This window comes from Rickettsia peacockii str. Rustic, assembly GCF_000021525.1.
In the GTDB taxonomy this organism is placed as follows: domain Bacteria; phylum Pseudomonadota; class Alphaproteobacteria; order Rickettsiales; family Rickettsiaceae; genus Rickettsia; species Rickettsia rickettsii.
Genome location: NC_012730.1, coordinates 288,358 through 403,700, shown reverse-complemented (window position 1 = coordinate 403,700; position 115,343 = coordinate 288,358). Strand labels below are relative to the sequence as shown.

The window sequence follows — 115,343 nt, the reverse complement described above, 5'->3', positions numbered from 1 at the left end:
GCTTTTGTAACCATCGCTCTGGCAATATTAGTTGCACCTTTTATATCCGACGAAGCTCCTGAGGTAACTTTATTTCTACCGAAAATAATTTCCTCCGCTACTCTTCCTGCCATATAAACTGCTATAGATGATTCCATCTGTTCACGATTCTGAGAATATTCATCAGTTTCAGGAAGTCTTTGCACCATCCCAAGAGCATTACCACGCGGTATAATCGTAGCCTTATGAATAGGTGATGCTGCAGGACAATAAAGTCCTACTAATGCATGTCCGCCTTCATGATATGCAGTCAACCTTTTTTCTTTCTCCGACATTGCAATGGAGCGACGTGCAACTCCCATCAGCACCTTATCTTTTGCCTCTTCCATGTCGTGCATATCTACTTCTTTCTTACCAAGCCTTGCAGCAATAAGAGCAGCTTCATTAACTAAGTTAGCAAGTTCAGCACCGGAAAAGCCCGGGGTACCGCGAGCAATAATTCGTGCTAGTACCGTACTATTATATTTAATTTTCTTTAAATGTACTTTTAGAATTTGCTCACGACCGTTTATATCAGGGTTTGCAACGGCAATTTGACGATCAAACCTACCGGGACGCAGTAATGCACGATCAAGAACGTCAGGACGGTTTGTAGCTGCAATGATCACAACTCCCTCGTTTGTTTCAAATCCATCCATTTCGACTAACATTTGGTTTAAGGTTTGCTCACGTTCATCATTGCCGCCACCCATACCGATACCTCTATGGCGACCTACCGCATCAATTTCATCGATAAAGATAATACAAGGAGCATTACGTTTACCCTGTTCAAACATGTCACGCACACGGCTTGCACCGACACCTACAAACATTTCAACAAAATCAGAGCCGGATATGCTAAAAAACGGAACATTAGCCTCACCTGCAATTGCTTTAGCAAGAAGTGTCTTACCGGTTCCGGGAGGACCTATAAGTAAGCAGCCTTTCGGTATTTTACCACCAAGCTTTTGGAACTTGCTTGGATCCCTTAAAAAATCTACTATTTCAGTTAATTCTTCTTTTGCTTCATCGATACCTGCTACATCTTTAAAGGTAATTTTTGGTCCTTTATCTGATAGCAACCTAGCTTTAGATTTTCCAAACCCCATGGCTTTCCCACCTCCATGCATTTGACGCATGAAAAAAAACCAAACACCTATCAATAAAAGCATAGGAAACCAAGAAATTAAAAAGCCTAAAAAGGTATTCATTCTTGTTTCAAGAGGCACTACTTCAATATTAACGTCATTGCTAGTAAGACGATTTACTAAATCAGGATAATCAGGAGCATAAGTATTAAAAGTAGAGCCGTCATTTGAAGTGCCTTCAATTACTCTACCCTGAATTTTTACCGAATTAACGGTCTTTTCATCAACTCGTGTTAAAAAATCCGAGAAAGTTATATTATTTCTTCCACCAAGTAAACCGTCAGATTGGAACACATTAAAAAGTAATATTACAAAAATAAAAAGTGCTGCCCAAGCTAAAATACTTCTACCTTGATTATTCATCGATATAAAACCTAATAAAAATTTTTATTGGTATAAGAGAGGTCTGTAAATAAATTTTAACTATAAAATTTATTTACAGATAACCTCTTAAATACCGGTGTTAGCAAAAATGGGTGAAACGAGATACAAAATTTGGAGAAAAAGATACTTCAAAGTTCCACATGTCGTTATCATAATATGATATATGTGGTATTGCTATAACTTTTTCAAGTATTTTAATGATAGGTAAGGTCAATAAAACTGCATTGTGGTTTTTGCAAGATAGATTTTTCAAAGGTTCTAAATCTAATTGTTTCTTTATTATTTTATAATCTTTTAACGATAGATGAGTTACAAAACAATTTGGAGTTTCTTGATTTTTTGTGATACAAAATCTATTATCCCAAATAACGGATTTATCTAGTAATATTTTACTCTCAGGCAATTTTTTGCCGAATTCCCTGTATATAAGTAACTCGTTTTGTATGCGCTTAATTATACAGCCATGAAGTGTATTCTTAAAGTTTACGTCTTGAGTAATTAATTTCAAAATAGGTTCTACCGAATAAAAACGAGCTGCTCTAGATTGTCCACTAATTATTATCAGTAAAAAATTAATTATTTGTACTTTCACCTCATTTGAAAACTTATCAAATTTAACTAAATCAAGAAAAGCAAAGCCATATTCAAAAATCTTGACCGCTTCAGCTATCGCCGATATTAATTCAGGCTTAAACTCGTTTTCTATACGTTTGTTGGTTTTAAGTTGTTGTGAGATTATTGCGGCTTTAGACATCTTTCCACACTTCGCTTCTAGAGATAATTTAGACGCCGTTCCGGTACTCGCATCCTCACGTGGCATTGTTGCGTGGATCAATTTTACCTCTGTCATCCCGTGGCTTGACCACGGGATCCAGTTAAAAATACTAAAATTATTAGTACTTTTTATTGTCTTTACCGTGGTCAAGCCACGGGATGACACAGTGAGTTTTACCGGTCCACGCAACAATGCCTCCTCACCTACGCTTGTGTACGCTGCGGTGCTGCGTTCCGTGTCTCCTTTAAATTCCTCTCTATAAACTGGTTTGGAAAAATGTCTAATATAATCTGCACCTTTAGCTAATTTTTGCCTAATAACATTTCGTCTATATTTATCAGATGAATTTGACTCATCTTCAAACCATTTTATATTATGACTGACTAAATATTCTACTAATTCACTTTTTGGAATATTATATAGCGGTCTAATTATGTGTATATTATTATACCAATTGATATTACTGCTACTAAGTCCAAATATACCGCTATTACGCTCTAATCTTAAACAAAAATTTTCTACGTAATCATCTTCATGGTGAGCAGTTAAAAGTACTAATATATCGAGTTCTAGACATAGATTGGTCATCAAATCATAGCGTCCTTCTCTTGCTCTTTCTTGTAAATTGGAAAAATTATTTTGATGGTCAAAAGATAAACTATAATGCTTGCGATTTAGACTATTACTGATATTTTGGATATAATGGGTCTCTTGCTTCGACTGTTCCCGTAAGTTATGATCAACCGATATAACAAATAATTCTATATTATTTTTCTCTGCCCAAATATTAGCAAGATAAAGAAGTGCTACCGAATCGCTCCCACCAGATACTGCAATCGACATTTTAGATAAGCCAAAATTACCTATTAGATTATTGATATTATACTCAAATTTTTCATATAGCATGGTTGAAAAATGTTAGTATTGTTTGTAAAGTGTTTGGATATTGTGGTCAAACTTAGTAGTATGTCATTTCCGCGTAGGCGGGACGTTGTTGCATGGCTCTTATGTCATTCCTGCGAAAGCAGGAATCCAGAAAAAAAGTATAAATACAGCAAATTCTTGAAATTAAAAGCTCGATTTATCTCGCTTTATGCTGGATGCCCGCCTACGCGGGAATGACATCGAGCAAGTTTCTCAATCCATACAACAATGCTCTACTTTTGCAATGGTAACAAAAAACTACACAATTAGATGATAAAAAAAATTTATGCTGACTCAGCTAAATCTTCTGAAGTTTCAGTCTTTTGTTCGCGTAAATAATCTTGTGCTTCTGATTCTGATCTTGCAACAATAACCGTAACTATAGCATTAAGCTCTGCATGGAGTCTTATTTCAACTGTATAAATTCCGGTAGATTTAATTTGTTTATCAAGAATAATATTTGAATGAGAAATATTATAAGATATATTTTCAGATAATTTATCGGCTATTTCTTTATTAGTAACCGAACCGAAAAGTTTACCGTCATTTGATGTTTGACGGATAAAAACTAATTGTTGATCTTTAATAAGAGCATTAATTTTTTCTACTTCTTCTCTTATTTGCTTATCTTTTGCTTCAAATTCGTGTTTTTGTTTAACTATTAGCTCTTTATTAGGCTCAGTAGCTCTAATAGCTAATTTTTGCGGTAAAAGATAATTACGACCAAACCCGTCTGCTACTTTGAGTATGTCGCCAATTTTACCTAATTTTCTTACGGGTTTTATTAATATAATTTCCATGTATTATGCCTTTATTTAGCTTGAAATACAAAAGGTAATAACGCTAAAATTCTTGCAATTTTAATAGCATTATTTAGCTTTCTTTGTTTCTTTGCACAAACATTTGTGATCCTGCTTGGTAACATTCTACCGCCTTCAGAGACAAATTTTATTAAAAGCTCAGGGTTTTTATAATCAATAACAGGTGCATTAGACACAGAAAGAGGGCATCCTTTACGTCTTCTGAAAAATACTTTTTTAGCAGTTTTATCTCCTACCTTGTGAGCAGCTGTTTCACTAGCATTATTACTTTTTAACATTCTTTAACCTTAATTCTTACAAATTTAATTATTAATCGTTACGTCAATTACCGGAGCATTCTCTGTACTTTGATTTTTTAATATCGGTGAAGGTTCACTACTAATTGAATCTGCTTGAATTGTAAGAAATCTAATGATATTTTCGTTAAGCTTCATTTTTCTTTCTAGCTCTTCTTTTACATTACCAGTAATATCTAGACCTAAAAAATAATAATGTCCTTTTTTGTTATTACCGATTTTGTAAGCTAAAGTTCTTAACCCCCAATATTCTTTTTTTATGATAGTGCCATTATTATCTTTAATAATTTTAGCAAAATCATCAACGATTTTATCTATATCGTTTAATGATACGTCTTGACGTATAATAAAAACTGACTCATAAAAGCTCATGATATATAAGAATCTCCAACAAACAAACTTTAAAATAAAGCTATTTATAGCAACTAAAACTATTAAATTCAAGTATTATCTTTAAAAAATTATTATTTCTTTGTTTCTTTTTATAAAAAGTTTGCTATAAACCCTAATAAATTAGAAAATTATTACAAAAATTTTTAATTATTTACTAAATATTAATGAAGATTAATTCAGTGTTTGATGAGCTATTACCTGAAGTTTTAATTATAGAAGAAAAAAATAAAAAAGTGTTAATATTTCTTTAAGTAATGATATAAGAGAGAGCAGGATTTAATATAATTAGGGCTTCAACTCTAGAAAAAGCATTAACTTATTTTTTTAGTCAGCTGCTTGTTATCATGATTATTAGTGCAGAATTACAAGAAAATCCTTTAATAACAATAAATAACTAACAGAAATAGACGATAACGTGCTATTTTTTTATAAGCCCTTCTTATCTGAGCAAATAGTAGGTACTTTAAAGAGCTTATTGAGACGTTTCAAGTCAGTTGTACAAGATAATATTATTAAATTTAAGAATCTAAATATTGATTTAAATACTGAAAAAGTATACAAAGACGGACTGAATATTCCTCTAGGTCCTACTGAGTTTAAAATTTTACAACTTTTTTTTCAGGTTCCAAATGAAGTATTTTTGCGTCAAGAAATAATAAAATATTTATAGGAAAGTGAAGAGACCTTTAATGAACGTCTCATAGGTGTTCATATAAATAGGATTAGAGAGGTCTTAGGGAAAGACAATTTAATTATTACAACCGTTCGTTTATCGGTTATTGTCTAAATAAGGATAACTAGAATTTTATTGTCAAAATTTTCTTTGTATTTATGCATTAAGTATGTTAATATCTATTAATATTGATGTATAATATAATTAAGATTTTATTCGTTGCCGATTTATATATTTTATAACTAAAAACTGTAAATTTTATGTTAAGTAAACTAAATAAGTCCGCTTTATTTGCTTTAATATTTTATCCTATTTTTATTATATCTCTTGTAGTTAAATATTCGTTTGATTATGGAATAGGGCTAACTGAAGTTATTTTTATAATTGCTAGTTATTATATTAATAATATTACCGTTGGGATCGGTTTGCATAGGTTATGGTCTCATAATGCCTATAAAATAAATAAATATGCCGAGTTTGTCTTAATTATGCTGTCTGCAGGAACATTACAAGGACCAGCTTTATCTTGGGCATCGAATCATTATAAACATCATAGATATACGGATCAAGACCAAGATCCGCATACTCCTTTAAAATTTGATAATAAATTTTTAGGCTTTATGTGGTCTCATATAGGATGGATGCTAGTCGGAAGCGGTAGCTATAAGTCTATTGATCGCATTACTTGGGCTAAGCACGGGAAAAACAATTTATTAAAATGGCAGCTAAAATATTATTGGCAAATAGCAGCTTTTATGAATATTGTCGTGCCTTTATTTATCGGTTACTTAGTCGGTGGTACTATGCAATCGGCATATGCAGGATTTTTATTTATGGGGCTCGGTAGATTCCTACAGCAGCAAGCAACCTTCTGCGTTAATTCTTTATGCCACTTTGCCGGTAGTAAAAAATATTACAAAGGCACTGCCGGAGATATTTGGTGGATGGCATTATTCTTACTCGGTGAAAATTGGCATAATTACCATCATGCTTTTCCTTCAGATTATCGTAACGGTGCAAAATGGTATCATTTGGACATTCACAAATGGATAATATTTTTAATGAGTAAAATCGGTTTAGCTTCAGAACTTGAACGTACTACAAAAGTACGTATACAGGCAAAAATGCAAGAAACTTTAAGCTATCTTAGTGAAAAACAAAAGCAAAAATTGACTTTAATGCAAACTAAAATAGATCATTTATTAGAAAATCTATGCTTAAAAATTAAAGAGCTTGAAGAATCATCTATTACTATCAAAGAACAATTTAAAAAATCTTTTGTAGAAATACAAGAATCACTTAAAAATTTAGCGGAGCAAGTAAGTGCTGCAACGCAAATAACAGAAAAATCTTCGGAAAAACTATTAAAAATAGTTAATAAAAAAATTATTGATGCCGAACAATCTATTTATAAGCTGTATAATCAATTAAATACCTTAAAGGTATCTAATTAGGCATTATTAAATAAAGATAGATATCGTGATTGCAAGCGGGTGTTGGTGTTGTCACATGGGTCCTGTTATGTCATGCCCGCCTACGCGGGAATGACATCGGTATCCACGTGGACAACACCTTCTCACAATGACGCAAACTATCATTTTTTACCTAACAACGCCTCTAATTAGTTTCAATTTGAATGATAAAAATTTTAGGTATAGAATCAAGCTGTGATGATACAGCTGTTTCTATAATCACCGAAAATCGAGAAATCTTATCTAATATAATCATTTCACAAAATACAGAACATGCAGTTTTTGGAGGGGTAGTACCTGAAATTGCTGCACGTTCTCACTTATCGCATCTAGATAAAGCATTAAAAAATGTTTTAAAAGAAAGCAACACTAAATTAACGGACATTAGTACAATTGCTGCAACTTCCGGTCCAGGTTTAATCGGCGGTGTTATAGTTGGCTCAATGTTTGCAAGATCACTAAGCAGTGCTTTAAAAAAACCCTTTATTGCAATTAATCATTTAGAAGGTCATGCTTTAACCGCAAGACTAACCGATAATATTCCTTATCCTTATTTACTCTTGTTAGCTTCAGGCGGACATTGCCAATTTGTAGCAGTTTTAGGTCTCGGAAAATATAAAATACTAGGATCTACTATAGATGATGCCGTAGGCGAAGCCTTTGACAAGGTAGCCAAAATGCTAAACTTAGCTTTTCCCGGAGGACCTGAAATTGAGAAAAGAGCAAAACTTGGCGATCCTCATAAATATAAATTTCCAAAACCTATAATTAACAGCGGTAATTGCAATATGTCCTTTTCAGGACTTAAAACTGCCGTGCGTACTTTAATAATAAATTTAAAGGAAATTAATGACACTGTAATCAATGATATAGCGGCAAGTTTTCAATTTACTATAGGAGAAATTCTAAGTAGTAAGGTACAAGATGCTATTAGAGCATATGAACAAATAACAAATAATTTTGATAAGAAGAATATAGTTATTGCCGGCGGTGTCGCTGCTAATAAATATTTACAAAAAATATTAAGTAGCTGTGCTAAAACATATGGTTATCGGCTTATTTATCCACCTATCCACTTATGCACCGATAATGCTGCAATGATTGCATATGCAGGACTTGAGCGTTACAATAATAAGTTATTTACTCCTTTGAATTTCTGTCCAAAAGCTAGGTGGAGTTTAGAGGATATTAGTAATTAAAATTTATTTACTGATATCCTCTAAGAAGAAATATAATTTTTTAATATTGACACTTCTTAATTTAGTAGTATAATATGTAATTACCATGAAACATGGCAATTACGTATATAAAAAAGAGGTAAGTTTATGAGCAATAGCAATTATGAAAACATATACAAAGCATTTAATTGTTTTTCAGAAGCAACCAATTCTGCCTATTCAGCCGTAAATACTTTTTTAGAACTACCTAATGTATTTAATAAATATCCTACTGTTATTTCTTTAATTTTTTCTAAAACAGCAACATTAGACTCTAATATAACCAATATAATTAAAAACGGTGTTATTATATATGAGATATCAACAGCCTTAATAGGGGCCGTAAATACTTTTTATAAAGATAAAAAACTAGTCGATAAAATATTAAAAGACGGACAGAATGCTATTGATAAGCTTATTGAAACAACAACCTATTTATCGCCAATAGTTACAGATATTACAAATTCTTACTTAGTTGATCCGTATAAAGAAGAAAAAGCACTATTATTTGACTTACAAATTCCTAACTCTACTAGTAGTGATTATTATAAATTATCAGGTACTGAAAGTATAACATTAGCTGAAATTGAATATTATTAATACTAATTTATAGAATTTTTTTATTACTTTTTCTAGATGACCATACTCCTTTTAGTTATGGTCTTGTTGCATTGCTCGTTTTGTGTCATTCCCGCTTCCGCAGGAATGACATCAAACGTGTTTTTTGAGCTATGCAACAAATCTTTTAATAGCTCGCAATGACAAAATCAATAATTATTAAACAGTGCCTTTAACAAGAATAGTGGATTATGCGATAATTCGTTATTCGGAAAAAATTAATCAACTCATTGTTACCTTCAATTCTTTATCCTTTGCATTTATTTTAATCGTTTTACCGCTACTTATTTCGCCTGCTAAAATCATTTTGGCTAAATTATTTTGTATTTCCCGCTGGATAAGACGTTTTAAGGGTCTTGCTCCAAAGCTTGGATCATAACCTTTTTCGGCTAAATAATTTAATGCAGATTCATCAAATTCAAGAATAATATTTTGTGCTAGTAAAATTTTCTTTAAACTTTCAAGCTGTATCTTAACTATATCATGAATATTATTACAATTTAGGCGATGGAATAATATAATCTCGTCTAATCTGTTTAAAAACTCAGGTTTAAATACTGCTTTTACATATTCCATAACCTCATCCTTTACTTTATATGTATCTTCGTCCTCTTTCTGATTAACGAGTATCTCAGCACCTAAATTAGACGTTAAAACTATTATAGTATTCTTAAAATCAACCGTTATACCTTGACTATCTGTTAATCTTCCCTCATCAAGTATTTGCAGCATAATATTAAATATGTCGGGATGGGCTTTTTCAACCTCATCAAATAATATTACCTGATAAGGACGGCGTCTTACTGCCTCCGTCAACACTCCGCCTTGATCATATCCGATATAGCCGGGAGGAGCTCCTATCAAGCGAGAAATAGCGTGCTTCTCCATATATTCCGACATATCTATACGAAGTATTGCATTACGGTCATCAAAAAGAAAACCAGCTAAGGCTTTGGTAAGCTCGGTTTTACCGACTCCGGTCGGTCCTAAGAATAAGAACGAACCAAGCGGGCGGTTAATATCTTGAATCCCTGCACGTGATCTTCTTACCGCATCACTAACACCTTTAATTGCCTTATCCTGCCCTATTACCGATTCTCGTAATTTCTGCTCCATCACAAGCAGACGCTCACGTTCACTTGATAGCATCGTATCAATTGGAATACCAGTAATACGAGAGATAATACTTGCTATATCACTTTCCGATACAATTTCTTTTAACAGCCCTTTATTATCCATACTTTCGGCTTCCTGAATCTTTTTCATAATCTCAGGTATAATTCCGTATTTTAGCTCACTAGCTTTAGCGAGATTAGCATCACGTTCGGCACGTTCAAGCTCGTTTCGGCTACGGTCTAGTTCTTCTTTGAGCTTTTGTGTTTGCTGTAGTTTAGACTTTTCAGCTTGCCATTTAGCTCCCATATCATAGGATTTAGACTCTAATTTTTCTAATGCTGTAGTTAAATGCTCTATTTTCTTTTTAGAATGTTCGTCATTTTCGTTTTTAAGTGCTGCAAGCTCTATTTTTATCTGAATAATACGACGGTCCAGCTCATCAAGCTCTTCTGGTTTACTTGATAGCTCTATTTTCATACGGCTACAAGCTTCATCAATCAAATCAATAGCTTTATCAGGTAAATAACGATCGGTAATATAACGGTTTGATAACGTCGCTGCTGCAACTATTGCACTATCGGAAATTCGCACTGCATGATGCAGCTCATATTTTTCTTTAATTCCTCTAAGTATTGATATAGTATCCTCAACCGTCGGCTCACTCACGTAAACAGGCTGAAAACGACGAGCAAGTGCCGCATCTTTCTCGATATATTTACGATATTCATCTAGAGTAGTAGCACCGATACAATGCAGCTCACCACGAGCAAGCATCGGCTTTAGTAAATTCGAGGCATCCATAGCACCGTCGGTTTTTCCCGTACCGACTAATAGATGCAATTCATCGATAAATAAAATAATTTCACCGCTTGATTCTTTGATTTCGCTAAGCACTGCTTTAAGACGCTCTTCAAATTCGCCTCGATATTTAGCTCCCGCTATTAAAGCTCCCATATCAAGCTCAATAATACGGCAATTAATAAGCGATTCAGGTACGTCCTTACTAAATATTCGTTGTGCAAGCCCCTCTATTATAGCAGTTTTACCGACTCCAGGTTCTCCAATCAATACAGGATTATTTTTCATACGTCGTGATAGTACCTGCACCGTTCTTCTTATTTCTTCATCACGTCCGATTATCGGATCAAGCTTACCGCTTTCGGCAAGCTCTGTTACGTCTCTGCCGTATTTCTTTAAAGCATCGTAACTATTTTCTGCCGATTCGGTATCTGCTTTTTTGCCTTTACGAAACTGTAAAATAGCTGTTGCTATTTTTTTATTATTAATTCCATTATTCGTTAAAATTTTACCGGCTATAGTATTATCATAAGTTAATGCTTCAAATATACGCTCTATGGTTACAAAGCTATCCCCACTGTTTTTAGCAATGCTACTAGCTTTTTCTAAAACTTTAAGAGCTTCAGCAGAAGAATAAACTTGTCCCCCTCCCTCAACCTGAACTTTTGGGATTTTATTTAGTTCTAGCTGAACTTGATCTTTTAATAAGTTTATATTACCGCCGGTATTATTAATAAGGGTTTGAATTATACCTGTTTCTTCACTTAAAAGACTAGATAATAAATGCAAAGGTAATATTTGCTGATGATCATTTTTAGCAGCAAGTGATTGGCTACTAGCTATCACTGATTTAGCATGTGCAGTAAATTTATCAATATTCATATAAATAATATATTTTAATTAATAAAGTTAAATATTTTTAACTAGACTATTTTTATATAATAATTTTTAATTAAAATAACAAGAGATGCACAACTACATATAGAATTTTATAATGCTTTCATCATTAAAAAAACAATTTGATAACGATAAGGAGTTTTTATTAAATCATACAAAAGAATTTTTAACCACACCCGGAATAGGCGTTACTTTAGAAACAAATAGAGCGAAAATTGAAGGGAAAAACGGTGAAACTCCAATATTAATACGTGACGGTCGTAACAATCCCAATGAAAAAATTGTTTTAGGCACTAAATTGTAGAAGTCAAGATTTGATCTTACAGACACTATAAATTTTGCACCTGATTGTCAGTTACATTTTGACTGTCAGAGACGTATTCAAGATACAAGATTTCATTATTCTTTTCAACAGCTAATTTTCTACTATCCTTAAAAGTTTGCATAGGAGTTTTTCCATAACAATATTTTCCTGAATGTGGTCGCTCATTATTGAAATGCTCTAACCAAATATCAAGATCTAATTGTAAATCATCAAGATCTGTATAAATCTTTTTCCGCATAGCTGTATAAAAGAATTCTTGTTTCATGGTTTTATTAAAACGCTCACACATACCATTTGTTTGGGGAGAATATGTCTTAGTTGTAGTATGCTCTATACCTTCGATACTTAGAAACAACTCAAAAGCATGATGCTCTATATTCCCCTTATATTCTGACCCACGATCTGTAAGAATACGAAGTATTGGTATCCCTTGGGTCTCGTACCATGGTAACACGCGGTCATTAAGCATATCAGCAGCAGTTAAAGCTGTTTTATCAGTATATAGTTTAGCATCAGCTACCCTAGTATAGCTATCAATAAATACCTGAGAATAAACCTTACCTATACCTTTGAAATTACCTACATAATACGTATCCTGACATCCTAGATAACCTGGATGCTGCGTCTCAGTTTCTCCATGAGCTTCTCTTTCATTACGACGCTCCTCTAGCACTTGTAATTGAGATTCAGTAAGAACAATACCATCCTGAGCCATCTTTGCTTCTAATGCTTTAAGCCTTTTACTGATATTGTTTAAATCATTACGTAACCAAATTGATCGCACTCCTCCAGGCGATACAAGTATACCGCTCTTCTTAAGCTCATTTGATACTCTTAGCTGACCATATGCTGGATATTCTATTGCCATATCCATTACTGCTTTCTCTATCGCTGGATCAACTCTATTCGCTATTATTGGCTTTCTTCGACTAATTTCATATAATGCCTCTTCGCCACCAGTTTCATACAGTGCTTTAAATCTGTAATAACTATCTCTACTATAGCCCATCGCTTTACATGCTGATGATATGCTACCAAGACTCTTAGCTAGTTCTAGTAACCCTATTTTTGGCTTTATTATTTTTTGATTTAAGTTCATTTTTCATCTCCATTTAATAATTAATTTATTTTACTAAATGTAAGATATAATCTCAACTATTACACAGGCAAAAAGCTTGACTTTATGCTGCATTCGCTGTTTGATTCATTCGTAAAGTTGTCAAAAATTGAGGAATGGCTCCCCGGGCCGGACTCGAACCAGCGACCGAACGGTTAACAGCCGTTTGCTCTACCACTAAGCTACCGAGGAACATTAGAAGCATCTGGAAGATTCAGATACTTCCTTATAACAAATCTTTATTATAACGTCTAGCGTTTTCTTTATATAAAATAAAAAAGTTTTATTCATCACCTATTTTTAAAGCTGCAATAAACGCAGATTGCGGAATTTCGATATTACCGTACTGTCTCATTCTCTTTTTACCTGCTTTTTGTTTCTCAAGTAATTTACGTTTACGACTTATATCACCGCCGTAACATTTAGATAACACATCTTTACGTAGGGCTTTAATAGTCTCACGAGCGATAATACGACTACCTATACTTGCTTGAATTGCTATATCAATCTGCTGTCTCGGTATTAAATCCTTTAACCTTACGCATAATGCCCTCCCCCTTTGCTCGGCACGTGAGCGGTGTACGATTGTGGATAGTGCATCAACCACCTCTGCGTTAACCAAAATCCCAAGCTTAACAAGTTCGGAAGGTTCATAAACATCCATTTGCCATTCAAAACTTGCATAACCTTTAGAACAGCTTTTTAAACGATCGTAGAAATCGTAAACTATCTCATTTAGCGGTAATTTATAAATTATTTTAGCCCTATTTGCTATATAGCTATGATCAAGCTGCATCCCTCTCTTTTCCGTACAAAGCGATAGTACCGCACCTAAAAACTCATCAGGTACCATTATAGTTGCCTTAATCCAAGGCTCTTCCATTGATTCGATTTTTTGTAAATCAGGCAAATCTGCTGGGTTATGTATCTCTAAGTTCTCACCGTCCCGCATATGAATTTTATACACCACGCTTGGAGCGGTAGTGATTAAATCTAAATCGAATTCCCTACTTAAACGTTCTTGGATTATCTCTAAATGTAACAGCCCTAAAAAGCCGCATCTAAAACCTACTCCGAGTGCCGAAGAACTTTCCATTTCATACTCAAAACTAGCATCATTAAGGCGTAATTTAGCCAGTGAATCCTTTAGATGCTCAAATTCCGAGCTATCCGTTGGATAAAGACCACAAAACACTACGGGTAAGTTTGGTTTAAAACCCGGTAGAGCTTGCTCACAAGGCTTTTTTTCATCAGTGATAGTATCCCCAACTTTACAATCCGCTACTTGCTTTATAGCCGCAGTAAAGAAGCCGATTGCGCCTGCATGCAGAACATCCGAAATATGTTTTTTCGGAGTAAAATAGCCAACATTCTCAACGTTATAAACTGAGTTAGTAGCCATCATTTTAATACGCATATTCTTACGTAAGTAGCCATCAATAACACGTACTAAAATAACCACTCCAAGATATGGGTCATACCAACTATCAACAAGCAAAGCTTTCAAAATATCAGAACTACTTTCTTTTGGCGGAGGTAATTTATTTACTATAGCCTCTAAAACTAAATCAATTCCTATACCGCTTTTAGCAGAGATTAGCACAGCCTCACTTGTATCGATTCCGATTATATCCTCTATTTGCTGCTTAACCTGTTCAGGTTCTGACGCCGGTAGGTCAAGCTTGTTAAGCACCAGTACAATCTCATGATCATTCTCGATTGCTTGGTAAACATTGGTAAGCGTTTGTGCTTCTACTCCTTGCGTACTATCAACTACCAATAACGAGCCTTCACAAGCAGCAAGTGACCTACTAACTTCATAAGCAAAATCGACATGCCCGGGAGTGTCCATTAGATTCAAATAGTAGGTGTTACCGTCTTTAGCTTTATATACAAGCCGCACGGTTTGTGCCTTAATAGTTATACCTCTCTCTTTTTCAATATCCATCGAATCTAGCACTTGCTGGCTCATTTCCCTAGCCTGCAAGCCGCCGCAATGTTCAATTAACCTGTCGGCTAACGTAGATTTACCGTGATCAATATGGGCAATTATTGAGAAGTTCCTTATATATTTTTGATGATTCATAATTATTGTGATATAATTTGCATTTGTTTATTGTCTGTTATCCCGCGATCAAGTCGCAGAATGACACTAAACCACGATAATATATAACAAAATCGAAATTTATAACAGGAAAAAATAATGCGAGCTGAAATAGAAAATTATGTAAAAAAAATTGAGCAGTCTTTAGAACTACTTTGGAGGTCACTTTGACGTTGAAGCATCAACTGAAAGACTGAACGCGTTAGAAGAGTTAACAGCCGATCCTAGTTTATGGAATGATCAGGCTAATGCTCAAAAATTACTGCGAGAAAAAAGTAATCTAGAAGAAAAACTAAACGCTTTTAATAAACTCAAATCCAATTTAAAAGATGCTTTAGAACTTGAAGAAATGGCTGAAGCCGAAAACGATTTAGAAACACTTTCACAAATTGAACAGGACTTAAAAAATTTAAGCATCATTGCTGCCAAATTTGAAACGGAATGTTTGTTTTCAGGTGAAGCAGACGGTAATAATTGCTTTTTAGAGATTAATGCTGGAGCCGGGGGAACTGAAAGCCATGACTGGGCGTCTATTATGATGCGTATGTATTTGCGTTTTGCCGAAAGACTCGGCTTTAAAACCGAAATAATCAATATGATTAACGGCGAAGAGGCAGGCATTAAATCATGCACGATTAGGATAATAGGAAAGCGTGCTTACGGCTGGTTTAAGACCGAAGCTGGCGTTCACAGATTAGTGCGTATTTCTCCGTTTAATGCAGCCGGTAAAAGAATGACTAGCTTTGCAAGTAGCTGGGTATATCCCGAAATTGATGATAATATAGCAATTATTATTGAGGATAAAGATTTAAGAATCGATACTTTTAGAGCATCGGGAGCCGGCGGGCAGCACGTTAATACTACCGATTCAGCTGTACGTATCACTCATATACCGACCGGTATGGTAACACAATGCCAAAGCGATAGATCGCAGCATAAAAATAAAGCTCAAGCTATGAAAATGCTTCAAGCCAAACTCTATGAGCTTGAAATGCAAAAACGTACTGATAGCGTTAACGAGCAGAATGCCGCTAAAACCGATAATAGCTGGGGACATCAAATTAGATCATATGTTTTGCAACCTTATCAAATGGTAAAAGATTTACGTACCGATTATGAAACTTCCGATACTAAAGGAGTGCTTGACGGTGACCTTGAAGAATTTGTTTCCGCAAACCTTGCTATGAATGCGGGTGGTAAGAAGTAGTGAAAATCAATGAGCAATACTTTAAGTAATGAATCATATACTAATTTAATCAAAAATTTAAAACAAGAAATTAGCAAAGCTCGTATTAGAGCCCATTTAGCAGCAAATAAAGAATTGATAGTTCTTTATTGGCATATAGGAAAATTAATTTTAGAACGTCAGAATAAAGAAAAATGGGGATCAAAAGTGATTCAAAATATTTCTGATGATTTGCGTAAAGAATTTCCTAAAATGAAAGGATTATCATATCAAAACCTTTCTTATATGCGTCAGTTTTTTGCAGAATATAATAATGACCAAATTCTCCAACAGGCAGTTGGAGAAATCGCATGGAGTCATAATATTATTATTTTTTCAAAACTAAAAAATATAAATCAAAGAATTTGGTATGCACAACAAACTATTGAAAATGGTTGGTCAAGAAATGTATTATCTTTGCAAATTAAAAGTAATTTACATGAAAGGTCAGCGAAAGGTATAAATAACTTTTCCAATACTTTACCTGAGCTACAGTCCGATTTAGCCAGGTCGATTATAAAAGAACCGTATAACTTAGAATTTTTAGATATTCAAGGTAAAATAATAGAACGAGATTTAGAAAATAAATTGATAGATAATATTAAAAACTTTTTATTAGAGTTAGGACAAGGTTTTGCATTTGTTGGCAATCAGTATCATATAGAACTTGAGGGAGAAGCTTATTATTTGGATTTAGTTTTTTATCACATAAAACTCAAATGCTATGTATGTTGTTATTGAATTAAAAACCGGCAAGTTTAAGCCGGAATATGCCGGTAAACTAAATTTTTATCTTAATTTAATGGAGCGCACAATTAAAGATAATTCGGACAATCCTACAATTGGATTAATTTTGTGCGAAGAAAAACAAGGTATTACTGTAGAATACGCTATAGAATGCATCCAAAAACCAATAGGAGTATCACAATTTAAGCTTACAGCAACATTACCTAAAAAGCTTGAAAAATTCCTGCCTACCCCTCAAGATCTAACAAAGCTAAAAAGCGAATAAATTACTAAAAGTTATTTTTCTTGATACCATGGTCAAGCTTTGGTATGACCTTTTCATATTTCAACCTTATTATTTTTATCGCAACATGAAAAACTAGAAAAACTTTACTACTGCTATTTCTATATTTATTATAGCTATAGCCTCGGTTCTAGGATTTCAGAGTTATCAAAAATTTACTCAAGATAAACATTTTGAGCAGGTAATAACCGTAAATAATCTAGAGTTTGATCCTGCTAATGAAAAAATCCGCAAGACATTCTTATATCAAAATACCTATCAATTCCGATACTCAAAATATAGAGGCGGCAGATAAAGAGGACGGATATAATAGGATGAGGCTTGGCATAGATAGAGATTGCAAGAGAAGTAGCAAATAAAAAACTTGATAAGCAAATATCTAGCCTAACATATGAAGAATTGAAAAAATACGGACCGATGATTTTGTTTAACGGCGAAGCGTATGATAATAAATTACTACAAAAAGCGCTTGATAAAAATATTATTACCGATTATCCAAAAGAAAATTTTTATATTTTTACGCTGCCGGAATACCAAACCAATACCGGCGCGGACAATTTAACACTCTATATAAAGAGCATGAAAACGGTAATATTGACTTAAGTAATGCCGAAATTGTTATTGTTACTCATGCTTATCATTTTCCTCGTGTTAATCGATATTTTGATAACAAACCGAATTTTGACTTCTTCTTTATTCATAATACTAAACCTATAATTTGCTTAGTCGATCGAAAATTTGAAACCATAGGAGTAGATAATGAACTAAAGCATGAGCTAATAAAATTACCTAACTATATAGAGAAAGGTTTTGTTTCAGAAAAATTAAATGCTAATATTTAGCAATGCTTGATTAATCAATGACTATCTCTCTTGCTTCTTGTTCTTTAATCTCAATACGAGGTAGAATAATAGTAAGTATTCCATTCTTAAGGCTTGAAGAGATATTTGCCTGATCTACATCTTCATATAATGATATTACATAATTAAAATTTTTATTCATATAATTATCTGAATCATCAGCTTTATTTTTTTCCTCTATATTCCCTGTAATAAATAATTTATTACCGTTTACTTTAACCTTAATTTGACTTTTATCAAAACCAGGTACTTCCATAACAATAATATACTGCTTATCTTTAGTAATAAAATTGCTTTTTATGCTATTAGATTCATAAAGCGGCAATCTATTTTTAAATAAATTATCAATATTTGTAATTTGATTATCTATTAAATCTGCTACCTGACGCAGTGGCGTTGCATTACCGGAATCATAATTCTTATTAGCTATTGCAATATTACTAGATAAAATCATAGCTGCTATAGACGGAATATATAATCTTACGCTCTTTAACATAAAACCACCATTAATTTTGTTAGTTATATATTTAAATATATAAAATTATCTATTTAAAATTCAAGTCTTATATTTCCATAATTTGCTGAAAGTACGCTGCCCAAAATAAAAACTAATAATCTCCGCAAAAATAGTTTGATCTTCTATGCCCCATAATATATCTAGATATTCAACTAGCAGAGCAGAACTTTTTAACGATTTATATTGAACATATTTCACTCCTCCATACATTGTAAAAAAGCTATAGGCAAGCACGGGTCTTACCGAGCCATTTAAAGCATCAACCCAACTAACACCTGATTTATAAGTGGAGTAAAGAGAATATTACTCTACCATTTCTTGTGATATGGTCAGCTCTGTAAAAGTTTTAGACTGATTAAGTTTTTATTATTAGCAATTTGACGGTCTAAAATATTTATCTCGTGTTTTTTGTCGTTAATATCTTTATATATTTTCAAAATTTCAGGAATTATTGAACTCATAAATCCTGTTATCGCCACAAGTAAAGTAATCATAAATACCTATCTATATAAATTTTAGGATAAGTATAGCAAAGATAAGTCATTATACTAAGAAAGAGGCAAAAAGGGGCAGCATGGACTGATTATTTATGTCATTTCTGCGAAAGCAGGAATCCAGTAAAAAATGATAAAAACACAGCAAACTATATAAAAATTTAGTATATAATTAGATTAAAAACTAGATTCCTGCTTTCACAGAAATGACATTGAACATGTTTAATGATCCATGCAACAACGCCAATAATAGGAAACTGATCCACTCAACAATTACTTTAAATTAGACCAAATGCGGTTTTTTGCAATATAGAAAAAGATAGTAAATACCGCTAAAAACATCATAACTTTAAGACCCATAGATTTACGATGTTCCATTTCCGGCTCAGCTGCCCATTGTAGAAATACCACAATATCTTGCGACATCTGCTCTACACTTGCGTTAGTACCGTCCATATAGGTTACCTGCCCGTCTGTAAGCGGCGGCGGCATTGCTATTTGCTCGCCAGGGAAATAGGGATTATAATGAGTTCCCTGCATCAGCTTAAAATCTGCCGGCGGTTCGGTATAGCCGGTAAGTAGCGAATATATATAATTAGCTCCGTCATGACGTGCTTTTATTATTAACGATAAATCAGGAGGATGGGCACCGTTATTAGCTGCTCTTGCTGCTTGCTCATTAGGGTAAGGAGGTACAAAACGATCAGAGAGAAGAGCAGGGCAGTCAAACATCTCACCATCATCATTAGGTCCGTCTTGTATTATATAGCCTTTGGCAATCTCTTTTATCTCATCATCCGAAAAGCCGATATCTTTAAGATTACGGTAATATAAATTGTTTAAACCGTGGCAGACACTACAAACTTCTTTATAGACCTGAAAACCTCTTTGTGCTGCTTCACGATTAACTGTACCAAATACGCCGTCAAACGACCATTTCATCTTTTTTGGATGTAATACTTCTTCATTGGCTAAACTTAAGCACGAAGTTAGTAGTATGATGATAGAGATAAGGAGTTTAGTTTTCATAAATTTTTTTGAGTCGTCATTGCAAGGAAAAATTGAAAATGTTGACGAAGCAATCTCAGGAGTTTATATATTATTTTATAAGATTGTTGTGTTGAGATTTTGTCTTTCCTTGCAATTTATTCTATTAATTTAATTTTTTTGTTTCTTAAACCGGCTTTAATTTGTTTTTCTCTATTTATTGCTGAATTCATAGTTGATGAATCTCATAAAATACTAAAATTTTGCAATTTTTACTAAACTCCTTAATTGTATCATTTTTGTGTTGATATATTCTTTTTATTAAATTAAAAGTAACACCAGTATAGAGTGTATACCATTTTTCTTATTAGTTACTATAATATACTATTGGTTACTTCATAAATTTGTATAATACAAAAAACGTCATTGCGAGCAGCCATAGGCTGCACGGCAATCTCATGAAATAATAACAAACTCCTGAGATTGCTTCGTCAATTGCTATGCAATTTCCTCGCAATGACATCTCTTCGCAATGACTTAACTCTTACAACTCCTCCGGCAATGGCAGCGGTTTTTCATATTTACCTATCAGCGGCAGAGCTACTAAGACATGAAAAAAGTAATAACAAGCAGCAAAACGGCTAATGGTAATATACGGCTCTTCTGCCGGCTGCCCACCTAAATAACCAAGCAATAAACAATCTGCCATAAATATCCAAAAAGCCATTCGGTGTATCGGTCTATAATTGCTACTTCTCACTTTTGAAGTATCAAGCCAAGGTAGTAAAAATAACACAAATATACTGCCGAACATTAATAGCACCCCACCGAGCTTAGACGGCACGGCTCTAAGTATTGCATAAAACGGCAGAAAATACCATTCAGGGACAATGTGGGCAGGCGTAACTAACGGATTTGCTGGAATGTAATTATCGGGATGTCCTAAATAATTAGGTTCGTAAAAAATAAAATAGGCAAATATTATGAAATAAACTCCGAAACCGACAAAATCCTTTACGGTATAATAAGGGTGGAACGGAATAGTATCTTTAGGGCTTTTAACATCTATACCTTTTGGGTTATTTGAACCATGCTGATGCAAGGCCACTAAATGCAGCATCACTAAAGCAACAATAATAAACGGCAATAAATAATGCAGTGAGAAGAACCTATTTAATGTCGGGTTATCAACAGAAAAACCACCCCATAACCACGTAACTATGAATTCCCCTATTAACGGAATAGCGGAAAATAAATTAGTAATAACCGTTGCTCCCCAGTAGCTCATCTGCCCCCAAGGAAGCACGTAACCCATGAAAGCAGTAGCCATCATGGTTAGAAAAATGATGATACCGATATGCCAAAGCAGTTCTCTAGGTGCTTTATAAGAGCCGTAATACAAACCTCTTGCTATGTGTAAGTATACGGCGGCAAAAAACATCGATGCACCTACCGCATGAGTATAACGCAGTAACCAACCGTAATTCACGTTACGCATGATTCGCTCAACACTATCGAAAGCATAATCAACATGCGGAGTATAGTGCATAGCAAGTATGACGCCGGTGATTATCTGAATCACTAACGCAATACCGGCAATAGAGCCTAAATTCCACAAATAGCTAAGATTTTTCGGAGTTTGATAATGACTAAAATGCTTTAGGAACGCAAAAATAGGAAGACGATAATCTATCCATTCTATAATAGCATTAGGCTTTTTAGGGGTAATATCTTCATTCATAAATAATTACCCGATTCTAATTTTTTTGTCGCTAATAAAAGTGTAAGGCGGCACAGCTAAATTTAAAGGAGCAGGACCTCTTCTCACTCTACCTGAAGAATCATATTGTGAACCATGGCACGGACAGAACCATCCATCATATTCACCTTGATTAGCAAGCGGTACACAACCTAAATGCGTGCAGATCCCGATCGTCACCAGCCAATTATCATGCCCTGCTTTCACACGTGCTTCATCTGCTTCAGGATCAATCAGCTCTGACATTTTAACGGCTCTTGCTTCAGCTATTTTGTCAGGCGTACGGTTAGTGATAAAAACCGGTTTACCTTGCCATTTAACCGTAACTGTTTGACCTACCGCAATATTTGATAAATCAACCTCAATTGATGATAAAGCTAGCACGTCCGCAGAAGGGTTCAAAGAATCAACGAGAGGCCAAAGAGTACATGCTGCCCCAATTGCTGCAACACTACTAGCCGTTAGAACCATAAAATCACGACGTGTTGTTTGTTTGTTTTTATTATCTTCAGTATCCGACATATAATATTAAAGTGACATAAATTAATGATTATTATTACTACCGCTTGGGGTATTATTAAGATTATTTGGATTTTCTCGTGCTTCATAAGGATTTATTATAGGACGTTCAGCGTCTGCAACACTATCTGCTTGTTTTGGCGTAAGTTTATTTATTTCATCTTCTAACACTTGTGCTCCTGTCCCTTCTTCATGCTTATATTCGCCAGGATCACTTAAGCAATTCCAAAAACTAACTAAACGATTCCAATTAGGACCGAGTTTTGTAGTACAATTTTGAGCAACTGCTTTAGTTGTATCTAATATCTCGACTGTAGTTTCAGTAAAATAATCTATAAACCCAATTTTTTTTAAGCCCAATACTGTATAATATAAAGTAATTAAGGAAGCAACTGCTATAATTAAATACCATTTAGTGATAATAGACCACAGAAAAAATCCCATAGGATTTGCTGCCATTAACCTTCGTAAAGCCTGCCACATATATTTTGCTCAAAAAATTTATCAATAATATTCATCTTATTTTATATCACTACATTAGTAAAAATAAAGCAAAATCACGTAATATTATAAATATTTTTAATTAAACAGGAACTCAAGAAGAATGAAATCGGTAAAAATACTAAATTAATTCCTATCATAATAAAAATTAATTGTAAGTTATTATCTTGTAATATTAAACCTGTCATTATAATATTCGGAATTAATAACGGCATGATAAACGTACCGACAAAGTTAGCATTCTTCTTAAAATAACATTGCACGCTACCGGATAACACTACTAAACTACTTGATAACACTAATATCATCCATACACTAATAAAGAAAAATATTATCTCAAGCAAAGTTTTATCAAACAAGACATAAATAATGGGTAAAACAAAAACCAGCCCTATCGTACTACTGATAAATATAGCAAAAAATTTAGCCAATATAATTTTTTCATGACTAACAATTGATAATAATAACTCTAAGCTTCCGTCTTCCAAATCAGATTTAAATATAACCGAAGAAAAACCGATTAATGAAATTAATAAACAAATGACCGAAAAAATTAAACCGAATTTGTTAATATCCCTTTCACTGTTAATTAAAACAGTACTAATTATGCAAAATAAAAAAAATATAACTAGATATTTTATTATATTATTAATGCGATTCTGCACTATCAATTCACGCTTAATTAGTACAAATAGACTATTCATAATTATTAAATACGTTGTAAATTAAGTACATAATAGCTGCAACAGTTAAACCTATACCAATTTCAACAATAACTATCGCAATATGCTGAGCAAGTAGCTTATCATTGATAAAATTTGTTAGTGAATAATAATTTAAATAATTATCGTTAAAAAAGAGTGATATTGTTCCTACAATTGCATATATTGCTACACCTAAAACTGCAATACAAACTAGCACGTTAGGAGGGAAATATCGGCTTAATTTTCGGTTACCGTAAACTAAATCATAAGCAATAAGGCTAGATGCAAATATAACACCTGCTTGAAACCCACCACCCGGCGAAGACTCACCGTTAAGCTGAATATATATACTATATAAAATTATATAAGGTATTATAAAACTAGTAATATATTTTATTATTGGATTTGTCATCCCGTGGCTTGACCACGGGATCTTGTATCGCCTGCTGTGTCCTGAGATACCGAGATCAAGTCGCGGTATGGCATCATCAGACTTTCTTGAAAATATCAACAGCACGGCAATTCCTGCAATTAAAATTACGCTAGTTTCACCTAAAGTATCATATCCACGATAACTTGCAAGAATAGCCGCAACAAAAGAAGGTATACCTATATCTCTAGACGTATTTTCGATATAATATTTACTTGAATGCATATGAATAGGAGCATTATCATCACCGTAATTCGGTAATTCTAGCCCCATATAAGCAAGAGTTACTACAAACAATAAACATATTAAACTTGCTGGAATAATATTAGTTCTCTCAATATTCTTTAAATCCGAAGGTAATTTACGCAACAAATTCAAATATACGCATGTTGATAAGCAAGCTCCAAGTGCTGCCTCGGTCATTGCGACATCAGGAGCATCCATAATAAGATAGGATACACCAATTAATAAGCTAAATACAGAAGCAGCAATCACTGCATTTAGTAAATCTTTAGCAAAAATTATTTTTATCGAGATTAAGATCAATAAAAAAGCAATTAAGTTAAGTAGGTAATTGCCGAGATCAAAATTTAAAGCTGTCTTTACTGTCATATGGTTATTAAAATTTAACGTCATTGCGAGGAGAAACGTAATTTCGACGTGGCAATTTTATCAAGCATCCTGAGATTGCTTCGTCAATTACTTCGTAATTTTCCTCGCAATGACGGTACTATCAGCTCTAATTTTCATAAATAAAGATGCTTTACCAAGTGCATGAGTTGCTACCGGATTTAGTATAAAAATCAATAAAGCCGCTAAAATTAATTTAACAGAGTTCACAATATCTGCTTCAATGCACGCAAAACCTATTAAGCAAATAGGCACGCCGAAACTCTCAATAACACTTGCTGCATGTAATTTAGTATAAAAATCAGGAAATCTAAAAAAACCGATTATTCCTGAAAATATAGCAAATAATCCAATAATTACTAATAAAATTCCTATATAGTATAGTGTCATTGTGTTTATCCTTTTTTCATCATTGCGAGGAAATTATGAAATAATTGACGAAGCAATCTCATGCACAAGTCCTGAGATTGCCTCACGAACTAAAGTTCACTCGCAATGACGTTTTTACTCACCTTGAGCCAAGCTATAACCTGCCACCCCGTCAAATTCAAACAGATTCTCTACTTTGATAAAATCGATATTTGCTGTGCTTAAAGCTTCAAGCAATCTTGTTATATCTAAATGCTTTATTTCTGTGCCGTCTTTATTCATAAAACGACAACACCAATGATCGGAAACAGTTTCAAACCTTGTATCACGAGGCCACAGCTTTAATCCTTTTGACGAGATTGTTTTTAACTCAAAATTACCAAGATCAAGTTTATCAATTTTATCTGCTATATCATGAGCGGAAGATACATTCATATTCACAAATATATCCGTACCAACCAATTTCTTAACTTCTTTAGTATCAATTTTATAATCTATATTGCTTTCTTGCTTCTCAGCAATTAAGGGATAATCTGCTTTAGGTAGCTTTGTCGGTAACTGTCCTAATCTTTTTGTTACTTCTTCGGCAAATTCTTTTGTACCGACTTTTTTACTAGAACTCTGCTCGTTATATATATCGGCTGTATGAACGCCATCCTCTATAGTTTTTTTCCAAGCATTTTCGATTAATGTAGCGATATCACCCTGCCCTATATGTACTAGCATCATTATTGCAGCATTTAAAAGCCCTGACGGATTTGCGATATCTTTACCGGCAATATCGGGAGCACTTCCATGTACCGCTTCAAACATCGCATAATGCTGCCCAATATTTGCAGAACCTGCAAGACCTACCGAGCCTGAAATTTCAGCAGCTACGTCAGATATGATATCACCGTATAAATTAGAAGTTACGATAACGTCAAATATTTCCGGTTTGGTAGCAAGCCTTGCCGTCCCGATATCGATAATATAATGCGCGTTATTAATTTGCGGGTATTCTTTTGCAATCTCATTAAATACTTTATGCAAAACCCCATCGGAAAATTTCATAATATTATCTTTGCTTAAACACATGACTTTTTTACGGTTATTCTTTACTGCATATTCAAAAGCATATCTAATAATCTTCTCACATCCTGTATGACTTATCAACTTCATTGACTCATACATATTATGCGTTTGACGGTATTCTATACCTGCGTATAAATCTTCCTCATTCTCACGTATAATAGTTAGGTTCAAATTTGGATGTAATGTTCTAGTAAAAGGATGAAACGAAACGGCAGGACGAATATTAGCAAAAAGCTGTAATGTTTTACGAATCGTGACATTTAAACTTTTATATCCTCCACCTTGCGGAGTAGTAATTGGGGCTTTAAGTATAATACCGGTGCGTTGTATTGATTCCCAGCTTTCCTCGCTTATGCCTGAAGTATAATGCTTCTTGTAAAGCTTTTCACCTACTTCAATGGTTTCTAAACGAATACGAGCCTCGGCTTTACGTAATATATAAAGCACTGCCTCCATTATTTCAGGACCTATACCGTCCCCGTATGCAATTGTAATCGGTGTAAATTCTGCCATATTAAATAACTCTCTTGTTTATATCATTCCCGCGTAGACGGGAATCCAGTAAAATCTATAAAAACTAGTTTTTATAGATTTATTTTATCAAATATGTAACTTCTGTATCAATATTGAAGTTATTTTTCTGGATTACCACCTACGCGGGAATGACACACAAAAATCCATACAACACTATCAATAGTTTATTGTTACTTCTTTTAATCTCTCATTCAACATAAAAGTCACTTCGGAAGTTATATTCAAATTATTTTTGGCATATAAGACTTGAGCACTTGGAATTACCAAATTAAGGTTATATTTCTCGGCAAGTTCACTAATTATTGTAATAGTTGTTTCATGGACTCTACTCATAGCCTCAGCGTGGGCTTGTTCAAGCTTTGTTTTCTTAATCTGAATTTCTTTTCTAACGTGGCTAACTTTTGCATTAAATTCGTTTACTTTATGCTCAAATTCAGTTTCACTTAAATGAGAACGCTCATTTAGCAGCTTCTCTTCCAGCGGTTTAAATTCTGCTTCTTTTGCAGCAATATTCTCTTGAATTTTATGATTAAGCTTTTCGATTTTATTACGCAAATCTTTTATAGCGATCGAACCTTCCAATATAGATTGTACATCAGCAACAGCTACTCTAACTTTAAAATTATCTTCTTTAATTGGCACATTTTGTGCCTCCGTAATCGTTGAGAAATTTATTATGAATATGCATAAACATAATATTCGGTATATCATCCTTGATCCTTATTAGGTTAAACGGTATCGGCTAGAATTGTCATCCCATGGCTTGACCACGGGATCTTGTGTCACAGGCAGTATCCTGAGATTCCGCGATCAAGTCGCGGGATGACATTCAAGATGACTGGATTCCCGCCTACGTGGGAATGACACTGAAGCAACACCCTTATTAATCTAAGAATAAATAACATCAAGCAATTTGTCTATAATTAAAAACTTAACCTTTATCTAACATTGGCACATTCCCGCCTCCCCATGGTATATATTCGCCATCCGAATAATAATCACTAGAAATAGATTCAAACGAAATAGCTTTTATTGCTTCAGGACTTAAATAGGTACTTTCTCCATCACTAAGCAAAGGTTCAGTAGCCGGGTCTTCTAGCTCAACATAAATTTCATGCTGTTCATTTCATTAAATTCATATAAAAAAAAGCTTCATGAATATGCTCTGTTCCTTTGTTCTTAACCAAAACTACTGTAATACCATAGTCTTTTGCAGCATTGACAGTTATTTCGGTATTATTAATTATTTCTCTTATATATTCTTTTTTAGTACAATTGTGTATTTCTTCAAAATTATTAGAAGGTAAAGCTGATTTTATATAAATTTTTGCTGCATCTTCCTTTCCTAGTAACCTTGCTAATGCATATTTTACAGCATGAGGATAATCATTAAATGATGCTATAGCTATTTTATGACCGGATAATATAATATTCTTAAAAAGGCGTGCTATTTGCTCTTCATTTTCCAACCTAAATTTTCATTATCTAGGAATTTCTCCATCAGCTCTATAGAAAATTTTTGCTCAAGCCTAACTTTTTCTTGCTCTCGTTCTTCATAGGAGCTAAAAAAGCGATGTTGTATATTACGTGCTATTAAACCTCCTAACCTCTCTCCGATATAATTATGCGAATGTCCAACTAAAGTATTGTCACAATCAAATATAAATAAAACTGTATTATCGTTCATTAATTTCTCTTATTTTAAAGTTTAAAAATTCTTAGTAATTTTTATTCTACAGTTAAATCAATTTCTTTTTCAAGAACTTATATTCCAATTTTTGGTATTTTAGTGTATAATACGAAAAACTATTGTAAACTTGTGAGAATTTTTAAAGATGCCATCTATTCGTAATATAGCAATTATTGCCCACGTTGATCATGGAAAAACTACGCTTGTTGATAACATGCTTAAACAAAGCGGAACATTTAGAGCTAACCAAGCAGTTGCTGAGCGTGCTATGGACTCTAACGATCTTGAGCGTGAGCGTGGAATCACGATACTTGCCAAATGCACTGCTCTTATGTGGAACGATATCCGTATCAATATAGTTGATACGCCAGGACACGCCGATTTTGGCGGTGAAGTAGAACGCATCCTTAGCATGGTTGACGGTGTAGTGCTACTTGTCGATGCATCGGAAGGACCAATGCCGCAAACAAAATTCGTGCTTTCTAAAGCGTTAAATCTCGGCTTAAAACCTATTGTCGTTATTAATAAAATCGATAGAGATGACCAAAGAATTAAAGAAGTGATCGCTGAAGTATTTGAGTTATTTGTGGCACTTGAAGCAAACAACGATCAGCTTGACTTCCCTATAGTTTATGCATCAGGTAGAGCAGGTAGAGCATCTTTAACCTTTGATGATAAAATTAATCCTTTAGACAATTTAGCAGATGATTTAGCACCGCTTTTCGACCTTATAGTACAGCATGTACCAAAACCCTTAGCCGATGACAAAGCACCGTTTTCTATGCTTGTTACTACTAGAGAATATAACTCTTTCTTCGGTAGGGTTTTAACAGGTCGTGTACAAAGCGGCACTGTTAAAATTAACCAAAACGTAAAAGTATTAAATCGTGAGAATAAAGTACTTGAAACCGGACGTATCACTAAAATATTAGCCTTTAGAGGCTTAGAGCGAATCGCTATAAATGATGCTACAGCCGGCGATATTATTGCCGTAGCAGGCGTTGAAAACGCCAACGTTGCCGATACTATCTGCTCCCCTGAGGTAACCGAGGCCGTACCGTCTCTACCTATCGATCCGCCGACTTTATCCATGACTTTTAGCATTAATGACTCACCGCTTGCAGGAAGCGAAGGGACAAAAGTTACGTCGAGCTTAATTGGAGCTAGGTTAATGCGTGAACTTGAAAGTAACGTTGCCTTAAAAGTTACTGAAGCTGCCGAGAAAAATGCTTTCCAAGTTGCAGGGCGTGGTGAGTTACAACTTGGGATCTTAATTGAAACTATGCGTCGTGAAGGATTTGAGCTATCTATTAGCAGACCCGAAGTATTATTCCAAACTGATGAGAAAGGTAATAAGCAAGAACCGATGGAAGAAATCCAAGTTGACGTTGATGATGATTATGTTGGAGTAGTCGTAAAATCTTTAGCACTGAGAAAAGCCGAAATGACTGATATGAGGCCGTCAGGCGGCGGTAAAAGCCGTGTTACGTTTATCGGACCGTCTAGAGGGTTAATCGGCTATCACAGCCAGTTTTTAACCGAAACACGAGGCACAGGGATTATGAATCGTATTTTCCATGGATATGCTGATTATAAAGGAAATATCGAGGGAAGACGTAACGGTGTGCTTATCTCTAACGGTGACGGGGCAGCAGTCGCATATGCTCTATGGAATCTAGAAGAAAGGGGGAAAATGTTTATAAACCCTAGTGACAAAGTATATAGAGGCATGATTATCGGCGAACATAATCGTGATAATGATTTAGAGGTAAACCCACTAAAAGCGAAACAACTGAGCAACGTTAGAGCAACAGGTAAAGACGAAGCCATAAGGCTAACTCCGCCAATGCTTTTAACGTTAGAGCAGGCAATCAGCTATATACAAGATGACGAGCGAGTTGAAGTCACACCGAAATCTATTCGTTTACGTAAAGCTCTACTTGACCCTAACGACCGTAAAAGAGCTGCAAAGTAGATATGCCTAAAAAAGTTGACATCGTCATTGCGAGGAAAAACTGTAAGTTTTGACAAAGCAATCTCTGGAATCTTGCTTTATGAGATTGCCACGCTCCTTTCAGTTGCTCGCAATGACGAAAAAACTAAGCTAATACATTAAATACTATAATAACAAACCTTTTTAACGGCTTCTATTACATCGCTCTCACTCGGCAGAGCTAGTGTTTCTAAATTAACAGCATAAGGAAGGGGAAGATCTTTGCCGCTTACAATCTCTATCGGAGCATCTAAATAATCAAATGCTTCTTTCATAACAATAGAAGCGATACTTGCACCAACACCTGCAAAAAACCACCCTTCTTCCACTACAACTAAACGATTAGTTTTTTTCACTGATTCTATTATTGTCTCAGTATTAAGCGGTTTAATAGTGCGAAGATCAATAACCTCACAATCAATATTATCATTCTGCACAACATTTGCAGCATCTAAGGCAAGTTTTACTTGAATCGAGAAAGTTACTATAGTGACACTACTACCCTCTCTTAAAATTTTTGCCTGACCAAAGGGTATAGGCTCGATTGTTTTCGGCACGTCAAAACTATGACCGTATAAAATTTCATTTTCTAAAAAAACAACGGGATTATCGTCCCTAATAGCTGTAAGCATAAGTCCTTTATGATCTTCTGCACTATAAGGAGCTACTACTTTTAATCCCGGAATGTGGGAATAGCAAGCTGTATAATTTTGGCTATGTTGTGCAGCTACTCTACTTGCTGCTCCGTTTGGTCCTCTCAATACTATCGGACATTTGACCTGCCCGCCTGACATGTAATGCGTTTTTGCCGCTGAATTAACTATGTGATCGAATGCTTGCATAGCAAAGTTAAAGGTCATAAACTCTACGATCGGGCGAAGTCCTGCAAAAGCTGCTCCGACTGCAAGCCCTGCAAAACCATATTCCGTTATCGGTGTATCAATTACCCTCTTAGGACCAAATCGCTCTAGTAATCCTTGAGTTACCTTGTAAGCTCCTTGATATTCTGCAACTTCCTCGCCTATGACAAAAACCTTGTCGTCTCTTATCATCTCTTCTTGCATGGCATCACGCAATGCTTCACGTACCGTTATTTGCATTTTTCTTTTTTATTTGATCAAATTAAACGTTATTGCAAGGAGGCTTGCCTGCGTGAACGTCATTGCGAGCAGCCGTAGGCTGCGTGACAATCTCATGAAATAATAACAAATTCCTGAGATTGCTTCGTCAAAACTTACAGTTTTTCCTCGCAATGATGCCTTAACAGTACACCTGTGTATACAACTCCCCTTCATCAGGTAGCGGTGAATTTTCTGAGAATTCTACTGCTTCTTTCACAATTTCTTTTACCGACTGTTCTATTGCTTTTAAATCCGCTTCGGTTACATATTTATTGTCGAGTATCGTTTTTCTTATTATTACCAACGGATCACGCTCTTTATATTGCTCAACTTCTTCTTTACTACGATATTTTGCCGGGTCGGACATCGAATGCCCACGATAACGATAAGTTTTTACCTCTAATATCAGAGGAAAGCTATTTTCTCTAACATACTCGGCTGCTTGCTTAGAGCCGTCATACATTTCTTCAAAATCCATACCGTCTAGCTGAAATCCTTTAATCCCAAACGATGCCCCTTTCTTATATAAATCACGCATAAAGGTAGAACGTGCTACAGACGTCCCCATCGAATATTCGTTATTTTCAATAATATAAACTACCGGCAAACCCCATAAAGCAGCCATATTAAAAGCTTCATATACCTGACCTTGATTAACGGCACCGTCACCTAAAAAAGTAAAACAGATATTATGCGTATCGTTATATTTTTCAGCAAACGCAAGCCCTGTACCTATCGGTACTTGAGCCCCTACTATACCGTGTCCACCGTAAAATTTGTTGGGTACATTAAATAAATGCATCGAGCCACCCTTACCTTTCGAGCAACCTGTAGCACGCCCCATAAGCTCGGCAAGAACATATTTAGGCTCAGTTCCTGCTAAAATAATATGAGCATGGTCACGATAGCTAGTAATAGTGCTATCACCTTTTTGTTTAACCATATCTACTGCAGAAATTACTGCTTCTTGCCCTATATATAAATGACAAAAACCACCGATTTCTCCCATTCCGTATAACTGACCGCATTTTTCTTCAAAACGACGTAGTAGGAGCATATCTTTAAAGCTTTTTATATATTCTTCCTTTGTCGGCTTATATTTTCCTAACTTAATATCCACTAATTACTCCTTAAGACTATTGTCATCCCGTGGCTTGATCACGGGATGACATCTGTAAATTAAAAGTCACAAAATATGGTACATGATCCGAAGGTGAAAACCAATCACGTGCTTCTGATAGTAAATGCATAGAAAATAATGCACCTTTTAAATTATCGCTAACCCAAATATGATCAAGTCTTCTACCTCTGTTAGATTTTTTCCAATCTATATTTCTATAACTCCACCAAGTATAAAATTTTTCGTCAAGCGATACGAAATGTCTGCTACTATCAATAAAACCTAACGCATTTTGTAGCTCTACCAATAACGAGCGTTCAATATCGGTATGGCTGATAACATTTCGCAATTGCTTACTAGACCATACATCATGTTCATGCGGAGCAATGTTCAAGTCCCCAACAATAATCATTTTATCGTTTTTAGTACGGTTAGTCGTTAACCATTCCTGCATTAACCTTACATATTCGAGCTTATGCTTAAATTTTGTATTTACCTCGATATCAGGTATATCACCGCCGGCAGGAACATAAAAATTATGTATTTCTATATCATTAACTATAGCTGCTATATGCCTTTTATCACTATTATATAACTCCAATGAAAAAACATTATTCAAAGGAAATTTTGAAATAATAGCAACACCGTTATATGATTTCTGCCCTGAATATATTACATGTTCATAGCCTATATTTTTAATAACTTCAAGAGGAAATAATGAGTCAGCTACCTTTGTTTCTTGAAGTAAAATAATATCCGGCTGATGTTCATATGCTAATTTTCTTAATAAATCGATCCGTAGACGCAATGAATTAATATTCCAAGTAACTATCTTCATTAGACTTGTTGTATAACCTCCTTCTAAAGGTAATTTGTATGTCAATCCGATACTCGCATCCTCACGTACTAAGTGTACGCTGCGGTGCTACGTTCCGTGTTTCTTTCAAATTCCTCTTTATAAGATAGGTTACACAACAAGTCTATTTAATTTTTTATAGCTGCCCCTATTATTGTATTTCTAAAATAAATTATTCCAAGTTGATTTAAAGGATGTTTCATGTCAATTTTATCTTTTTCTTCTTCAGGAATTTTTATCATAGTATTACTGAGTATAGCAAAATAAAGATTATCAGGCACAACATATCCTGCTTCACTTTGTATTCCAAGGGCTTTTCCCGTATAATGAATCATTAAACGCTTAGAATCAAGATCAGTAAGAAAAATACCGTAACCCATATAAGACTTACGCCCTTCTATCTCTTGTGCTAAAAAATATTTAGTAGTCATAAGTTTATACGACTTCTTAGCAAGAATTTTCTCCTCATTTAATGCCCTATACCATCTAATAAGATCAACCGGTGTTGATATTATACCACCGTCAGCACAAGGAACTGCTAAAAAATCAGCAGTTACAGGAGTAAATATAGGTTTATTACTATTATTAGGCGTTAAAAAATATCTTACCGGATAATTAGAACTAATAACGTTTTTTTGGATTCTAGCGGCTTCACTATATGAAGCAAAACTAGTAGATTTCATATTAAGCGGTTTAAAAAATTCATCATAAAAAAAGTTAGCTAAATCTTTTTTAGCCACCTTTTCTATAATCATACCGAGTATAACAAAATTAGTATTACTATATTTAAATTTTTTCCCTATAGATATTTCTAAAGGCTTAGAAGAAACAAATTGTAATATTTTCTTGTGAATCTCTTTCTTAGGCATATTTAAATCAAGTTTAACAAAACTAAAATATTCAGCAATACCGCTACTATGCGTTAATAAATTATGGATAGATATTTTATATGCCCAATCCGGCACTTTTCCACCCCACATTTCCGGATCAAGATATTTATAAATTTTATCGTTAATATTTAATAATGCCTGTTCTTGTAATTTTAAGATTCCAGCTGCTGTAAAAGGCTTTGTAGCAGAAACAATAGGCATCATTTCATTTGCTTTTAATTGCTCACCATTTAAAGCAAAAATTCCTTTAGCACCGGTTAATAAAGGTTTATAATCATCGGCAAACATAAAAACGGCATTTAAAAATCTATTACTGATATATTCTTTTTCTGCTTCATTGATTCTTTGCTGTATATCTGCAAAACAATCAATACAATTAGTAATAAAAAAAAGCAACAATAAAAAATATCTACGCATCATAACTGCAACACTCCACAAACTTATCAATAGACGTCTTACATAACGCAGCTAATAAAAAGAAATTTGAAGGAGACACGGAACGCAGAACCACAGCGTACACTTGACATGAGGATTCGAGTACCGGATCGACGTACAAATTACCTTTAGAAGCAAGTTATGTAAGACGTCTAGTAAAATAAAACGGTAATTTTGCGTCTAACTTAATCTCTTGACCAAAAATTTTTTCAGATAAACATATATTATTAGCATGCAAGAACATATATTTACTATACGGCATTATTTCTTTATTACCATATTTATCATCTCCAAGTATCGGACAACCTAATAATTTAGCATGCAACCTTAATTGATGCATTCTACCTGTAACCGGCGTAAATTCAATTAAAAATAAGTTATTATCAAGTGATTTAAGTACTTTATAATAAGTAATGGCAAGTTTACCATTTTCACTATCAATATCAGTAATTTTAGGTGTACTTCCTTTACTCTTTTCTATATTACTTCTAACTTCGCCTACATTTTTAATTGGCTTTCCATAGGTTACGGCAAAATATGTTTTTACAACCAATTTTTCTTTAAAAGCATCATGAAGTTTTACACTACTTAAATAATTTTTGGCTATTAAGAGCAAACCGCTTGTTTTTTTATCTAATCTATGTACTAGCTTAAAATCAGTACCTTTATAATTCAAATATTTTAATGCAGAGTCAATAGATAAATTTATTTTAGTGCCGCCTTGAGTAGCAAGACCTGCAGGTTTATTTATAGCTATTAAATTATCATCTGCATATATCAAATAATCGGTAGTAATTTTCGTCGCTAGCTTAATTTCAGCGTCGGTAAAAACTAATTTTTCAGGTTGCTTAACAGGTAAATTAAACTTATCGTTAATAAAAATTTTATCGCCGCCCTTTACTCTTAAACTCGCTTCTGCTTTCTGAGAATTAACGGTAATTTGTTTTTGACGTAATGCTTTCTCTATTACTCCTTGAGTCAATAAGGGATATAGACGTTTTAAATATTTATCTAATCTAGAAGAAATAGGAGTATTGACATCGATGATCATATTTTTAATAAATTAGGAACTTTTTATTAAAAAATAGCACCAAATTATTATAGATAACAGGATTATAGCAAAAAGCTGATGTATAGAGGCAATTATTATAGGTACAGAGTATAAAAGAGTAATGATGCCGGTAGATACCTGCATGAATAATGCAATCATTAGAAAATACGCTATCTTATTTAATTTCGGATGCTCTATTTTTAACAAGCAAATTATCAAAACTACAACAACCAAAAATACGCTATAGCCGACTAAACGATGTATGAATTGTATAAAAACCGGATCATACCAATTTTTAAGATCAAAGAAATTATCTTTTATCTCCATCGGGATAAATCTATCATCCATTAGCGGAAAACTATTATATATCAGCCCTGCATCAAGCCCTGCAACTAAAGCACCTAAAAAAATTTGCACATATACTACAGTAATAGCAATACCGGAAAATATTAATGGTAATTTAAAATCTGTTTGTGACGGGATTAACAAAATATCACAACGATTTTTTATTAGTTGATAAAAAAGTATGTGATAAATAATTACGGCGATAATTAAATGAAAAGCAAGTCGAAAATGACTAACATACGGGCTATTCAACAAGCCGCTTTTAACCATATACCACCCTATAAAGCCTTGTACGCAAAATAACAACAAAGCAATTATATAAGGTAGCATGTCACGATTTTTTATAACATCTTTAAAATAAAAATATATTAAAGGTACAATATATATTAAAGCTGTAATTCTACCGAGTAATCGATGTATAAACTCTAACAGATAAATAAACTTAAACTGTGATAAAGTAATTCCGTAATTAACGGAGTTATATTCAGGAAAAGCTTTATATTTAGCAAATTCCGATTGCCAGCTTTCAAAACTAAAAGGCGGCAAAATACCGGTTACCGGACGCCACTCAACTATAGATAAACCAGAACCGGTAAGCCTTGTTATCCCCCCTATAACAATCGTCGCTATGACCATTATACAACTTATACACAACCATTTTGTAATTAAACTTTTCTGCACTTTTATTTTAAGTTTATGTTTTTTATCGCGTCATTACAGCATTGCTATGTCATCCCCGCGTAGGCCTTGTGGCGTGGATAGGTTTATCATTTATCATCCCGCGACTTGATCGCGGGATCCAGCTAAAAATACTAATACTATTAGTATTTTTTATTATTTTTATGGACCCCGTGGTCAAGCCCACGGGGTGACATTAAGGATTACTGGATTCCTGCTTTCGCAGGAATGACATATTATAGCCCTCAAATCAAGACTCTGCATTCTTTTCCGTATCTTCGACGGTATTAGAAGGACATTTCTTATTTGATGTTTTATTACGATATCTACGTTTTGTCTTTTTTGGAGCAGCTTGTGCTTCTTCTAAGCCGGCATTACTTTCTACAACTTTCACCTCTTCCACAACGCTTACGGTTTGCTCCACCGATTCTTCTGCCTCTAAACTCTTATCTTTTACTTCATTAGCAACATTATTACTATTATTAGCTGTTTTCCATTTATGTTTATTTTTGCGTAACTGTTCTTTTTTCAGCTCTTCTTCAGTATAATCGGCATTATGATTCTGAATTACCGGCTTAACAGAATTAAAATTATTGTTATTTTTCTTGAACAGCTTCACTTTTTCAATCGAATAACTATCTGATGTAGCATTAGGATCGGAATAAAAATTAAGCTTTATATTATATTTTTCTTCAATAAATTTTATCTCAGCACGTTTATTATTAAGTAGATAAATAACTGAAACGATATTGGTAAAAACATTTATTACATCAATTCTTTCTTCAAAAATTTCATTCTCTATAGTACGTAAAATTAACATAGCATTAGCGTCACTTGCTCTAATGACTCCTTTACCGTTACAATGAGAACAAATTGCCGAATTAGTTTCTAAGAAAGAAGAACGTAATCTCTGCCTTGAGAATTCAAGTAGTCCAAACTGACTAATATTACCGGTTTGTATACGAGCACGATCACGACTTAAAAACTCTTTAAAGGATCGTTCAATAATTTTACGATTCTTAGCTTCGCTCATGTCTATAAAATCAACAACTATCAAACCTGATAGATCTCTAAGCTTTACTTGCTTTGCTACTTCTTTGGCTGCTTCTAAATTAGTTTTTAGTGCCGTTTCTTCAATATTTTGTTCAGAAGTTGATTTACCGGAATTTACATCAATTGCAATAAGAGCTTCCGTAGGATTAATAACCATATATCCTCCTGAAGGTAACGTCACTACAGGCTGATATAATTTAACTAATTGCTCTTCTACTTGAAACTTAGTAAATATAGGAGTTTTACTTTTATGCTCTTTCAGCTTTACAAGCTCTGAAGGTAATAAATCCTGCATAAATTTTGAAGCGTCTTCATAACCCTCTTGTCCTTGAATTACCACTTCTTTAACATTGTGATCGCACATATCACGTATGGTTTTACGTATTATACTATCTTCCTCATGAATAAAACACGGAGCCGGAAATTTAATAGTACTTTTACGAATTTTATTCCATAACCTTGCTAAATAATTATAGTCTTTCTTTAAATCTAAGGTGCTACTTCCTCTACCTGCGGTTCTAACAATGACGCTATAAGCATTTTTGTCACCGCTTACTATTTTATTTAAAATATCTTTCAGTCTTTTTCTTTCTTCCCCGTTTGATATTTTACGCGATATACCGTTTTGCGAACCTTTATTAGGCATTAAAACACAATATTTACCAGCCAAGGATATATAAGTAGTAAAAGCGGCGCACTTATTTCCTCGTTCTTCCTTAGTAACCTGCACTAATAATATTTGGTTTTTTCTTATTACTTCTTGAACTTTATATTGTTTATATTGCGGAATATTTGACTCAGGGGTACCGCTTTGAATCATTTCAATATCATCAGCCGCTTCTAAATTAAGTTCTGACTGGAATCTACTCTCTACTAAATCTTCTATGGTTTTTAGGTCAATTTCTTCACTATCAACCAAAGAATCATATATAGCAGCCGGTTTCTCTTTATCATCCTCAACCGTAATATTTGAAAGAGCTATTTCAGGAAAAGCATTAACCGGAAAATTTCTCTCCGAGGTAGGCAAATTGTAATAGTTAGGATGGATTTCACTAAACGGTAAAAAACCGCTTTTATCCATTCCGTACTCTATAAAAACAGCTTGTAGCGACGGTTCTATTCTTGTAACTTTTGCTAAATAAATGTTACCTTTATTTTGTTGTCTTACGGTTGTTTGAAATTCAATATCTTCTATATTGTTGCTTTGTCCTAATAAAACTACTCTTGTTTCGCTTGGAAAATTAGCATCAATTATAATCTTTTTATTCATTTATCTTGCTCACTAACTTGAAGAACAAATAATTAATATAATGCTTGTATCTTAAGAAAAATCATTGTTTATCTTGTATTAATTTATTTAAATAGATAATTTATCTATGAGTAAAGAGCAAAAATGAAATTCTAGATAAACTTCAAATAACACCTCTTTAAAATACTAAAAAATATATTATTATTTTTCTTACATTAAAATATTTTCATATTATTTAATTCATTAATTTTTTTTAAAATTCAACAATAATTATATACAAATTACAAATAAGACTACCATACTTGATTAAAAGCTGATAATCTAATAACTATCCATATATACTTAAATAATGGAATTATGAATCTCTTTAATTTTTAAGATAATAATCTTAATCATTATAATTATGAGTTATATACCATGTATTTATGTTTAGCAAACACTTAATTTATGACTTTAAAAAACGATTACAAAACTATTTTTTTCTCACTTTTGGGAATATTTATTTTTTCCTGTATCAATGCTATAAATTTTTATAATTTTAAAATCTTTTTACTGCTAAATAAAAATCTAGGCGGAGAACAAATAAATCACATCAATCAAACTAAATTTATAGGTTCGATAATCGCAGGCTTTGCCTTAACACAGTTAATTAATAAGTTAAGTAATCAAAAAATTATTTTAATTAGCTTATCTTTATTAATTATTTGTACAATAAACCTAATTTTATTAAATAATTATACTCTAATTAAAATTAATTTTATTGTAATTAATTTTGGAACATTTGCATATTTCACTTCTATAACATTAGACATTATTGAGAGTAGCAAAGAAAAGAAATATTTTTTTTTAGCTTGTATAATGTTGTTATGGGCGGGTGGAAACTTAATGGTAGATTTATTAAATCCATTTATAACACCGACAAATAATACTATAGTAATTTGTGCATTGTTATATTGTATCAATATACTAACCGAATTTCTGCATTATAATCCTACATCTCATAAATTAAATTTAAATTCCAAATTTTCATCCTTAATAAAAAATGTCGAATTACAATTATTGACAGGCTTCGTAGTTGCTTATGTCACCTTGGATATATTATGGTATTATGAAGCTTTTGCATTAAAGAAAGAATTAGCATTAATTAATTTAAGACTTATACTAAAATATATTTTTCTAGCAATATGTTTTTCTATAATTCCTATATGCTATATATTAAGCAAAGTAAATAAATATTTGGCTAATTTATCACTAACTATAATTCTGCTCGTCTGCTTTATTTTACTACCGCTTCATGGAACTAATAAAAACCTTAATATATTATATATAATACTAATCGGTAGTTGTTTAGGATCCATTTATATTTGCAATATTTTAATACTAATTGATAAATTTAGGGATTACGAACTTAGAACAGCTTTATTTTCGTATTTTTCAATGTGCAGCATCGGTACATATGCCGGAGCTTTATCATCTCATGTACCTTACGGCACTATTAACGGCAGTGATTTCTTATTTTCTGTTTTTGCCGTAGTCGGTAGTTTTGTAGCTTATCATTTTTGGTATTTTATTAAGTATACATTATATAGATTTTAATAAGACTTCTTGCATAACTTGCTAATAAGGAGAAATTTGAAGGAGACACGGAACGCAGAACCGCAGCGTATACGCAAGTAACGTGAGGATTCGAGTACCGGATCGACGTACAAAGTACCTTTATTAGCAAGTTATGCAAGAAGTCTTATACTAAACATAGACGAAGATCAACTTCAAAAAGAGCAAGGAATCCACAAGGTGAGGAGCGGCGCGTATACTTAATAAGTGAATATCGCAACTCTTGTAGGATGACACAGCCAATTTTTGAAGTTCATCGAGTATATGTGTAATATTCTGTAACATAATATAACTTGTGTAATTTGGCATTAAATATTAATATTTAAATATATTTTTACAATGCCTAAAATGCAGCAAAGTACATTATTAAAACCGGTTAGTTGTTACGGAATCGGGGTCCACTCAGGAAAACGTACCCAGTTAACTATAGAACCCGCTAAAGAAAATACCGGAATTATATTCATTAGAACCGATATATCTTCTGAAAATAATTATATTGAAGCTAGCTATTTCAATGTTTCCGATACCTTGTTATCTACCACTATCAGTAATGATCATAAAGTTCAAATTTCAACAATTGAACATTTAATGGCAGCACTTTGGGGATGCAGCATTGATAATGCAATTATTAAAATTGACGGTCCTGAAGTACCAATTATGGACGGCAGTAGTAAACCTTTTGTGTTTATGATTGAGTGTGCAGGAAAAAAATTACAAAATGCTCCTAAAAAATATCTAAAAATTTTAAAAGATATAAAAGTAGTTCATAAAGATTGTGAATTATATTGTACTCCTTCCGATCACATGACTGTAGATTTAACCATTGATTTTAGTAGTAAAGCTATAGGCAGACAAAATCTAAGTTTTAGGGATCAAGAATCTTTTACTAAAAATATTGCGGATGCTAGAACTTTTGGCTTTATAAGAGATGTTGATTATTTGAAAAGCAAAGGGCTTGCCCAAGGTGCCTCATTTGAGAATGCTATAGGAATAGATGAGCAGGATAAAATCTTAAACCCAAACGGCTTACGTTATGAAGATGAATTTGTGCGCCATAAACTATTAGATTTATTCGGTGATTTATATACCAACGGCACTAGCATTGTAAGTGCAATTAAAGGCTACAAAACCAGCCATGCTCTTAATAATGAACTATTGCATAGAATATTTAGCGATACTACCTCTTACAAATTTGTAACTAGCAGTGAGTTATAATAATCATTTCATATTGTTAAATTTCGCTTTCTTTTTTGCATCCTTTTTAATTTTCACTTTTTGTCCTTTTTATTGCAGCATTATTAACTTTATCTTGATCCATAGCTTTAGTTAAAGGATTATATCCTTCGGCTTTACTAGGATTTTCATAAAATGGATTCATTACATTTTTAATATCTTTAACATAGCTCTCTTTGCTATTATCCATTGTTATTTTATTTTCTCTAAAAAATTCTTCTAAACCGTTTCTTTTTATTTCAAAATTAAAACTGCCTATTATTTCTCGAAATTTTTGTATTTTTTGGTCTTTATTCATACTCCAATAATTCTTATCCGTTATTAATTTTTTTAAAGCTAATGTTTGCAATACTTGATTCTTAGTATAATTCTCTAATTGTTCTAAATTTTTATATATAGGAGTATCTTGTTTTTTATATTCTTCATTTATATTTAATTTAAATATTGCTTTTATTTCTATTTTTTCCTTTTCAGTAAGACCGTCGATAATTAATGATGCGGTCGTAACTACACCGTAACCCGTAGCTTTTAATATATCAAGCACATTACCGCTCGCACCTTTAATAATAGAAGCGGCCAAATTTGCGGCTCCACCTAAATTATTGCCAAATATTCGTCCTGTACTTTTCAATTTATTTACATTTAACTCATACTTATCTTGAGTAGCATCCTTACCTGCCGTTTGCGGCGTATATAATTCATTTTTCAAAATATCTTTTAAGCTCGGTTCTAATGATAATATATAATCTTGCTGAATTTTAGCATTTCTGTTATGTACTAATAAATTATTCTCTTTATGAAGTTTACGCAAATCATGCACTTTCAAAGTCTCATTTACAGCTTGAATTCCTACGCTAACTCCTGAAACAACAGCTACAGCTATAATTATCGGTGATATAGGAGTAAAAAGTCCAGAAACTGTAATTGCTATAGAAGCTATGGAAACTGCATAACTTAAACTATTGCTAAATAATATTTTACCGATTTTACTTTGTCTAAAACTAGTCCAATAAGATTTTAACTTATTAAATATTTTTCTAACCCTTGATTTTTTTGACATTTATTTTTCTCTCCAAAGAACAAATATTTTTATAAACTTTTCTTTTATTTATTTAATTAACTTCTCTTACAACTTAAATTATAGTATAAATTCTAATAAAAAAAACAAAATAAATGTCTGGAAAAGAATTAAATAAAATTGTTGCAGCCATCTTATTTGCTAGTTTAATTGCTATGATGGTTGGATTTGTTGCAAATATATTATACAAGCCCACTCTAGAGTTACAACATCGCGGCTACAGCGTTGCGGTTCAAGAATCATCAGAAAATCAAAATACTACCGCACTAGAGCAAGCACCGGTAAATATACCGGAATTAATGAAGACTGCCAACGCCGATAACGGTCGTGAAATAGCCAAGAAATGTTTAATGTGTCATTCTCTTGATAAAGACGGTCCAAATAAACTAGGACCGCATCTTTGGGATGTAGCAGGCAGACCAAAAGCAAGCATAGCAGACTATAAATATTCCCCTGCTCTATCAAAACTTGGCGGCGTATGGGATGATGATAGTTTATTTGCTTTCTTACATAAACCAAGTAGCTATGCACCAGGAACTAAAATGTCCTTTGCCGGTATCTCAAAACCACAAGACATAGCTGACGTAATATTATTTTTAAAAACTTATGTTCATGATAAATAATTATCTCACCGAAATATGGTTAATAATAGGTATAATTTGCATAGTTGTTGAATTCTTTACAGTTCCAAGTATTGGATTCTTATTCTTTGGGCTTGGAGCGTTATCAAACACTCTTGTGGTATATAACTACCCTCTAGTTAGCTTAACAAATCAAATAACATTTTTTGGTATATTATCACTTATTTGGTTTTGCATATTATATTATCCTCTTAAAAAATATGTTTATAATAAAACTGATAAAACAAAAAATTACTCGGATATGATAGGCAAAACGGTAGAGGTTTATAGTGCTACAGTTTCTTCTGATATTATAGGACAAGTAAGATGGTCCGGTGCTATTATGAATGCTTACCTTGTTCCAAATGAAATCGATGCAAAAACAGGCAACCGACTTTTTATTATCGAAGTTAAAGGGAATGTACTAATTTGTTCTAGAGAAAAACCTAATAATAATTCTTAGCAAAATATTTCTAAATGACATTGCCCGCGTAAATACAAGTCCTCATTGCAAGTAGGTATTGTTGCGTGGATCATTTTATGTCATTCCCACGGAAGCGGGAATGACACTAAATGCATTTTCCAGTCCAACGCAGGCAGCCTCTCTAAATATTCTCTTTAAACCAATCAAAAGCTTTTTTAAAGAAGCTACTATTTGCATCAAGTCTAATATGAGCAAATTCTTGTTGCTGTTTTAGAGCATGAATTTTTAGCATTCCTATAGTTGCTGAATACATAGCCGGATTATAGTCTTCTATAAAACCGGCAATAATCTCCGGTTTACCGATTCTACTCTGTTTTTCAAAAATTTTATTTGAAAACTCTTTAAGTCCTCTAAGCTGAGACCCGCCGCCGGTAATTACAACTCTAAAAACTTCAACCTGCCCTTTTGTTGCTTTATCATATTCGGCTTTTACCATTGATAATATTTCTTCGGCTCTTGCTCTTATTACCTCAGCCAATTTATAAATTGTTACGGAAGTATTTAAAGTATGATGAGTATCAACCTGAAAATCCTCCGTATTTATAATACTATCTTTCTCAAATAAAGGTATCATTGCATTACCGTATAAAATTTTTAATTTCTCTGCCGTAACAAGATCAATACCAAAGACTTTAGCAATATCCGAGCTAATATGAAAACTACCTATATTTACATGCCCCGTATATATTAATTTACCGGCAAAAAAAATGCCGAAAGAGGTAGTTTTATCCCCCATGTCGATGATAAGCGAACCTAGATTTTTTTCATCATTCGTAAGACAGCTAATAGCAGAAGCATAAATTGCTAGAGTAATATTTGTGACTTCAACATGACATTTAGCGAAGCATTGTACAATATTTGATAACATATTTGAACTAGCAGCAATAATATGTAATTCACAACTAAGTTCTCTACCGTACATACCTATAGGATTCTCGACTGAATTATTATCAAGGGTAAATTCAAGAGGAAAATAATGGATAATTTCTTGGTTTTTAACTTTAAATTCAAGTAATGCTTTTTGTAGTAACTTTTTAATATCCTGCTGCGTTACGGTTTGTCCGTTAACTTTAATGGTATAATTAATATAATAAGATTTAGTGTCGGCACCTGATAACGATAATATAACTTTTTTTATATTTTTACCGCAATCTTTTTCAAGTGCGTAAATTGCTGAAACAATGCTAGTTTCAGCATTTTTTAAATCTGATATAACTCCTGATTTAATACCTTTAGAATGATGCAAATTTTGGCTAGCTACTTTAATTTCACCTTTTTTACTAATATAGGCAGCAATTACGGCAATCTTACTACTACCTAAATCAAGTGTAACAAAATTTGATATTTTCTCTTTCATTTTTTTATGCTTGTTATTCCAAAAACGTCATTGCGCGAAGAATTACAAAGTAATGAGACGAAGCAAGCTCAGGATGCTTGACAAGAGTACCAAGTCGAAACTACGTTTCTCTTCGCAATGACGATTCTCAGTACTTCTCTATATAATACTTATTCTTATCCCTTAAATCCAAAACCTTATAATTTTGGTTAAATAGCTTATTAGCTTTATTTAGTGCATCGACATATTTTAATGCTTCTTCAAACTCTTTTTCAGGTAACTTAATACTTATATTACCTTTAAGATTTAAATCCCACCTTCTATCTCCGAGTCTTACAGCAGCTGAAGTTTTATTCATTAATGCCGGATATTTCTGCAGCTCTAATACTAATGTACCTGCATAGATATTCGCCCCTTCCCCTACAACATGTAATAAATGAGGAAAAGGTTGAATATTTTTACTAATTTCGTAACCTTCTTCATCGACTAAGAAAAGCTGATTATTAATTTGCCAAATAGCAATAGGTTCTCTTTCAAATAATTTTATATATACCGTATTTGGTAATCTTCTACTGACATATACTTCCTTGATCCATTTATTTTTCTTTAAATTATTTCTAATTTCGTCTAATTTAAGAGCAAAAATAGGACTGTCCTTATTCGCATTTAAAACCTTTAATATTGTAGGCTCATCGACATTTTGCTGTCCTTCAATGATAACATTCTCAAGTTTAAACCCAAGTTTTGTTGTTGTTTGGTATATATTTGTTGTTAAGTAGGTTTTTATGCCGGCAAAATATTTTGTAAAAACAAATAGACATACAAAGATAATTAAAGCAATCTTAAGCCCTAATATTGCTTTTTTGTAAATTAGTCCTAATTTTCGGCGTAATGAGATATTATTAGTTTTTTTTGTTTGTTTTTTTTTATTGGAGCTTGTTTTTTTTCTCATGATTCAAAGCTTGCCGTCTTTATAATTTCTTCAATTAAGTTAGTAAAATTTATCCCTGCATAAGCTGCAATTTCCGGCACTATTGATAAAGGCATCATACCTGGGTGAGTATTTATCTCCAAAGCATATAACTTGTTTGTCTGCTCTTCTAAAATAAACTCTGCTCTAGCAGGACCTTTACAATTCATTGTTTTATAAATTTTTTCTGATTCTATAAGTAATTTCTCATATAAATTAGCAGGTAGCGGAGCAGGACAAAGATGATCAGCAAATCCTTCGGTATATTTAGTTTCATAATCATAGAAACGATTCTTTAGTAATTTAATCTCTAAAGCTCCAAGAGCTTTGCCGTTTAATACCGCTACTTGCAATTCTCGCCCTTGCCCTTTTATATATTGTTCTATTATTACCTGATCACCGTAAGGAAAATCATAATCGGCAAAGTTAAAATCGTCTTCTGCAAATATCACCTCAACACCAATACTTGAACCTTGCGCAAGAGGCTTAATAACGTACGGTCGTTTCATAGGATCATTTTTTATATTATCGCTTTTATTTACAACAATGCTTTCTGCCATATTAATATTATTCGTTAAAAACCAGATCCTAGAATGTATTTTATTGAATGCTAAAGCTGAAGATAACACGCCGCTATGAGTATAAGGAATCCGCATTATATTAAGTAATCCTGGTAAACAACCGTCTTCACCATATGTACCGTGCAGGCAATTAAAAACGATATCAGGTTTTATTTCTTGTAATCTAACTGCAATATCCGCTCCCATATCAATAAAGGTAACTCTATATCCTAATTCAATTAAAGCTTTACTAACTCCTTCGCTTGACACTAACGATACTTCACGCTCAGCAGACATACCGCCTGCCATTAATGCTATATGCTTTTTACCGGTACTACTTAATATTTTGACTATAGAGTGTTCTACCCAATGTGTTTGATATTTATGCACGTTTTTTCCTTTCTTATTAAATCCATTGTAATTCCTAACTAAAAGCGGCCTTGTTGCATAGCTCGAAAAACCTACTCGATGTCATCCCCGCGTAGGCGGGGATCCAGCAAAATAACTTCAATATTGATATAGAAGTTACATATTATAAAATAAACATATAAAAAACTTGTTTTTTATATGTTTTACTGGATTCCCGCCTTCGCGGGCATGACATAAAACTAGCTGCAACAACGCCATTTTTCATTAGGGATGACGTCCGATTCTCTTAATCTCCCACTCTAACTTAACCCCGCTATCTTCACATACTTTCTGCCGGACGAAATCACCTAAATCTTCTAAATCCTTAGCGGTAGCATCACCATTATTTATCATAAAATTACAATGAAGTTCTGACATCGAAGCACCACCTATTCTATAGCCTCTAAGCCCCGCTTTGTCAATAAGTTCCCAAGATTTATGCCCTTCAGGATTTGCAAAAGTACTACCGCCCGTACGCTCTTTAATAGGCTGTGTAGATGATCTTGCGTTGTTTATTTCATTCATCCGTAATAATATATTTTCACTATCGCCTTTATTTATTTTAAAAACAACTTTGAGAATAATTAAATTCTTTGGTAAATTATTACTGCGATATTTAAAACCGATTGCTTCATTTGTGAATGTTAAAAAGTTTCCTGCAAAGTCAATCGCTTCAATCTGCACTACAATATCTTTAAATTCAGAGCCGTAAGCACCGGCATTCATAGCAACACCGCCGCCGATAGTCCCTGGAATACCTACTAAAAACTCAAAACCGGAAATAGCATTTGCTTGACAAAATTTTGCTAAATTATAATTAAGGCAGCTGCTACCTACTATTAAATGATTATCTATAAACTCAATATTGCTAAAATTCTGACCAAGTTTTATAACGACCCCTTCTATGCCGCCGTCTCTTATAATAATATTTGAGCCTGCTCCAAAAGTCTTTATAGGTAATTTTTGCTTATTTTGTATTAAGAAACTTTTTAAATCTTCGCTATCTAAAGGTTTAAAGAAAATTTCAGCATTACCGCCTACTTTAAACCATGTTAAGTGTTTTAAATTATAATCTTTTTTATACTCGCCTTTTACTATCGGTAAAATTAACATATTTAGTCCTGCTATTCGCTTTACTGTTATCTTCACTCTTTTGTCCCCTAGTTCGCTTGACCCTATGTTATACGAACAGATGTCATTCCCGCAAAAGCGGGAATCCAGAAAAAAAAATGATCAAAACAAAGAAAATTATATACTAAATTTTTATATAATTTATTTAAAAAACTGGATTCCCGCTTTTGCGGGAATGACATAAGAGCTATGCAACAATACCAGTCAAACCACGGTATGACAGCTAAAGCCACTGGATGACAATCTCCCATCTAATTCATTAGCAAAACTTGAAATATTACCTGCTCCCATCATAATTATCATATCACCAGAAGCTGCATTATCTATAATAACTCCAACCGCATCATCTAGCTCTGCTAGAAAATTTGCTTTATCGTGATGTTTACGCTTAGTAATCTTATCAACTAAACTTCGTCCTGTAATTCCTTCTATAGGGTTTTCACCTGCAGCATATATATCGGTAATATAGAGTATATCGGCATCAGCAAAGCAAAGCATAAAATCATCAAATAAATACTGCATTCTTGAATATCTGTGAGGCTGAAAAATAGCAATAACTTTACCGTTTTGTTTATTTGCTATATTTTTAGCCGTCGCAAGCGTTGCTTTGATTTCCTCAGGGTGATGAGCGTAATCATCGATAATTGAAGCGTTATTATATTCAGCTACTTTAGTAAATCTCCTCTTCACTCCTTTAAAATTATTAAAACCGTTTTTAATAGCTTTAATACCGAAATCTAATTCTATCCCAACGGCAATTGCAGCAAGACTATTTAAAATATTATGTCTTCCGGGCGTTGGAATAGTAATTTTTTCAATAATCGTTGTACCTAGTACATTTGGTAGACTAATTTTTACGTCAAAAGTAGAGGAGGCAATATCAGTGTTAATATTAAACGCTATAATATGAGCATCTTCCGAATCGATGCCATAAGTAACAATCTTCCTTTCAGTAATCTCGTCTACTAACTTACGCACTATTTTATGATCGATACAACAAACGGCAAAACCGTAAAACGGCAAATTAGTAATAAAGCTTCTAAAAGCACCAATTAATGTTTCAAAATCTCTATAATAATCTAAATGTTCAGGATCAATGTTAGTTATTATCGCAATAGTTGATGGAATATGAATAAACGTCGCATCCGATTCATCGGCCTCCGCAATTAAATAATTACTTGAACCAAGATATGCATTAGTCAATTTATTATTGATGATCCCACCGTTAATAACCGTAGGACATAAACCAGCTGCCTCAAATAAACAAGCAACTAAAGAAGTAGTAGTGGTTTTACCGTGCGATCCCGAAACTGCTACTGAACATTTTAATCTCATAAGTTCAGCAAGCATGTCCGCACGTCTAATAATTGGAATTTTACGCTCCAAAGCTTCTTTTATTTCAGGATTCTTTGGATTAATTGCCGATGAAATAACAACATACGACACATTGGTAATGTTCTGCTCGGCGTGTCCTAAAAATATTTTAATGCCGTATGACTCAAGCCTTTTAGTATTATAATTTTCTACTAAATCGGAACCTTGTACTTTATAACCTAGATTATATAATATCTCGGCAATACCGCTCATGCCAACGCCGCCGATACCTATAAAATGTATAGTTTCTAAGGTTTGATTAGTTTTTTTTAATTCAAGTAACAGCATTTAAGTTTAATCATTTAAAATTGAGTTCTGCATATAGGTTTTAAGTAACATTGTCAAGCACTAACTGTGTCATACCGCGACTTGATCGCGGTATCCAGTTTAAAATATTAAAATCATTGATATTAAAAGTTATTTTTATGGATACCGTGGTCAAATCACGGCATGACATCGGAGTCTTTTTCAAGAGCCATGCAACAAAACCGGTTCAGTATGACAATCATTAAACCTCATCCACCCTATCAAATTTTGCTTCGGAATAGAAGTTTCCTTGTAGCCCACCGACTTTTAGATCAATTAAAAATTTAGCTATTTCTCCGTTTTCTACAAATTCAGCTACCGTTTCAATACCTAAATCTTCTGAAATTTTAATTAATCTTTCTACGAAATACCTACTTTGTACATCACTTGTAATACTACGCACATATTTACCGTCAATTTTGATAATATCAATTGGTAAGCTTTGAAGTTGTTTAAAAGAAGTAAAACCCGCACCAAAATCGTCTAATGCAAATTTACATCCGTACTTACGTAGTTTATTAATAAATAAAGTTATTTTATCGTAATGCTGATTGAAAGAAGTTTCCGTAATTTCAATAATTAAACGATCCCGAACATTATGAGCTTTTAATAAGTTTTCTGCTATTTCCCATAAAGCTTCATCGCCTGTTCCTATATTTGAAATATTAACGGCTAACATTAAGTTTGGGTTGCGGGCAAGTTCATTAACAGTCATTTCTAAAACAATTTGATCAATTATAAAAATTAATCCTTTATTTTCAGCAATAGGGATTATAGGACCTACGGAAATATAAACACCGTTCTCGTCAGGTATACGAAGCAGACATTCATAATAATGAATCTTCATAGTATTACGATCTATTATAGGCTGATAAGCAAATCGCATAGTCTTTTTTGCTAAGGCTTGTCGTAGTAAGTTAAGCTGAAGATTAGATTTTCTTATATTTTCCAAATCATGTTCTGTACTGCTATATTCACGGTAATAATAATTATTATTTTGTGAAAGTAACATATTTAATGTTTTTTCAATTTCTTTAGCATTATTACTTACTTTTTTTGGAAATTTAATACTAGCAATATAACAATTCATATAAATTGCCGGCTTCTGTTCATTAATATAAAGCTGCAAAAATAAATATAATTTTCTAGCAAAATTTTTAATTAAGTCAGAATCAATAGTATTTAGGATAAATAATATTCTATCTTTCTTTATTTTCTTAAACTTTGAAAAAATATTAAGTTCTTTGCTTACATCTTCAATGATTTGATCTAAATCTTCAATTATAAAATGCTTACCCTGCTCTATAAATTCTATTTCATCATAATTAACTAACCTACAAGCAAAACATACGCCTTTTTCCAATTTATCTATCGCATCTTGTAAATCTTTATAATTCGTTCTTAATTCCGACATTGCCATGTGTATCATAAAATTATATACTTAAGAATATTAGGACATTTTTACTGTAAATGAAATAAAAATATGAACCGCATAGAAAGGATACAAGAAAAATTAAGTGTGTTAAAACCACATTTTCAAGAAATAATAGATGAAAGCTATAAACATGCTAGTCATTATAACGGAATTCACAGCCATATAAAAATAAGAATTTCTGCAGAAACATTGCAGGGGAAAAGCCTAATTGCCAATCATCGCACGATTAATAACTTACTTGCCGATGAATTTAATAGCGGCTTGCATGCTTTATCGATAGAGGTACTATGAAAACAAATAATATTTTAAAAGTAGCCGTTGGAGCTAGCAGCGTAGCACAAAAAGCCTTAAATAGTATAACGGATAAAAGCTGTGGCATAATTGAGGATAAAATACTTAAAGGTAATTACGTCACTCGCGAAGAATTTGAAAAATTACAAACTTTAGTAATAAAACTCAAGAAAGAATTAGCAGAGTTAAAGAGCAAATAATTAATCAAACTGTAATAGTTGAGATTATATCTTACATTTAGTAAAATAAATTAATTATTAAATGGAGATGAAAAATGAACTTAAATCAAAAAATAATAAAGCCAAAAATAGGGTTACTAGAACTAGCTAAGAGTCTTGGTAGCATATCATCAGCATGTAAAGCGATGGGCTATAGTAGAGATAGTTATTACAGATTTAAAGCACTGTATGAAACTGGTGGCGAAGAGGCATTATATGAAATTAGTCGAAGAAAGCCAATAATAGCGAATAGAGTTGATCCAGCGATAGAGAAAGCAGTAATGGATATGGCAATAGAATATCCAGCATATGGTCAGCTAAGAGTATCAAATGAGCTTAAGAAGAGCGGTATACTTGTATCGCCTGGAGGAGTGCGATCAATTTGGTTACGTAATGATTTAAACAATATCAGTAAAAGGCTTAAAGCATTAGAAGCAAAGATGGCTCAGGATGGTATTGTTCTTACTGAATCTCAATTACAAGTGCTAGAGGAGCGTCGTAATGAAAGAGAAGCTCATGGAGAAACTGAGACGCAGCATCCAGGTTATCTAGGATGTCAGGATACGTATTATGTAGGTAATTTCAAAGGTATAGGTAAGGTTTATTCTCAGGTATTTATTGATAGCTATACTAGGGTAGCTGATGCTAAACTATATACTGATAAAACAGCTTTAACTGCTGCTGATATGCTTAATGACCGCGTGTTACCATGGTACGAGACCCAAGGGATACCAATACTTCGTATTCTTACAGATCGTGGGTCAGAATATAAGGGGAATATAGAGCATCATGCTTTTGAGTTGTTTCTAAGTATCGAAGGTATAGAGCATACTACAACTAAGACATATTCTCCCCAAACAAATGGTATGTGTGAGCGTTTTAATAAAACCATGAAACAAGAATTCTTTTATACAGCTATGCGGAAAAAGATTTATACAGATCTTGATGATTTACAATTAGATCTTGATATTTGGTTAGAGCATTTCAATAATGAGCGACCACATTCAGGAAAATATTGTTATGGAAAAACTCCTATGCAAACTTTTAAGGATAGTAGAAAATTAGCTGTTGAAAAGAATAATGAAATCTTGTATCTTGAATACGTCTCTGACAGTCAAAATGTAACTGACAATCAGGTGCAAAATTTATAGTGTCTGTAAGATCAAATCTTGTCTTCTACAATTGATTTAATAATATCTTTAAGGCTAATATATACTATAGGTAGATTCTCATGTCCTTTATGTACAATCCCCAAAATTAAGTGTCAACTATAGGAGATAAGTTATCACTCTTCTTGGTCATTTGGACGGTATGCAGCATCTACATGCCAATCTCAATCATTATACGGCGATTGAGAGCTATGTTCATTATGCGAATTACGTCTTGGTGCTACTGCTCTAATAATATTCTTATCTTCTTTATATAATACAGGCAAACTACCAATTATCCCTATTACTCCATACATATGACAAATTAATTCTTCTATTCCGCTAATCCGTACCTCACCGTCATAGGGAGTCATTATATTATAATTTTTTTGATCGATATTTTTTATATGTATAATTTCTGCATTATTATTTACGGCATCTTTAATTTCTTTTGTATAATTTACATATTTTGTATCTACTAAATATAAATCTTTGTTTTCTTTCAACCAGCTAGTTAATCTAACGATTTTATTGTTTAAATTTTCTAATGTTGCTATACAAGTTTTTTCATCTAAAATTTTCCTCCAAACATCATAGCACGCATTATTATAGTCAATATTAGTATCTTCAATGATGAAATAATCCCCTTCTTCAAAAATATTCTAAAATACCTATAGTATTAATATGAGCATCTTCTATTCAAAGTATAGGATGTACTATTTCAGATATTTTTTCTTTTGGGAATATTGCCTCTACTTTATTAGAATCACCTTGTAAAAATTCTATTCTATTATCTTCTTTTTGATAACTATATTTTAATTTCGCTTTTCCTTGGATTCCCGCTTTCGCGGGAATGACATAAAACGCATTTTTCAATTCAGACAACAATGCTTATAGTTGCTCGCAATGACAATGTCTGGTCTTAGTTAGCAATATCATTAAGATAAATATACTTCCTTATCTAAAGTATCTTCGCTGTTATCTATAATCATAGTAATTGTTGCATCGCCGGTAATATTGATAGTAGTACGTAGCATATCAAGTATTCGGTCAATACCAGCAATAATTGCTACTCCCTCTATAGGTAAGTGAACCGAAGAAAGAACCATAGGAAGCATTATCAAAGAGGCACCGGGAATACCGGCACCACCGATAGATCCAAGTGTTGAGGTGAGAATAATGACTAAATAGTCGTGAGGAGCAAGCGTTACTCCCATCATCTGAGCAAAAAATATGGTGGTAAGAGATAAATTTATAGCAAAGCCGTCCATATTAATTGACGCACCTATCGGAAGTACGAACGAAGTACTAGACTCTGAAATGCCAAGCTTTTCACGACAAACTTGCATAGTAGTTGCAAGAGTTGCCTTACTGCTTGAAGTAGAAAAAGCAAGTATCTGATACTCAAAACTTTTCTTATAAAAAGGTATAGGTGAAACACGACAGAATACACATATAAGTAAGCCAAAAACTAAATATTGGAATGTCATCGCCACAACTACCGCTACAACAAGTTTCGATAAACTAATCATTACCTCAACTCCCCGCATGCCTACAATCCAGCCTGTTAAAGCAAAAGCACCGTAAGGGGATAATTGAATAACAAACGATATCATTTTTAATATTAATTTTGACATTATATGAATTAAATCAGTAATAGGTTCACCGATAGATTTCATTTTGTTTAAGGTAATTCCAACAAAAATAGCAAAAAATACAACTTGTAAGACATCACCGTTTGCAAAAGCCCCAACAGCATTATCAGGGACGATATTTACAAAAAAATCAATTATATTAAATGAAGTTCTGCTTGTCGTTCCTGAAGAGGTGAAATCTATATGTACGCCTACTCCTGGCTTTAATACTAAGGCAACAGTGAGTCCAAAAACCGTGGCAAAAAAAGTAGTACCTAAAAAAGCGGCTACCGCTTTCATTCCTACTCTACCAAGGGCAGAATTATTATTCATACTAGTGATACCGGAAACCAAACTGAAGAAAATTAAAGGGGTAATGATCATTTTTATCAAACGTAAGAAAATGTCACCGATAGGTTTAATATAATTAACATATTGTGGTAAGTATATACCAAATATAATACCTAAGATTAACCCTAAGGTAACTTTTTGCCATAATTTCATAATTTACTTACTTAATTTTTAAATTTGCTCAACTATAAGTTTATTTATTATTTTGGTTAATCCATTCTAAGTACTTTTGAAAGCCATAGTCAATATTTATTTTTATTATTTGTGGTAATTCATAATTATGAATTTCAAGGAGTTTATTTTCAATTTCATTATAATTAGAAGATTTTGTTTTAATTACAAGTCTATATTCAGTTTCTAAAGTTACTCTACCATTCCATCTAAAGTAACTTTTGACATCGTCAATTTGAATGCAGGCAGTAAGATTTAATTCTAACAAAACAAATGCTATTTTCTCGGCAATTTGCAAATCATTAGTAGTAGTTAAAATTAAACAGCAATCTTGCATGCCTAAACCTCAACAAAACAATGCGGTGTTTCATATAGTTTGAGGCTAGTTACGAAGAAGTTTTGACTTACGAAAAGTTTAGGAAAAATTTCATTCTTTAAATGCGTCGCTATATTTTCTGCAGTCGGGTTATTTTGCATGTAATATATTTTTTGACCGGTACAATTTTCTATTTGCTGCCCCATTTCCTTATCGTCTTGATGTAGGATTAAGCTATGATCAAAATTTTCATCAATCCATTTTTTAGCTAAATCCTTAATTAAACCAAAATCGATTACCATACCAAGTTTATCGGTTTTGTTTGCGGCTATAGCGATCTCAAGAACATAGCGATGACCGTGCAGGAATTGACATTTATTTTGATGTTCTATAATTCTATGTCCTGCATCGAACTCAATACGACGAGTACATTTTATCATTATTATATACTTCCTTTCTTTGAATGATTTTACTTTTTTTTCAAAGAGTAAAAACGGGACCACGTCATTGTGAGGAAAATTACGAAGTAATTGACGAAGCAATCTCAGGAGTTTGTTATGATTTCATGAGATTGCCACGCAGCCTACGGCTGCTCGCAATGACAATTTTTTACAAATTTAACAATAACTTTTCAGGATTCTCAATAAGCTGCTTAATTTTTACCAAGAACGATACTCCTTCTTTCCCATCAATTATACGATGATCGTAAGATAAAGCTATATACATCATCGGATGTATTTCAATTTTACCGTCTATAACTACAGCTCTTTCCTCGGTTTTATGTAAGCCTAGAATACCTGATTGAGGAGGATTAATAATCGGTGTAGATAATAATGAGCCATATACGCCTCCGTTAGAAATCGAGAATGTCCCACCTGACAAATCAGCCATAGAAAGCTTACCCTCACGAGCTTGTTTAGCCAAAATTCCTATAGTTTTCTCCACTTCGGCAAATCCCATTTTATCGGCATCCCTAACAACCGGTACAACAAGCCCTTGCTCTGTGCCGACAGCTACACCTATATCATAGTAATTTTTATATACTAAATCATCGCCATCTATTTCAGCATTTACCGACGGAATAAGCTTTAAAGCTTCAATTGTTGCTTTAACAAAGAAAGACATAAACCCAAGTTTCACAGCGTGCTTTTTCTCAAACTCTTCTTTATATTGATTACGCAAAGCAATTACTTTTGACATATCGATTTCATTAAAAGTAGTCAAAATAGCTGCTGTATTTTGTGAATCTTTTAAACGCTGTGCAATAGTTTTACGCAAGCGTGACATACGAACACGCTGCACTCTTTCTTCATTAGATTTACTTATTGCAGGAGCAGAAGTAGTCGTAGTGTTTATTGTTGCAAGCACGTCACCTTTGGTAATTCTACCGTCTCTACCTGTTCCTTTTATATTATTGGGGTCAAGCTTATTTTCGGTAACTAATTTTTGTACAGAAGGAGCAAGAGTATTATTAGCCACGGCAGGTTTTTCTGAAGTAGGTTGTGTTACTGCTTGAGCTCTAGCAGATTCATTATTAGTACCGGCAGTATTTACAGATGCTCCTTCATTTATTTCGCCTATTTCTTCGCCAACTGCTATATTTGCACCGTCAGTTTTCGATATTTTACCTATAGTACCATTGCAAGGAGCATTAACTTCTAAAGTCACTTTTTCGGTTTCGATTTCTAACAGTAATTCATCGGTTTTAACCGAATCGCCTTCTTTCTTATACCATTTGGCAATAGTTGCTTCCGTTATGGACTCCCCAAGCGACGGTACTATAATTTTAACTCTCATAATTTATTTTACTCCTATATTTGTATAGCATCGCCCTGTATAGTTTTATCGTCATTGCGAGAAGACGCTATAAGCGTCGACGAAGCAATCTCAGGCAAATTCCTGAGATTGCCACGCTCCTTTTAGTCGCTCGCAATGATGATTATTAGGCAATACCCTAAGAATCATATTCCCAATGCTGTCCTTAATAGTTTCTCTTGCTGTTTATTATGTGCTTGCAGCGAGCCTACTGCTGGAGAGGCTGATTCCTCTCTACCTACATATTTAAATTCATTTTTAATTCCTGCTTCTTTTAAAGCATCGTTTAAGTGAGAAACTATATAACACCAAGTTCCCATATTCTTTGGTTCTTCCTGACACCAAATCAATTCCTGCGTCCTATTATATTTTTTTAATAGCGATGCTACAAGTTTTTTTTCAAAAGGGTATAATTGCTCAAGCCTAATAATCGCTATATTACTGTTATTGCCACGCATTTCAAATAGATCGTAATATACCTTACCGCTGCATAAAATTACTTTAGTAATATTGTTTGTATCTACTTTAGTTACTTCATCTAAAACTGGTAAGAAAGTAGTATTTTCACCTAGCTCGTCAAGTTTAGATACGGCATATTTATGACGTAATAATGATTTCGGCGACATTACGATTAACGGTTTACGGGTATCATCAAGTATTTGGCGACGTAGCAGATGGAAAATCGAAGCAGGGGTAGTAGGGTATGTAACATACATATTATTCTCAGCCGCCAGTTGTAAGAACCTCTCAAGTCTTGCCGAACTATGCTCCGGTCCTTGTCCCTCAAATGCATGAGGTAACAAAACCACAAGCCCGCTCATACGAAGCCATTTAGTTTCGCTGCTTGAAATAAACTGGTCAAAAATAATCTGAGCTCCATTAGCAAAATCACCGAATTGTGCTTCCCATAAAACTAAATTTTTTGGGTTTGCGAGTGAATAACCATACTCAAAACCAAGCACCGCATATTCAGATAAATTACTATCGGCTACCTCGTATTTTGCTTGTTCTTTAGATAAATTATTTAGAGGTATATAGGTAGTACCATCAATTTGGTTGTGCAATACTGAATGACGATGCGAGAAAGTACCGCGTCCCGAATCTTGTCCGGTTAGCCTTATATTTGTGCCTGAAGCAAGCAAGCTTGCAAAAGCTAGCTGCTCTGCCGTCGCCCAATCAATAGGTTGATCAGCTGTTAGAGTGGCTTTTCGAGCTTCAAATAGTTTTACAAGTTTTGGATTAACGGCAAAATCTTTCGGTATTTCGCATAGTTTAGTGCCTAAATCGTGTAATGTTTTTTTACTGATACCCGTTATTGTAGCTTGTGTACGAGTACGAGAAATACCTTGCCATAATCCGCCTAAGAAATGTGCTTCTTGCTTATAACTTTTTGCCTGCTCATATTCCTTATCTAGTTTTGCTTTAAATTCTTCTTTTAACTTAGCAAAATAATTATTGTCGATTACACCGCTTTTTACTAACTCATTTGCGTAAATATTTCCAGGGGTCAGTTTGTTTTTAATAATGTTATACATCTTGCCTTGAGTATACATCGGCTCATCGCCCTCATTATGCCCATATTTACGGTAACAAATAATTTCTACTACAACATCCTTACCAAATTTCTGCCTGTATTCTACCGCAATATTGGTGGCTTTTAACACTGCTTCTATATCGTCACCGTTAACGTGTAGAATCGGGGCAGCTATGATTTTAGCAAACTCCGTAGAATATCTACTAGCTCTAGTATTTGCAGCATTAGCCGTAAAACCTAACTGATTATTAATGACGAAATGCAATATCCCGCCGATATCATAAGCAGCTAAAGGTGACATTGATAGACTCTCGGCAACCACGCCCTGACCGCAAAAAGCAGCATCGCCATGTACTAAAATAGCTTTGACTTTGCTGCGTTTAGTATCTCCAAGAATATCTTGCTTTGCTCTTACTTTTCCTGCAACTATAGGATTTACCGCTTCTAAATGTGAAGGGTTATCGGCTAGCGACAAGTGTATTTTCTTATCCTCTAGAGTTCTATCGGACGAATAGCCTAAATGGTATTTTACATCGCCTGAAACATTTAGCTCATCAGGAAATACGCTGCCGCTTATGAAGCCCGCAATAACGGCTTTATATGGCTTACCTACTACTTTAGTTAGAGTGTTTAATCTCCCTCGATGTGCCATACCGATAACGATTTCTGAGACGCCCTGATGCATGGATAAATCTATAGCTTTACTCATAGCAACTATAGAAGCATCACCACCCTCAATGGAAAAACGCTTAGCTCCGGGAAATTTTGTATGTAAATACTGCTCAAACCCTTCTACTTCTACTAAATCATTTAAGATAGTTTTTTTGTCTTCAGAAGAAAACGTAACTTCGCTTTCTAGCTTATTATATAACCAGTTTTTTCCTGCTACATTTTCTATTTGCTCAAACTCTACACCTATAGAACCTGTATAAACTTTATCGAACTTGGTCACTAATTCAGATAATTTACAGTTCCAAGTACCGACAAATTCATCCGTAATATTGATATTTTCTTCTAGCTGACTGCTATCAAGACCAAAAGTTTCTATATTAAGCTTTAAATCATTTTTTGTTTTACGTAGCTCAAGACCAAGCGGATCAAGATTCGCTAAATAGTGAGCATGCTTGCGATAAGCATTGATCATTTCCTTAGCTTTTAAACTATTTAAGTCTTCAGAAGATAAATTATTATTTAACGATTCTTTTTTTATTTCATCAGGGATAATTATTTTTGCCGTACTTTTATTGAGTAAAGTATTATTATCCTTAATGCCGGCAAAAAATTCTTGCCAAGTTTGATCAACCGAGGCAGGGTTGGCTAGATATTGCTTATATAGCTCTTCAATAAAAACAGCATTCCCGCCAAATAAATAACCTGTTTTTTTAAAGTCTTCTTCCATATTATTGTTTGTATTGTTTAGTTGTTGTCATAAGCCGTCATTGCAAGCGACTGCAAGGAGCGTGGCAATTTCAGCAATTCTTCCGAGATTGCTTCGTCAATTACTGCGTAATTTCCTCGCAATAACGATTTTATTACTATAAATACTTCCCTTCTAAATATCTTATATACACCTCAGGGCTGATTTTTTCCTCACCGCTAGCACTTTTTAATAAATCGGCTGAATTTTTTAACGAACCGAGATTTCTAAAATTCTTATTTAGATAATTATTTAGATTACTAAAATCACCCTTTAATATATCATCTTTTATATTTGAATGCATCTCTTTTACTTTTTTCATCACCATTGATGCGATAATTGCACCGTTTGTATAGGCGGGAAAGTAACCGAAATTTCCGTGTGACCAATGAATATCTTGAAGACAGCCGTTACTAGAACTTACCGGTTTAACGCCTAAATATTCCTGCATCTTACTATCCCAACAGCTTGGTAACTCATCGAGATTCAAGTCGCCATTGATAAGCATTTCCTCTATCTCAAAACGTAATATTACGTGCATCGGATAAGTTACTTCATCTGCATCTACTCTTATAAAATCAGGCATCACTCTTGTAATTTTTCTATATAAACTTGCTGCTGAATATTCTTCGCTTTTAAAAGCAAATTCGTCTCTAAGTAATTTAGCTAAAAATTCGGTAAATTCTCTTGATCTACCTACTTGCATTTCCATAAATAAAGATTGGCTTTCATGGAAGGCCATACCTTTAGCAAGCCCAACCGGCTGCCCTTTATACATTTCCGGTAGATTCTGCTCATATAAAGCATGTCCTGTTTCGTGAATAATTCCCATTAAACCGCTTATGAAATTATCTTTATCATACCTAGTAGTTAAACGTATATCGTTTGGCGTTCCACCGCAAAAAGGATGAGTCGATTCGTCTAATCGTCCTTTTGTTAGATCAAACTGCATAATTCCCATAATGCGTTTTCCGATACGCTTTTGCATTTCAGGAGCTAGTTTGCTGTGTTTTACTAGTTCTTTCTCGGTTTTCTGTTTTTCTAAAACTTTATTTATGAGCTGCGGGAGTTCTTTTTTAAGTACTGAAAAAACTTGTTTGATCTCGCTACTTTTTCTGCTTGGATCAAACATATCTATTAATGAGTCGTATAATCCGCAATTAAAAGCATCTGCTCGTACTTTAGCAACTTCTTTCGTATAATCTAAGACTTTTTGTAAGTGTGATTTGAATAAATTATAGTCGTTATGTTTTCTTGCTTCTCGCCAAACAAGTGCGGCTTTAGTAGTAGCTACTACTAATTTCTTTTGTAGCTGCTCGTCAATACAATTTGCATCTGTTACTTTTCTCTCAATCTCTCTAATATTACCATTCTGCCATTCATCAAGGTTCTTTGATTCTTCTTTTGCCTTGCTAAGTAGCTCCTTTAGAATAGGAGATTTGAGCATAGAATGAACTAGCGACGTTAAAGTTACTATTTCGTTTGTCCTACTCTCACCTGAACCCATAGGCATATTTACGGCAACATCCCAGTATAATATGCTCAAGATATTATTAAAATGTGAGATGGTTGCAAATTCGTTTTCTAATTTTGTGTAGTTGTTGTTCATATGTTCCCTATTATGTCATTCCCGCGAAAGCGGGAATCCAGTAAAACCTATAAAAAACAAGTTTTTTATAGGTTTATTTGTTAATTAATATGTAATTTCTTGTAGCAATATTAAGGTTATTTTTCTGGATTCTCGCTTTCGCAGGCATGACATAAAAACCGTACCGCTAGTGCCTATTACAAATGCAATAACTCCTTTGCTGCTTTTAAACTTGCTTTGGTGATTGTTTTACCTGAAATCATGCGGGCGAGTTCCTCCTGTCTTTCAGCTAAATTTAAAGCTTTTACCGTTACTTTCGTTTCTTTCTCTAGCTGTGTTTTCTCGATTTTTATATGCAAATCCGCTTTACCTGCTACTTGCGGCTGGTGCGTAATAACTATTACTTGAGTAACGCTACTAAGTTTTTTTAATCGCTCACCTACTTTATCTGCGACCTCTCCGCCAATCCCGACATCTATTTCATCAAATATAATAGATGGTTTTACCATTTTATCAAACAAAGAAGTTTTTAAAGCTAACATGAATCTTGATAATTCACCGCCGGAAGCGATTTTATTAATTGTTGCAGCTGCCGTTCCCGGGTTAGTAGACGCTTTAAACACAATATCGTCATTACCGTCGGCTGTTGGTTCTTTAGCATTTATCTCAATCTCAAAAATTGCTTTCGCCATTTTAAGCTGCTTTAGCTCCTGATGCAACGATTCTTCTAGATGTTTTGCAACAATAAGACGCTTTGCAGATAAATTACTCGCTAGTTCATAATATTTTTTCTGCAGTAGTACTTCTTGAGCTTTCAACTCATTACTATTTGCTATTTTGTGTTTTAATATACTGAGCTGCTCTAAAGATTTATCTAAAAATACACCTAACGCATCAGCAGGAACATTATATTTACGGCTAATAGCTTTTATTAAAAATAATCTTTCTTCTGTTTCTTCAAGATTATATTCCTCATAATTGAAACTATCTAACAGATTTGATAATTCTTGGCGTGCTTCTTCTAGATTATTATAGGCTTCCTCTAAACTTGTAACGATAGCTTCAAAACGCTCATTGTTGCCTTGCCTTGCTAATAATTTCTCTGCTCTATTAATCGATGTATTTATTTCAGGGTTATTAATCTGTTCTAGAATATCTTTTATTAGCTGTAAATCCTTATCTTTATTTTGCAAATCTTTTCGTAGATTTGCTAATTTTTCTTCTTCACCTGTTTGAATGTTCAGTTTAGTTAATTCTTCCGTTGCAAAGCTCAAATAATCAATTTCTTGTTCTATAGAATTTTGCTTAAGTGTTATTTCGGCCATTTCTTTCCGAGTATTTTGCCAAGCCTGATAGCATTTGGAAAGCTCCGCTCGAAAGTCCAAAAGATTTCCATAACTATCTAAAATATCACGCTGCGTATTTGCTTCTAGAAGAGAAATATTATTATTTTGTCCATGAAGCTCGAATAAATAAGTAGCTAATTGCTGCATAAGAGCTTTAGTAACCACTTGATTATTAATGAAAAAATTTTTTCGTCCTTCGGCTTTTTGCAGACACTTTACAAACAATAACTCTTCAGGTTCAATAAAATTTTGAATCAGAAAATTTTTTATTTCTTCATTTAAAGAGAATATTATATTAACAACAGCGTACTCTTTTCCACGCTTTATTATCTTATTTGAAGTTTTATAACCTAAGCAAAATAAAATAGCATCAAGTAAAATAGATTTACCGGCTCCCGTTTCACCGGTAATAACACATAAACCTTTATTAAACTCAATTTCCAGCTCGTCTATCAGAATGAAGTTTTTAACTGAGAGACTGTAGAACATATGCCGCTTAATTTTGGTGGTTCTGAACTAGCCTGTACGCATAACTATACCATTGACTATCAGGATAGTTGTAACCTAGCACTGAGGCATATTTTTTTGCTTCATCCGGAAGTCCAAGTATCATATAACTCTCGGCTAAACGGTAAAGAGCTTCTACCGAGTGAGAAGTAGTTTGATAATTATCAATTACCTCTTCAAATCTATTTATAGCTGCCATCGGATTCTTTTTCTTTAAGTAAAACCGACCTACCATCATCTCTTTACCTGCTAAATGATCGTTTACTAGGTCAATTTTTAAAGATGAATCAATAGCATATTTAGTATTTGGGAATTTTGCTATTACGTCTTCAAAACTATCTTTAGCTAGGAAAGTTCTAGATTGATCATGATTTACGTCTGAAATTAACATATAATATGATAATGCTTTAAGGTAATATGCATAAGCAATGTCAACATTTGCAGGGTGCAACTTAATGAACATATCAAGCACATCAACCGCTTCTTCATATTGAGCGGCGAGAAATAAAGAATAAGCCTGCATCAATTCGGCTTGCGGGGTCATTTCATTACCTGGATGCTGGTACAATACTCTTCCGAATTCTTCTGCAGCGTTCTTATATTTTTTCTTTTCCAATAAGGTAATACCTTCATTATAAAGGGTAGCGATAGGGACTACTATGTCATCACTGGTTTTTTTGTTTTTGCACCCGCCTAAAACTAACCCTATAACTAAAAGGGTACTCAATAATTTTGTTAATTTCATAAGAACTTAAATTCAGTTAATAACTAAATATACATATAGGCTTACAGAATTTCAAGGATTCAATTTAAAATCTCACAAACTGATAAATTAGACCTATTCAGAAACTCGTTTATAGGGAGGAATTTGAGGGAAACACAGAATGCAGAATCGCAGCGTACACTTGTACGTAAGGATTCGAGTACCGGATCGACGTACAAATTACCCCTAGAAGAATAGGTCTATATTCTTGGACTTATTGCTCTACCCAATGTCCTTTATCATTTTTATGGTATTTTTTTTCTACGGCCGACCATGCTACTTTATGTGCAACTGTCTCTCTAGAGTCATTTCCACGTCTTTTATCGGCATCCTTATATGTGGTTCAAATGCCATGATTAAAAGCTTCGCTATAAATATCCTTAGCATGGCTCGGAAGATGATTTTTAACTGAATCAGGTAAATCGTTATTATTCTTATAAGGCATAAAAACCTCCGGTAATATTATGCAAATAATATTTTATAATATTGGAGGTTTCATTTCTATAGGAAAGGTAAATAAAATTTACGACCACAGACTTTTCATTTTATTAAAAAAGCTGCCGTCATTTTCTTTTTCATTTATGGATTCTTTTTTGAATTCTTCTAGTAATTCACGTTGTCTTTTAGATAAATTTTTAGGTACTTCGACATGAATATGCGTAAGCATATCACCCCTAATAGTTGATCTCATTTTAGACATACCTTTGCTGCGTAGCCTTAATTGATCACCGTTTTGTGTGCCTGCAGGAATTGTTAAGTTTACTTTTCCGCCTTCAATTACCGGTACTTCTATCTCTCCTCCAAGAGCAGCATTCACAAAACTAATAGGTAGTTTACAATGTAGATTTGCTCCGTCTACTTTATAAATATCATGTGGTTTTATTGTTATATCAACGTATAAATCACCGCTATTACCGCCTCTAATACCTGCTTCCCCTTCTCCGGTATGTCTTATTCTAGTACCGTTTTCAACACCGGCAGGAATGTTTACCGATAAATTTCGTTGTTTATGGTAACGTCCCATGCCATGACATTTCTTGCAAGGATTTTTTATAATGTGTCCGTTACCTTGGCATTTATGACAAGCTTGTTCGATCGTAAAGAATCCTTGCTGCATTCTAGTCGCTCCAACACCGCTGCAAGCATCGCAAGTAGTTACGGTTTCACCTTTTTCAGAACCGCTACCGTGACAAGTATCGCATTTTACTGTGCTAGAAAAGCTAATATTTTTTTCTATACCGTGAAATGCTTCCTCTAGGTTAATTGTCAGATTATATTTTAAATCTGAGCCTCTAACTTTAGCTGAAGTTGGGCGTGATGATCTTCTGCTGCCTCCCATAAAGTCGCTAAAGAAGTCACCGAATATGTCGTTAATATCAGGGTGAAAACCGCCATGATTTCCTCCTCCCCCTCGTGATTGTTGATTTTGAAAAGCATCGTGTCCCAAACGATCATAAGCAGCTCTTGTTTGCTCATCTTTTAGAACATCATAAGCGGCATTGATTTCTTTAAATTTCTTTTCAGCATCTTTAGCATCAGTAGTATCAGGGTGATATTGCTTGGCTAGCTTGAGGTAGGCTTTTTTAAGGTCAGCTTGGCTAGCTGTTTTACTAACCCCTAGTATTTGGTAATAATTTTGTGACATAATTTAATTTATAAAATGAGATTGTAACGTCATTACGAGGAAAATTACATAGTAATTTGACAAAGCAATCTCAGGATATTTAACGAGATTGCCACGTCGCTTCGTTCCTTGCAATGACGAAATTACTTCTACTTCTTCTCTACATCTTGAAAGTCGGCATCTACTATTTTTTCATCATTAGCGGCACTTTCTGCAGCAGGTTGGCTCTCGCTTTGTGCTTTATACATCGCTTCACCGATTTTCATGCTAGCTGCAGTTAAACTTTCGGTCTTTTCTTTAATCAAAGCAGTATCTTCCGACTCAAGCACGGCTTTTAAAGCGGCTAGTGCTTCTTCAACAGCTCCTTTATCGTCTGATGATAATTTATCGCCATATTCTGTAAGAGTTTTTTCAGTAGAATAAACTAAACTATCGGCAGCATTTTTTGCTTCAATAAGTTCCTTACGCTTTTTGTCTTCATCAGCATTTTGTTCGGCATCTTTAACCATTTGTTCAATTTCCGCATCGCTAAGACCACCGGAAGCTTGAATAGTTACTTTCTGCTCTTTACCGCTTGCTTTATCTTTAGCTGAAACATGCACTATTCCGTTAGCATCAATGTCAAACGTTACTTCTATTTGTGGCAAACCTCTTGGTGCAAGAGGTATACCTTCGAGATTAAACTGACCAAGTAATTTATTATCTTTTGCCATTTCACGTTCACCTTGGAATACTCTAATAGTTACGGCATGCTGGTTATCATCAGCAGTTGAGAATACCTGACTTTTCTTAGTAGGTATAGTAGTATTACGATCAATTAATCTTGTAAATACGCCGCCAAGAGTTTCAATGCCAAGGGATAGAGGTGTAACGTCTAATAATAATATATCCGTTACTTCTTTATTAAGTACTCCGCCTTGAATAGCAGCACCAAGAGCTACAACCTCATCGGGATTTACGCCTTTATGCGGCTCACGTCCGAAGAATTTTTTTACGGCTTCTTGTACTTTCGGCATTCTAGTCATACCGCCTACTAATACTACTTCCTGAATATCAGAAGCTTTAAAACCTGCATCCTGTAATGCTTTACGGCAAGGCTCAATTGTTTTTTCAATTAAATCATCTACTAATTTTTCTAGTTCAGCTCTAGTAAATTTAATATTTAAGTGTTTTGGACCGCTACTATCAGCCGTAATATAAGGTAAATTAATATTGGTAGTTACTGCAGAAGATAGCTCTTTCTTAGCTTTTTCCGCGGCTTCTTTCAAACGTTGAAGTGCTAAAGGATCGTTACTTAAATCTATACCATTTTCTTTTTTGAATACATCTATTAAATGGTTTAATATTCTTGTATCGAAATCTTCACCACCAAGGAATGTATCGCCGTTTGTTGATTTTACTTCAAAAACACCGTCAGCGATCTCAAGAATTGAAACATCGAATGTTCCGCCGCCAAGATCGTATACTGCAATAGTTTTACTTGCCGATTTCTCGAAACCGTAAGCAAGAGCTGCAGCAGTCGGCTCGTTGATTATTCTAAGGACCTCAAGACCTGCTATTTTACCGGCGTCTTTCGTTGCTTGACGCTGTGCATCATTAAAATAAGCAGGTACGGTAATTACTGCTTGTGTTACTTTGTCCCCTAAATAATTCTCAGCAGTTTCTTTCATTTTTTGTAAAATGAATGCACTAATTTGACTTGGTGAATATTTATTATTATCCGCTTCGACCCATGCATCCCCGTTATCGGCTTTCACTATATTATACGGTACAATACCTTGGTCTTTCTTAACCATAGGATCGATAAAATTTCTACCGATTAATCGCTTTACCGCATATATAGTATTGCGATGGTTAGTTACTGCTTGCCTCTTAGCAGATTGCCCGACTAATTTTTCGCCGTTTGCAAAAGCTATTATTGACGGCGTAGTTCTTTCACCTTCTGCATTTTCTATTACCTTTGGTTCTTTACCTTCCATGACTGCAACACAAGAGTTGGTAGTCCCAAGGTCGATACCTATTACTTTTCCCATAAGATTCCTCGTTTTCTTTTTTTTATTTTATTATGACTTTTGATTTGATATAGTGTGGCTTAAATGATTTTACAAGAGGTGACAATGAAAAAACTACCGATTTTACTAAAACTTTTATTTATTATTAATTTAGTTTTCCTAAATAATATAGTTTTAGCATCTAGCGAAACAAGCACTATTATATTTGAAAAAGCAAAGAAAGCAATCGTAACGATCGATACTAGAATTGCCGTATCGGCATATGACGATACAAGTAGTTGGACTGGAACGGGATTTATCAACGATAAGAACAACGGTTATATAATTACTAATACTCATGTTGTCGGCGGTGCGTCTATCGGAACTTATTTTGTTACTTTTTATAACGGTGAGCAGGCAGAAGCAAAACTTATCTATTACGATATTTGGCAAGATTATGCCGTTTTAAAAGTAGAGAGTAAAGATATACCGGCATCAGCAACGCAAATATCTTTTGCAAGCGAATTTCCAAAATTAAATCAAAAGGTTTTTGTAGTCGGTAACACAGAAGCAAAAGGTTTTTCTTTCCATACCGGTTATTTGTCTGATCTTTATAATATTGAAGGTTTAATGCCGCAATGTACTTATGTTATTAATTTAAATACTACAGGAGGTGCTAGCGGTTCACCGGTATTAAACGATAAGATTGAGGCTATAGGAGTATTATATGGTGGCGGTAAAACTCATTCTCTAGCGCTGCACGGTGATTATGTAGCTCGCACTTTAGAAAGTTTAAAGAATAATAAACAACCAGGCAGAAAACATATAGGAATAATAAGCGAGTTATATTCTTTAAATAAAGCAGTTAGACATCACAATTTCCCTAAAGAAGAAATGGATAAATATATAAAGAAATTTCCTGATAGTAGAAATAGAGTGATAAGCATTAAGGCAGTTCTAGCCGGATCACCTGCCGCAAAATCTTTAAAAGCCGGTGATATTATTTGGGCAGTTAATGATAAGGAACTCGGCGGCAATCTAGCATTATTTGATAGAGAAATGGATAATTTCAAAGGAATAGCTATTAAACTTACTATATTTCGTGACGGAAAAAAGCTAGAACAAGCAGTAGATTTATATGATGTGAACAATAATAAAATCGCTAAAATGATAAATTTCGGCGGTGCAGTATTTTTTGAAGCCGATGATTATTTTAGTAATAAATCAGGTATTCCTCTTAAAGCTCTAAGTATAGCTTCTGTTCAATCCGGTAGTAGCTTTAGCTCTATACCAACGTTTTTTACTAAAGATTATAAAAATGTTTATAGATTGCAAATTTTTGAGATGAAAGATTTAGCTTTAAGTAATCTTGATGATTTGGTGAAATGCTTGCCTGCTATTACTAAAGAGAAGTTTATAACGGTTAGATTTAGAAATTATCAACCTTATTATGCTAATTTCGGTTATAATGAACTTATCTCGTCGCATGATGATATGATTGCTGATGTAACTCTAGATTCTATAGATACTAAGCCTTATATATTAAAGTATAATACTATTTCTCATGATTGGGATATGGAAAATATAAAACTTCAGTAACTAATGACATTGTGATAAATTAACAATTCTTAATCAATGAAGTAATATATAATTCAACTTGGTTTGTTGCGTTATTATTCTTAAATTTATAATCTTATATTTTAGGAGAATTGCAAATTAGCTCAGAGTAGTTCGCCAACTAGGTCATTTTTGAGTGGATTGATAAATATTCTTTATGTTATTCCTGCAAAAGCGAGACAGCATTGTTGCGTGGATACATACTGAAACCGTCATTACGAGCAGCCGTAGGCTGCGTGACAATCTCATGAAATAATAACAAACTCTCCTGAGATTTTGCTTCGTCAATTGCTATGCAATTTCCTCGCAATGACAGAAAAAATGCCCCTTACTCACCACCTAAGAAACATAGCTAATGAACAATTTCTCCTAAAATAATTAATAAATTTAGGAGAATTAATGACTAAAGAACAAATACCTACAGTAGATAAAACAAAAAACATCTTTTTTTAAGTTTTTTACAAAAAATAGTAATAACTCTAATACTCAGGATTCACTAACATCACCACGTTCAGATGATGATATAGAGAGGGATGTTTCTAAAAAAGAAGCTTCTTAAGAAAATTCAAAGCATTAATAGACAAGAATGATGAAGCTGCACTACATTTCTATTTGATAAAAATAATAAATATATCTTACATGATGCGGTTGAGGATAAAGAACAAACATTAGTTGAAAAAATATTAGAATTAGCTAAATACGTAACAGAGATAACCTATAACGATTCAACAGTGTTACATTCAGCAGTTACAGGAATTGCTAACAAAGAGATTATCAAAACTTTATTAGCAAAAAATCCTTATTTAGTAATGATCAAAGATGCTTCAGGTCTTACTCCATCATATTATAATACTAGTAAAGAAATATTAGAAATATTGCAAAATTGTGAACGAGATATTATAGACCGGCTTAATATAGAACCATGGCATGGTTGGGCAGAAGATAAAATATTTAGAGATGATATGTCTATAATCGGAAACAATAAGCATACAATAATGGAGCTTGTATAAAAATTTTGTAAATTATCGGACAAGCATCTTCCTTGTAAATTTAACATAGAGTATGAGATTTGCAAGGAAGATATAGAGAGTTCTTTAATAAAAAACGGTAAGTATGTAAAACTTACCGATTAAATTTAAAGCTTAAAAGATTATAATTCGGTGATAGGGATATAATCGATATTTCCATCTTCTCCTATCAATGGGTAATACTCTGTTTGAGGGTTATAAGCATCATAACTAATTGATGTTTGTAATGATAGTTTTTGTGCTAAGCTAATATTATCAATTTTTCTTCATATAACTCAAAAGATTTTTTTAAATCCTCTTTTGTAATCTTTACAGTTTTAGCTTCATCTGTATTTACTTTGAGCGTTTCAATATTTTCTGTTAAGCTATATTTTGTTAAAGTTACTTTTTCTAGTAGGGGAAAATATGCTCTTATTTTTATCAATGCTGTGTGTATGTGTATTGGAATACTTAGAACAATATTTAATAACATCTAATACCTTATAATACCTTCATTTTGAAGTGGCATCATACAAGCCTCACGTATTAATGTCAACATAATTAACATATTATTATAAATATAAATATTAATAAATGCTCATTATTATAATTTTCTTTCACAAAATCGAAATAAACTGTTATTAATATAAAAAACCAATCTTAATCTAATATATGCGTTCTTTATTTGTAATAATTATATTCTTTCTAATGAGCAGTTGTAATTTAAAACCGGTATATAGTGAAAAATACAGTAGAAATAATGATTTAGAAGCTATTGAAGTTGAACCAATTCGAACAATTGAAGGGGCTGAGTTTTATCATCGTTTAACTAGTATTTTACCTCAGAAAGCACAAGCAAAATACCTGCTTAAAGTAAAGCTTATCGCAACAACTATGCCTGCTACTATTGAAAAAAACTCCAATGTTTTAAGGGAATATATTAATCAATTAGTTAGATATAAATTAATTGATATAGAAAGCCAAAAGGTTTTAATTGAAGAGAAGTTTTACCAAAACACGTCATATAATGCTATTTTTACACCATATGCGACAAATGTTGAAAGAGATAAAACAGGAATAGACTTGGCATATCAAGCAGCAGAAGAAATTCGTAGCAGATTAATTTTATATTTTACACGGAAATAGTTAAGCTATGAAATTTTATTTTTCACAAATAGGTAGATTATTTGAACTAATAACATCCGGAAAGATTAGAGCTCTTTTACTATATGGTCCTGATAAAGGTTATATAGAAAAAATTTGTAAGCATTTAGTAAAAAGCTTAAATATGCTACAAACTTCTATAGAATACGCAGATCTTAATATTTCATCTTTAGAAATATTACTTAATTCGTCTAATTTTTTTGGTCAAAAAGAATTAATTAAAATTAGATCGGTTGGGAATTCAATCGATCAGAATTTAAAAACAATTCTAAACAGTGATTATATAAATTTTCCTGTATTTATAGGTGAAGAAATGACTTCTAGTGGGAGCATTAGAAAGTTTTTTGAAACGGAAGAATATTTAGCAGCAGTTGCTTGTTATCATGATGATGAAGCAAAAATTGAACGAATTATTTTAGGTAAAGTAGAAAAAACTAATAAAGTTATAAGTAAAGAAGCTATCACTTATTTAAAAGCTCATTTAAAAGGTGATCATGATTTAATTTGTAGCGAAATAAATAAATTAATATATTTTGTTCACGACGCACGCGAAATTACTTTAAACGACGTTCTAGAAGTTATAAGTAGCGAAATTACGGCAAACGGCAGTGATTTAGCAATGTATTTTTCAAAAAAAGATTATAGTAATTTTCTGCAAGAGCTTGATATATTAAAAAAACAAAATATCAATGAAGTTTTAATTATTAGAGCATTAATAAGGCATTATTTAAATTTATATATAGTTTTGTCGAAAGTAAAAAACGGTGAGCGTTTGGAACTCGCAATAAAATCATTATCACCACCGATTTTCTATCAGTATATTAATGATTTTACGAAGATAGCAAACGGTCTTAGCCTCACTGAATGTCTAAAGACTTTAAAAGTGCTACAACAGGCAGAAGTGGATTATAAGTTAAATCCTGCTAGTTTCGATTTATTCCAAAGTATACTCCAAAGTAAATGAAGAGTAGACGAAGTTTAATTTGGAAAAGAGCAAGGAAGCCTATAAGGCGAGGAGCGGGGCGTATACTTAATACGTGAGCACCGTAGCTCTTATAAGATGACGTAGCCAATTTTTCAAATTAAACGAGTATACATTATGCCTAGACCTGATTTTTCTGACCCTGACAAACAAATTCACGAGATAATTAGAGTTAATCATGCCGGAGAATATGGTGCAAAAAGAATTTATCAAGGACAGCTAAAATATATTAAATCTCAAAATGATCATATATTGATTAAAGAAATGCTTGACCACGAAGAAGTGCATTTAAATTATTTTGAAAAAAAATTACTGGAAAAAGAAGTGAGACCCACGTTTTTATTATTTTTTTGGCATCATTACGGATTTTTACTTGGTGCTTTATCTTCCTTGATGGGAATAAAAACGGCGATGCTTATTACCGAGAGTGTAGAAGAAGTAATAGAAAAACATTATGAACAGCAAATAAATTATTTAGAAAATAAAAATGTTGAGCCAGAATTATTAAATAATATTATTAAATTTCGACTTGATGAAATTGAACATAAAAATATTGCTATAATGAATGATAGTACTGAAGCAATATTTGCAGAAATAACTAGTAAAATAGTGAAGATAATTTGTCGTATCTCTATAATTTTAAGTAAGAAAATTTAGAGTGAACAACTTAATTAGTTAAAAAATCTAGAAATATTTTACTTCTAAGATATTAAGAAGATAATAAAAAAACATTAGTCATATTATTAGAAATGGTGATGAAAAGAAAAACTTTTTTTAAATTTGTTCTTTATTTTTTGCATTTGTATTTTTTAGAATTAATAAATAAAGGGGCCAGTGGTTAAGATCCGTTGCTGTAAGACAACAACCTCCATTATACTTCATGATTTTACTCACTGATAATAATAGACTCCTGGCATAACTTAATATTAAGTTTTGACAGATTGGTCTTGCAACAATGGAGTTTAAACATTATTAGCGGTCTATATATTAGTTGAATAATATAAAGAGTCAAGAGATTTTAGTTGTCATTGATAATAAATAATGTAATTCTGAGTTGGGGGGTATATTTTCTATATAATCTCCTTCTAGCATTTGCTTTTACATCAATAATAATTTATATTTATTTTCACTCATGCGAATAGCAGATTACTTTTGTAGTTTGTTATTGGTGATAATTAGGAAATATAAAATAACAATATGAGTCAAAAGATAATTTTAAATAATTCATATTCTATTACTAAATCGCACTTATTCCATATAGTAGACCCAAGCCCTTGGCCCGTCCTAACATCTTTTGCTTTACTTCTTTTGGTTATAGGCGGCGTCTCGTTCATGCATGGCTACAAATTTAATATATATATTTTATCTGCAGGGATTATTTCAGTAGGTTACTGTTTATATTCTTGGTGGAGAGATATAGTGAAAGAAGGAATAGTCGAACATCAGCATACTAGTCCTGTTAGAAAAGGTTTGCAAATAGGTATGGCGTTATTTATCTTAACGGAAATAGTATTTTTTGGTGTATTTTTTGCTTCTTTTTTTAAATCAAGTCTATCACCCGTAGGTCTTTTAGACGGTGTATGGGTTGTAAAGCAGGGCATTTGGCCTCCACCTACAATTAAAACTTTTGAGCCGTTTGATATTCCTTTTATCAATACTTTAATACTACTCTTATCAGGCACTACCGTTACTTGGGCTCACTACGCCTTAGAAGAAAAAAATCAAAAAGATTGTGTAACGGCACTTGCTCTTACCATATTGCTTGGAATATTTTTTACAACTATGCAGGCATATGAATATTACCATGCGGCGTTTAAATTTACAGATGGTATATATGCTTCTAATTTTTATTTAGCCACGGGTTTTCATGGAGCTCATGTAATTATAGGTACTATATTTCTAATAATTTGCTACTTTAGAGCAAAAAGAGGAGATTTTACTACAGAAGGTAATGGACATTTAGGGTTTGAATGTGCTGCATGGTACTGGCATTTTGTAGATGTGGTTTGGTTATTTTTATTTACGTTTGTTTATATATTTGGAAGTTAAATTATACTATATGTGATTATAATGTTACTTAAAATAAGTGTTTTTAAAATATTTTTGCATATTAATTAAAATTGCATATATTTAGGAGTTGATTTATATATAAATAAATTATACATTATTTTTTAAATGCTAATTATTTTATTGAGGTAAAACATATGAACTTTCCTATTCGTAAATTAAACGAAGAATTAATCGATTATAATCTATCATTACGCATATTATTTACTATTCTAAGCGTGGCTATTATTATGGTAGCTTTTGATAGCTTAGGTGGTAATGTCGGCGATCCTGTAGGTGAGGCATTATGTAAGTTAATTAAAGTATTCAGAGGCAATACTGCAAAAGGTATAGCTGTTGTCGGTATAATTGTTCTGGGAATTCAAACATTAAGAGGAAAATTGCAGTGGGAAGTAGCTTTAGTGGTAGTTACTGCAATCATTATATTATTTAAAGCTCCAGATATTGTTAATATGGTATCAAGTGATACTAATAGCTCAAGTTGTGGTGTTTCCTAATACACAACAAAATTATTATATCTTTAGTAATACCCATAAGCTTCGGCTTATGGGTATTTTTATTTTTAAGTGATGTTGTTGCATAGCCCCTATGTCATTTCTGCAAAGGTAGGGACAAGACAACCTTAATATAGGTTACATATTTAATAAAAATAAACATATAAAAACAAGTTTTTATATGTTTTACTGGATTCCGCCTACGTGGTAATGACATCAATTGCCTTTATACTCAGGTCAACAGCAACATTCGTACAATACTCAATAGTGTTTTAATTGTTTTGATGGATCACGTAGTTAAACCACGGGATGACAGTAGATTTTGTCGGTCTATGCAACAACATCCTCACTTAAATAAAAGTCCTAATCTATTACCTATAACAATATCAATATATTTTGCTGTAATAGGGATCCCTTCAATATTCATTTCTAGATATATTGCTTGTTTTGCAGGGATTTTTGTTTGTAGTTTTGTAATTGATACATATTCATCTAAAGCTTGATTATTAGTATCCATTACTCTTACTTTGATTATAGGATCGGAAATTAAATACTCAGACTCATTAGATAATTTATAAAATATCTTCATACCGCCTATATGACGAGATTTGCCTAAATTAATTTCTTCTATCTTTAATTGATCATATTTATCTAAGAATTTAAAGCTATCTATTAGTAATATCACTAAACAAAAAATTATAAAGCTAGTCCATAATATTGGAAATATATTATATTTTTTCTTAGGAGGAATATACGGTAAAATCACTGGCACATTAGCATTGTAATGATTTTTAATAGGAGTTTTAATAGTTCCCGTGTTTACTTTATCTTTAAAGTCATTTAATGTACTAGTATTATAGTCTAATTTCTGATACCACAAATGGCTACATTTGGAACATTTTACTCGTCGTCCGTTAATACCTATTTGATTGCTTGTAACAATAAATCTTGTTTGGCAATTTGGGCAAGTAATATGCATAGTTAATTATAATTATTATGTTTGACTTCATGATAATCTCATTTATTATTTTTGGCAATAAAACAGTTAAAAGATATGTCCTCTCTTATTAAAGAAGTTGAAGAAGCTTGGCAAATTAAGGACAAACTTCTTCAAGATTCTTCAAAGCTTATAACATTAAAGCAAACTCTTAATGATAGTATAGAAAGCTTAAATCAAGGTACGATTCGTGTTTGTGAAAAGAAAGAAAATAGTTGGCACGTTAATGAATGGGTAAAGAAAGCTATATTGCTATATTTTATCACTACGGAATCACAACTTTATAATAACAATTATAATAGTTGGTATGACAAAGTTGCTCCTAAATTTTCTGCAGATACTGATAAAAATACATTCAAAGAAGCAGCTATACGCAAAGTGCCCGGAGCTGTTGTTAGAACCGGTACTTATATAGCTAAAAATGTTGTAATTATGCCTTCTTTCATTAATATAGGTGCTTATATAGATGAGGGAACAATGATTGATACATGGGCTACTATCGGCTCATGTGCTCAAATCGGCAAGAATTGTCATATTTCAGGCGGCACGGGAATAGGTGGGGTGCTTGAGCCATTGCAAGCAAAGCCTGTTATCATTGAAGATAATTGTTTTATCGGTGCAAGATCGGAAATAGCAGAAGGTGTAATAGTAGAGGAAGGAGCAGTAATTAGTATGGGGGTGTTTATCGGTAGCTCTACAAAAATAGTATACAGAGATACAGGTGAAATTATTTACGGCAGAATTCCGGCTTATTCCGTTGTAGTTCCAGGAGTATTACCTGCTAAGGAAGCCGGTAAGCCTGGACTTTATTGCGTAGTTATCGTAAAACAAGTCGATAAAACTACTAGAGCTAAAGTAAGAATAAATGATTTACTGAGATAGATAGATCAAGGTGAGCGTTCATGGGTTTTTCACTGTCACCCCGTGGCCTGACCATGGGGTCCAGAAAAAATAACTTCAATATTGTTACCTGATTCCGTGAATAAATCACGGGATGACAGAGAGGAATAATAAGCCGCTTAATACCAGTGAAAGGTCACAGATCAATAATATCGCCGATTATACCATTAAGATATCCCTCTCTTTGTTGTTGTTCTGAAATATCTGTTTGTTGAATTGCGTTATTATTTGGGTTTCCTAAGAATATTGTATGCCATAAGCATTGCATCTCGTTGTTTTTGAGGATCACGTACAACACCAGCTGCTTTAAAATATGATTCTGCAGCATCTGTTTCCTGTTGTTTTTGAAAACAAAGTTCGTTTCCTTGGGCCATATATAAATCATATTTTATAGGCTTTGCAGCCTTATTTATAAGACTGTCATAACATTTTAATATAGAGTCTAATTTATTATTCTTTCTATAAAATATGCTGGGTGTAGAAGTCAAGATTTGATCTTACAGACACTATAAATTTTGCACCTGATTGTCAGTTACATTTTGACTGTCAGAGACGTATTCAAGATACAAGATTTCATTATTCTTTTCAACAGCTAATTTTCTACTATCCTTAAAAGTTTGCATAGGAGTTTTTCCATAACAATATTTTCCTGAATGTGGTCGCTCATTATTGAAATGCTCTAACCAAATATCAAGATCTAATTGTAAATCATCAAGATCTGTATAAATCTTTTTCCGCATAGCTGTATCAAAGAATTCTTGTTTCATGGTTTTATTAAAACGCTCACACATACCATTTGTTTGGGGAGAATATGCCTTAGTTGTAGTATGCTCTATACCTTCGATACTTAGAAACAACTCAAAAGCATGATGCTCTATATTCCCCTTATATTCTGACCCACGATCTGTAAGAATACGAAGTATTGGTATCCCTTGGGTCTCGTACCATGGTAACACGCGGTCATTAAGCATATCAGCAGCAGTTAAAGCTGTTTTATCAGTATATAGTTTAGCATCAGCTACCCTAGTATAGCTATCAATAAATACCTGAGAATAAACCTTACCTATACCTTTGAAATTACCTACATAATACGTATCCTGACATCCTAGATAACCTGGATGCTGCGTCTCAGTTTCTCCATGAGCTTCTCTTTCATTACGACGCTCCTCTAGCACTTGTAATTGAGATTCAGTAAGAACAATACCATCCTGAGCCATCTTTGCTTCTAATGCTTAAAGCCTTTTACTGATATTGTTTAAATCATTACGTAACCAAATTGATCGCACTCCTCCAGGCGATACAAGTATACCGCTCTTCTTAAGCTCATTTGATACTCTTAGCTGACCATATGCTGGATATTCTATTGCCATATCCATTACTGCTTTCTCTATCGCTGGATCAACTCTATTCGCTATTATTGGCTTTCTTCGACTAATTTCATATAATGCCTCTTCGCCACCAGTTTCATACAGTGCTTTAAATCTGTAATAACTATCTCTACTATAGCCCATCGCTTTACATGCTGATGATATGCTACCAAGACTCTTAGCTAGTTCTAGTAACCCTATTTTTGGCTTTATTATTTTTTGATTTAAGTTCATTTTTCATCTCCATTTAATAATTAATTTATTTTACTAAATGTAAGATATAATCTCAACTATTACAAATAATTATAACTTTGAAACTTTATTAAGTTATAATCATCTTATGAATGGTGATATTACTCTTACTCCAAATCTTGGTATAAGATACGGCCACTCTAAAGACAATACATATCAAGAAAGTGATGTTGTAGGTATTCAGCATTTGAGTATTGCTTCTAAAAGTAGCATTTATAGAGCGGTATTTTAGGCGGTAAGGTAGCTCTTTAGCACCGCAGAAAATAGCTGAAGGTTTCAGTGTTATGCCTGCACTTCAAGCATCTGTAGAACATTACTTAATGATAATAGTAAAAAACTTAATGCTAAAGTAAAATGGAAAGATAGAGACGTTAATGAAACTATCGCATTACCGAAGCAACCTAAAGTCGCTTATAATATCGGTGCTAGCGTTTTAACTGAAAAAGATAATGTAAGCGTATTACTTGAATATCACTGTCATTTACAAAAGAAATATCAAAGCTATCAAGGCTTTGTGAAGTTGAAAGTGAAGTTATAACAGCCAAAATCGTCATTGCAAGAAAAAACTGTAAGTTTTGACGAAGCAATCCAGTAAAAAATGCTAATTTATAGCATTTTTTTTATTTTTTGTGGATTACCACGCAGCCTATGGCTGCTCGAATGACGATTATGGACCCACGCTAGCAATGCACTCCCAAGAGTCGTAAATAATACTTATTACTCGTCTCGTACTACTAACACTGATATATCTGAATGACGGACGATTTTAGAAGCATTAGGTCCAAGCATATAATCTTTTAATTGTAGTCTGACTGCAGAGATTATGATTAAATCGGCTTTAATTTCATTAGAGTGCTTAATTATTTCATCATAAACGGCACCGCTACCTATATAATAATCTGTTTCAATTTCATCGGGAATATATTGTTTGATAAGCTCTTTAATTTGAGCTTTATACTTTTCTTTTTTCTCTGTTCTCCAATGTTTAGGTAAATAATCTTCAAACATTTTCGTACCGAATTCAGGAATTACATACATAAAATGTAATTTTGCTTGAAAGTTCGTCGCAAGCATTAAAGCCTTAGAAAGAATACCTTTTATAGATTTTTTATCATTTAAATCTATAGGTATCAGTATATTTTTAAATATAGTATTTTCAGACATAAGATATTGTTAGTTTTTGTTTCTTACTGAATCATGTTTTGGTAGAACAAAATTTTTAGTATCGGCGAAATAGTTAATGTCCAGGTTATTTAATAAGTAGTTAGAAAGTTTAAAATTTGCTACGTTTCTATGAAAAGCTCCGATAAATTTATCTAAAATATCACGATTTGCCTCATCTCTAGTTACTAGGATTGCCGATACTTTTACTGTAGTGTGATTATCGGTAATCCCTGGATATAAGCCCTTATGAAGTATGGCTTTATGAAAAGCTCTATTTTGTTTTATTAATTCCGTTATTTTATCATTGTCAATAGAAATGAAATCAATTTCACACTTATTAGCTATTAAATTTACTAAGGGGTTAGAATGTCCAACCATCATTATTATAGCATCTATTTCCTTATTACAGAATTGATCACTAGAATCTTCATAATTAATGTGTAGCTCTTCAGGTTCCTTAGCAAATTTATATAAAGAACGTACGACATCATAAGTAATATGACTACTGGAAAATGCTGGACCGTTAGTTATTTTTTTTCCGTCAATATCAGCAAAACCTTTTATTTTATCCTCATCTTTTACAATAACCGTAAAAAACTCATCATGTAGATTAAGCACCTGACGTAAATTTTGCATTTTTTCTTGATCGTGATAATAACCTATGCCCTCATATGCTTCTACTGCAATATTAGCTTGCACTAGGGCTAAATCAATTTTGCCTTGTTGTAATAATTTTAAATTTTCTATACTACCGTTTGTTGCAACAACTTCGCATTTAATATGTTCATTATTTTTATCGTCATTTGTAATAGTCTTGCATAAATCAAGTCCAATAGCATAATATCCTTTTAAAATAGAGCCGGTACCGATTTTAATGACTTTTGGAGCAGCATAAATATTACTGCAAATAAGAAATATGCTAATAATAGTCGCTAGTTTAAAATTGTTCATAAAGCTAATTTGAATTATTTGTGGTATTTTGGTCTTCTTTATGTTCACCAAGTTTTAGTTCTAATAAATTAATAGCACCGATATTTATTCCTTTGTCTGAAAACTCAATATCAAACTTAGCTTTTTCTATATTGTTGTAAGCCGAATTTGAATCATTTTGCTCTGTATTTAATTGCACGTCGGAAGCTTTATTAATTGCTTTAGCAATAATTGTTTTAATTATTTTCTTAGAAAGAATAATATTATTCGGTAATAATTTATCAACTATGGAATTATAATTTTCCAGCTCAAAATATAGTTTTCCTTTCGGTAATTTATTGGCAAAGAGTTGTAAATCACCGTTTAAATTAATTTTAGAATCATTATCACAAGTAAAAATAAATCTCTCTATATTAAAATTTTGTAAAATAGCTGAATCTTCTCCGTCTTCAGCAAATTTTAAAGAAGCAGCAATATCTAAATTAGCATTTTTAAAATTCAAAATATCTTTTTCTGAATAATAATTCATGTTTAAAAATAAGGATATATTTTCCTCACTTGCTAAATTCTGTTTTCTTATAAGAAATGCTAAATCATTAATTTTAAAGATTTCTTGATTATCTTTAAATATCAATAATGCTTTATTATTTAACTGAATTGATTTTAATATTTCTTTTAAATTATCATCTTTTGATATTTTATATAAAGGTTTATTAAATTTTCCTATACCCTTTATGTCATCATCGCTGCGTACATCATAGGTAAATGTTTTGTCGCCGTAATTATCGACTTCTCTAATAAAAGGACCGAAATTAAGAGCGGCTCTTTTAGTACTAAAAGCTATATTTAGGACAATATTTTCGCATGTAAATTCTTTAGAATTTACATGATCAATTAATTTTACTTTAGGATCCGTTACGGTAATTTTCCAATTAAAAGGATAGCCTGAAAACTTAACTACATTATAAGATATTTTAAGATTATCGGATTCAGAATTCTTCATTAAACTTACAACGTTATTTTTTATAGTATATGCAGTTGCAAACCATATTATAGTAAAGGCTAAAAACACAAAAAGAAGTATTTTACGTATCACTTTTTTAATCCATTATAATTTTATATTACGAGTAGCAGCAGGAAGGCGTACTTTTATGCCGTCTAATTCTTCGGTTAAAATAATTTGACATCCCAATCTAGAAGTATTGGTAAGACCAAAGGCTAAGTCAAGCATATCTTCCTCTGCTTCCGTAGGTTTTTTTAATTTGTTGTAAAATTCTTCTTCTAAAATAACGTGACAAGTAGCACAAGCAAGCGATCCTTCACAAGCTCCCTCAAGGTCTAGATCGTTACTATGGGCAATTTCTAAAATAGAAAGCCCTATCGGTGCTTCTACTGTTTTTTCTTCTCCATCATTTATAATAAATGTTACTTTTATTTTTCCTGACATTCTTCTTATTTTTCCTTATCTAAATTAGTTCGATTATATATAATATTTTATATATAACTGAGGCTATTTAATTTGATTGATATTTTTGCCTTTTAGCAAATCATTAATTATTATATTAAACTTTGTATCCATAGATTTTTTTATTTTGGATTTAAACTCTTTAATAGAATTATTAATTAAGATCCAATCTCTAGCGTGTACGGCTTCTTTTATATTATCTAATAAAGAATTAATTATAGATATCTCACTTTCCGATAATAAAGTTGTTAATTCCGCTATAGCACGTTCTATGCTAAAGATTAAAGCCTCTGCTTCAATTACTGCTTCTTGTAATAATCTTGTAGTATAATCTATTTTAGCATTTTTATACGCGTTTTCTAACATAATATCAATCTCCGTTTTATCAATACCGTGATTTGGCTTTACTTCTATAGCATGTGATGTATTGCTGATTTTCTCATAAGCAGAAACGGATAATATACCGTCTGCGTCAATAGAAAAAGTAACTTCGGCTCTAATATATCCTGCTTTCATAGGAGGAAGTCCCTTTAACTCAAATCGGGCTAAACTGCGACAATCGGCAGCCATTTCACGTTCACCTTGTAATATATGAAATTGTATACCGGTTTGATTATCGACATAAGTCGTAAATTCTTTTACGACCGAAATAGGAATCGGAGTATTATGCATGATGATTTTTTCAACTATACCGCCATATAATTCCATACCCAGCGATAAAGGTGCTACATCAATCAATAATGAATTTGTATGGGGTGCTATTAAATTTTCTGCTTGTAATGCAGCCCCCCATACAACTGCTTTATCAGGATCGATATCTGATAGAATATCTATTTTAAATGCTTTATATAATTCGTCTTTTATTAAAGGAGTGCGGGTTGCACCCCCTACTAAAATAACTCCGTCTATATTTGGATTTCCTGCTTGTTCTAAACACTCTTGAGCTATATTGATAGTACGTTCTACTAAGGGTAAAATTAATTGCTCCAATGTTTGCTTATTAATTGATACATTATCATTATTAAAACTATCTTTATATGTTAAAGTTTCTTTTGCTTTTTTTGCAAGTTGTAAAGTATCTATAGAATTAGGTAAATCAAATTTATTGCAAAGATATTGTGTAATTACTACATCTATATCGTTGCCACCAAGCATATTATCGCCGTTTGTTGCTATAACTTGAAAAATACCTTCTTGTATATTAAGAATAGATACGTCAAAAGTGCCGCCGCCTAGGTCATATACTAAATAACAGCCTTTTTGATTGTTGTTTAAGCCGTAAGCATAGGCAGCTGCAGTAGGTTCGGCAATTAGCCTTAATACTTCAAAACCTGCTATTTTAGCCGCAAGCATTACTTCGCCTCTTGCTGCATCGTTAAAATGTGCAGGTACTGTTATTACTGCTTTAGTTAGATTAGTCTTTAATTGTTCTTCTGCTTGATTTTTTAGGTAAATAAAAATTTCTGCTGCAATTTCAGGGACTCTCAGTTGTTTATTTGCAAAATTTAGCTTAAGCTCACTACTATTTACATCTAGATAATCTTTAACTAACGAAAAAAGTGCCGGAGTATTTAGAATTTCTTTTAATGTTTTACCGAATAGTCTTTTAATAGAACGCAGTCCTTTATTATTACCTATAGTAAAATTGTTACTTGTAAAATCTATAGTAGTTGGGATTAATTCTTTATCATCTATAGATTTAATAACTTTAACTTTTCTATTAGCTGCAATAGCTATTAATGAGTTAGTAGTGCCAAAATCGATACCGACTGCTATTTGCTGTTCTTGCTTAAAATCAGCTTGCTCCGGTTCCCTAATTTCTATTATTTGCATGATTTTATTTTTTCTTGCAGTTTATGCAGCAATGTCCCAATATATTTAAGCTTGCTAGTTTTTATAGTTGCGTCTGATAGATTTTGTTCTTCAAAAGCTTGTTTTAAAGAATCAATTTCAAGCTTTTTCATTAATTCATATTTGTCTTTTATTTTTTCTAAATCACTAAATAAGATAGTATTTTCGATTATTTCCATTTCATCCCAGAATATGCTTAATTCTAGCGGCGAAAGTAAACTACGTGTTTTTTCGTCATTCAAATTTATATTTTGCAAAAGCAGCATATATTCAGCACGCTTTAAGGCATCTTTAAGAGTAGAGTAAGCGTTATTTAATTCAGCCGCAGTAATTAGATTTTGTTCCTTTTCCTGCAAAGTTTTTGCTTTATCGGGATGATATTTTACCTGCATAGCAAAATATTGCTTTTCTAATATCTTTAAATTAATATTATACTTTTGCGGAAGTCCTAATAATTGAAAATAATTTTGCACTTTTCCTTTCTTGTAATTCTAAACTGCTCTATCATATATCAAAAATTAAAAAAATACAATTATGGAAGTAGATCTATTACATTTTGAAATTTGAAAAAAAATATCATAACTGTATTGTAGCAGGTATAGATGAAGCAGGTAGAGGACCGCTTGCAGGTCCGGTAGTAGCAAGTACCGTTATAGTAGATAACGCCAATATTATAACGGGCATTAAAGATTCTAAAAAGCTTTCCAAAAAGAAAAGAGAATTACTATATGAACAAATCACTAGTAATTATGTTTGGGCAACTGCTATTATTTCTCATACCGAAATTGATGATATTAATATATTAGAGGCAACTAAAAAAGCTTGTTCTATTGCTGTAGCAAATCTTAGCCTTGAGCCAGAAATAGTGTTAGTTGACGGTAATATGCAGTTTAAGGATGAAAGATTTGTCAGTATAATTAACGGTGATAATTTATCATTATCGATTGCTGCGGCTTCTATTGTTGCAAAAGTTACTAGGGATCGTTTGATGCTAGACTTAAGTGCTGAATTTCCCCAATATTTATGGCACAAAAATTCCGGCTACGGTATCAAAGAACATATCGAAGCTATTAATATACATGGCTTATCACCGTATCATCGTAGGAGTTTTAGGTGTTGTTAATGGTATTGCCCGTGTGGACACTGAATCGTCATTGCGAGCAGCCATAGGCTGCGTGGCAATCTCATGAAATAATAACAAACTCCTGAGATTGTCAAAACTTACAGTTTTGCCTCGCAATGACGATGACGATTTTGGTATCCACAACGCACACCATTAACTCAACTCGAGTGCCGCTGCTTCTAGAGTTTTTAGCTGATCACGAAGTTTTACGGCTTGTTCAAATTCAAGATTACTTGCGGCTTTAAGCATTTCTTTCTTTAATTTATCAATATGGGTTTTTAGCTTAGCAGGATTATCAAATAAAGTATGAGCTTGTTTTTTATCAAGCTTACTATCGATTTTCTCAAATTCTGCTAAAGCGTGAATAGCACGGTTGATGGTTTTTGGAATTATGCCGTGTTTTTCATTATATTCCTGCTGAATTTGCCTTCTACGCAACGTTTCACTAACGGCTTTATCGATAGATTTAGTCATTTTATCGGCATAAAGTATAACTCTACCCGCGCTATTTCTTGCAGCTCTTCCTATTGTTTGTATTAACGATACTTCCGACCGCAAAAACCCCTCTTTGTCTGCATCAAGTATAGCAACTAAGCCGCATTCAGGGATGTCAAGCCCCTCCCTTAATAGATTAATACCAACTAAAACATCAATAGTACCTTGTCTTAAATCTCGTAAAATCTCTATACGTTCGAGAGTATGAACGTTAGAATGTAAATAAGAAGTTTTATATTTTAGCTCCTGCAAATAGGCGGTTAAATCTTCTGCCATTTTTTTAGTTAAGGTGGTGACTAGAACACGAAAACCTTGAGCGATAGTGGTTTGAATTTCGCTAATTAAATCCTCAACTTGGTTAGTAGCGGGTTTGATAATACATTCAGGATCAAGCAGCCCAGTAGGTCTAATAATCAATTCTACAACCGTGCCGCCGGTTTCTTCTAACTCGAACGGTCCTGGAGTTGCAGATACAAACACAGTTTGTGGTCTAAATTTGTCCCATTCTTCAAATTTTAAAGGTCTGTTATCAAGTGCAGAGGGTAGACGAAACCCATGCTCTACCAAAACTTTTTTCCTTGCTCGATCGCCGTTATACATCGCTCTAATTTGCGGTACGGATACATGGCTTTCATCAACAAATAATAATGCATCTTCTGGTAGGTATTCGAATAATGTAGGAGGCGGCTCACCGGCATGACGTCCTGTGAAAAAGCGAGAGTAGTTTTCAACGCCTTTACAGCTGCCGGTTTCCGTTAACATTTCAAGATCATATTGAGTACGTTGATTTAGCCTTTGAGTTTCAAGTGGTTTGTCTTGTGACTTTAAAAACTCTAAGCGTTTTTGTAATTCTTCTTCAATACCTGATATGGCATTATTGACCGTTTCTTGAGGCATCACAAAATGTGAATTACCAAAAACCATAGCTTTATCGAGCTTAGCAAGTTTTTCACCTGTTAGGGGATCAAATTCATGGATATATTCGAGTTCATTACCGAAAAACGATAAACGCCAAGCTTTATCGCTGTAATGTGAGGGGAAAATATCGATGTTGTCGCCTTTAACTCTAAAACAGCCACGCTCAAATCCGATATCGTTACGCTCATATTGTAGATTTATCAAATCGTTTAGTAGTTGATCACGAAGGTAGCTTTGACCAGGCTCTAGATTAACCATCATTTGGTAATATAAATCGGGAGAGCCAAGGCCGTAAATACAGGAAACGGAAGAAACTACTATAACGTCACGACGCTCTAATAGCGATCTTGTAGCGGCATGACGCATTAAATCAATTTGTTCGTTAATTGATGAGTCTTTTTCTATAAAAGTATCGGTGCGTGCTATATAAGCTTCGGGCTGGTAATAATCATAATATGAAACAAAGTATTCAACGGCATTCTTTGGAAAAAGCGATTTCATCTCTGAATAGATTTGGGCAGCTAAAGTTTTATTATGAGCCATAATAAGAGTAGGACGATTAGTTCTCTCTATAATATTTGCCATAGTAAAGGTTTTGCCTGATCCCGTAATACCAAGCAACATTTGTGAGCGTTTTTTGCTACTTAACCCTGCTATAATTTCATCTATTGCTTTTGGTTGATCGCCTGCCGGTTTATATTCTGAGATAATAGAAAAATTATTCATGCATTTTTACTTGCTTTAAAAACTATAGTTTAAGATAATATATTAAAATCTAACAAAAAAATATAACATTATGAATAAAGCTATATTACACACAATTATTGTTTATACTCTCGCTAGTTGTCCTTATTGTATAAAAGCTAAAGCATTGCTTGATGAGAAAAATGTTGCTTATGAGGAAATTGAAGTAAGTAATTTTACTCAGGAAGAGAAAGAAAAATTTATTAAGAAATCCGGTGGAAAAAAGACCGTCCCGCAGATATTTATAGATAATATGCATGTTGGCGGTTGTGATGCTCTGTTTGATCTTGAAAAAGAGGGAAGGCTAGATAAGCTGTTAGAAAATCAGCCAAAGACGACTTCACCTGATGCCGGAGCGTAATTAATAAAAACGTCATTGCAAGGAAATTACGAAGTAATTGACGAAGCAATCTAAGGAGTTTGTTATTATTTTATGAGATTGCCACGCTCCCTATGGTCGCTTGCAATGACGATTTAGTATCCACGCAAGCAATGCCCGCTTGCAATGATGCTGCAAACTACCAAAACTTTAAAATGTTCAAAAACAAAACTCGCAAAAATTCATTCTCTCTACTTCTGCCGTATTTATGGTCGAAGGATTTTGATATACGCCTGCGTATTGTTACCTCTTTTATTTGTCTAGTCATAGCTAAAGTAATAAATATTTTCGTTCCTATTGTTTATAAATATATAATAAATGGGCTAAATAAAAACTTTGCTCTTTCGGTTATGATCGGGATTATTGTTGCATATGGCGGAACAAAAATACTTGTTCAACAGTGAATTACGAAATATCATTTTTTCAAAAGTAGGGCATCAAGCAACTCACTTAGTTGCTCTAAATGTCTTTAAGTACATGCTTTAAACTAGAAAGACAGGGGGCTTAAGTAGGTCAATAGAGCATGGTACTAAAGGTATTGAAGTGGTACTGCGGTATTCGTTATTTAATATTTTTCCGACAAGCGTAGAAATTATATTAGTAAGCGGGATGTTATGGTATGTTTACAGTATTTGGTTTGCCGTAACTATTTTAATAACAATGATAGTTTATGTTGGTTATACTTGCCTAATCAGTATTTGGCGTATTTCTTTTGCAAGGGAAATGAACCAAAGCGATAACACCGCCAATAATAGAGCAATCGATAGTTTACTGAATTTTGAGACCGTTAAATATTTCGGTAATGAAGAATATGAGGCGATAAAGTTTAATGAGGTTTTACAAACTTATGAAAAATCAGCTACTAAAACTACTAACAGCATATCGATTTTAAATATTGGGCAGGATGTTATAATATCCTTAGGGCTTGTTAGCCTTATGATACTTTCAGCAAATGCTATTAACCAAAATAAAATGACCGTCGGCGATTTAATAATGGTTCATACTTATCTATTTCAGCTATCAATTCTGCTTTCAATACTTGGCTTTGCTTATAGAGAAATTAAAAACGCTCTAGTTAGTATGGAAGATATGTTTAAGCTGCTTGATATACCTGTAGAAGTAGAGGATGCTTTGAACGCTAAGGAGCTAATTATCTTAAAAGGTGCGGTTAGTTTCGATAATGTTAGCTTTGCTTATAATCAGGAACGTCCGATTTTACATAATATAAGTTTTACGATCAAGAGCGGTAAAACTTTAGCAGTAGTCGGTAGTAGCGGGGCAGGGAAATCGACGATATCACGCTTGCTTTTTAGGTTTTACAATATTAATAGCGGCAATATTACTATTGATGGTCAGGATATAAGAGAAGTCACGCAACAATCGCTGCGTAAATCTATTGGAATTGTCCCGCAAGATACGGTACTGTTTAACGATACGCGATATATTACAACATCGCATACGGTAATAATGCAGCAAGCTACGATGAAGTTATAGCAGCCTCAAAAAATGCTCATATTCATGAGTTTATTAGCACGTTACCCGAAGGGTATGAGACGCAGGTAGGCGAGAGAGGCTTAAAGCTTTCGGGCGGTGAGAAACAGCGTATTGCAATTGCAAGAACCATCTTAAAAAATCCAGCAATATATGTTTGTGATTAGGCAACAAGTTCGCTTGATACTAAAGCCGAAAAGCTAATTCAAGCACGCCTTAAAGAGATCTCGGCTCACCATACTACCCTTATCATTGCCCATAGACTCTCAACTATTATCGATGCAGATGAGATTATCGTTTTAGATAACGGTTATATAGTTGAGCGGGGCAACCATAAAACCTTGCTACAGCACAAAGGCTATTATGCCGAACTTTGGTATAAACGGCAAGAAGAGGAACATTCTTAAAATTTATCGTTATATCAACTACAAGCTTTGTTAAGTGGTTTGGTAAAACCAGCTCGATGTCATTCCCGCGGAGGTTTTGTTGCGTGGATATCAAGTCGTCATTGCGAGCAGCCATAGGCTGCGTGGCAATCTCAGGAATTCTTCTCAAGATTGCTGCGTCAAATTACTATGTAATTTTCCTCGCAATGACAAAAAAACTGATCCACGCAGGAATGACATGGATAGCTAATTGATATTTCAAAAAATTGGCTAAAATCTCTTGCAAGAATAGCGGTGACGCTATTCCGGGGTTTCAAAGCCTCTATCCTAAGCGGTATTATCAGCCGTATAAATGGTATAATCCTCGACTTCATGGTCGGGGGATAGTAGCTATGTACAAGGTTTAAAGTGTAAGCTTTAAACCTAAAAGCTATTATAACTGTTCTGTGACGGTTCTTTGAACGTCCCAACCACCCGAAGTTAAAATCTTCGGTGGTTAAAACTTGAGCAATTTAAGTGTAATCACGGGAGCAACTACATGTTCAATAAAAATAATAAATTATTATCTAAAATATTACCGTTCTCTCAGAAAAATAAAGATTTAGAAAAACTAAGATCTAAGTTTAAACAAAGGTTAGCAGAACAGGTAACGGTAGATGAGATAACAAGAATAGAGCAGCGTTCATTATATTTAGAAAGTATAAAATAATTCTAATATATAATAAAGTTTGTTAACTTTTACGATTATGTTATTGCATAGAAACGGTTGATGTCGTCATTGTAAGCGACTAAAGGCCTTGTTGTATGGTTCGTTTATGTCATTTCCACGCAAGCGGGAATCCAGTAAAAAATGATAAACAAAGAAAATTACATAAAAATTTAGTATATAATTTGCTTAAAAAACTAGATTCCTGCTTTCGCAGGAATGACATCGGCATCCGCGCAACAATGCCCCGCAGCAATAACATCGGTAACTTAGAAACAATGCCACGATTATAAATACAAGCAATCCTTGAAAGAAATTTATTATGTCTCTATTATTAAATATAATTCATTAAATTTAAGGCTAAGTAATCGTGACTGATAAATCTTCTTCTAATTTAGTACCGGTAAATATCGAAGATGAGATGAAAGTATCTTATCTTGATTATGCTATGAGCGTTATAGTAAGTAGAGCTATACCGGATGTTCGGGACGGCTTAAAGCCGGTACATCGCCGAATTATCTATTCCATGCATGAAGCCGGTAATCATGCTAGTAAACCTTATAGAAAATCCGCTAGAATAGTCGGTGACGTGATGGGTAAATACCATCCGCACGGCGATAGTGCTATTTACGATGCGTTAGTACGTATGGCACAAGATTTTTCCTTGCGTTTACCGCTTGTAGAAGGGCAGGGTAATTTCGGTTCGATGGATGGTGATGCGGCGGCAGCAATGAGATATACCGAATCTCGAATGGCCAAAGTTTCGTATAAGCTCGTAGAGGATATCGATAAAGAGACTGTCAGCTTTAACCCTAATTACGATGGTTCTGAAAAAGAGCCTTCCGTACTTCCTGCAATGTTTCCCAATTTATTGGTGAACGGTAGCGGAGGCATTGCGGTCGGTATGGCAACTAATATCCCGCCTCATAATCTTGGTGAGGTTATCGATGCGTGCTGTTTATATATAGATAATAACGATATAGAAATATTAGATTTACTTGAAGTTGTTAAAGGACCGGATTTTCCTACAGGTTCAATGATTTTAGGCATTAGCGGTATTAGATCGGCATATCTTACTGGTAGAGGTAGTATCATTATGCGAGGTCGAGCCGAGATTGAGAATATCGGTAATAGCCGTCAAGCAATTATTATTACCGAAATACCGTATATGGTAAATAAGGCAAGGCTCGTTGAGAAAATCGCTGAAATGGTTAAGGAAAAGCGTATAGAAGGTATAAGTGATTTACGTGATGAATCGAATAAAAACGGTGTAAGGATTTTTATTGAGTTAAAGAAAGATGTAGTTGCTGAAGTAGTCTTAAATCAAATATACGCATGTACGCAGCTACAAACTAGCTTCGGTGTTATTATGCTTGCTCTTAAAGACGGGCTACCGAAAGTGATGAATTTGAAAGAAGTAATTGCAGCTTTTGTTAATTTTAGGGAAGTAGTAATTACTAACCGTACTATATATTTACTCAATAAAGCAAGAGATAGAGCTCATATTTTACTAGGACTAACTATTGCCGTTAGTAATATCGATGAAATAATACGTATTATTAAAGCTTCAAATGACCCGAATGCAGCTAAACAAGAATTAATGGCTCGTCAGTGGGAAGCATTAAATATCCTACCTCTTGTAAAGTTGGTTGATGATAAAGCAATGTTAAACGAGCAGGGTAAATGTAACTTTACCGAAGTGCAAGCTAAGGCAATCTTAGAAATGAGATTGCAACGCCTGACCGCTATGGAGAAAAACAAGCTTGAAGAGGATTTAAAGAACCTCACTACGGAAATCACCGAATATCTTAATATACTTGGCTCTCGTACAAGGTTACTTGAAATTTTAAAGGAAGAGCTCATTAAAGTTAAAGAAGAATTTGCGACTCCTCGTCTTACTTCAATTGAATTCGGCGAATTTGATCAAGATATAGAAGATTTAATTCAGCGTGAAGAAATGGTTGTAACCGTAACGCTTGGCGGGTATATCAAGCGTGTACCTCTAAGTAGCTATCGTGCGCAAAAACGTGGCGGTAAAGGAAGATCAGGGCTTTCAATGCGTGATGAAGATATTACCACGCAAGTTTTTGTTGGTAGTACCCATACTCCTATGTTGTTCTTCTCAAATATCGGTCAGGTTTATAGTTTAAAACTGTATAAACTGCCTTTAAGTAATCCGCAGGGTAAGGGTAGACCGATGGTTAATATATTACCGCTGAAAGCAAATGAGCATATTACGAATATTATGCCGCTACCTGAAAATCAGGATGAGAGGGATAATTTAAACATTATGTTCGCAACTGCCAAAGGTAATATCAGAAGAAGCGATTTATTAGATTTCAAAAAGCTTCAGTCGAACGGTAAAATTGCTATTAGGCTTGATGAGGACGATAAATTAATAGACGTAAAACCATGTAAAGAAGACGAGCATATTTTACTTGCTACCAAAGCCGGTAAAGCTTTAAGATTCCCTGTTGAATCGCTGCGTGTTATTAAGAGCCGTACTTCTGATGGGGTACGAGGTATGAAGCTTGCCAAAGAGGATTCCGTAATTTCTATGACTGTGCTTAAAGGTATTAGTAGTACAAAAGAGGATAGAGATGCTTATTTATCCGTGCCGTGGGAGCAGAGATTAGAGATTGCTAAAGGTGAGGCGTTTAATTCTGAAGAACTTGGCGTAAGCTTGACTGTCCCGGCTATTGTAGAAATGGCAAATTCCGAAGAATTCATTTTAACCGTAACTGAGAACGGTTTTGGTAAGAGAAGCTCAGCTTATGGCTATAGAATTACTGACCGTGGCGGTAGCGGTATAATCAATATGGATATTAACGACAAAACTGGTTTAGTCGTCGGTGTTATGCCGGTTAAAATGGATGATGAGTTAATGCTGATTACCAATAGCGGTAAGTTAATTCGCTGTAAACTTGAGTCAGTACGTATTACGGGACGTAACACTAGCGGCGTAATCCTATTTAAGCTAGATGATGGTGAAAAAGTCGTGTCTGTCTCTTTAATTGCTGAAACTGCTGAAAGTGAAGAAGATAGTGAGTTAGAGGAAGAGGGATTAGAGCAATCTGAAGAGGTGTAAGGGCTGAGGCGTTATTCCCGCATAGCTCTTAAAAAGCTCTCGATGTCATTCTTGCGAAAGCATTTTGCATAGATACCTAAGTCATCATTGCGAGGAGGTATTGTTGCGTGGACCGGTAAAACCCACTGTGTCACCCCGTGGTCAAGCCACGGGATGACAGAGGTGAAATTGCTTTACGCAACAATGCCTTGCGAGCAGCCATAGGCTACGTGGCAATCTCATGAAATAATAAAACTCCTGAGATTGCGGACGTACAAATTACTTTGTAATTTTCCTCGCAATGACGTTAATTTATTAATTGATCTGCTTTTAGTTAACAATACCCCCCAAAAGAACTTCTAGAAAAGTATTGCAACACTAATTTTTCTCTCTATAATAACTGTATATTGAATTAATATGCAAATATTAACTTTCCAGTCTTTTTTTACTACTATAACCGGTCTAAGCCGGTAACAATATCTCTATATCTTTCTTTTAATTATATTCATCTATTTAAATTAATAATTATTAGGTAAGTTTTATGTTGCGTAAAATGCCACTTATTTTAATGGCTATTATCATAGCTATCATATTGTTAAACCCACTAATGAGTTTAGAAGTACAAAGGTTGTTGTATTCAATAAGTCTATCTATTTCTATAATTGGATTATTTCTGCCTTTAATTATTTTTGGTTTACTTTTTAAATCTGTTGTAATGCTAGCCAAAGATGCAACACGTATAGTTTTCTTAATATTATTACTAGTATGTGGGTCTAATGTTTGTTCTACCTTCATAAGTCATTATGTAGGTATATACATATATCAATTCGCTTTATCAATGATCTCTCCTATAGAAAATGATAGTTTAAAGCCTTTATGGTTGCTTAATTTTCCTAATATTATTTCTAATGATAAAATCGTATTTAGTAGTATTATCTTAGGCTTTATTTCCGCAAAGTTGTGTGCTGAAGTTGCAATTGGATTGGCTTGTAAGCTAGAAGCATTTGTTGCAAAAATATTGCGATTGTTGATCTATATAATGCCCTTATTTATAATGGGCTTTATCGTAAAACTACAGTTTGATGAAGTATTAGATATAATTATTAAAGATTATATGTTCATTTTTGTGATGATCGTATTTGCTCAGTTTGGTTATATCTTTCTTGCTTATTTTATTTTAAGTAACTGTCGAGTTAAGGAATGCATAGCTAGCCTTAGTAATATGATGCCAGCGTCTATAAGTGAATTTAGTGCAATGTCTAGTGTTATAAGTATGCCACTTAGTATAATAGGAGCGGAAAATAATACAAATAATAAAGCACTCGCTCGTACCGTTGACCAATAACAGTCAATATTCATCTTGTTGGCGATTGTTTTGCCATATCGATTTTGGCTTATGCTATACTAAAAAGTTATGGATTAGCTGAACCTACTTTATTTAATTATTTTACTTTTTATTTTGTATTGGCAAAATTTTCAGTAGCAGCTATACCAGGTGGTAGAATTATTGTAATGCTCCCTATACTTGAACAATATCTAGGTTTTAATACTAATATGATGTCTCTGATTACAGCTCTTTATATCTTATTTGATCCTGTGATCACTTGTGCTAATGTTTTAGGAAATGGTGCTTTTGTTAAACTGATAGATAATATATATAGTGTAACTCAGAAAGCTTAATTTAAGCAAATTTGCACAGAGCAAGTCATGTTCCACCGTGAGTATTAATAAATATTTTAGCAATAGGACGAGGTTTCTCAAAATACTCTAGGTTCTTGCGTGCAGAAAATTAAATTATTTGTATTTTTAGATATTTTTGAGCAAAAATTAATAAGAACGCAAGAGTCTAATATCTCTTTTGCTTTTAAAGTAATTGTTGAATTATCTATATTTGATAAATTAGATATTTGTGTTCCTTGAATTATTATTTTTTACGAAGAATTAGTGAATTTTTTAATTAAATCTCAAATATTATATAATTGATTTAAAAGAGAAAAAGCATATAATCTTTGTGTGGAAAGTGATATATTGGTAATAAATTATGATGTGGTTATTAATTGCGATTGGTTTAACCGTTGCGGTTCTTATTATAGGGGTAGTATCGATGGCTATCGAAGGAAAGTTTGATAAGAAATTTAGTTCAAAGTTAATGACTTTAAGGTTTTTTTTTCAGGCAGTTGCTATATTTTTATTGGTTATAATGTATTTTTATAAAGTTAATTTATAAATGTCTGAAAATAACTCAAAAGCTACTTAATCGATTTCTCTAATTTCTTCACGTAATTCTTCCCATTTGTCTAAAATTTCTTCTAATGTAACTTCTTCGACTTTTTTCTCTCCATCTGCAAAGTCCTTTAAATCTCTAATCAGTTTCTCTAGCTTTAATAATGAAATTTTTTTTCATTATACTGATCGCTACAATGTTCTTCGAGTTGTTCGGCAATTTCTTCAATATCACCCCAATGCATTATTATTCCTCCTTAATTTTATGCAAGCCTTATTTATTAACATGTTATCTGATATTTGCTATTATTTTTTACTAAATATTATTAATTCGACAAATTATTGCAAATAGGTGAGTTTATTATGCAACTATTGCCGGAATTAGGCAGGTTTGCTTTCTTTACATTTTGGTGATTTTATAGTATATAAAAATTAAATATTAAGATTTAATTATGTCAATATTACCGATAGTAACGGCACCTGATGAAAGATTAAAGCAGAAATCTCAGCCGGTTTTAGAGTTTACCGATCAAACACGAAAATTTATGGATGATATGCTTAAAACTATGTACCATGAAGACGGTGCAGGGCTTGCAGCAGTACAAGTAGGGGTATTGAAACGTATTTTAGTAATTGATATACAAGATCATGATTCGGTAGCAAGACCAAAAGATTTTTATCCGCTTTTTATAGTGAATCCTGAAATAATAGAAAAAGCAGAAGAGCTAGTTACGGCTAACGAAGGTTGTATCTCATTACCGGAGCAACGTATTGAGGTGGCAAGACCGGAATCTATAAAGATTAGGTATTTAGACTATCATGGTAAATCGCAAGAGCTTAAAGCAAATGATTGGCTTGCAAGAGTTATCCAGCATGAGTATGATCATTTAGAAGGTAAGCTTATGATTGATTATTTAAGTAATTTAAAACGAGATGTAGTACTTCGTAAGCTTAAGAAACTCAAAAATAATATAGTGTGAAAGTAATCTTTATGGGAACGCCTGAATTCGCTGTTCCCGCTCTTAAAAAACTTATAACTCATCATGAAGTTAAAGCTGTTTTTACACAGCAACCTAAAGCTAAGGGCAGAGGACTTAACTTAGCTAAATCTCCAATACATCAATTAGCATTTGAGCATCAAATTCCTGTTTATACTCCTTCTACTCTTCGTAATGATGAAATAATAAATCTAATTAATAAAGTTAATGCTGATATTATAGTTGTTATTGCCTATGGTTTTATTGTGCCGAAAGCTATATTAGAAGCTAAGAAATACGGCTGTCTTAATATCCATCCATCCGATTTGCCTCGTCACAGAGGAGCGGCTCCTCTGCAGCGTACTATTATAGAGGGTGACCGGAAAAGTAGTGTATGTATTATGCGTATGGATACAGGGCTTGATACAGGTGATATATTGATGAAAGAAGATTTTGATTTAGAAGAAAGAATAACATTGGAAGAACTGCATAACAAATGTGCAAATCTCGGAGCGGAGTTATTAATTAAAACACTTGCAAATATCGATAATATAGTACCAATAACACAGCCAAGTGACGGTGTTACGTATGCTCATAAATTAACTAAAGCAGAAGGAAAAATTAATTGGCATGAATCCGCATATAAAATAGATTGTAAAATAAGGGGCATGAATCCTTGGCCCGGAGTATATTTTAGTTATAATGATAAAATAATTAAAATCCTTGAAGCAGAATATTTAAATGCGGACCATCACTTTACTTCCGGTACCGTTATTAGCGATAAGCTGGAAATAGCTTGTGGAAGCGGCATATTACGAGTGAAAAAACTTCAGCAAGAGAGTAAAAAAGCTTTGAATATAGAAGAATTTTTACGTGGTACAAATATTTTAAAAGATACAGTATTAAAATAAGAGTATTATTATGGGTAAAGATAAAAAAGAAGTTAGGTTTAATGATAATTGAGACGTTAAGGAGTTTACCTCAAAGTTTGAAAAGAATAGTGATATTTATTCTTTAAAAAGGAAAGTAATTAATATGGTAGCAAAGCTTTGATAGCATTATAAGCATCTATAGTAGATGATGAAGTAGAGGATCAAACTAAGCTACTTACGGAAACTCAATTTCTTGTGAAAAAAACTCCACATGGTAAAACATCTCAATATGAAATTAGCAGCTTTATTAACAAAGCCGGCGAACATATAAACGATCCAAAACAAATAAAAGAAATTTCAAAATTATACGCTCATGCCGTATTTGCTGATTTACAGAAAAATATTTTAGGTAAATTTGATAAGAACGGTAATTTAAGTATAACTAAAGATTTTGCAATTGATGAAAATCCAGTCTTTAGAAAAGACGGTAAATTATTATGGGTTAAAACTCAAAGCGGTTTGATAAACAGAGAAGGAGAAATAACAGCAGTAAATCATATTTTACAAAAAGGCAGATTTTTGTTTGAAGATTTAGGCGGTAAGGTAGATACAAAATTAGGGACCACAAATCTAAACAAAAAGCCGACAAAGCCTACTTTAAAAAGAGGTTAAAATAACTTTAAGCCCTCTCATAAGAAATAAAATTAAAATTATTTGAAATTAGTGTTTGACAAGCTTTAAAAATATAGATATAAAATCATCACACAAAGTTTGAAACGTAAAACTTTGTAGCTGTTTAAAAAGTTGGTAAAGCTAAAAACTAAATACACCGCGATAATAAAAATTTATATCGTGAGTAGATGCTGAAAATAAGAAAAATAATTGTGAAATTAATTCTGTATGCATTGTGTAATCTCAAGTTAAAAGCATAAGTAAATATAATAAGAGCATTTGGTGGATGCCTTGGCACTAGAAGGCGATGAAGGACGTAATACGCTGCGATAAGCTTCGGGGAGTTGCGAATAAACTTTGATCCGAAGATTTCCGAATAGGGAAACCTACCTAATTTATTAGGTATTGTATAGTGAATACATAGCTATATGAGGCAAACCCAGCGAACTGAAATATCTAAGTAGCTGGAGGAAAGGACATCAACCGAGACTCCGTTAGTAGTGACGAGCGAACGCGGACCAGGCCAGTGGCTTCAAAAAAATAACTAAAACAACATGGAAAGGTTGACCATAGAGGGTGATAGTCCCGTATAGGTAAAAAGTTTGAAGTCCTTGAGTAAGGCGGGACACGTGAAATCCTGTTTGAACATAGGGGGACCACCCTCTAAGCCTAAGTACTCTCTAGTGACCGATAGTGAACAAGTACCGTGAGGGAAAGGTGAAAAGTACCCCGACAAGGGGAGTGAAATAGTATCTGAAACCAAATGCTTACAAGCGGTCGGAGCAAGCGTATTTATATGTCTTGTGACGGCGTACCTTTTGTATAATGGGTCAGCGACTTAGTTTATCTAGCAAGCTTAAGCCGTTAGGTGTAGGCGTAGCGAAAGCGAGTCTGAATAGGGCGTTTAGTTAGATGAATTAGACCCGAAACCGGGTGATCTAGCCATGGCCAGGTTGAAAGCGGAGTAAAATCCACTGAAGGACCGAACCCACTACTGTTGAAAAAGTAGGGGATGAGCTGTGGTTAGGGGTGAAAGGCCAATCAAACTCGGATATAGCTGGTTCTCCGCGAAATCTATTTAGGTAGAGCGTTATAGCGATTACCATCGAAGGTAGAGCACTGAATGAGCTAGGGGGTCCCACAGACTTACCAAACTCAATCAAACTCCGAATGTCGATGAGTACAGCATAACAGACAGACTATGGGTGCTAAGGTCCATAGTCGAGAGGGAAAAAGCCCAGACCGCCATCTAAGGTCCCTAAATCATGACTAAGTGTTAAAGGATGTGAGAAGACCAAAACAACTAGGATGTTGGCTTAGAAGCAGCCATCATTTAAAGAAAGCGTAATAGCTCACTAGTCTAAATAAGTTTTCTTGCGCCAACAATGTAACGGGGCTCAAGTCATGTACCGAAGATGCGGGTTTATGCATTTGGCATAAATGGTAGCGGAGCGTTCCGTAAGCCTGCGAAGGTGAACCGTAAGGTTTGCTGGAGGTATCGGAAGTGAGAATGCTGACATAAGTAGCGATAAAGAATGTGAGAAACATTCTCGCCGAAAGTCCAAGGGTTCTTGCGTAAAGTTAATCTGCGCAAGGTTAGTCGGCCCCTAAGATGAGGCTGAAAGGCGTAATCGATGGGAATCAGGTTAATATTCCTGAACCTGAAGGATGTGACGAAAATAGTAAATTGTACAGTCTTATTGGATTGATTGTGCGGTGAATATTTTCCAGGAAATAACACCTTCATTATAGACCGTACCCGAAACCGACACAGGTGGACAGGTAGAGTATACCAAGGCGCTTGAGAGAACGATGCTGAAGGAACTAGGCAAATTGCATCTGTAACTTCGGAAGAAAGATGACCTGTATATGGGCAACCATGTGCAGGTGGCACAAGCTAGGGGGTAGCGACTGTTTATTAAAAACACAGGGCTCTGCAAAGTCAATAGACGATGTATAGGGTCTGACGCCTGCCCAGTGCTGGAAGATTAAAAGGAGGGGTGCAAGCTCTGAATTGAAGTCCCAGTGAACGGCGGCCGTAACTATGACGGTCCTAAGGTAGCGAAATTCCTTGTCGGGTAAGTTCCGACCCGCACGAATGGCGTAACGATTTCCCCACTGTCTCCAGTATCGACTCAGCGAAATTGAATTCTCCGTGAAGATGCGGAGTTCCCGCGGTCAGACGGAAAGACCCCGTGAACCTTTACTATAGCTTTGCACTGGTGTTAGGAATCAGATGTGCAGGATAGGTGGGAGACTACGAAGCGAAGGCGTCAGCCTTTGTGGAGTCACCCTTGAGATACCACCCTTTTGGTGCTTGACATCTAACCGAGATCCTTGAATCAGGATCCGAGACAATGCATGGTGGGTAGTTTGACTGGGGCGGTCGCCTCCCAAAGAGTAACGGAGGCGCGCGATGGTTAGCTCAGGTTGGTCGGAAATCAACTTTTAGAGTGCAATGGCATAAGCTAGCCTGACTGCGAGTCTGACAAGACGAGCAGAGACGAAAGTCGGTCATAGTGATCCGGTGGTCCCGAGTGGAAGGGCCATCGCTCAACGAATAAAAGGTACTCCGGGGATAACAGGCTGATGATTTCCAAGCGTCCATAGCGACGAAATCGTTTGGCACCTCGATGTCGGCTCATCACATCCTGGGGCTGGAGAAGGTCCCAAGGGTTCGGCTGTTCGCCGATTAAAGTGGTACGTGAGCTGGGTTTAGAACGTCGTGAGACAGTTCGGTCCCTATCTGCCGTGGGTGTAGGAAGTTTGAGAGGATCTGCCTTTAGTACGAGAGGACCGAGGTGGACGTACCCCTGGTGGACCAGTTGTCGTGCCAACGGCACAGCTGGGTAGCTAAGTACGGAAGGGATAACTGCTGAATGCATCTAAGCAGGAAACCCACCTCAAAACTAGACTTCCCCATTAGAGCCGTGGAAGACCACCACGTTGATAGGTCGGGTGTGGAAGCACAGTAATGTGTGTAGCTAACCGATACTAATAGCTCGATTGATTTACTTTGCTGTGAGATTACATATGCATATAGTGTTAATGCTATAAGAGTGTAGCATCTATTCACAAAGTTATCAGGTTAAATAGTTTTATCAACTAATAAAAATGTTATTGCATAACTAATGTTATACTGTAGCCCTGCCACGATATCCAGCGAAAATTATTTTGCTGAGTATCGTAGTAAAAGTTAAGATATGATGTTGAGAATTTTTTTGAGTCGTGCAACAACATTAACAGCAAACTATAATACAAATCTATCTTTTTAAAAGTTTGTATTGCTAGCTTGGTGGTTATAGCATGAGTGAAACACACGATCCCATCCCGAACTCGAATGTGAAACCTCATAGCGCTAATGGTACTATGTCATAAGGCATGGGAGAGTAAGTCGCTGCCAAGCTTGCAATGCAAATTTTTAATTATCTTTCTTTCTCTTTATGAGAATATTTTATATTCATAATTTTTACCTTTCTCTATATTAGTAATGCTTACGCATTAAAGAATAAACATCAATTTATTTCCATAGAATCGCTAAAATCTAACATAGAAATTAAAAAGCTATTTAAAGAAAAAAAATACTGGTCAATTTATTTTAGAGTTACCAAACGTCACAGTAATTAATGAAGGTGGAATTTTAACTCAAGAAGGTTATATTCTACAAGATACTCAAACAAGCTTAGGTGATCAACATCGTTTATTAAAAAAACGAGATATTAATACTGAAAATCCTTTATATTTTAATGGAAAATTAGCAGTAATTTTATCTTTTGGTTCTGACAATTGGTATCATTGGCTGCTACAAATTTTGCCTAGATTAATTATATTAAAAGAATCAGCTCTTGAATATGATCGTATCTATATTAATAATTTAAAATATTCATGGCAAATTAAGTCATTAGAAATAGTATTAAATTATTTAAATATACCGGAAGATAAGCTTTTTGTAGTAAATAGTGACTGTATAATTCAAGCTACTAGACTAATTGTTCCATCTGTACCGTTTATTCCGGTAAAAGGTACACCTTTGCCTTTATGGTTAAAAAAAGATTTAAGAAATATTTTTATTAAAGATAATAGTAAAGCATACGATAAAATATATATTTCTCGTAAATACGCTTCTACCCGAAAAATAGTTAATGAAGAGGAATTAATAGAAAAAATTGAGAGATCCGGTTTGAAAGTAATATATCTAGCGCTATCCTTCCCGTATGAACAGGCCCAGCTTTTTAATAAAACAAAAATAATAGTTGGATCGCACGGATCAGGATTTGCTAACTTTATTTTTGCGGTTCCAAAATGCAAAGTAGTAGAGATTGATCACGGTACAACTCCCTCTAGAAGTTTTTATAAAAGAATGGCAAATTATATGTAAAAGTTGAGATTATATCTTATATTTAGTAAAATAAATTAATTATTAAATGGAGATGAAAAATGAACTTAAATCAAAAAATAATAAAGCCAAAAATAGGGTTACTAGAACTAGCTAAGAGTCTTGGTAGCATATCATCAGCATATAAAGCGATGGGCTATAGTAGAGATAGTTATTACAGATTTAAAGCACTGTATGAAACTGGTGGCGAAGAGGCATTATATGAAATTAGTCGAAGAAAGCCAATAATAGCGAATAGAGTTGATCCAGCGATAGAGAAAGCAGTAATGGATATGGCAATAGAATATCCAGCATATGGTCAGCTAAGAGTATCAAATGAGCTTAAGAAGAGCGGTATACTTGTATCGCCTGGAGGAGTGCGATCAATTTGGTTACGTAATGATTTAAACAATATCAGTAAAAGGCTTAAAGCATTAGAAGCAAAGATGGCTCAGGATGGTATTGTTCTTACTGAATCTCAATTACAAGTGCTAGAGGAGCGTCGTAATGAAAGAGAAGCTCATGGAGAAACTGAGACGCAGCATCCAGGTTATCTAGGATGTCAGGATACGTATTATGTAGGTAATTTCAAAGGTATAGGTAAGGTTTATTCTCAGGTATTTATTGATAGCTATACTAGGGTAGCTGATGCTAAACTATATACTGATAAAACAGCTTTAACTGCTGCTGATATGCTTAATGACCGCGTGTTACCATGGTACGAGACCCAAGGGATACCAATACTTCGTATTCTTACAGATCGTGGGTCAGAATATAAGGGGAATATAGAGCATCATGCTTTTGAGTTGTTTCTAAGTATCGAAGGTATAGAGCATACTACAACTAAGGCATATTCTCCCCAAACAAATGGTATGTGTGAGCGTTTTAATAAAACCATGAAACAAGAATTCTTTGATACAGCTATGCGGAAAAAGATTTATACAGATCTTGATGATTTACAATTAGATCTTGATATTTGGTTAGAGCATTTCAATAATGAGCGACCACATTCAGGAAAATATTGTTATGGAAAAACTCCTATGCAAACTTTTAAGGATAGTAGAAAATTAGCTGTTGAAAAGAATAATGAAATCTTGTATCTTGAATACGTCTCTGACAGTCAAAATGTAACTGACAATCAGGTGCAAAATTTATAGTGTCTGTAAGATCAAATCTTGACTTCTACAAATTATATGTCATGCGATTATTATCCTTTTTATGTAGATCATCAGACAACAGAAGAGCATTTAGAAGACGATATAAAGATCAATATTGATGAATTTATTAAGTTTCTTAGAGGTCATCTGTAAATAAATTTTAATTAGTAATTAAAGAGCTTTTTTAGCGAAAATTGAAGTTAATTCTTAAAATCATTATTTAATAAATAAGATTCGCTATTCATTTCATTTAGTCTTGAAATAGTGCGTTTAAATTCTGCGGCTCGTGCTGAACCTTGATATATTTTATTTGGGTTATTTTCTAGGCTCATAAATAAGAGTATTTTATAGAAATAGGCATTATCGATAAAGTTGATAAATCTAACGGCTGTATTTGTATCGTTAGCATCGATAGTATGAACGTTCCCCACTATAATAACGTTAAAATTTTGGCAAATATTAACATAATCGATATAGCTTAAGCCTCTTGTAAATAATTCATTATAATCTGTTACTAATATTCTTTTATGCACTTTTTGAAAGGATATTTCTCTACCTAGAACCTGTATATTGCGAGGAGCAAGATTATTATCACTAATATCCGTGATAATTTTTTCAAGTTTGTTTTGGTTTTCTAAAGTTAAAGGATAAATTACCTCTTTAACTCTTAACGCTTTATCAAATCGATAATCATGTTGATTATCTAGATATTTAACATAAAATGTATTATTGATTATCTTTATAAAAGGTAAGAAAGATTCTCGTTGTAATCCGTCTTTGTACAGATTATTGGGACTCGTGTTAGAAGTTATAAAAATAAAAATATTTTGCTTTATTAATTCATTAAATGATCTACCGATTATCATTGCATCAGTAATATCTTTAATTTCAAACTCATCTATACATAACACTTTAGTTTGTTTAGTGTAGTTTTTAGCAATTTTAGGGATGATATCTTTTTGATTTGCTGTTTGTAATTTATGCATAGATTTATGAATTTCCTGCATAAAGTTCTGATAATGTATTATTATTTTAGGTGTGGTTAATTCTTCACAAAAAGAATTCATGAGCATAGTTTTACCGCTGCCCACCGGACCGTATAACTAAATTCCGCTTTCTAAGTTGTTTTGATTAAAGAATTTGAATAAACTTTTAGGCTTATTAAGTGCTGCTGCCAGCTGTTTTAATTCTTCTCGTAAAGCAGTTTGTTTTGAATCTCGTATTAATGAAGTAGAGGATTTAATCATCCAAAATATTTTTTATCTAGTTTGTTATAGGTTTTTTCTAAAATGTCGTTCCTAGCTAAAAGCAGGAAGGCTTTGTTGCGTGAATCAATTTCACCTCCGTCATCCCGTGGTTTGACCACGGGATCCAGTGAAAAATGCTAACCTTTAGCATTTTTTGTTATTTTTGCTAGATTGCCACGCTCCTTTTAGTTGCTCGCAATGACGGTTGTGATTATCATTTCCTACATAAAAGCGTTGCATCGCCGTAGCTAAAAAAACGCATTGCTTCTTTTATAGCATATTTATATAATTCATGCATCTCTTTAAATCCGGCAAAAGCACATATAAGCATAAATAAAGTAGATTTAGGAAAATGGAAATTAGTAAGTAGCATATCGGCTGTTTGAAATTTAAAACCTGGGGTTATGAAAATATCGGTTTTAAAGCTACCTGCTTTTACGATGCCGTTATTGCAAGAACTCTCAAGTGTTCTAAGTGTTGTAGTGCCGACTGCGATAATACGTTTCCCTTCTTGCTTTGCTTTATTGATAATTTCAGCAGTGTCAGGAGTAATAGAGCAATATTCGGTATGCATTTTATGTTCATGAATATTTTCGGTTTTTACAGGTAAAAAAGTTCCAGCTCCCACATGTAATGTTAAAAATGTGGCTTGTATGCCTTCTGCCTTAAGCTTATCAAGTATATCCTTTGTAAAATGCAAGCCTGCTGTCGGTGCTGCAACTGAACCTTCTATTTGGCTATAGACAGTTTGATAGCGGTCGTTGTCGTTTTGAGTGTTTGTCATCCCGTGGTTTGACCACGGTATCCAGTCATTATTTAAATATGTTTTGGATCCCGTGGTCGTAGCCACGGGATGACATAATGAGTGTGAACGCCTAATATAAACCGGTAGCGGCATCTCACCGTATTTATTTAAGAACTCGAATACAGAAATATCATTAAGCTCAAATTTTACTTTAATCTCACCCATTGCAAGTTTTTCGGTAATAATTACCTTATGATTATCAAAATAAAATTCATCATTTACATGAAGCTTTCGAGCTGGTTTAGCAAAAGCCGACCAACTATCATCTGATAATTTTTGATTCAAATTTATTGTAATATTTTTCCCCAAATTTAACTTTGCTTTTATTACCTTACTATTATTAAAGACTAATAAGTCCCCTTCTTTTAAGTAATCTATTATGTTGTAGAATTTGGTTTTAATAAGCGGCGTAACAGCAATTAGTAAATCTGAGTTATCACGTTCACTAGATGGATATTGTGCGATCAGTTCGCTTGGTAAATCAAAGTCAAAATCAGATAGTTTCATTGTTTAAATATTAGTGGCTAAAAAAGTGATTATAACAGCATATGACAATATTTAATATAATATTTTAGTTTATTGATTGCTTACTAATAAATAAACTATTTGTTGATAAAATGATTTTTTTCTGTACGATACAAAATACTATCAATTGAATCATTAAGGGAAATACTTGATAATCGATGATAGAAATAAATTTCATGAGATATTAAGCAGTAAAGATATAGAAGAAAATATGGGATTTAATAATATATATAAAATAAAAAGATATGAATTTTTTAGAGAAAGTTTTGTCAAAGAATTCAAAGCTTTGATTGAAGAAATACAAATATTTCTAGTGTGTACAATATGGCATACTGCACTGTAGATAAAATAGCAAGATCTCCTGACACTGCTATAGTTAAAGCAATTTGTCAAGGTGATTATGATTTAGTTTATAGTATGTTAACCGCTTTAAATATTGATCCAAATACAGAAGTATACACATTGGAAGGTGAGGCTAAATCTTTTTTATATTTTGCGTGTCATAATAATCAGAAAGGGATAGTAAGGCTTCTACTTGCAAAAGGTGCAAATATAATCCTTGACCACAACAGCGGTATGACCGTTTTTCACACTGCCCTAACAGCTCAACATTTTGATATGGCAGCATTTCTAATTGAAAATGGTGTGGATCCTAATTACGTAACAGGTGACAATATGACTTATTTAGAAATATGTACGTCCTATACCTAAATATAGCCATGGTAACCAAATTGCTCGCTTATGGTGCTAATATGAAAAACCGCATTTAAAAGTTTAGTAGACCTAACTAGAGAGTTTAATGATAGTAAGCAGAGTACAGATATGGTAAAAGTATTGTTACAATATGGTGCTAATCGAATATACTCGATCCTGACGGTCAAATGGTCCGTGACAAGGAAGCAATTTATGAACCTCTGAAAGCTCTTTTAACGCTTGAATCCACATTGCGTAAGAATGATTACAAGAAAATTAAGGCTATTGACAAGAAAGATTTAGCTGCGTTTGTTCAATGGAAAGCAGCAATATTACCGGTTGTAAAAGATGTTTCTAAGGATGAGTATATAAAAAGCCTATTAGAACTATATAATATTTTCAAATCAAATGAGTTTGGATTCGGATGATTCTATAAAACAACCATTAATAGAATTAGGAGGAAAGATAGCTAAATTGATACCGCCTTTAGAGTTTTTATGCATTTTAAAAATTGAAGATATTATTGATAGTAACGCTACAGATAAGATAGAATTACCTGAGAGTGCAATAAAAGCGATGACAGAGTGCCGACTACTCAAAGTTGAAGCCACAGGAGAAATAGTGGCTCATAATGATTTAGTTTAAAGGTTGAGGCTGGTTTTATGTCATTCCTGCTTTCGCAGGAATGACATAAAACATGGGTAATACCTCCTCACACTATTAACCCTTTAACTTGAGAGTTCCATAATTTTTGATATAGCTTACTATTTTTTAGTAATTCTGCATGGTTACCGTCATCGGTTATACTTCCCTTTTCAAAAACTAAAATTCTATCCATATTGAGTAAAGTAGATAATCTGTGGGCAATGACTATCACGGTTTTATTTTGCATTAAATAATCCATTGACTCTTGAATCAGGCTTTCCGTCTCGCTATCTAAGCTACTTGTTGCTTCATCGAGAATTAAAATAGGAGCATTTTTTAAGATGGCTCTTGCTATGATAATTCTTTGACGCTGACCGCCTGATAAGTTATTCCCCCGTTCACCGCACATAGTATCGTAACCGTCCGGTAGATTATCGATAACATCATGAATATGTGCAGCTTTTGCTGCTTCTATAACCTCCTCAAGAGTAGCTTCTTTTTTCCCGTATCTGATATTGTCCAAAATGGTACGATGAAAAAGCACCGGTTCTTGAGGTATAAGGCTAATGGCTTTTCTTAAAGAATCTTGAGTTACGTTTTTAATATTTTGATTATCTATTAAAATCATTCCTTCTTCTATATCATGTAACCTCGTGAGTAAACTAATAAAAGTGGTTTTCCCTGAACCTGAAAATCCAACTAGTCCTACTTTTTGTTTACTCGGTATTAATACCGATTTATTATAAAATAGATTGTTATTATGATGATAATTAAATGTAACATTTCTAAATTCAATAACCCCTTCTTTGATATCTAATGGAGTAGCGTTTGCAATATCAGTTATAATATGCGGTGCCATTAAAGATAAGCCTTGATTAAATGCCCCGACCTGCTCGAACATATCACCGATTTCTTGCGTTAAATCCCAAATATCGTCTGCTACATTTATACATAATGTTAGCACTAATACGCAATCACCTATGCTTATAGATAATTCGCTACGAAGTTTAGATAAATAATAAATCATTATAAAAATCATTATTGAACAAGAAGTCCCAAGAGCATAACGCAATTTGAACATAAAGAATTGCATAGTTTGCTCATCGGCTACGGCATTTTCTACTCTTGTTTCGAGATGTTGACGTTCAAATTTATGGGCTGTAAACATTCTAACCGCATTAATGTTGCTAATTGCATCTACGATACTACCGGCAACAAAAGATTGGCTTCTAGCATAATTTAATGAGTATTTATTGATTTTATCGGAGAAAAGAACACTAAGTCCTAAAAAAACCGTAATCCATAAAATAAATATCGTAGCAAAAACGTAATGTACTGAATATAAAGCAATTAATGCAAATACAATAATAGCGAGTTTACGAAGAATTTTTTCACCGAATATTGAAATAATCATCTCAAACGATCTTGCAGTTTCGGTAATACGATTGCTAATATGTCCTGCTAGATTATCCTGAAAGAATTTATGGCTATGATATTGGGTGTAATTATAAAGTTCATTTAGTATTTTCCCTTTTATTACGGGCATAGTCTTGAGATACAAATAATCATATGAACGATATGCTATATTAATACTCTCCCACCAAAGAGCATAAAATACTGCCCAGTAAATCATGGAAGATAAAAGATTATTAGCGTTCTTATCGCTGAAAGATTCTATTAAATCAATGATTTTCTGAAGTAATATACTATCAATCGCCGGAATCATACCGAGTAAAATACAAATTACAGTCAATAAAGTCATTTTAACTTTATCGAATTTTAAAAAATAAATACTTAAGCTAAATGTTGATTTAGATAAAGTAGGGTATTTTATCACGATAATGTACCTCGATTTTAAAATAATATATTAATTCGTGTTATTTTGGAGCATATTTTAATTTAATTATTTTAAAATATACCTAAAAATATTAAATCTGTGGAAAAATAATAAACAAGCCTTGCTTCTTACCTTAAATAATGCTACAAAATTCAGAAAATAACTTCAACATCATTAGAAATGCAAGAAAAAGAATTATCTAATAATTTTTTAGAAGAACAAGAAAAGTCTAAGGAAGACGATTCTCCGTTCTTTGATGTAAAATATATTTGTCAAGCAAGTTTATTAATTACGGATTCTATCCGAAAAGGGTATGATGTAACGCAATTGCCCAATGGTGATATTAATGTTACAGAAGTAAGAATAGTAAATGTTCATTATAATTGGAACTCCGAAAAAGGAAAATTTGTTAAAACTAATCAGATAGAATTTAATAATAGCAAAGGTGGATGATTAAATCAAATACTGTATACTCGCTTAATTTGAAAAATTGGCTACGTCGTCGTCCTATAAGTACTGTGGTACTCACGTATTAAGTATACGTTATTACACTGGGAGTATATTGTTATTGTCACAAAGCTTATTATCTTAAAACAGCAGCTTAAATATGGAATTTGATCAAGGATTATTATCAAGGATTCAATTTGCTTTTACCATAAGTTTTCATATAATATTCCCTGCTTTTACTATAGGGCTTGCAAGCTTTTTAGCGGTAATTGAAGGGTTATGGTTGAAAACAAAAAAGCCGGTTTATCAAGAAATATACAAATTTTGGGTGAAGATTTTTGCCGTTACTTTCGGTATGGGAGTAGTTTCGGGTGTTGTAATGTCTTATCAATTCGGTACTAACTGGTCGAATTTTTCAGATAAGGTTGGAAATGTCCTTGGTCCGCTTCTTGGTTTTGAAGTATTTACTGCCTTTTTCCTCGAATCTTCTTTTTTAGGTATAATGTTATTCGGCTTTAATAAAGTCAGTAAAAAAGTACATTTTATTTCTACGTTAATAGTTGCCGTTGGTACTGTAATCTCAGCTTTTTGGATACTTGCAGCTAGTAGCTGGATGCATACGCCTGCTGGTTTTGAACTGCGAGGCGAAGGATTCTTTTATCCTTTAAATTGGCTAGAAATTATCTTTAACCCTTCTTTCCCATATCGCTTTTTCCATATGATTACGGCGGCTTATTTAACTACTTCTTTTGTTATCGGTGGTGTAGCTAGCTTTTATTTACTAAATAATCGTTATAAAGAGCATGCTAAAATTATGCTTTTTATGGCGGTGTTAATGGCGTTAATCGTTGCACCTATTCAAATAGTTATTGGTGATCTGCATGGTTTAAATACTCTTAAATATCAGCCGGTCAAGGTCTCGGCTATGGAAGGTATTTGGAATACAGACAAAGGAGCAGCTTTTAATCTTATCGGCTTTCCTGACGGGGAAGAAGAAAAAACAAAATATGCTGTAGAAATACCTTATGTTAGTAGTTTAATCTTAACGCATAGTTTAGATGGTGAAGTGAAAGGATTAAAAGAATGGACAAAAGAAGAGCGTCCGCCGGTTGCAGTAGTATTTTTTAGCTTTCGTATTATGGTAGGAAGCGGTTGCTTAATGGTATTTACAGGTATTGTGGGGTTATATCTTTACTTGAAGAAAAGATTATATACTACGCATTGGTTGCAATATTGGTATATATTAATGTCACCTTCAGGTTTTATTGCAGTACTTGCCGGTTGGTTCGTAACCGAGGTAGGTAGACAACCTTATATAGTATATAATATTTTAAAAACCGTGGATACGGTATCACCGGTACTCGGCAAATATGTATTTATTTCTCTAATTGCTTTTATAGTAGTGTATGTGATCATTTTCGGAGCGGGTATATATTATATAATGCATTTGATAAAGAAAGGTATAGAAGTGATAGATAATAAAGAAATGTACGGAGAGAGTGGTTTGAATAACCCATTATTAGAAAAGTAATAAGCTTATGTTAAATTTTGCACCTTATATAGATTTACCGCTTGTTTGGGGTGGGCTTGTAGCTACCGCTATTTGTTTATATGTTTTATTAGACGGTTTTGATTTAGGAGTAGGAATCTTATTTCCGTTTGCACCTACCAATGATTGCCGTCATAAAATGATCAATTCTATTGCTCCTGTTTGGGACGGTAACGAAACTTGGTTAGTACTTGGCGGCGGTGGTTTATTTGCGGCTTTCCCGTTGGCATATTCGCTATTAATGCCGGCTTTATATATTCCTATTATATTGATGTTACTCGGTCTAATATTTCGTGGTGTAGCTTTTGAATTCCGTTTTAAGGCTCATATAGGTCATCGTTATATTTGGGACTACGCTTTTCATTTCGGTTCTATGATTACTGTTTTTTGTCAAGGTTTAATGCTTGGTACGTTTGTCCAAGGAATAGAGATAGAAGGACGAGAATTTGCAGGAGGGAGCTTTGATTTTCTTACTCCCTTTTCCGTTATGACGGGGATAGCATTAATATTCGGTTATGCACTCTTGGGTGCTACTTGGCTTATTCTGAAAACAGAAAAGACAACACAAGATTGGGCTTATAAATCTGCTTTATATATTTTATTTTACGTTGCACTTTTTATGGGGCTTGTAAGCTTATGGGTTCCTTTCTTAAATAACCACATAAATCATCGTTGGTTTAGTGTACCTAATATTTACTATTTATCTATTGTACCTATTGTAACTGCTTTAATATTTATCAAGTTAATTAAAGCCGTTAAGCAGAAAAAAGAAGTAAAGCCGTTTATTTATACGATCTTGTTATTTTTATTAGGATATTTAGGGCTCGCGATAAGCATATGGCCATATATCGTTCCTTATAAAGTTACGCTTGAAACTGCTGCAGCAGCACCGGAGTCACAGTCTTTACTGTTGATAGGGGCTGGGATATTCCTACCTGTCATACTTGGCTACACATTCTATTGTTATTATATATTCCGTGGCAAATCATCTCATCATCCGATATATTAAAAAATTTAAAAAAATAACCTCTTGTCTCAAAGGGTGGCAATGGTTTATTATCCTATGGCTTAGCGGATTATTATCCACATTACTTTTAACTTATGTAGTTAAGCTGGTGTTTAGGGTGATAGTAGGAATATAACCTTGACAAAACGTACTGTTTATAGTACGTTATTAATATTAAGTCTCACTAACTATAAGGAAAAAATAATGGAAATATATAATACAAGCGAAGCAAGAAGTAAGCTTTATAAACTTATAGATTATGTTTCTGATGTACACAAACCTGTTTATATTAAAGGTAAAAGAAATAATGTAGTTATAATTTCAGAAGAAGATTATCATAATATGGAAGAAACTTTATATTTATTATCTATTCCAAATATGCATAAGTCTATAATTGAAGGACGAGCAGAGCCTATAGCAAAGTGTAGCGATAAATTAAATTGGTAATTTTTTATAAATGTATATAATTCGTTATACTATACAAGCACAAAAAGATGCTAAGAAAATAGTGCAAGCCGGTTTAAAGAATAAAGTAGAAGTTTTATTAAACATAGTTACTGATCCTTGGAAAATTTACCCTCCATATGAAAAGCTCGTTGGTGACTTTAGCGGTTGCTATTCAAGAAGAATTAATATTCAACATAGGTTGGTTTATGAAGTTTATAAACAAGAAAAAGTTGTAAAAATTCTTAGAATGTATACGTATTATGAATAAGTCATTAACTGAAAAAATCTCAGCATTTATTATTACCAAAAATGAATCCACAAGGGTAGCACGAGCTATAAATAGCGTAAAAAATATTACTGATGAGGTGATAGTAGTCGATAGTGAAAGTACTGATGATACGGTAGCAATAGCTGAAAAATTAGGAGCAAAGGTAGTAATAAAACCGTGGCTTGGTTATGTAGGACAGAAATCTTTTGCCGAAAGCCTTTGCGTAAATGATTGGGTTCTTAATATTGATGCCGATGAGGAGTTGTCTAAAGAGTTACAAGACAAAATAGAGTATATTTTTGCCTCTCATAATCAAGATCGTTATTTAGCTTATCAAATAAAGCTGTTAATAATGCATCGTAATGACCAAAAGCCACGAATGTTTGCTCCATTTAATAAATGTACTCGGTTGTATAATAAAAAATTTGCAAGCTTTGCAAATACCGTAAATAGTACTACTCATGATTCGGTAATATTTAATAAAGATGTTGATTTTGCAGGTAAAATTTATCTATTAAATGAAGCTGCTTATCATTATTCGGGTACTTCAATTGAGCAGTTGGTCACTAAAGCAAATTTTTATTCTAACGAGCAAGCAAAAGATTTAGTTAAGCAAGGAAAAAAGCTTTCAAATTTTCGTTTAACAACAGAAATGATATGGTGGTTTTTTAAAGCGTTTTTTATCAGACGCTATTTTGTATTTGGTTTTGACGGTTTTGTAGATTCAATAATTTTTGCTTTTGCAAGATTTCTAAGGCTTACGAAGTTAAGAGAGTCATCGCTTAAATCAAAAAACGTCATTGCGAGCGACTATAAGGAGCGTGGCAATTGCATGAAGTAATATAAAATTCCTGAGATTGCCACGTCGATGCTATGCATCTCCGCGCAATGACGATTTAGAAAATAAAAGATAAATTATGAAAGAAAATTTTAATGTTAGTAAATTAAAAAACGGTTTGACAATTTTAACATATAATATGCCTTATGTTAATTCAGTAGCAATAAATTTAATTGCTAAAGTTGGAGCACGTTATGAGAATGCAGAAGAGGATGGCATATCTCACTTTCTTGAGCATATGGCTTTTAAAGGTACAAAAACTAGAACGGCAAAACAGATAGCGGAAGCGTTTGACTCTATAGGCGGACATTTTAATGCCTATACCGGTCATGAGAATACGGTATATTATGCACGAGTCTTGTCTGAAAATTGTGATAAAGCACTTAATATACTTGCCGATATAATTCAAAATTCTATTTTTTCTGATGAGGAAATAGCTAAGGAATATCAGGTGATCATGCAGGAAATTGCTCATCATCAGGATAATCCAGATGACCTAGTATATGAGAAATTTTATAATAAAGTTTATAGAGAACAACCATTGGGTAAGTCAATCTTAGGTACTGCTAAAACCCTTGCAACTTTTACGAAAGAACATTTTTTTAATTTTATAGATAAACATTATAATGCTGAAAATCTCTATTTATCAATTGCCGGTAATATTGATCATGATAAAATAGTAATTATAGCGGAACAGTTATTTTCTTCTTTGAAGCAAGGA

Annotated in this window: 109 protein-coding genes, 1 tRNA gene, 2 rRNA genes and 13 pseudogenes (2 of these 125 only partly in view); 56 read left to right on the top strand and 69 right to left on the bottom strand. The window is 33.5% G+C overall.

All coding sequences use genetic code 11. The annotated features are described in order from the left end of the window. The 5 genes from ftsH to rpsF form a co-directional block, all read right to left on the bottom strand. A protein-coding gene (ftsH, locus tag RPR_RS02460; RefSeq protein ID WP_012736578.1) for an ATP-dependent zinc metalloprotease FtsH crosses the window boundary here: on the bottom strand, positions 1 to 1,529 show its 5' portion. It extends 385 nt beyond the left edge of the window; 1,529 of the gene's 1,914 nt are visible here — the first part of the coding sequence; its start codon is at positions 1,527 to 1,529; the stop codon falls past the left edge of the window. 100 nt (positions 1,530 to 1,629) lie between these two features. Then, complete coding sequence (gene tilS, locus RPR_RS02455; protein WP_012736577.1) at positions 1,630 to 3,231, bottom strand: tRNA lysidine(34) synthetase TilS; 1,602 nt, start codon at positions 3,229 to 3,231, stop codon at positions 1,630 to 1,632. Between the two features lie 302 nt (positions 3,232 to 3,533). Further along, positions 3,534 to 4,049 carry a 50S ribosomal protein L9 gene (gene rplI / locus RPR_RS02450; protein WP_004996862.1) on the bottom strand — a complete coding sequence of 172 codons (516 nt, stop codon included), beginning with the start codon at positions 4,047 to 4,049 and terminating at the stop codon, positions 3,534 to 3,536. Positions 4,050 to 4,060: 11 nt separating this feature from the next. Next, positions 4,061 to 4,348 (bottom strand): 30S ribosomal protein S18, encoded by a 288-nt coding sequence (rpsR, locus tag RPR_RS02445; protein WP_012736576.1) that lies wholly within the window; start codon positions 4,346 to 4,348, stop codon positions 4,061 to 4,063. A 24-nt stretch (positions 4,349 to 4,372) separates the two neighbouring features. Then, positions 4,373 to 4,738 (bottom strand): 30S ribosomal protein S6, encoded by a 366-nt coding sequence (rpsF, locus tag RPR_RS02440; RefSeq protein ID WP_012150292.1) that lies wholly within the window; start codon positions 4,736 to 4,738, stop codon positions 4,373 to 4,375. Positions 4,739 to 5,692: 954 nt separating this feature from the next. Here rpsF and RPR_RS02430 point away from each other — a divergent pair. The 3 genes from RPR_RS02430 (at position 5,693) to RPR_RS02420 (ending at position 8,721) form a co-directional block, all read left to right on the top strand. After that, positions 5,693 to 6,886 (top strand): fatty acid desaturase, encoded by a 1,194-nt coding sequence (locus tag RPR_RS02430; RefSeq protein ID WP_012736575.1) that lies wholly within the window; start codon positions 5,693 to 5,695, stop codon positions 6,884 to 6,886. A gap of 182 nt (positions 6,887 to 7,068) precedes the next feature. Continuing rightward, the gene (gene tsaD / locus RPR_RS02425) at positions 7,069 to 8,103 is read left to right on the top strand and encodes a tRNA (adenosine(37)-N6)-threonylcarbamoyltransferase complex transferase subunit TsaD (RefSeq protein WP_012736574.1); all 1,035 of its coding nucleotides are present in this window, start codon (positions 7,069 to 7,071) and stop codon (positions 8,101 to 8,103) included. A 126-nt stretch (positions 8,104 to 8,229) separates the two neighbouring features. After that, positions 8,230 to 8,721: a DUF5424 family protein gene (locus tag RPR_RS02420; RefSeq protein WP_012736573.1), complete on the top strand. Its 492-nt coding sequence runs from the start codon at positions 8,230 to 8,232 to the stop codon at positions 8,719 to 8,721. Positions 8,722 to 8,961: 240 nt separating this feature from the next. On the opposite strand, the gene clpB is transcribed toward RPR_RS02420, so the two are convergent. Beyond that, positions 8,962 to 11,535: an ATP-dependent chaperone ClpB gene (gene clpB / locus RPR_RS02415; RefSeq protein ID WP_012736572.1), complete on the bottom strand. Its 2,574-nt coding sequence runs from the start codon at positions 11,533 to 11,535 to the stop codon at positions 8,962 to 8,964. 112 nt (positions 11,536 to 11,647) lie between these two features. Here clpB and RPR_RS02410 point away from each other — a divergent pair, with 112 nt between their 5' ends. Then, positions 11,648 to 11,854: a hypothetical protein gene (locus RPR_RS02410; RefSeq protein WP_228368882.1), complete on the top strand. Its 207-nt coding sequence runs from the start codon at positions 11,648 to 11,650 to the stop codon at positions 11,852 to 11,854. 25 nt (positions 11,855 to 11,879) lie between these two features. Here RPR_RS02410 and RPR_RS02405 read toward each other — a convergent pair whose 3' ends face one another. The 3 genes from RPR_RS02405 to lepA form a co-directional block, all read right to left on the bottom strand. Further along, positions 11,880 to 12,974, bottom strand: coding sequence for an IS481-like element ISRpe1 family transposase (locus RPR_RS02405; RefSeq protein ID WP_012736545.1), 1,095 nt, complete (start codon positions 12,972 to 12,974; stop codon positions 11,880 to 11,882). A 135-nt stretch (positions 12,975 to 13,109) separates the two neighbouring features. Next, positions 13,110 to 13,184 (bottom strand) — tRNA-Asn (locus RPR_RS02400). 91 nt (positions 13,185 to 13,275) lie between these two features. Beyond that, the gene (gene lepA, locus RPR_RS02395; protein ID WP_012736571.1) at positions 13,276 to 15,078 is read right to left on the bottom strand and encodes a translation elongation factor 4; all 1,803 of its coding nucleotides are present in this window, start codon (positions 15,076 to 15,078) and stop codon (positions 13,276 to 13,278) included. Positions 15,079 to 15,195: 117 nt separating this feature from the next. Here lepA and prfB point away from each other — a divergent pair. From prfB to RPR_RS02375, 5 genes and pseudogenes are all read left to right on the top strand, one after another. Beyond that, a protein-coding gene (gene prfB, locus RPR_RS02390; RefSeq protein ID WP_146603327.1) for a peptide chain release factor 2 occupies positions 15,196 to 16,303 on the top strand; the annotation gives its coding sequence in 2 pieces (ribosomal slippage) (positions 15,196 to 15,264 and positions 15,266 to 16,303; 1,107 coding nt in all). 9 nt (positions 16,304 to 16,312) lie between these two features. Further along, positions 16,313 to 16,993 (top strand): annotated as a pseudogene (locus tag RPR_RS02385) (PDDEXK nuclease domain-containing protein); the annotation flags it as partial. Between the two features lie 15 nt (positions 16,994 to 17,008). Next, positions 17,009 to 17,333: pseudogene (locus RPR_RS09450) on the top strand (PDDEXK nuclease domain-containing protein). A gap of 236 nt (positions 17,334 to 17,569) precedes the next feature. Further along, the gene (locus RPR_RS08945; protein ID WP_014410506.1) at positions 17,570 to 17,710 is read left to right on the top strand and encodes a hypothetical protein; all 141 of its coding nucleotides are present in this window, start codon (positions 17,570 to 17,572) and stop codon (positions 17,708 to 17,710) included. A 58-nt stretch (positions 17,711 to 17,768) separates the two neighbouring features. Then, positions 17,769 to 17,954, top strand: coding sequence for a hypothetical protein (locus tag RPR_RS02375; RefSeq protein WP_085065796.1), 186 nt, complete (start codon positions 17,769 to 17,771; stop codon positions 17,952 to 17,954). Positions 17,955 to 18,203: 249 nt separating this feature from the next. On the opposite strand, the gene RPR_RS02370 is transcribed toward RPR_RS02375, so the two are convergent. From RPR_RS02370 to RPR_RS02300, 15 genes are all read right to left on the bottom strand, one after another. Then, on the bottom strand, positions 18,204 to 18,707 hold the full coding sequence (locus RPR_RS02370) for an Hsp20/alpha crystallin family protein (RefSeq protein ID WP_012736569.1): 504 nt from the start codon (positions 18,705 to 18,707) through the stop codon (positions 18,204 to 18,206). Positions 18,708 to 18,767: 60 nt separating this feature from the next. Next, positions 18,768 to 18,926 (bottom strand): hypothetical protein, encoded by a 159-nt coding sequence (locus RPR_RS08515; protein WP_187145822.1) that lies wholly within the window; start codon positions 18,924 to 18,926, stop codon positions 18,768 to 18,770. Positions 18,927 to 19,057: 131 nt separating this feature from the next. Further along, a complete protein-coding gene (locus RPR_RS09445; protein ID WP_266105323.1) occupies positions 19,058 to 19,189 on the bottom strand; it encodes a hypothetical protein in 132 nt (43 codons plus the stop codon). A 306-nt stretch (positions 19,190 to 19,495) separates the two neighbouring features. Continuing rightward, positions 19,496 to 20,251 carry a cytochrome c1 gene (locus RPR_RS02360; protein WP_012736568.1) on the bottom strand — a complete coding sequence of 252 codons (756 nt, stop codon included), beginning with the start codon at positions 20,249 to 20,251 and terminating at the stop codon, positions 19,496 to 19,498. A 502-nt stretch (positions 20,252 to 20,753) separates the two neighbouring features. Continuing rightward, complete coding sequence (locus tag RPR_RS02345; RefSeq protein WP_012736567.1) at positions 20,754 to 21,950, bottom strand: cytochrome b; 1,197 nt, start codon at positions 21,948 to 21,950, stop codon at positions 20,754 to 20,756. 6 nt (positions 21,951 to 21,956) lie between these two features. Next, positions 21,957 to 22,490 carry a ubiquinol-cytochrome c reductase iron-sulfur subunit gene (gene petA / locus RPR_RS02340; protein ID WP_004996261.1) on the bottom strand — a complete coding sequence of 178 codons (534 nt, stop codon included), beginning with the start codon at positions 22,488 to 22,490 and terminating at the stop codon, positions 21,957 to 21,959. Between the two features lie 21 nt (positions 22,491 to 22,511). Beyond that, entirely contained in the window at positions 22,512 to 22,970 is a 459-nt protein-coding gene (locus RPR_RS02335; protein ID WP_012736566.1) for a DUF2670 domain-containing protein, read from the bottom strand. 74 nt (positions 22,971 to 23,044) lie between these two features. After that, positions 23,045 to 23,692 carry a heme exporter protein CcmB gene (locus RPR_RS02330; protein ID WP_012150568.1) on the bottom strand — a complete coding sequence of 216 codons (648 nt, stop codon included), beginning with the start codon at positions 23,690 to 23,692 and terminating at the stop codon, positions 23,045 to 23,047. Beyond that, complete coding sequence (locus RPR_RS02325) at positions 23,685 to 24,758, bottom strand: DUF4040 domain-containing protein (protein WP_012736565.1); 1,074 nt, start codon at positions 24,756 to 24,758, stop codon at positions 23,685 to 23,687. The genes RPR_RS02330 and RPR_RS02325 overlap by 8 nt, the downstream gene beginning before the upstream one ends. Before the next feature lie 63 nt (positions 24,759 to 24,821). Continuing rightward, the gene (locus RPR_RS02320) at positions 24,822 to 25,142 is read right to left on the bottom strand and encodes a Na+/H+ antiporter subunit G (protein ID WP_004996272.1); all 321 of its coding nucleotides are present in this window, start codon (positions 25,140 to 25,142) and stop codon (positions 24,822 to 24,824) included. A gap of 114 nt (positions 25,143 to 25,256) precedes the next feature. Next, positions 25,257 to 26,708, bottom strand: a complete 1,452-nt coding sequence (locus RPR_RS02315; protein WP_012736564.1) for an NADP-dependent isocitrate dehydrogenase — start codon at positions 26,706 to 26,708, stop codon at positions 25,257 to 25,259. 177 nt (positions 26,709 to 26,885) lie between these two features. Further along, positions 26,886 to 27,440, bottom strand: a complete 555-nt coding sequence (locus RPR_RS02310; protein WP_010977007.1) for an OmpH family outer membrane protein — start codon at positions 27,438 to 27,440, stop codon at positions 26,886 to 26,888. A 220-nt stretch (positions 27,441 to 27,660) separates the two neighbouring features. Further along, complete coding sequence (locus RPR_RS08510; protein ID WP_187145799.1) at positions 27,661 to 27,804, bottom strand: hypothetical protein; 144 nt, start codon at positions 27,802 to 27,804, stop codon at positions 27,661 to 27,663. Positions 27,805 to 27,850: 46 nt separating this feature from the next. Further along, positions 27,851 to 28,198: a hypothetical protein gene (locus tag RPR_RS02305; RefSeq protein WP_085065627.1), complete on the bottom strand. Its 348-nt coding sequence runs from the start codon at positions 28,196 to 28,198 to the stop codon at positions 27,851 to 27,853. Further along, positions 28,177 to 28,416 carry a hypothetical protein gene (locus RPR_RS02300; RefSeq protein WP_012150563.1) on the bottom strand — a complete coding sequence of 80 codons (240 nt, stop codon included), beginning with the start codon at positions 28,414 to 28,416 and terminating at the stop codon, positions 28,177 to 28,179. Before RPR_RS02300 ends, RPR_RS02305 begins: the two co-directional genes overlap by 22 nt. A 148-nt stretch (positions 28,417 to 28,564) precedes the next feature. Between RPR_RS02300 and typA the strand changes: the two genes are divergently transcribed. After that, positions 28,565 to 30,394, top strand: a complete 1,830-nt coding sequence (gene typA / locus RPR_RS02295; RefSeq protein WP_012736563.1) for a translational GTPase TypA — start codon at positions 28,565 to 28,567, stop codon at positions 30,392 to 30,394. A 137-nt stretch (positions 30,395 to 30,531) separates the two neighbouring features. On the opposite strand, the gene RPR_RS02290 is transcribed toward typA, so the two are convergent. The 5 genes and pseudogenes from RPR_RS02290 to RPR_RS02270 all read right to left on the bottom strand — a co-directional run bounded on the left by RPR_RS02290 (position 30,532) and on the right by RPR_RS02270 (position 34,819). Next, positions 30,532 to 31,512, bottom strand: coding sequence for a pyruvate dehydrogenase complex E1 component subunit beta (locus RPR_RS02290; RefSeq protein WP_012736562.1), 981 nt, complete (start codon positions 31,510 to 31,512; stop codon positions 30,532 to 30,534). Between the two features lie 160 nt (positions 31,513 to 31,672). Then, positions 31,673 to 32,653, bottom strand: a complete 981-nt coding sequence (gene pdhA, locus RPR_RS02285) for a pyruvate dehydrogenase (acetyl-transferring) E1 component subunit alpha (RefSeq protein WP_004996289.1) — start codon at positions 32,651 to 32,653, stop codon at positions 31,673 to 31,675. A gap of 22 nt (positions 32,654 to 32,675) precedes the next feature. Then, positions 32,676 to 33,491 carry an exodeoxyribonuclease III gene (gene xth / locus RPR_RS02280; RefSeq protein WP_012736561.1) on the bottom strand — a complete coding sequence of 272 codons (816 nt, stop codon included), beginning with the start codon at positions 33,489 to 33,491 and terminating at the stop codon, positions 32,676 to 32,678. Positions 33,492 to 33,503: 12 nt separating this feature from the next. After that, positions 33,504 to 33,622: pseudogene (locus RPR_RS09875) on the bottom strand (palindromic element RPE1 domain-containing protein); the annotation flags it as partial. Between the two features lie 15 nt (positions 33,623 to 33,637). After that, positions 33,638 to 34,819, bottom strand: a complete 1,182-nt coding sequence (locus tag RPR_RS02270; protein ID WP_012736560.1) for a serine hydrolase domain-containing protein — start codon at positions 34,817 to 34,819, stop codon at positions 33,638 to 33,640. 44 nt (positions 34,820 to 34,863) lie between these two features. Between RPR_RS02270 and RPR_RS02265 the strand changes: the two are divergent. Continuing rightward, positions 34,864 to 34,992: pseudogene (locus RPR_RS02265) on the top strand (palindromic element RPE1 domain-containing protein); the annotation flags it as partial. Here the strand turns inward: RPR_RS02265 and RPR_RS02260 are convergent. From RPR_RS02260 to RPR_RS02250, 3 genes are all read right to left on the bottom strand, one after another. Then, on the bottom strand, positions 34,974 to 35,885 hold the full coding sequence (locus RPR_RS02260) for an RluA family pseudouridine synthase (RefSeq protein WP_012736559.1): 912 nt from the start codon (positions 35,883 to 35,885) through the stop codon (positions 34,974 to 34,976). The pseudogene RPR_RS02265 and the gene RPR_RS02260 overlap by 19 nt on opposite strands. A 12-nt stretch (positions 35,886 to 35,897) precedes the next feature. Further along, a complete protein-coding gene (locus RPR_RS02255; RefSeq protein ID WP_014410489.1) occupies positions 35,898 to 36,911 on the bottom strand; it encodes a COX15/CtaA family protein in 1,014 nt (337 codons plus the stop codon). Positions 36,912 to 37,158: 247 nt separating this feature from the next. Beyond that, complete coding sequence (locus RPR_RS02250) at positions 37,159 to 39,231, bottom strand: Rne/Rng family ribonuclease (protein ID WP_012736557.1); 2,073 nt, start codon at positions 39,229 to 39,231, stop codon at positions 37,159 to 37,161. 426 nt (positions 39,232 to 39,657) lie between these two features. Here RPR_RS02250 and RPR_RS02245 point away from each other — a divergent pair, with 426 nt between their 5' ends. The 3 genes and pseudogenes from RPR_RS02245 to lpxC all read left to right on the top strand — a co-directional run bounded on the left by RPR_RS02245 (position 39,658) and on the right by lpxC (position 42,039). Beyond that, positions 39,658 to 40,806: an MFS transporter gene (locus tag RPR_RS02245; RefSeq protein ID WP_012736556.1), complete on the top strand. Its 1,149-nt coding sequence runs from the start codon at positions 39,658 to 39,660 to the stop codon at positions 40,804 to 40,806. Between the two features lie 20 nt (positions 40,807 to 40,826). After that, a pseudogene (locus RPR_RS09870) lies at positions 40,827 to 40,941 on the top strand (palindromic element RPE1 domain-containing protein); the annotation flags it as partial. Positions 40,942 to 41,172: 231 nt separating this feature from the next. After that, entirely contained in the window at positions 41,173 to 42,039 is an 867-nt protein-coding gene (lpxC, locus tag RPR_RS02235; RefSeq protein ID WP_012719516.1) for a UDP-3-O-acyl-N-acetylglucosamine deacetylase, read from the top strand. Positions 42,040 to 42,047: 8 nt separating this feature from the next. Here lpxC and RPR_RS02230 read toward each other — a convergent pair. Next, a pseudogene (locus RPR_RS02230) lies at positions 42,048 to 43,117 on the bottom strand (hypothetical protein). 113 nt (positions 43,118 to 43,230) lie between these two features. Between RPR_RS02230 and RPR_RS02225 the strand changes: the two are divergent. Continuing rightward, on the top strand, positions 43,231 to 43,758 hold the full coding sequence (locus RPR_RS02225) for a c-type cytochrome (protein WP_012736554.1): 528 nt from the start codon (positions 43,231 to 43,233) through the stop codon (positions 43,756 to 43,758). Next, positions 43,742 to 44,218: an NfeD family protein gene (locus RPR_RS02220; RefSeq protein ID WP_085065625.1), complete on the top strand. Its 477-nt coding sequence runs from the start codon at positions 43,742 to 43,744 to the stop codon at positions 44,216 to 44,218. The genes RPR_RS02225 and RPR_RS02220 overlap by 17 nt, the downstream gene beginning before the upstream one ends. A gap of 142 nt (positions 44,219 to 44,360) precedes the next feature. Here the strand turns inward: RPR_RS02220 and ftsA are convergent, their stop codons facing one another. The 7 genes from ftsA to RPR_RS02190 all read right to left on the bottom strand — a co-directional run bounded on the left by ftsA (position 44,361) and on the right by RPR_RS02190 (position 51,753). Beyond that, complete coding sequence (ftsA, locus tag RPR_RS02215) at positions 44,361 to 45,596, bottom strand: cell division protein FtsA (protein WP_012736552.1); 1,236 nt, start codon at positions 45,594 to 45,596, stop codon at positions 44,361 to 44,363. Positions 45,597 to 45,723: 127 nt separating this feature from the next. Further along, positions 45,724 to 46,527 (bottom strand): cell division protein FtsQ/DivIB, encoded by an 804-nt coding sequence (locus tag RPR_RS02210; protein WP_012736551.1) that lies wholly within the window; start codon positions 46,525 to 46,527, stop codon positions 45,724 to 45,726. Further along, the gene (locus RPR_RS02205; protein ID WP_012736550.1) at positions 46,524 to 47,495 is read right to left on the bottom strand and encodes a D-alanine--D-alanine ligase; all 972 of its coding nucleotides are present in this window, start codon (positions 47,493 to 47,495) and stop codon (positions 46,524 to 46,526) included. The genes RPR_RS02210 and RPR_RS02205 overlap by 4 nt, the downstream gene beginning before the upstream one ends. Positions 47,496 to 47,738: 243 nt before the next feature. Continuing rightward, positions 47,739 to 48,626, bottom strand: a complete 888-nt coding sequence (murB, locus tag RPR_RS02200; protein ID WP_012736549.1) for a UDP-N-acetylmuramate dehydrogenase — start codon at positions 48,624 to 48,626, stop codon at positions 47,739 to 47,741. A 222-nt stretch (positions 48,627 to 48,848) separates the two neighbouring features. Then, positions 48,849 to 50,306, bottom strand: a complete 1,458-nt coding sequence (gene murC / locus RPR_RS02195) for a UDP-N-acetylmuramate--L-alanine ligase (protein ID WP_012736548.1) — start codon at positions 50,304 to 50,306, stop codon at positions 48,849 to 48,851. 40 nt (positions 50,307 to 50,346) lie between these two features. Continuing rightward, the gene (locus RPR_RS09440; RefSeq protein WP_266105322.1) at positions 50,347 to 50,475 is read right to left on the bottom strand and encodes a hypothetical protein; all 129 of its coding nucleotides are present in this window, start codon (positions 50,473 to 50,475) and stop codon (positions 50,347 to 50,349) included. Between the two features lie 51 nt (positions 50,476 to 50,526). Next, entirely contained in the window at positions 50,527 to 51,753 is a 1,227-nt protein-coding gene (locus RPR_RS02190) for an EAL domain-containing protein (RefSeq protein WP_085065624.1), read from the bottom strand. Between the two features lie 54 nt (positions 51,754 to 51,807). On the opposite strand from RPR_RS02190, the gene RPR_RS02185 reads away from it, so the two are divergent. From RPR_RS02185 to RPR_RS02175, 3 genes are all read left to right on the top strand, one after another. After that, a complete protein-coding gene (locus RPR_RS02185; protein ID WP_012736546.1) occupies positions 51,808 to 52,050 on the top strand; it encodes a BolA family protein in 243 nt (80 codons plus the stop codon). Then, positions 52,047 to 52,250: a hypothetical protein gene (locus RPR_RS02180; protein WP_004996338.1), complete on the top strand. Its 204-nt coding sequence runs from the start codon at positions 52,047 to 52,049 to the stop codon at positions 52,248 to 52,250. The genes RPR_RS02185 and RPR_RS02180 overlap by 4 nt, the downstream gene beginning before the upstream one ends. Before the next feature lie 74 nt (positions 52,251 to 52,324). Next, on the top strand, positions 52,325 to 53,419 hold the full coding sequence (locus RPR_RS02175; protein ID WP_012736545.1) for an IS481-like element ISRpe1 family transposase: 1,095 nt from the start codon (positions 52,325 to 52,327) through the stop codon (positions 53,417 to 53,419). A gap of 182 nt (positions 53,420 to 53,601) precedes the next feature. Here RPR_RS02175 and RPR_RS09865 read toward each other — a convergent pair whose 3' ends face one another. The 10 genes from RPR_RS09865 to RPR_RS02115 all read right to left on the bottom strand — a co-directional run bounded on the left by RPR_RS09865 (position 53,602) and on the right by RPR_RS02115 (position 64,840). Then, complete coding sequence (locus RPR_RS09865) at positions 53,602 to 53,922, bottom strand: hypothetical protein (protein ID WP_014419715.1); 321 nt, start codon at positions 53,920 to 53,922, stop codon at positions 53,602 to 53,604. Positions 53,923 to 54,115: 193 nt separating this feature from the next. After that, positions 54,116 to 54,301: a hypothetical protein gene (locus RPR_RS02165; protein ID WP_014013930.1), complete on the bottom strand. Its 186-nt coding sequence runs from the start codon at positions 54,299 to 54,301 to the stop codon at positions 54,116 to 54,118. Between the two features lie 53 nt (positions 54,302 to 54,354). Beyond that, positions 54,355 to 55,554 (bottom strand): dicarboxylate/amino acid:cation symporter, encoded by a 1,200-nt coding sequence (locus tag RPR_RS02160; protein ID WP_012736544.1) that lies wholly within the window; start codon positions 55,552 to 55,554, stop codon positions 54,355 to 54,357. 40 nt (positions 55,555 to 55,594) lie between these two features. Then, a complete protein-coding gene (cutA, locus tag RPR_RS02155; protein WP_012736543.1) occupies positions 55,595 to 55,909 on the bottom strand; it encodes a divalent-cation tolerance protein CutA in 315 nt (104 codons plus the stop codon). Between the two features lie 2 nt (positions 55,910 to 55,911). Continuing rightward, entirely contained in the window at positions 55,912 to 56,328 is a 417-nt protein-coding gene (locus RPR_RS02150) for a 6-pyruvoyl trahydropterin synthase family protein (RefSeq protein ID WP_012736542.1), read from the bottom strand. A gap of 169 nt (positions 56,329 to 56,497) precedes the next feature. Continuing rightward, positions 56,498 to 57,685, bottom strand: a complete 1,188-nt coding sequence (gene odhB, locus RPR_RS02140) for a 2-oxoglutarate dehydrogenase complex dihydrolipoyllysine-residue succinyltransferase (protein WP_012736541.1) — start codon at positions 57,683 to 57,685, stop codon at positions 56,498 to 56,500. 164 nt (positions 57,686 to 57,849) lie between these two features. Further along, on the bottom strand, positions 57,850 to 60,636 hold the full coding sequence (locus tag RPR_RS02130) for a 2-oxoglutarate dehydrogenase E1 component (protein ID WP_012736540.1): 2,787 nt from the start codon (positions 60,634 to 60,636) through the stop codon (positions 57,850 to 57,852). A 136-nt stretch (positions 60,637 to 60,772) separates the two neighbouring features. Next, positions 60,773 to 62,263 carry a carboxypeptidase M32 gene (locus RPR_RS02125; protein ID WP_012736539.1) on the bottom strand — a complete coding sequence of 497 codons (1,491 nt, stop codon included), beginning with the start codon at positions 62,261 to 62,263 and terminating at the stop codon, positions 60,773 to 60,775. Between the two features lie 176 nt (positions 62,264 to 62,439). Continuing rightward, the gene (gene recN / locus RPR_RS02120) at positions 62,440 to 64,077 is read right to left on the bottom strand and encodes a DNA repair protein RecN (protein ID WP_012736538.1); all 1,638 of its coding nucleotides are present in this window, start codon (positions 64,075 to 64,077) and stop codon (positions 62,440 to 62,442) included. Between the two features lie 7 nt (positions 64,078 to 64,084). After that, positions 64,085 to 64,840, bottom strand: coding sequence for an outer membrane protein assembly factor BamD (locus tag RPR_RS02115; RefSeq protein ID WP_012736537.1), 756 nt, complete (start codon positions 64,838 to 64,840; stop codon positions 64,085 to 64,087). A gap of 101 nt (positions 64,841 to 64,941) precedes the next feature. Here RPR_RS02115 and RPR_RS07995 point away from each other — a divergent pair. Next, positions 64,942 to 65,050: pseudogene (locus RPR_RS07995) on the top strand (palindromic element RPE1 domain-containing protein); the annotation flags it as partial. A gap of 22 nt (positions 65,051 to 65,072) precedes the next feature. Here RPR_RS07995 and RPR_RS09705 read toward each other — a convergent pair. The 4 genes and pseudogenes from RPR_RS09705 to dnaK form a co-directional block, all read right to left on the bottom strand. Further along, positions 65,073 to 65,195 (bottom strand): annotated as a pseudogene (locus RPR_RS09705) (ChaB family protein); the annotation flags it as partial. 6 nt (positions 65,196 to 65,201) lie between these two features. Then, the gene (locus RPR_RS09700) at positions 65,202 to 65,303 is read right to left on the bottom strand and encodes a ChaB family protein (protein WP_016830649.1); all 102 of its coding nucleotides are present in this window, start codon (positions 65,301 to 65,303) and stop codon (positions 65,202 to 65,204) included. 78 nt (positions 65,304 to 65,381) lie between these two features. After that, positions 65,382 to 66,503 (bottom strand): molecular chaperone DnaJ, encoded by a 1,122-nt coding sequence (gene dnaJ, locus RPR_RS02095; RefSeq protein WP_012736536.1) that lies wholly within the window; start codon positions 66,501 to 66,503, stop codon positions 65,382 to 65,384. 128 nt (positions 66,504 to 66,631) lie between these two features. Then, the gene (gene dnaK, locus RPR_RS02090) at positions 66,632 to 68,515 is read right to left on the bottom strand and encodes a molecular chaperone DnaK (protein ID WP_012736535.1); all 1,884 of its coding nucleotides are present in this window, start codon (positions 68,513 to 68,515) and stop codon (positions 66,632 to 66,634) included. Between the two features lie 63 nt (positions 68,516 to 68,578). Here dnaK and RPR_RS02085 point away from each other — a divergent pair, with 63 nt between their 5' ends. Both RPR_RS02085 and RPR_RS02080 read left to right on the top strand, forming a co-directional pair. Continuing rightward, positions 68,579 to 70,072, top strand: coding sequence for a S1C family serine protease (locus RPR_RS02085; protein ID WP_085065623.1), 1,494 nt, complete (start codon positions 68,579 to 68,581; stop codon positions 70,070 to 70,072). 749 nt (positions 70,073 to 70,821) lie between these two features. Beyond that, positions 70,822 to 71,100, top strand: a complete 279-nt coding sequence (locus tag RPR_RS02080) for a hypothetical protein (protein ID WP_012150454.1) — start codon at positions 70,822 to 70,824, stop codon at positions 71,098 to 71,100. Between the two features lie 140 nt (positions 71,101 to 71,240). Here RPR_RS02080 and RPR_RS02075 read toward each other — a convergent pair. Then, positions 71,241 to 71,590: pseudogene (locus tag RPR_RS02075) on the bottom strand (hypothetical protein). Positions 71,591 to 71,769: 179 nt separating this feature from the next. On the opposite strand from RPR_RS02075, the gene RPR_RS02070 reads away from it, so the two are divergent. The 5 genes from RPR_RS02070 (at position 71,770) to RPR_RS02050 (ending at position 75,807) form a co-directional block, all read left to right on the top strand. Then, complete coding sequence (locus RPR_RS02070; protein WP_012719454.1) at positions 71,770 to 72,243, top strand: hypothetical protein; 474 nt, start codon at positions 71,770 to 71,772, stop codon at positions 72,241 to 72,243. Between the two features lie 7 nt (positions 72,244 to 72,250). Next, on the top strand, positions 72,251 to 73,225 hold the full coding sequence (gene holA / locus RPR_RS02065) for a DNA polymerase III subunit delta (protein WP_012736533.1): 975 nt from the start codon (positions 72,251 to 72,253) through the stop codon (positions 73,223 to 73,225). A gap of 135 nt (positions 73,226 to 73,360) precedes the next feature. After that, complete coding sequence (locus RPR_RS02060; protein ID WP_012736532.1) at positions 73,361 to 73,900, top strand: demethoxyubiquinone hydroxylase family protein; 540 nt, start codon at positions 73,361 to 73,363, stop codon at positions 73,898 to 73,900. A 540-nt stretch (positions 73,901 to 74,440) separates the two neighbouring features. Beyond that, on the top strand, positions 74,441 to 75,292 hold the full coding sequence (locus RPR_RS02055) for a cytochrome c oxidase subunit 3 (protein ID WP_004996526.1): 852 nt from the start codon (positions 74,441 to 74,443) through the stop codon (positions 75,290 to 75,292). A gap of 155 nt (positions 75,293 to 75,447) precedes the next feature. Continuing rightward, complete coding sequence (locus tag RPR_RS02050) at positions 75,448 to 75,807, top strand: TrbC/VirB2 family protein (RefSeq protein WP_012736531.1); 360 nt, start codon at positions 75,448 to 75,450, stop codon at positions 75,805 to 75,807. A 343-nt stretch (positions 75,808 to 76,150) separates the two neighbouring features. On the opposite strand, the gene RPR_RS02045 is transcribed toward RPR_RS02050, so the two are convergent. Further along, positions 76,151 to 76,783: an MJ0042-type zinc finger domain-containing protein gene (locus RPR_RS02045; RefSeq protein ID WP_012736530.1), complete on the bottom strand. Its 633-nt coding sequence runs from the start codon at positions 76,781 to 76,783 to the stop codon at positions 76,151 to 76,153. A 75-nt stretch (positions 76,784 to 76,858) separates the two neighbouring features. Between RPR_RS02045 and dapD the strand changes: the two genes are divergently transcribed. After that, positions 76,859 to 77,683 carry a 2,3,4,5-tetrahydropyridine-2,6-dicarboxylate N-succinyltransferase gene (gene dapD / locus RPR_RS02040; protein WP_012736529.1) on the top strand — a complete coding sequence of 275 codons (825 nt, stop codon included), beginning with the start codon at positions 76,859 to 76,861 and terminating at the stop codon, positions 77,681 to 77,683. Between the two features lie 242 nt (positions 77,684 to 77,925). Here dapD and RPR_RS02035 read toward each other — a convergent pair whose 3' ends face one another. Then, positions 77,926 to 78,189: a hypothetical protein gene (locus RPR_RS02035; protein WP_228368881.1), complete on the bottom strand. Its 264-nt coding sequence runs from the start codon at positions 78,187 to 78,189 to the stop codon at positions 77,926 to 77,928. Between the two features lie 18 nt (positions 78,190 to 78,207). Beyond that, positions 78,208 to 79,302 (bottom strand): annotated as a pseudogene (locus RPR_RS02030) (IS481-like element ISRpe1 family transposase). Positions 79,303 to 79,408: 106 nt separating this feature from the next. Between RPR_RS02030 and RPR_RS08500 the strand changes: the two are divergent. Then, positions 79,409 to 79,552 (top strand): hypothetical protein, encoded by a 144-nt coding sequence (locus tag RPR_RS08500; protein WP_187145798.1) that lies wholly within the window; start codon positions 79,409 to 79,411, stop codon positions 79,550 to 79,552. A 485-nt stretch (positions 79,553 to 80,037) separates the two neighbouring features. Here RPR_RS08500 and RPR_RS02020 read toward each other — a convergent pair whose 3' ends face one another. The 6 genes from RPR_RS02020 to hscB all read right to left on the bottom strand — a co-directional run bounded on the left by RPR_RS02020 (position 80,038) and on the right by hscB (position 85,203). After that, positions 80,038 to 80,484, bottom strand: coding sequence for a universal stress protein (locus RPR_RS02020; RefSeq protein ID WP_012736528.1), 447 nt, complete (start codon positions 80,482 to 80,484; stop codon positions 80,038 to 80,040). A 9-nt stretch (positions 80,485 to 80,493) separates the two neighbouring features. Beyond that, the gene (locus RPR_RS02015) at positions 80,494 to 81,435 is read right to left on the bottom strand and encodes a TAXI family TRAP transporter solute-binding subunit (RefSeq protein ID WP_012262256.1); all 942 of its coding nucleotides are present in this window, start codon (positions 81,433 to 81,435) and stop codon (positions 80,494 to 80,496) included. A 4-nt stretch (positions 81,436 to 81,439) separates the two neighbouring features. Then, entirely contained in the window at positions 81,440 to 82,510 is a 1,071-nt protein-coding gene (locus RPR_RS02010; RefSeq protein ID WP_012736527.1) for a hypothetical protein, read from the bottom strand. Between the two features lie 12 nt (positions 82,511 to 82,522). Beyond that, positions 82,523 to 82,861 (bottom strand): ferredoxin family 2Fe-2S iron-sulfur cluster binding protein, encoded by a 339-nt coding sequence (locus tag RPR_RS02005; protein ID WP_012736526.1) that lies wholly within the window; start codon positions 82,859 to 82,861, stop codon positions 82,523 to 82,525. A gap of 63 nt (positions 82,862 to 82,924) precedes the next feature. Beyond that, on the bottom strand, positions 82,925 to 84,712 hold the full coding sequence (gene hscA, locus RPR_RS02000) for a Fe-S protein assembly chaperone HscA (protein WP_012736525.1): 1,788 nt from the start codon (positions 84,710 to 84,712) through the stop codon (positions 82,925 to 82,927). Continuing rightward, positions 84,703 to 85,203: a Fe-S protein assembly co-chaperone HscB gene (gene hscB / locus RPR_RS01995; RefSeq protein WP_012736524.1), complete on the bottom strand. Its 501-nt coding sequence runs from the start codon at positions 85,201 to 85,203 to the stop codon at positions 84,703 to 84,705. Before hscB ends, hscA begins: the two co-directional genes overlap by 10 nt. Positions 85,204 to 85,274: 71 nt before the next feature. On the opposite strand from hscB, the gene RPR_RS01990 reads away from it, so the two are divergent. Beyond that, a complete protein-coding gene (locus tag RPR_RS01990; RefSeq protein WP_085065621.1) occupies positions 85,275 to 85,853 on the top strand; it encodes a ribonuclease HII in 579 nt (192 codons plus the stop codon). Positions 85,854 to 86,006: 153 nt separating this feature from the next. Here the strand turns inward: RPR_RS01990 and uvrB are convergent, their stop codons facing one another. After that, entirely contained in the window at positions 86,007 to 87,992 is a 1,986-nt protein-coding gene (gene uvrB / locus RPR_RS01980; RefSeq protein WP_012736522.1) for an excinuclease ABC subunit UvrB, read from the bottom strand. A gap of 70 nt (positions 87,993 to 88,062) precedes the next feature. Between uvrB and grxC the strand changes: the two genes are divergently transcribed. From grxC to RPR_RS01940, 8 genes and pseudogenes are all read left to right on the top strand, one after another. Next, positions 88,063 to 88,371, top strand: a complete 309-nt coding sequence (gene grxC, locus RPR_RS01975) for a glutaredoxin 3 (protein WP_012736521.1) — start codon at positions 88,063 to 88,065, stop codon at positions 88,369 to 88,371. 173 nt (positions 88,372 to 88,544) lie between these two features. After that, positions 88,545 to 90,287: pseudogene (locus tag RPR_RS01970) on the top strand (ABCB family ABC transporter ATP-binding protein/permease). Positions 90,288 to 90,804: 517 nt separating this feature from the next. Continuing rightward, positions 90,805 to 90,975: a hypothetical protein gene (locus tag RPR_RS08495; protein WP_012736520.1), complete on the top strand. Its 171-nt coding sequence runs from the start codon at positions 90,805 to 90,807 to the stop codon at positions 90,973 to 90,975. A gap of 367 nt (positions 90,976 to 91,342) precedes the next feature. Next, on the top strand, positions 91,343 to 94,060 hold the full coding sequence (gyrA, locus tag RPR_RS01965; protein WP_012736519.1) for a DNA topoisomerase (ATP-hydrolyzing) subunit A: 2,718 nt from the start codon (positions 91,343 to 91,345) through the stop codon (positions 94,058 to 94,060). A gap of 586 nt (positions 94,061 to 94,646) precedes the next feature. Further along, a complete protein-coding gene (locus RPR_RS07975; RefSeq protein WP_266105321.1) occupies positions 94,647 to 95,384 on the top strand; it encodes a cation:dicarboxylate symporter family transporter in 738 nt (245 codons plus the stop codon). A gap of 44 nt (positions 95,385 to 95,428) precedes the next feature. Beyond that, positions 95,429 to 95,719, top strand: a complete 291-nt coding sequence (locus tag RPR_RS09435) for a cation:dicarboxylate symporter family transporter (RefSeq protein WP_010976935.1) — start codon at positions 95,429 to 95,431, stop codon at positions 95,717 to 95,719. A gap of 99 nt (positions 95,720 to 95,818) precedes the next feature. Then, on the top strand, positions 95,819 to 95,959 hold the full coding sequence (locus RPR_RS01945; RefSeq protein ID WP_085065619.1) for a peptide deformylase: 141 nt from the start codon (positions 95,819 to 95,821) through the stop codon (positions 95,957 to 95,959). A gap of 121 nt (positions 95,960 to 96,080) precedes the next feature. After that, positions 96,081 to 96,266 (top strand): HIG1 domain-containing protein, encoded by a 186-nt coding sequence (locus tag RPR_RS01940; protein WP_012736518.1) that lies wholly within the window; start codon positions 96,081 to 96,083, stop codon positions 96,264 to 96,266. A 26-nt stretch (positions 96,267 to 96,292) separates the two neighbouring features. Here the strand turns inward: RPR_RS01940 and RPR_RS09690 are convergent. Then, positions 96,293 to 96,507 (bottom strand): annotated as a pseudogene (locus RPR_RS09690) (Fe-S cluster assembly protein IscX). 207 nt (positions 96,508 to 96,714) lie between these two features. On the opposite strand from RPR_RS09690, the gene def reads away from it, so the two are divergent. The 7 genes from def to RPR_RS01890 all read left to right on the top strand — a co-directional run bounded on the left by def (position 96,715) and on the right by RPR_RS01890 (position 104,315). Continuing rightward, entirely contained in the window at positions 96,715 to 97,242 is a 528-nt protein-coding gene (def, locus tag RPR_RS01930) for a peptide deformylase (RefSeq protein ID WP_012150494.1), read from the top strand. Further along, positions 97,239 to 98,150, top strand: coding sequence for a methionyl-tRNA formyltransferase (fmt, locus tag RPR_RS01925; RefSeq protein WP_012736517.1), 912 nt, complete (start codon positions 97,239 to 97,241; stop codon positions 98,148 to 98,150). Before def ends, fmt begins: the two co-directional genes overlap by 4 nt. Positions 98,151 to 98,366: 216 nt before the next feature. Next, a complete protein-coding gene (locus RPR_RS01915) occupies positions 98,367 to 98,783 on the top strand; it encodes a hypothetical protein (RefSeq protein ID WP_012736516.1) in 417 nt (138 codons plus the stop codon). 258 nt (positions 98,784 to 99,041) lie between these two features. Then, positions 99,042 to 101,802: ribosomal RNA gene (locus RPR_RS01910) — 23S ribosomal RNA — on the top strand. Positions 101,803 to 102,074: 272 nt separating this feature from the next. Next, a 5S ribosomal RNA gene (gene rrf, locus RPR_RS01905) occupies positions 102,075 to 102,189 on the top strand. A 405-nt stretch (positions 102,190 to 102,594) separates the two neighbouring features. Then, positions 102,595 to 103,161, top strand: coding sequence for a glycosyltransferase family 61 protein (locus RPR_RS01895; RefSeq protein WP_012736515.1), 567 nt, complete (start codon positions 102,595 to 102,597; stop codon positions 103,159 to 103,161). A 59-nt stretch (positions 103,162 to 103,220) separates the two neighbouring features. Then, entirely contained in the window at positions 103,221 to 104,315 is a 1,095-nt protein-coding gene (locus RPR_RS01890; RefSeq protein WP_012736514.1) for an IS481-like element ISRpe1 family transposase, read from the top strand. Positions 104,316 to 104,515: 200 nt separating this feature from the next. Here the strand turns inward: RPR_RS01890 and zapE are convergent. Further along, positions 104,516 to 105,562, bottom strand: a pseudogene (zapE, locus tag RPR_RS01885) (cell division protein ZapE). A 214-nt stretch (positions 105,563 to 105,776) separates the two neighbouring features. Continuing rightward, positions 105,777 to 106,874: a tRNA preQ1(34) S-adenosylmethionine ribosyltransferase-isomerase QueA gene (gene queA, locus RPR_RS01880; protein WP_012736513.1), complete on the bottom strand. Its 1,098-nt coding sequence runs from the start codon at positions 106,872 to 106,874 to the stop codon at positions 105,777 to 105,779. A 166-nt stretch (positions 106,875 to 107,040) separates the two neighbouring features. Between queA and RPR_RS08935 the strand changes: the two genes are divergently transcribed. The 4 genes from RPR_RS08935 to RPR_RS08920 all read left to right on the top strand — a co-directional run bounded on the left by RPR_RS08935 (position 107,041) and on the right by RPR_RS08920 (position 108,230). Continuing rightward, a complete protein-coding gene (locus RPR_RS08935) occupies positions 107,041 to 107,235 on the top strand; it encodes a hypothetical protein (protein ID WP_085065617.1) in 195 nt (64 codons plus the stop codon). Further along, entirely contained in the window at positions 107,217 to 107,603 is a 387-nt protein-coding gene (locus RPR_RS08930; protein WP_228368880.1) for an ankyrin repeat domain-containing protein, read from the top strand. The genes RPR_RS08935 and RPR_RS08930 overlap by 19 nt, the downstream gene beginning before the upstream one ends. Before the next feature lie 170 nt (positions 107,604 to 107,773). Then, positions 107,774 to 108,013, top strand: a complete 240-nt coding sequence (locus RPR_RS08925; protein ID WP_085065616.1) for a hypothetical protein — start codon at positions 107,774 to 107,776, stop codon at positions 108,011 to 108,013. Continuing rightward, the gene (locus tag RPR_RS08920; RefSeq protein ID WP_085065615.1) at positions 107,994 to 108,230 is read left to right on the top strand and encodes a hypothetical protein; all 237 of its coding nucleotides are present in this window, start codon (positions 107,994 to 107,996) and stop codon (positions 108,228 to 108,230) included. Before RPR_RS08925 ends, RPR_RS08920 begins: the two co-directional genes overlap by 20 nt. A 67-nt stretch (positions 108,231 to 108,297) precedes the next feature. Here RPR_RS08920 and RPR_RS01855 read toward each other — a convergent pair whose 3' ends face one another. After that, entirely contained in the window at positions 108,298 to 110,067 is a 1,770-nt protein-coding gene (locus RPR_RS01855) for an ABC transporter ATP-binding protein (protein ID WP_012736512.1), read from the bottom strand. A gap of 180 nt (positions 110,068 to 110,247) precedes the next feature. Here RPR_RS01855 and RPR_RS01850 point away from each other — a divergent pair, with 180 nt between their 5' ends. The 7 genes from RPR_RS01850 to RPR_RS01820 all read left to right on the top strand — a co-directional run. After that, on the top strand, positions 110,248 to 110,520 hold the full coding sequence (locus RPR_RS01850; protein ID WP_010976947.1) for a DUF2671 domain-containing protein: 273 nt from the start codon (positions 110,248 to 110,250) through the stop codon (positions 110,518 to 110,520). 154 nt (positions 110,521 to 110,674) lie between these two features. Further along, positions 110,675 to 112,045, top strand: a complete 1,371-nt coding sequence (locus tag RPR_RS01845; protein WP_012736511.1) for a cytochrome ubiquinol oxidase subunit I — start codon at positions 110,675 to 110,677, stop codon at positions 112,043 to 112,045. Between the two features lie 7 nt (positions 112,046 to 112,052). Next, complete coding sequence (cydB, locus tag RPR_RS01840) at positions 112,053 to 113,072, top strand: cytochrome d ubiquinol oxidase subunit II (RefSeq protein ID WP_012736510.1); 1,020 nt, start codon at positions 112,053 to 112,055, stop codon at positions 113,070 to 113,072. A 201-nt stretch (positions 113,073 to 113,273) separates the two neighbouring features. Next, a complete protein-coding gene (locus RPR_RS01835; RefSeq protein ID WP_012150507.1) occupies positions 113,274 to 113,516 on the top strand; it encodes a type II toxin-antitoxin system Phd/YefM family antitoxin in 243 nt (80 codons plus the stop codon). A gap of 10 nt (positions 113,517 to 113,526) precedes the next feature. Continuing rightward, positions 113,527 to 113,784 (top strand): Txe/YoeB family addiction module toxin, encoded by a 258-nt coding sequence (locus RPR_RS01830; protein WP_012736509.1) that lies wholly within the window; start codon positions 113,527 to 113,529, stop codon positions 113,782 to 113,784. Beyond that, on the top strand, positions 113,777 to 114,625 hold the full coding sequence (locus tag RPR_RS01825) for a glycosyltransferase family 2 protein (RefSeq protein WP_012736508.1): 849 nt from the start codon (positions 113,777 to 113,779) through the stop codon (positions 114,623 to 114,625). Before RPR_RS01830 ends, RPR_RS01825 begins: the two co-directional genes overlap by 8 nt. A 76-nt stretch (positions 114,626 to 114,701) precedes the next feature. Then, positions 114,702 to 115,343: the 5' portion of a M16 family metallopeptidase gene (locus tag RPR_RS01820; RefSeq protein WP_012736507.1), read on the top strand. It continues 597 nt past the right edge of the window; the window shows 642 of its 1,239 coding nt (coding positions 1-642); the start codon lies at positions 114,702 to 114,704; its stop codon lies beyond the right edge, outside the window.

What these genes read in the sequence shown, in the direction of transcription:
- RPR_RS02050 (WP_012736531.1), top strand. Translation starts at nt 75,448, where the DNA reads ATGAACTTTCCTATTCGTAAATTAAACGAAGAATTAATCGATTATAAT.
- RPR_RS02360 (WP_012736568.1), bottom strand. Translation starts at nt 20,251, where the DNA reads ATGAAAACTAAACTCCTTATCTCTATCATCATACTACTAACTTCGTGC.
- RPR_RS01845 (WP_012736511.1), top strand. Translation starts at nt 110,675, where the DNA reads ATGGAATTTGATCAAGGATTATTATCAAGGATTCAATTTGCTTTTACC.
- typA (WP_012736563.1), top strand. Translation starts at nt 28,565, where the DNA reads ATGCCATCTATTCGTAATATAGCAATTATTGCCCACGTTGATCATGGA.
- RPR_RS01825 (WP_012736508.1), top strand. Translation starts at nt 113,777, where the DNA reads ATGAATAAGTCATTAACTGAAAAAATCTCAGCATTTATTATTACCAAA.
- RPR_RS01890 (WP_012736514.1), top strand. Translation starts at nt 103,221, where the DNA reads ATGAACTTAAATCAAAAAATAATAAAGCCAAAAATAGGGTTACTAGAA.
- RPR_RS01850 (WP_010976947.1), top strand. Translation starts at nt 110,248, where the DNA reads ATGCAAGAAAAAGAATTATCTAATAATTTTTTAGAAGAACAAGAAAAG.
- RPR_RS02045 (WP_012736530.1), bottom strand. Translation starts at nt 76,783, where the DNA reads ATGCATATTACTTGCCCAAATTGCCAAACAAGATTTATTGTTACAAGC.
- RPR_RS02290 (WP_012736562.1), bottom strand. Translation starts at nt 31,512, where the DNA reads ATGCAAATAACGGTACGTGAAGCATTGCGTGATGCCATGCAAGAAGAG.
- murB (WP_012736549.1), bottom strand. Translation starts at nt 48,626, where the DNA reads ATGTTAATTTTACCGATAGTAAAAGGCGAGTATAAAAAAGATTATAAT.
- lepA (WP_012736571.1), bottom strand. Translation starts at nt 15,078, where the DNA reads ATGAATCATCAAAAATATATAAGGAACTTCTCAATAATTGCCCATATT.
- RPR_RS02130 (WP_012736540.1), bottom strand. Translation starts at nt 60,636, where the DNA reads ATGGAAGAAGACTTTAAAAAAACAGGTTATTTATTTGGCGGGAATGCT.
- holA (WP_012736533.1), top strand. Translation starts at nt 72,251, where the DNA reads ATGAAATTTTATTTTTCACAAATAGGTAGATTATTTGAACTAATAACA.
- uvrB (WP_012736522.1), bottom strand. Translation starts at nt 87,992, where the DNA reads ATGAATAATTTTTCTATTATCTCAGAATATAAACCGGCAGGCGATCAA.
- RPR_RS02430 (WP_012736575.1), top strand. Translation starts at nt 5,693, where the DNA reads ATGTTAAGTAAACTAAATAAGTCCGCTTTATTTGCTTTAATATTTTAT.
- RPR_RS02175 (WP_012736545.1), top strand. Translation starts at nt 52,325, where the DNA reads ATGAACTTAAATCAAAAAATAATAAAGCCAAAAATAGGGTTACTAGAA.
- RPR_RS02310 (WP_010977007.1), bottom strand. Translation starts at nt 27,440, where the DNA reads ATGATATACCGAATATTATGTTTATGCATATTCATAATAAATTTCTCA.
- rpsR (WP_012736576.1), bottom strand. Translation starts at nt 4,348, where the DNA reads ATGTTAAAAAGTAATAATGCTAGTGAAACAGCTGCTCACAAGGTAGGA.
- RPR_RS01835 (WP_012150507.1), top strand. Translation starts at nt 113,274, where the DNA reads ATGGAAATATATAATACAAGCGAAGCAAGAAGTAAGCTTTATAAACTT.
- RPR_RS02315 (WP_012736564.1), bottom strand. Translation starts at nt 26,708, where the DNA reads ATGGCAGAATTTACACCGATTACAATTGCATACGGGGACGGTATAGGT.
- RPR_RS02320 (WP_004996272.1), bottom strand. Translation starts at nt 25,142, where the DNA reads ATGACACTATACTATATAGGAATTTTATTAGTAATTATTGGATTATTT.
- RPR_RS08925 (WP_085065616.1), top strand. Translation starts at nt 107,774, where the DNA reads ATGGTCCGTGACAAGGAAGCAATTTATGAACCTCTGAAAGCTCTTTTA.
- RPR_RS08495 (WP_012736520.1), top strand. Translation starts at nt 90,805, where the DNA reads ATGTTCAATAAAAATAATAAATTATTATCTAAAATATTACCGTTCTCT.
- RPR_RS02015 (WP_012262256.1), bottom strand. Translation starts at nt 81,435, where the DNA reads ATGAACAATTTTAAACTAGCGACTATTATTAGCATATTTCTTATTTGC.
- RPR_RS08500 (WP_187145798.1), top strand. Translation starts at nt 79,409, where the DNA reads ATGAATGGTGATATTACTCTTACTCCAAATCTTGGTATAAGATACGGC.
- RPR_RS02375 (WP_085065796.1), top strand. Translation starts at nt 17,769, where the DNA reads ATGATTTTGTTTAACGGCGAAGCGTATGATAATAAATTACTACAAAAA.
- recN (WP_012736538.1), bottom strand. Translation starts at nt 64,077, where the DNA reads ATGTTCTACAGTCTCTCAGTTAAAAACTTCATTCTGATAGACGAGCTG.
- RPR_RS02055 (WP_004996526.1), top strand. Translation starts at nt 74,441, where the DNA reads ATGAGTCAAAAGATAATTTTAAATAATTCATATTCTATTACTAAATCG.
- RPR_RS02330 (WP_012150568.1), bottom strand. Translation starts at nt 23,692, where the DNA reads ATGAATAGTCTATTTGTACTAATTAAGCGTGAATTGATAGTGCAGAAT.
- RPR_RS02250 (WP_012736557.1), bottom strand. Translation starts at nt 39,231, where the DNA reads ATGAATAAAAAGATTATAATTGATGCTAATTTTCCAAGCGAAACAAGA.
- RPR_RS02185 (WP_012736546.1), top strand. Translation starts at nt 51,808, where the DNA reads ATGAACCGCATAGAAAGGATACAAGAAAAATTAAGTGTGTTAAAACCA.
- RPR_RS02125 (WP_012736539.1), bottom strand. Translation starts at nt 62,263, where the DNA reads ATGAACAACAACTACACAAAATTAGAAAACGAATTTGCAACCATCTCA.
- ftsA (WP_012736552.1), bottom strand. Translation starts at nt 45,596, where the DNA reads ATGAAAGAGAAAATATCAAATTTTGTTACACTTGATTTAGGTAGTAGT.
- RPR_RS02160 (WP_012736544.1), bottom strand. Translation starts at nt 55,554, where the DNA reads ATGAAATTATGGCAAAAAGTTACCTTAGGGTTAATCTTAGGTATTATA.
- tsaD (WP_012736574.1), top strand. Translation starts at nt 7,069, where the DNA reads ATGATAAAAATTTTAGGTATAGAATCAAGCTGTGATGATACAGCTGTT.
- petA (WP_004996261.1), bottom strand. Translation starts at nt 22,490, where the DNA reads ATGTCGGATACTGAAGATAATAAAAACAAACAAACAACACGTCGTGAT.
- tilS (WP_012736577.1), bottom strand. Translation starts at nt 3,231, where the DNA reads ATGCTATATGAAAAATTTGAGTATAATATCAATAATCTAATAGGTAAT.
- odhB (WP_012736541.1), bottom strand. Translation starts at nt 57,685, where the DNA reads ATGAGAGTTAAAATTATAGTACCGTCGCTTGGGGAGTCCATAACGGAA.
- xth (WP_012736561.1), bottom strand. Translation starts at nt 33,491, where the DNA reads ATGAAGATAGTTACTTGGAATATTAATTCATTGCGTCTACGGATCGAT.
- dnaJ (WP_012736536.1), bottom strand. Translation starts at nt 66,503, where the DNA reads ATGTCACAAAATTATTACCAAATACTAGGGGTTAGTAAAACAGCTAGC.
- RPR_RS02300 (WP_012150563.1), bottom strand. Translation starts at nt 28,416, where the DNA reads ATGAACGATAATACAGTTTTATTTATATTTGATTGTGACAATACTTTA.
- RPR_RS02070 (WP_012719454.1), top strand. Translation starts at nt 71,770, where the DNA reads ATGCGTTCTTTATTTGTAATAATTATATTCTTTCTAATGAGCAGTTGT.
- dnaK (WP_012736535.1), bottom strand. Translation starts at nt 68,515, where the DNA reads ATGGGAAAAGTAATAGGTATCGACCTTGGGACTACCAACTCTTGTGTT.
- rplI (WP_004996862.1), bottom strand. Translation starts at nt 4,049, where the DNA reads ATGGAAATTATATTAATAAAACCCGTAAGAAAATTAGGTAAAATTGGC.
- RPR_RS02420 (WP_012736573.1), top strand. Translation starts at nt 8,230, where the DNA reads ATGAGCAATAGCAATTATGAAAACATATACAAAGCATTTAATTGTTTT.
- RPR_RS02115 (WP_012736537.1), bottom strand. Translation starts at nt 64,840, where the DNA reads ATGAAATTAACAAAATTATTGAGTACCCTTTTAGTTATAGGGTTAGTT.
- RPR_RS01830 (WP_012736509.1), top strand. Translation starts at nt 113,527, where the DNA reads ATGTATATAATTCGTTATACTATACAAGCACAAAAAGATGCTAAGAAA.
- hscA (WP_012736525.1), bottom strand. Translation starts at nt 84,712, where the DNA reads ATGCAAATAATAGAAATTAGGGAACCGGAGCAAGCTGATTTTAAGCAA.
- RPR_RS02225 (WP_012736554.1), top strand. Translation starts at nt 43,231, where the DNA reads ATGTCTGGAAAAGAATTAAATAAAATTGTTGCAGCCATCTTATTTGCT.
- RPR_RS02325 (WP_012736565.1), bottom strand. Translation starts at nt 24,758, where the DNA reads ATGACGTTAAATTTTAATAACCATATGACAGTAAAGACAGCTTTAAAT.
- RPR_RS08945 (WP_014410506.1), top strand. Translation starts at nt 17,570, where the DNA reads ATGAAAAAATCCGCAAGACATTCTTATATCAAAATACCTATCAATTCC.
- murC (WP_012736548.1), bottom strand. Translation starts at nt 50,306, where the DNA reads ATGCTGTTACTTGAATTAAAAAAAACTAATCAAACCTTAGAAACTATA.
- RPR_RS09700 (WP_016830649.1), bottom strand. Translation starts at nt 65,303, where the DNA reads ATGCCTTATAAGAATAATAACGATTTACCTGATTCAGTTAAAAATCAT.
- RPR_RS01940 (WP_012736518.1), top strand. Translation starts at nt 96,081, where the DNA reads ATGATGTGGTTATTAATTGCGATTGGTTTAACCGTTGCGGTTCTTATT.
- RPR_RS02210 (WP_012736551.1), bottom strand. Translation starts at nt 46,527, where the DNA reads ATGAGAAAAAAAACAAGCTCCAATAAAAAAAAACAAACAAAAAAAACT.
- RPR_RS02150 (WP_012736542.1), bottom strand. Translation starts at nt 56,328, where the DNA reads ATGATAAAATGTACTCGTCGTATTGAGTTCGATGCAGGACATAGAATT.
- RPR_RS02190 (WP_085065624.1), bottom strand. Translation starts at nt 51,753, where the DNA reads ATGATACACATGGCAATGTCGGAATTAAGAACGAATTATAAAGATTTA.
- RPR_RS02410 (WP_228368882.1), top strand. Translation starts at nt 11,648, where the DNA reads ATGCTTTCATCATTAAAAAAACAATTTGATAACGATAAGGAGTTTTTA.
- grxC (WP_012736521.1), top strand. Translation starts at nt 88,063, where the DNA reads ATGAATAAAGCTATATTACACACAATTATTGTTTATACTCTCGCTAGT.
- RPR_RS02370 (WP_012736569.1), bottom strand. Translation starts at nt 18,707, where the DNA reads ATGTTAAAGAGCGTAAGATTATATATTCCGTCTATAGCAGCTATGATT.
- RPR_RS02020 (WP_012736528.1), bottom strand. Translation starts at nt 80,484, where the DNA reads ATGTCTGAAAATACTATATTTAAAAATATACTGATACCTATAGATTTA.
- RPR_RS02085 (WP_085065623.1), top strand. Translation starts at nt 68,579, where the DNA reads ATGATTTTACAAGAGGTGACAATGAAAAAACTACCGATTTTACTAAAA.
- RPR_RS08920 (WP_085065615.1), top strand. Translation starts at nt 107,994, where the DNA reads ATGAGTTTGGATTCGGATGATTCTATAAAACAACCATTAATAGAATTA.
- RPR_RS02245 (WP_012736556.1), top strand. Translation starts at nt 39,658, where the DNA reads ATGACTTTAAAAAACGATTACAAAACTATTTTTTTCTCACTTTTGGGA.
- dapD (WP_012736529.1), top strand. Translation starts at nt 76,859, where the DNA reads ATGTCCTCTCTTATTAAAGAAGTTGAAGAAGCTTGGCAAATTAAGGAC.
- RPR_RS09445 (WP_266105323.1), bottom strand. Translation starts at nt 19,189, where the DNA reads ATGAGTTCAATAATTCCTGAAATTTTGAAAATATATAAAGATATTAAC.
- cutA (WP_012736543.1), bottom strand. Translation starts at nt 55,909, where the DNA reads ATGCAAGATTGCTGTTTAATTTTAACTACTACTAATGATTTGCAAATT.
- RPR_RS02220 (WP_085065625.1), top strand. Translation starts at nt 43,742, where the DNA reads ATGTTCATGATAAATAATTATCTCACCGAAATATGGTTAATAATAGGT.
- RPR_RS02060 (WP_012736532.1), top strand. Translation starts at nt 73,361, where the DNA reads ATGCCTAGACCTGATTTTTCTGACCCTGACAAACAAATTCACGAGATA.
- RPR_RS09440 (WP_266105322.1), bottom strand. Translation starts at nt 50,475, where the DNA reads ATGTCATGCCGTGATTTGACCACGGTATCCATAAAAATAACTTTTAAT.
- cydB (WP_012736510.1), top strand. Translation starts at nt 112,053, where the DNA reads ATGTTAAATTTTGCACCTTATATAGATTTACCGCTTGTTTGGGGTGGG.
- RPR_RS02180 (WP_004996338.1), top strand. Translation starts at nt 52,047, where the DNA reads ATGAAAACAAATAATATTTTAAAAGTAGCCGTTGGAGCTAGCAGCGTA.
- queA (WP_012736513.1), bottom strand. Translation starts at nt 106,874, where the DNA reads ATGAAACTATCTGATTTTGACTTTGATTTACCAAGCGAACTGATCGCA.
- RPR_RS02260 (WP_012736559.1), bottom strand. Translation starts at nt 35,885, where the DNA reads ATGATCATCGATGTCAATACTCCTATTTCTTCTAGATTAGATAAATAT.
- RPR_RS02005 (WP_012736526.1), bottom strand. Translation starts at nt 82,861, where the DNA reads ATGTCAGGAAAAATAAAAGTAACATTTATTATAAATGATGGAGAAGAA.
- def (WP_012150494.1), top strand. Translation starts at nt 96,715, where the DNA reads ATGTCAATATTACCGATAGTAACGGCACCTGATGAAAGATTAAAGCAG.
- lpxC (WP_012719516.1), top strand. Translation starts at nt 41,173, where the DNA reads ATGCAGCAAAGTACATTATTAAAACCGGTTAGTTGTTACGGAATCGGG.
- RPR_RS02345 (WP_012736567.1), bottom strand. Translation starts at nt 21,950, where the DNA reads ATGAATGAAGATATTACCCCTAAAAAGCCTAATGCTATTATAGAATGG.
- rpsF (WP_012150292.1), bottom strand. Translation starts at nt 4,738, where the DNA reads ATGAGCTTTTATGAGTCAGTTTTTATTATACGTCAAGACGTATCATTA.
- RPR_RS08930 (WP_228368880.1), top strand. Translation starts at nt 107,217, where the DNA reads ATGGCATACTGCACTGTAGATAAAATAGCAAGATCTCCTGACACTGCT.
- RPR_RS07975 (WP_266105321.1), top strand. Translation starts at nt 94,647, where the DNA reads ATGAGTTTAGAAGTACAAAGGTTGTTGTATTCAATAAGTCTATCTATT.
- clpB (WP_012736572.1), bottom strand. Translation starts at nt 11,535, where the DNA reads ATGAATATTGATAAATTTACTGCACATGCTAAATCAGTGATAGCTAGT.
- RPR_RS02405 (WP_012736545.1), bottom strand. Translation starts at nt 12,974, where the DNA reads ATGAACTTAAATCAAAAAATAATAAAGCCAAAAATAGGGTTACTAGAA.
- RPR_RS02270 (WP_012736560.1), bottom strand. Translation starts at nt 34,819, where the DNA reads ATGATGCGTAGATATTTTTTATTGTTGCTTTTTTTTATTACTAATTGT.
- RPR_RS02335 (WP_012736566.1), bottom strand. Translation starts at nt 22,970, where the DNA reads ATGTGGCAGGCTTTACGAAGGTTAATGGCAGCAAATCCTATGGGATTT.